The following is a 115343-nucleotide window of genomic DNA, read 5'->3' as shown; positions in this document are numbered from 1 at the left end:
TATCGCACCATGCCCAAGGGCGAAAAGGAAAGAGTCTGGGTTATCAATCCCGGCCATCCCATCACCTATGGCATCAACGAATGCATCGAAATTCCTGCAGATGAAATGTACGGCGAACCGCAGCTGATTCCCGAACCGGATCAGACCGTCTTTATATCCTGGTGGGAGGGCGGCGATGTCTGCCGCAGCGGCAACCTTTATTACCGCGGAAGGGGAAAACTGTTCCAGTTCACCCCAGGACATGAAACGTTTCCGATCCTGTATCAGAAGGAAATCCACCAGGTACTGCGCAATGCCGCAAAATGGATGGCACCGAGTCCCGATATGATGATTCCGACAACAGGCGAGGGACACCTCTGCGGTGACGCACGCGAAAATCTGGATCACAGGCTATAAAAACAAACGAAAACCAAAGACATGGACAAGCCCGCCTGAGTTGATTTCAATCCACTCAAGCGGGCTTTTTGAGGATGACCCTTATCTATCAATGGATCCTAGCGCTTGCAATTTTCGGATGAACACGACCGCCGCTTGCGCACGCGTCGTTTCACCCTTCGGACCAAAAGTATTCGAGCCGGTGCCTGTCATGATTTGAAGCTTGACCATCATGCGAATATCCTCCAGATAGGCCGGGCTCGCGCTTCCGATATCTTTGTAGCCGTCCAAGCTTGCAAATTCCTTGGCGACCGGCAGCTCTTGGGCGGCAATCGCCGCCGCCAACATACTCGCCATTTCCTCGCGGGTCAGCGGCTGATCGGGCTTGAAGCTATTCCCTTTTACAAAGCTCAAGAGTCCAAGCTCCTTCGCTTTCACTACCACATCGAAGTACCATGCGCCTTGCTTTACATCGTCATAAGGTGCTGCACTGCTGTCGGAAGATGCGCCTCGTCCGAGTGCCTGAACTAACATAGTGGTAAATTCCGCTCTCGTTACGGATCTGCCAGGCTCATACAAGCCGCCGCCAACCCCGGAAACAAGCCCTTTCGCCGCGGCAAGCTCGACAAACGGTTTGCCCCAATGCGCTTGCACATCGGCAAAGCTCGCTTCATTTTGCGCCACTACGTATGCGTTGTTGGAAGAAGAGCTGATCATCACATACCATACGCCGTCCATTTTCACTTTTGTAGCTGGAACAAACTCGAACTTCTTGGCTGCTGCGTTATAGCTGAACGCGCCCCATTGCGAAGGCATCGCGGTTATGTTCTTCGGCATGGGAATCGCTCTGGTCAGCGCCTTGCTGAACTTGTCGGCCGTTCCGATGATTTGCCCTGATCTAGTGTTGATAATATCGATGTGAAAATCCACAATCGCACCCATCACTTTGCCATTTGGCAAGCCGTTTGCAAACGCCGCCTGTATGTCCTTGTTATCGGACTTGTCGGTCAAGGTCATCTTGAAGCTGATATCCTCGGTGTTGAGGTTGCTGGCAGCAAGCAAATCCTTCAGCCCCGGAATGAGCGACGCCAGATGAACCGGCACTAGATAGGTGCCGTAAGGCGCCTTGATTTCAATAAAGAAGGTGGCGTTCTCGCCCTCAAAACGGGTCAAAATACTTGCAGGAATGCTGACATAGGCTATGCCATCTTTGTTTGGCGTCACTTCAAGCGTAACGGACGGCTTCTTGGCGTCGATGTTAGCCGGATCAACCAGGATGCCGTTCTGAACGATAACCGGCCCGATGGCGGTAGTTGCTGAATCCCCTCCATGGCTCGCGGCAGGCGCACCGCTCACTGTAACCATCGCGGATTTACCCGCAACCTCCACGCCGTTTAGGTAAACCGTCATGGTGTAAGTTTTTATGCGAGTACCGGCGTTTGCAGGAATAGCGATGGTTGCTGCCGCGCTTGTGGCACTACTTACGGTGGCTGTAGCGGCTTCTGTACCGTCAAGATATACGTTTATCGTCTGTCCGGTGAGATTTGCGCCTGTTAGAGCAATTGTTGTGCTGCCCCCGGCGCTTTTAAAACTTGTTGGATTAGCGGTAATATCGCTTACCACAGGTACAGCTACCGTAAAGCTTGCGCTTGCAGCGACTAGCGCGTTATTCATTTCGTTTTTAACCACGTTTCCGGCAACTTTTACCTTGTAAGTGCCATCGCCAAGCGTGCCATCAAACGTCAAGCTGTACGTTCGAGAAGTCTCATCGTAGTTAGGCGTGTAAGAAGTAAATGCCGCACCGTCCTTTTCCATGCTGAGGAGCGAAAGCGCAGTCGCATTCGAGGAGGTTACCAGAGTTCCGTCTGTCACGCTGTACACTGCTTCACTTACTGAAACGGTGACAGAGGCTGGCGGAATCGTGAATATCTGATTGTCTGTGAAGCCGCCGAATAATACCGTAGGCTTGGTGATGTCGTACATGTAACGAACTGTGTTGGACACTGTATTGCCGTTTCCGGCAGCGTCGGTAGCCGCGCCCGCCGCGACATATACCGTTACCTCTTGCCCGCTCGTGTCCGGGGTGATCGTGGCGGTGTAAGTCGGCGCATGGGTAGCGTCAAAGCTTGAAACCTTACCGTTCCCAACCACGATGTCGTCCGCATCAAAGCCGTTTACAGCTTTGCTGAAGATGATGTTAATCTGAAAAGCAGCATTGACCGTACCGCTTGCACTGCTTGATAGGGCAACGGTAGGCGCAGTGTTATCTATGGCAATATCTAAAGCTGCTGAAATGTTCCCTGCTGCATCTACCGCATACAATTTGTATGCGCCTTCCGCAAGACCGGTTGTCGGAACGGTTACAGAAGTATCCGCTGCAGGAACAGCTGCTTTTTGGCCTGACACTCCTATCGTATTTTCAAAACTAGCAACGCTTTGAACAGCAGCCGCAGGTACAAGGTAAATATGCCCTGGTTCATTGCTGCTTGCTGAAATACCCGTTGTATTATTCGTTATTGGAGGTGCCGCCGTAACAACAGGAGCGATGTTGTCAGTGCGATCAAGTTTCACCTTGAAATATAGCGGCTGTGACGCTTCGTTGGAGTTGGTCGCATGATTCTTTTGCAACCAGACATAGGCGGTCAAGATTTCGTTAGCGGCAAAGCTCGAACCGTCTTTTTTTGCGCTTGGAAGGGTGATCGTCAGGTCTCTGCCTGGTACAGAGGCGTCTTGGTTAGCAATGCCGTAGGCTGCAATTTTATGATTTGAATCTACAAGCTTGTAGTTAATCGTGTAGCTGTTATCCAAACTGCCGTTTGCAACAGAACTTATGCCGGACAATACAAACGCACCACGGGCTTTTGCTGAAATAACTGTGTTATTTGATAAAGGATCATTGGTAACATCGTTTTTGAGATTGGCTAATGTATATGGATTCGTGCCGTTTCCCTCGTCCCCCAGCACAGTCAATTTGTAATGATTCGACCCTGCCGCGGCGGCTTTATAGTTCGTGTCCTCTGTAACTGTTCCCATGCCGTCTCCAGTACCGGAAACGATTTCCAAAGCAAAGACGACAGAAGAAGGATTTAATTTAAAAGCGGGACGGATTCCAATAGAATTACCATTTCCGCCATCGACGTAGTGTGCATATCTATGAGTACTTCCGTCAATGTATACACCTAACGTTGCATTTGGGTTCCAAGATGGAGAACGAAGAAAATAAGGAATTGGCTCACCGCCGATTAATGTTCCAATGTTATCGGCGGGTGAAGCGCCAAGCCAATTTTCCGTTGTGTAATTGGACGACCATGTTACCTTATCTCCCCTAAAATCGTCGGTTGTCAATAGATACAAATAGTCGTCTGTATATGTCGCATTATCCAAATTATGGTCTTTCGTCTGTAAATTAATAGTCCTCGTAATCGCTGATTGTTCTCCGCCTAAAAATGCTCCCTGAATAAAAGGTCCATTAAGCGAAGGTCCATTTAACCACTTGCGTATATAGGATGTAGCCCATATATTGCTCCACTGGGGATGAGGATCGAAAAAATTGGTATTTATCACATACTCTGAATAAAGCACAAGCTGGTCGGGGTTGTCGGCTGCTTCGGCTACACCGGTACTATCGTATTTTGCTTTCTCATTCCCCATGACACGCCATAAAATTGGCCTTTCTTCTGTATCCCTCGTTGGGGTAGTCCTTACGAGAAAGTTGGTATAGCCATAATAAATTCGGCTATGTGGCGCAAGCAGACCTGTTGCTGTAAAATCTACGCCGTCGTTGGCAGCCCCAACGCTGGAGGGATCTATTGCCGCTTGCGCTCTCATGGGCGCAATACCGGGGAATAGCCCCAATAAGAGGATGATAACAAACTGCATTGCCGATAGCTTCTTGACAGGTTTTTTGTGTATAAACCGCATCATAAATCCTCCACTTCAGTAGACTTCTCAGTAACGATACAGCATCGCTCTGACAATATTCTGACGAAATAAAAAAGCGGCTTACGCCGTCTAAATATCGTCGGCGCTGCCGCTGCATAAACGCTGGTACAATTGAACCGTAGATTCCTTCGGTTCCATGCCCCATTCTTCTTTCAACAAATGCTTAAATCGCTCGTAATGGCGAATCATCGACTGCCTATCGCCCATAAGCGCATACAAGTTCAGGATCGATTCGTTGGCATCGTCATGAAGCGGATTTTTGTTCAGGACACCGAGCAGACAATCGACTGCCGCTTGGTGCTTACCCGCAGAACGATAATATGCCGCCATTCGCTTCATGATCGCGATATACATGTTTTTGAGCGATTCCCGCTTCTCATAAGCCCAAATATAACCTTCTTCCTCCAAATAGTCTCCCCGATACAATCGAATGACGTTCTCAAATTCTCCGATGTTGCCGGCATGCAGCTTGATGTCGCCCCCGGCGATTCGTTCCAACCCATCCGTATCGCACCATAAATCCCGCAGCTCCAGCCGATAACCGTTGTTCCGGTAAGCTAACAATTCCTTGCAGCCGAGACTGCTCATCTTTTTGCGAATGTTATAAACGCACGTATGCAAAATTACGCTGGCTTGCTCTAAGGGAGTGTCCGGCCACAGGTGTTCTACGATTTGCTCTTTTCGCACAAACCGATTTCGGTGATGTACCAAATACGCCATCAATTCGCGCTCTTTCGATCTTCCCCATTTTACCGTCTCGGCCGTACGTGAACCTTCATCTGTAACCCAATCGAAGCGACCGAAGCTGTAAAAACCCGATTTTATCTCCACTGCCGCTTCGTTCGATTGCTCCATCCCCACACTCTCGCCGATACTTCCCGACTTCCGCCTCCGCAGCAATCTCTCTATCGTCTTATTCAACCGATCCGGAGCAGGCGGCTTTAACACATAATCCATGGCGCTTACTTCAAAAGCGTCGATGGCATACTCGCTATAGGCGGTCACGAATACGATATCGATTTCGGGAGCCGCCTCCATGAAATACGCAGCCGCTTCAATGCCGTTCATCTCCGGCATCTGAATATCGAGAAAAACGACATCGACAGGCTCCTTTCGAACCTGTTCAATCGCATCTTCCGATCGGATAAACTTTCCGACGATCTCGACATGGCCATTGCTGCCGAGCAGCCTTTCCATCAAATCCAGCACCGGTTCTTCATCATCAACCAGTAGAACGCGCAGCATGTATGCCTCACCCCCTAGGTATTCGTATTGTCACGATTGTACCTCTTCCTTGCTCGCTCTTGAACGCCAGGCCGCTACCGTAAAGGGTGCGCAAACGGCGTTCAATGTTAGCCAGACCGACTCCGCTTGAGCCGCCGAGCCCACCTTTCAGCGCAGCAATCGTTTCCTTCGGTATCCCCGGACCATCATCCGCTACCGTGATCGCAACGGCGTCTTCTTCCGTTTGCACAGAAATTTGCACCGTTCCTCCTTGAGATTGCGCCATCGCTCCGTGCCTCACCGCATTTTCAACAATCGGTTGAATGATAAGGGGGGGTATTAGGCAACTGATGCTGTCGTCCTCGTCGTAAATGGTTTGCAGCCGCCCGCCAAACCGCGCTTTCTCGATGCTCAGGTAAGACGATACAAGCTCCAGTTCTCTGCGAATCGGTATGAGCTTCTCCCGGTTTTGAAAATCAAAGCTGCCTCGTAAATATTGGCCCAGCTCTGCAAGCAAAGCTTGCGCTTTCCCGATATCCGTATAGCTGACCGACATGATCGTCGTAAGCGCGTTGAACAAAAAATGCGGCTTGATCTGTGCTTGCAGGAACGCCATTTCGGCGCTCGCCAGCGCGCTGGCCGACGTTTTCATTTTAAGCAGCGTCCTTACGCGCGCTTTCAATTCGCCCGATTCGACCGGCTTGCCTACAAAATCGTTCACGCCTGCTTCGAACGCAGCCTGAATGTCTTCCGGCCGATTTCTCGCCGTCAACAGCAGCACCGGGAACTCGGACAACGAGTATCTGTCTCGGATATTTCGGCACACCTCGTATCCGGACATGCCGGGCATCATCAGATCGAGTACCGCCATATCGATGCTCCGATTGCGTTCGATTTCGCGCATCGCCTCCAAGCCGTTCGAAACGGCGATGACGGAGCAGTTGTCCGCTCGCAAAAGGCTGATGAGCACTTGCCGATTCACCGGGTCATCATCCGCAACGAGGATCGTAAAATCCCCGCCGGGATCGGATGAAGCCGCTTCGGGCAAAGGCGTCGCCGCACTTGCGGCAAGCTCGGCCAACCCGCGCGCAAGCTCGGCATCCGCGGTCTGATTCGCCGTACGGCTAATTACGCCGTTTGCCAGCGGCATCGTGAAAGTAAATACCGAACCTCGACCAACCGCCGACTCCACGCGAATCGTCCCGCCATGAAGTTCGACAAGCCGTTTGGTGATGCTAAGCCCAAGCCCGGTCCCGCCATACGTGATGGCAATCGCTTCATCCGCCTGACCGAACGCCTCGAAAATTTGCGTCTGTTTGTCCTGCGGAATGCCGATTCCCGTGTCGTGTACGGCTACTTCCATCCACCCGTTCCTTGCCTGAGCCGTCACGCGAATTTCGCCCCGCTCAGTAAACTTGAGCGCGTTGCCGACCAGATTGTACAAAATTTGCGCCAGCCTGTCTTCGTCGGCATCCACATGGGGCAGATCGTCCGGCAGCCCATCGACAAACGCAACTTGTTTGCCTCCGGCCATATGCCGAAACATCTCGAATACGACATTGACGAGCGGTCGCAACGCAACGCCTTTCCGCCGCAACGCAATTTCTCCGTTTTGCAACTGAGATAAGTCGAGAATGTCGTTAATCAGATTGGCTAACCTGCGCGCAACGGACACAACCGTCCCCAGGTTTTCCTTTTCCTTATCGTTCAATCGGCTGCCCGAACCTTCGAGCACCGACTGCGACAAATTCATGATGCCATGAATCGGCGTCTTGAGTTCATGAGACGTATGGGCCAGAAATTCGTCTTTCAGCCTGTCCAGGGACAGAAGCTTGTCCGACATCGTTTCAACGGTTCGGAATGCGTTCGAGAATCGTCTCGCCAGCTCCGCAGCCTGAATACATAAGTAGATAAACATACCGAACGGAAAAATCGATTGATGAATCCAATGATCGCTATTGGGGCTTTGCAAGATCAGGATGTCATGAACAGCTGTAAAGCCTATCGCGACTGCTCCGATAATCTGCAGCCATGCGCCGCCCCGTTTTCTCCGCAACGCCAGCACAAAGACGTACATATGGTAAGCCAAACAGAAGAAAGCATAGATATGAAAGAGATCGACCCCTCGCGTGTAAATTTCAGCGGGAAAGACGATAACGCTCAACATAAATGCGCCGCCAATCCCTGCGATCGGCCAGACCATTTTCTTTGGATACTCATGAGGGTATAGCTCGCGGACAAACAGCGTAATGAGCGTTATTCCTCCGTAATACGTGAGGTATTCAAGGAAAATGAGCACGCGGATATTGGCGTCAGGGAACAGGCTCATCAGATAAACATTTTTAATCGACAACAGCCGTAGGGCGACAAGCAAACAAAAAAGCCCGAAATAGAGCGGAGAGCGATTCGTCGGACGCAACACAAAAATACCGATATGATAGACGCCGATCATAAGCGCACTGCCTAAAATGATCATATCGCCCGCAAATTCCGCTTTGCTTGCAGCGGCAATTCGATTCTCGGTTCCGAGTTCCATCGCATACCACATGCCGCCGCGATCGTATATGTAGTTGGAAATTTGCACGATCATGTCAAACTCTTTCGCAGCAGGGTGGAACACGACCGTTTGCGGCGAATATCTAGCTTCCGACAATTCCTTGGATTCCGCTACCTTCCCGCTTAGAGCGACTACCTTTCCGTCAATCATCACTTGATTCGCAGTGGTCATAATGGGTATTTTTAACGCTAATAATTCGGGTGCCTCGTCCAACTTCACTTGAAGACGGTAAGTCGCGTACCCGAATCCAGGCAATCGCTCCCCATTCATTCGCAATTGATCCCACGTGCTCGGCATATCTGCAAATCCGCTCGGTTGCGGGGGACTCGGCTTTACGAAGTCATCCATCGTCAAGAACCTCTGCCAATAAAATTCCCATTCGCCGACAAGCTTCACCGTGCCGTCTCGCCCAAAATCCCATCCCGCTAAATTTATTTGACCGTGTGCCGCCGTTGGCGGCGAGTGATGCTGTGCAGGCTTAGGTATAATGAAGTAAGCTGCTCCTGACAACATGAATATTATTATTGTTGAAAACATGATTATTTTGGTGCAGCGGGCCCGAAAATGTTTCATGCAAACCTTCTTTTCAACGAATATGATTTATGACTGAATTATATCAAAAAAGAAACCCCAGAAACTTCTGGAGTTTGATTGCAGGCATGCGACCTTCAGTCTCTCAGAGCACACGCGCAAAAGCCAGCGGAGTGTCCGCTGGCTTCTGCGCCGTCGTATGAGCCGATGTATGAACAACGGCGAATAGGGTATGATAATCATGTCGAACAATAGTGATTGTTCGACATTTTCTGTTTAATTATCCCTGCTTTGTTACTCATTATAAACGACCTAACCCTTCATAACAATACATGTTTCAGCACATTATGCACGCTCTCGGCCACAAAATCCGGCGCGGTCTTCTTCATCAACTCGACCGTATGCAAGTAGCGCTGGGTCGTATTGATTTGTACGTGACCAAGCGTCTGCTGCACCTGTTGAAGCGATGCCCCATTCAGAAGCGCCAGGGTGGCATTCGTATGACGCAGCCAATGGGGCGTCACCGGTTTGGCAATTCCGCATTCTTTGCTCGTCCGGCTGACAATGCGCTCTACTTGGCGAATCGTAATCGGAAAAATACGGCTATGCGGATGGATATGCGCCACATCCCCTTGCAGCCATTGCCGGGTGGAAGGGTCGTTATGGAGTCTCCATAGCGCCTCCGGTATTTTCACCTGCCTCGTCCTCCCTCCTTTACCGTTTGCGACGGTTAACCACGCACCGCTTTCCAATGGATCCGTAACAAAATCGCTCCATTTCATCTGCACAAGCTCCGACACCCTTAGTCCCAGTATGACCATATAAAGAACCATCATCCACTCCCGGATGTTCTTGGAGCTCAAGTGGGTCAACAATTTGGCAAGCTCGCGTTGCGTCAGAAAATGATGTCCGCTCGTCACCTGAACCTTGGGCAAGCGGATGGACGAGGCGGGATTATGCGCGAACAAGGCGATATTGGCGTCACTCCCCCATCTGTAAAACGAGCGCAGCGGAGCGATCAAGCTGGCGATCGTCGAAGCGGTGAGCGGTCTTCTTGAAGAAGTTCCCCGCAATAAGGATGTTTTGTACCGCTCCAGATCGTGCCAGGTCGCATCGCTCAGCGGGGTTGTCCCAATGAACGATCGAAAAAGGCGAAGCGCCCGTTCGTAATTGCGAATCGTATTCGGGCGATGATATCCGGCCAGAAAGCTCTGGATCATCTGCTCCTCGTCCATGCCGACCGCATTGCGTTCCGCATTCATGAATGGTTGGCTCCTTTCTACTTCCTAACTTCGCACAATCACTATTGTTCGACCTCGCTTGTCAGAGCGGCTCTGCCACGATGTATAGAAGGAAAGGGGGGCTTTGCAGATGCCGAGCTTGATTCGTTCGGAACTGAAAGCTCTGGGACTGCGGAAGGATCCTGCCACTTTCTCGCATAGCGTGCGGGTAGGCATGTTTGCGCAAGCAGCGGCTCGAAAACTTGGAATGTCCGAAGACGAGAAACGAAGGTTTACCGCTGCCTGCGGCTTTCACGATATCGGAAAACTGCTCGTTCCTCATGACCTGCTCGTCAAACGGCTTCCGCTCGACGAGGCGGAACGGGCGCGGATTCGGGAGCATCCGCTTCTCGGCGAGCGATTGATTCGCCAACTTGGCTGGCGGGATCCGAGAATGATTGCAACCGTGCGATCTCATCACGAGCGTTGGGATGGAAAGGGGTATCCGGACGGACTGCGAGGCGAGCGAATTCCGCCATGGGCGCGCATGTGCGCCGTCTTCGACGCCTTCGACGCCATGGTTCAGATCCGCTCCTACAACCGGGTCAAGACGGTGGCAGAGGCGGCGGACGAGCTTAGAGGGCAAAGCGGAATTCAATTTGACAAAACCTGCGTAGAGCTGTTCCTCTCTATTCCCGAAATTACGATTCAAAAAATTCAGCGTTATCGTTCATAACGCGGGACTAAAGGCAGGATGAGATCCATGAAACCAACAGCCACCTACACGCTCCGTCCGGGACAAACGCTGGCCCAGCCGGTGCTGAACAAAAACGGGATGGTCATGCTGGGCGCCGGAACGCAGCTAACCGACAAGTATATTGAACGATTGCGGACGCTTGGCATTACGGACATCTTTGTCGAGGAAGACACCCCGCGCCGGTCTCAAGGAACCGAATTCCCGGCCGTCCCGGCCGCGCAGGAGAGACCGGTCCGGAAAAGAAGTGCTACCGCCTCCAAGAAAGCGGTCGACGAGGCGTTCGACGAGCTGATCAACAATCCGTTTATCGGTCAGCAGCTATCCGTCCCGATGCTCGGAGATCGATTCTTGCGCATTTACCAGAGCCTGCTGGGAGAATTGTCCGATCATCGGTTCATGAAGGACAGACTGACCTTGCTTCATCTCAAGGACCCCTTGCTGTTCGAGCATACGCTGAATGTCGCCACCTTATCGGCCATGATCGGTTTCGCCAAGCAATATGCCATCGAACCTCTCCACGATCTGATCATCTCGGCTCTGCTGTTCGACGTCGGCATGATCCATCTCCCGGATGAGTTGCTGACCAAGAAGGGCAGATTGACGGAGTATGACCGCGGGCTCATCGAACGTCATACGAACGAAGGCTACCAGATGCTCGCACATCGGACCGACATCCCAGGCGCGGCCGCGTTATGCGCCCTGCAACATCACGAGAGGTATGACGGCTCCGGCTACCCGTCGGGAATCGGAAACTCCCGAATACATGAGTTCGCCCAGATCATTGCGCTTGCCGATACTTACGACGCTCTCGTCTCCCGACGGCATCATCGCAGCTCCTACACGCGAAGGGACGCGATCGAGTTTCTGCTCGGCTCAGGGGACCGCATGTTCGATCTGTCGCTCGTCAAACTGTTTATCAGCCATATCTCCATCTACCCGATTGGAAGCCGCGTCATCCTCAATAGCGGACAAACCGCAGTCATTGCCTCTGTCGACTCCTCCCTGGTTCAACGTCCCGTTGTCAAGATTATCCTTGAAAAAGACGGAAGCCCTGTCGTCATCCCGTACGAGATCGATCTGAGAGTACAGTACGATCTGGTCATCGTAGATACGGCCTTGTAACAAAAAAAGACCGTTCCGAAATGAGGAACGGTCTTAATCGTGTTGTTCATAGGCAAGCTGCGGAAGATCCGGTCATTTTCGGCGGCTCAGCTACCCTGGGATTGATCCTGTAGGCCTGAAGCTTTGCGTCCCCGTCTTTCGAGCGGGTTTGCCCTTATCGATATGGTACACGGTCAAACACACGATCATTATACCTATAAAGCACTTCCTGTTCAATACTTTGGTAGGAAGACTTTGGTTGGATAATCGTGAATCTTGATTCAGTATTTGATTCAAAGTTCTTGACTATGACGTTAGGTCATAGTGCATAATTCTCACTATAAATAACTAGGAGTGAGAGATATGAATATCAAATCACTGCGCTCAGATCATATTTATCAAAAAGTTGCCCAAGCTTCGCCCGAGGAAAAGCTTGAATTATTCAGAAACGAGTTGTGTCAATTTATCCGGGTTTGCAACAAAGTAGAGATTAGTGAAGTGTCCATCCCGAACCTTGAATGAAATAACAGCCCACGTTTTTTCGTCCATATATACAACGATCCCAGGCAGGCCATTAACCATGGCGATACGGCAAGTAAAACTCCCATGCCATTTTTCCAGAAAACTCGATATACTGTGGGAAATTCGAATGTAGCCATAAAGGGGTTGCGTAAGTGCCTTTACTTTCCCACCCCCGTCTGTGAGTAGTACCGCATCGGTCGATAGGTGTTTCATGATTTGGGCCGCGTCACCCGAAGTCAGCGCAGACATGAATTGTTCCACCAAGCTGGTTGTTTTCTCCGTATCCAAGCGGCCCAAATGATCCGGAACATCATTTACGCTAAGACTCCGTTTAGCTCTATGAAATATTTGCCGGCAGTTCGCACTGCTCTTGCCAACGATGTGGGCAATCTCTTCATAATCGTACTGCATCGCCTCGCGCAGCAAGAAAACGGCTCGCTCCACATAAGATAATTGCTGGAACAACAGCAAGTAAGCGGTCGATACCGATTCCTTCTGCAAGTAGGATTGCATCGGATCCGTTTCATCACTCGCTGTTGTGATGAGCGGTTCAGGCAGCCAGGTCCCCATATAAACTTCCCGCTGTTTGCTCGTAGAACGAAGCCGTTCGAGACAGCGGTTCGTTACGATTTTGCACAGGTACGCTTTCAAATTTTGAATGTGGTCGGAACCAGATTTATATAAGGTTAAAAAGGCTTCCTGGACAATATCTTCCGCATCCATGACACTACCCAGCATACGGTAAGCCAGGGAGAACAATAGCGGTTTGTATACGGAATATATGTGCTCCGTCTTCATATTTTCCAAGATGACAGTCCCCTCTTTCTTCCTGTCACTCACACTAATATGGTTTCCCGCCCAATCGAACATCCCTTCCTTCGCTATTTATTCATTCATAAACTTACGCGCGACACACTGAACCATCGCTTAATTAGAAGGGATCGACGAGATTCGTGCCCGACGATCCCTTCGATTATGCATTCAAGACTATATCACCACGGAAGTAGGCCGTCTTCGTTGGAGAACGTGCCTGTCGGACCGTTCTCGTCGAGGAGCGCGAGGCGCACGGGCTCACGTGCGGCCTGTTGAACGGTGCGCGTGCCCGCGAAGCCATTGATGTCCGTCGCAGTGAAGCCCGGGCACGCAGCGTTGACCTTGATGCCTGTCGACTCAAGATCCAAGGCGAAGGCGAGCGTGATTGCGTTTAGGGCAGTCTTCGACGGGCAGTAAACGGCGTCGATCATCCCGCGCAACGGATTGGTCGGGTTCGAGTTGATCGTCAGCGAGGCACCGGCGCTCGATATGTTGACGATGCGTGCTGCCGGCGCTTCACGAAGGAGTGGTAGCATCGCTTGAGTGACGGCAATGACGCCGAACACGTTCGTCTCGAACACCGCGCGCACCTCGTCGAGAGATGCGACGCTCGCTCGGCCCGACATCGCAATTTCCTGGAGCGGCCTGTCCGCCTTTCCCGCATGCGCGATGCCCGCGTTATTCACGAGCACGTCGAGACGACCGAACTCGTTCCGAATGCGCTCTGCCGCTGCGGCGATGGAGTCCTGATCCGTGACGTCGAGTTGGAGGGCTCGGGCATCCGCTCCAACGCTCTTCGCGGCGCTCTCCCCATACTCAAGGTTACGCGACCCGACGAGCACGGTGAAGCCGTGCGCGACGAGATCCTTCGCAATTTGAAGACCAATTCCTTTGTTGGCCCCGGTGACCAGGGCGACTGGTGTTTCCTGCCTTGTAATCTGTTTCATCGGCCATACCTTCCTTCACTGTTTAGTCTTTCATAAACTAAGATGGGGAACGCAGGGGATCTGTGACATGATTCGTTAATTTTATTCGTTCATTTTTTTGGTTCTTAGGAGGATTCGTAGGCCCTTCTATCCCGAACCGGTCCGATGGTAAGATGATAGGGAGCGGACTAGAGCTAAGCTCCATAGCGGGAGCTTGCCGTCCGCCAATTCCGGGAACGAAGGTGATGCCGTTGAACCGCCGAATCTTGTATATCGAGGACGACCTGGAGATCGGAAGCTGGGTGTCGGAGGACCTCCAACAGCGCGGCTACGAAGTAAGCTGGCTTCGAAGCGGCGAAGGAGCGGACAAGGAGCTCTCCCGCTGCGACCTCGTCATCCTCGACGTCATGCTGCCCGGCTTGGACGGCTTCACGATCGGACAAAGGCTGAAGCGTGCGGCGCCGCACATCCCCATCTTGATGCTGTCCGCCCGAACGGACGTAGACGACAAGCTGACCGGGCTGAAGTTCGCGGACGACTACGTCACCAAGCCGTTTCATGCCGACGAATTGGCTGCGCGGGTGGAAGTGCTGCTCCGAAGAGGACGGAAAAACGGCCATTCGGTTGAGCTTGGCCATATCGTCGTCAACTTTTCCGACAATACCGTCGTCGATGGGCGAACCGGCGAGGAAGTGCCGCTCACCGGCAAACAGCATACGATCCTCATGTATTTCCTGCGCCATCCCAATCAGATATTGATGAAAGAGCAGATCTACGAGGCGGTCTGGGGAGAACCCTGCCTCGAAGGCGACAAAACGCTCATGGTCCACATCCGCCGGCTGAGGGAGAAGATCGAGAAGGATCCGGCAGCCCCGGAAATCATCGAGACCGTTCGCGGCCTCGGCTACAGGGTTAAACAATGAAGACGAGAAAATCGATATTGAACCAGTACTTGCTCCTTCATTTCCTGGCCGCTACGCTTCTCCCCGTATGTTTCTTGCTCACGACCATCGGCGTTTTCCCGTCCAGCGCTCCGTCCGATTCCTCCGGTTCCCAACAGAATGCGCTGAGCATGATCGTCTTCGTGCTCGTCATCTTTGTAGCGATGTCCTGGATTTTTTTCGGCAACGTCCGCAAACGGCTGAGGCGCCTGCAGGAATCGATGGCCAGCCCGTCCGACGATGGCCTTCCTCTTCCGATCCGGACCGGAAGACGGGACGAGATCGGACAGCTGGAAGAATCGTTCAACCGAATGGTCCGAGAGCTGGCGGAGAGCCGGCAGCGGGAACGGGAAGAAGAACGGCTGCGCAGGCAGCTGATCGCAAGCCTTTCTCACGATTTGCGAACGCCGCTGACCGCCATTCGAGGCCATGCGAGCCGTATGAACAAGGAGCCGCTCACCCCTGCGGCGCGGGATTCGGCCGCTTCGATCGATCATAAGATCAGCTTCCTCAGTCAGCTTGTCGATAACCTCCTCTCCTATTCGCTGCTGACGTCGGGAAAATATCCTTATCGTCCGGAACGGACGGACATCGCTCGCCTGGTCCGGCGTTCGTTCGTCGACTGGTATCCGGTGTTCGAAAGCATGGGGTTCCAGATCGAGCTGGATTTGCCGGAAACGCCGCTGCATTGGGAAGTCGATCCGGCTTGGCTCGAACGGATGCTGGACAACTGCTATCAGAACGTGAACCGCCACGCTCAATCAGGCAAGTATATCGCAGTCGCCGTGAAGCCGGACCGGATCGAGATCCGCGACCGCGGACCCGGGCTCGCCGGCGACTCGGACGGGAAAGGGGCCGGGATCGGACTGGAGATCGCCGCGTATATGGCTCGGGAAATGAAGCTTCGGTGGGAAGTCGTTTCCGGAGAGGATGGAACGCGGGTCGCGATTCAAAAGTAAACGAAATTTAAACGAAGCGCTAACGAATTGTTACCCCCGGCCAGCTATGATGGTTGTCGGGGGTGATTCGCGTGGACAAAATGGACGAGCCGGAGTTCGTCCTGCGAACGAAAGGATTGACCAAGCGGTATAAGGAGCAGACCGCGCTGCGGGATGTCGACCTGTCGATCCGTAGAGGCAGCATCTATGGGTTCATCGGACAGAACGGGGCGGGAAAATCCACGCTTATGAAGATCGTTGCCGGCTTGGCCTCGCCGACGTCCGGCACGGTCGAGCTGTTCGGGAAGAGCGGCGAAGAGGACGTCGTTCGAGCGAGAGCCCGCATCGGCATGACGATCGAGAGCCCGGCTTTGTTCCCGTATATGACCGCTTACGAGAACATGGAAGTGCGGCGTCGGCAGAAAGGGATCCGCGACCGGACGGCGATCGATCGGACGCTGGCGATCGTCGGCCTGCAAGACGCCGGCCGGAAGCTTGCGAGAGAATTTTCTCTCGGCATGAAGCAGCGCCTGGATCTGGCGATCGCCCTGCTCGGAGAGCCGGAGCTTCTCATTCTCGACGAGCCGACGAACGGGCTCGATCCGATGAGCGTGGTCGAGATGAGAGATCTGCTCCGACGGTTGAACGGAGAATCGGGGATGACCGTTCTCATCTCGAGCCACATTCTGAGCGAGCTTCACTTGCTCGCCACTCATTACGGCATCATTCACCGGGGCAGGCTGTTGGAGCAGCTGACGGCGCAAGAGCTCGGCGACAAATGCCGGCAGCATCTGCACATCAAAGTGGACGACCCGGTGCGGGCGGCGGAAGTGATCGCGCGGGAGCTGGGGACAACCGACTTTGAAGCGCCCGAGGACGGCTCCATCCGGCTGTTCCGTTATGCGGAGGAGCCGATCCGGGTTTCGTCCGTGCTTGCCGCCGCGGGACTCGGCATCGAGCGGTTCAATCCGACGGGGGAGTCGCTGGAAAGCTATTTCGTTCGGCGGATCGGAGGTGCTGCCGCCGATGAATAATCTGCTGAGCGCCGAATGGTACAAGCTGCGGAAGAACGGAGCCTATAGCCTCATCTGCAGCTGCATTGCGGTCATGTCCGTCCTCTTTCTGACCGTATCTTACTTAAGCACTCCGAAGATCGAAGGATACCGGATCGGCCATACGGCCGTCGAACTGTACGTCAACTCGCTGACCCTGAATTCGTTCCTGATGAAGCTCTATCTCGGCATTCTCGCCGGTTTCTTCATCTCCGCGGAATACGCGGCCGGCGTGCTGAAGCGGACCGTATCCGTCGGACAGGGCCGAAGACAGATCTACCTGTCCAAGCTTGGCATGTTCTCGTTCGGGATCGTGCTGGCCTCCCTCATCGCCCCGCTGATCACGGCGGCTGCCGGGGGCGTCATGTCCGCGTCCGGCCTGCTGACCGGGCTTGGCCATCCCGGGAACGTGCCGGCCGCCGCTTATCTGCTGCGGACGCTCGGCTTCACCGTCCTGTTCGCGGCCGCGCTCGCTTCCGTCGCCGCCTTTATCGCCGTAGCGCTGGCCGACAGCGGCAAAACGATCGGGGTCGCACTTCTCTTCTTCCTGTTCATCGACCAGGTGCTGATGGCGCTCGCGCAGCGATACGCGATTTTCGAGAAGGTGTACGACCTTTCGCCATTCAAGCTGCTCGCGCAAACCGCCGAATTCCATCTGAATGGCGGCGACTGGCTGACGTGCCTTTTCGCGCCGATGGCGGCAATTGTCGTGTTCACGCTGCTGGGCATTTCCGTATTCCAGGCGAAAGAAATTCAATAACGGCGGCAGATGCTGCAGAAAAGAGGCGGAAGATGAAAAGACGGATCTGGATCGCCATCGGCGTCGTCGTGGTTGCGGCCGCGATACTCTTGGTTCTCATGCCGAATCCGTTCTGATAATCGGGGAGACCCCCTGATAAGAACCGGTTAAGGAAGAATGCCCGTCTGCGCAGCCGGCAGCGGGCATTCCTCACGAGACGCCTGCCGAGCAAATTCGATAACATTACTTTCATTAATAAGAATGGCAATCGCAATATTCGTATCCAATAGATACCCTTTACTCTTTATCCCAGACCTCACGTGATTTGTTTATTTCTTCAAGAAGTTCTTTGCCACGTTCAGGTGTCAAGGTGCCGGCTGCCTCCAAAAGATCATCAATCGAGTAATCTTCCTCTCGAGCCTCCACTGTCTGCTTCTCGAGGTCAATCAATACACGAGAATGATTGATGTTGAGTTTTCGAAGGATGGATTTTATTGCACTCGCAGCTTGTTGATCCATTTTTTTAGGGATCATTTTTATCCCTCCAAGGTACGGTATAATTGGTTATATAAACTTGAACGGAAATTTCTAAAGGATGTGATTACAATGCAATGGCAAGAAGTTCGCACAATTTATCCAGATCAATACGTTTTGCTTGAAATTCTCAACTCCCATACCGAAGATAACATGCAATACGTTGATGAAGTTGCTCTAGTACGGGCCATTCAAGACCCTTCCGAGGCAACCAAAGAGCTTTTAAGATGTAAGGACAATAATATCGTCTACCACACAGGTCAAGAATCAATCGCTATTGAACTGAGAAAGCACCCCAGGGCAATCTTTGACGATAGATCATTTAGTGATTGATACTGGCGCGGCGCATTCTCTAATCTCTTCCGACATCGTGGCGCAAATCGGGGTTCACTTTGAGAATGGCGACAAGCTAGTACGCAGCTTTGGAATCGGTGGGGGGCCTCATCGGTCTGTATATCCTTAAAAGTGGTAATATGGTCATCGACCTTCGGATGGAAATGTATCCTATAACCCCGAATTGCGATTAAAATAGGGAGAGCCGACCCTCTGGCATATGAATGCCCGGAGGGTCGGCTCCTTTACTTGATGCGAACCTTTTATTTCACGAAAAATGTGGCGTCTTGCTGATCCGTAGCGTTGTTGATGGAAGTGATGTACAACAGTCCGTTCATGTGTCTCATGTATTGTCCCGGAAATTAGGACTCGAACGATCTTGACACTGAGATGCCGATAAAATGAAAAACCCGCAACGCAATTTAGGTGGGCCTTAATCGGTACATGCTCTTGTCATACGGCATCGACCGAGTTCTCTCTATGGCTCGAGTCGCATTTTACGCGGTGAGATATTCTTCACGCGTATTTATGCTGCGCGTTCCATTCCTTTCGGGCTAGCAGCCGGAATTCTGCCGTATTGGCCTGGGGGCAGTTGCTTTTGTATTCCTGGTGCAACTGAAGCAGATCGGCAGTCGGCTCAAACAACTATGAATCAAGCAATCACCAATCTTCTTGGAAGTAGCATTGCGGATTCGGTATCCAAAAAAAACGTCACATCAGGATGAATCTGCAAAAACGATGCTGGTAGTTTGGTCGTGATTGGACCCATTATGGTTTGTTGTACTATATGGGCTTTTTCTCTCCCCATTGCGATCACAATAATTTTCTTGGCTTTTAAAATGCTAGCCATGCCTACTGTCATGGCATGAGTAGGCACTTCCTCTCGGGAGTTGAAGTGTTTTGCATTAGCAGACCTGGTTTCTTCCTTCAGGCGAACCATATGTGTTACAGCTATGAGACTATCCCCTGGTTCATTAAATCCGATATGTCCATTCAGTCCAATGCCAAGCAATTGCCAATCAATGCCGCCAGCTTTGCGAATAAGTTCTTCATATCGCTCGCACTCCTCGTCCGGATTCTCCGCCTCCCCGTTCGGAATGTGAGTGTTACTAATCTCGATATTAATTCTATTAAAGAAATGCTTTTCCATAAACTTGCGGTAACTTTGTTCATGATCACCAGACAGTCCTACATATTCGTCCAGGTTGAATGAAGTAATCCGCTTGAAATTTACATTACCTTCTAAATATTCCTTCACTATTTCATTATAAAGCATGATTGGCGAAGTCCCTGTCGCTAAGCCGAGCACCGAATCAGGTTTCTTGTCTATTTGCGCAATCAGACTATGCGACGCAGCTTTAGCAATTCCTTCAGCGTTAGATACATATATTCTCAATCTCTCCCTCCTCCAGCACTTGTTATAGGAAAAACTTAGGCTGTTTCATTGCTTGACGTCGCCTTCAAGAACTGCTCAACTTCCCTTTCCCCTGGCAATCCAGGAGAACTTTTATCGATAGATAACCCAGCAAAAGTGCAAGCAAACTGCAGACACTTCAGTACCGGATAGCCTTTGTTCCATAGTGCATGAAGAAATGCGGCATTAAAGAGATCGCCTGCTCCTACTGTACTTTCCGTTTCAACAGGGAGTGCAGTGACGCTCTGCAAGTCTTCATTCGAAAAGGCAACTGCTCCTCTCTTCCCTTGTTTTATTATGATCAAAGGGTCGGATTGGCCTTTGCCTTCAGATACCATGAATTTTTTAAGCAAATTAACGCCTTCGACGACATTTCCCTCACCAGTGATCGCCAATAATTCGTCTTCATTCATGAAAATGGCGTTGCAGCATCTTATTACTTCGATCACGTCGTTTTTTAACCGCCAACTTTCATCAGACCATATCAGATCAACGGCGACCCAGCGCCCTTCGTGTTGCCACGATTTAATCTTTTCGATTATGATTGATTTTCGGACCCGTGGCGGCAGGCACCAACCTGATAAAAATACAATTTTCCCCGGAGGCAATGGATAATTCATTATCAATACTTCCATTAGTTCCAGCACTCCCGGGTAAGTCAGAAACAAGCGCTCCCCGTCTTTTCGGATGCAGGCATATGTTTGGCTTGTCCCTCCCCCGTCCTCTTTCTGAATGATTAATCCGTCCGAAAGCAGATTATTTTTCACAATCTGCTTTCGGATAAACCGGCCTTCTTCATCCTCGCCAATCATGCAATGAAAGATAAATTTCCCTTTTAGAGCGGCGATACCGATTGCCATATTTCCGATATTTCCGCCAAGTTTTCTCCAGGGCTCGGAAATAATCGTCTCCTGTCCCCACTCGGGAAAACGATCTACTTGGGGGAGCATGATATCCACGGTAAGATCGCCAACTCCAACTATTGTTTCAGGCAAGCCGATCATTCCTTTCAGATCAATTTGTCTACATGCGTTGTCGTATTTGCGGCGATCCTCTTACCACCTTTCGATTTAGCCGAATGAGTAGAATAGCTGAACTAAGCTCGGCGGCCACACCAAGTGATTGCGCTATTGCTCCGATCATCCCGTTCCAATGTGGCACGATCCCGATGCAAACGATCAAAGTTGCAACTGTCATCACAACGTTTGCAGTTTGCGAAACAACCATGTATCGGGTGTTATTGTTCAGAAGTAGCAGCCCGTTGCAAAAGTCGAGCCAGGGAAAAACGAGTGCCAAAATCAAGTAGACTCGTAGTACCTTAATGCTTTCATTCAGTAGCTGATCCTGGATTCCCATCAGCGAAGTCATGACCCAGGTTCCCATGTCTGTAAAAGAAAGAACGGCAATCAACAGACAGGGCATCGGTGTCAGCAAAGCAACGAACCGAAACACCTTACGCCTGTTCAGTCGGTAAAATTGCAAGACAATCTGATGAATGTACGAGAAAAAGCTGTTTACAAGCATGATGAGGCTATAGGCGACGGCGAACGAGGCAATTGAGAGCTCCAAGTTTGTCGTTTTCCCCAGAATTAGATTAATCGACGGCAGAATGACGACGGCGATGAAAGAGGAAAACATGAGTGGCCGATAAAACCGGAACACCTGACGCCTGTTTTCCACCGGATGCTCTTCACGTTTCCGAGGTAGTCGGCGGACGATTCGTATCCCCTCCGTCAGGGCGACGACACTCTCCACCGCCATGCCCGTCAGGAAGATGATAGCCCCGGCAACCGCCGTCACCTGTCCCGTTCGGATGAAATATAACGACAGTCCGTACATCGCGGCCAGGCGGATGATCATGCCGAAAGTGAGCCACTTCGTTCGCAGGTTCGTAATGATCACGCCATGGTAAAGACAGCGCACTCCCGAGAAAAAGGCGACTAATATGAGCAGCCTAAACACAGAAACAACCGGCTTCAGCAGATGCTCCTCGATTCCGAATCCGTAAATGAATATCCACGTGCCCAGCTGAGTAAAGCCGATTAGCGTACCGGCGATCAAGGTTGCAGCCAGCACGTATACCGCGATTTGCGACATTGCCTTGAATGATAAGCGGTCACGTACGAGCGCAGAGCACGTTTGCCTAAACAACAGCACCGGCCCTTCGATGATATCGAGCAGGCTCATCGCAATCGCATAGCTTGCGATGGCTGCCGCTGGCGCGATCGAACGGGACAGTGTGCTGTTGATGATGACGTGCGACAGCGTCATCATGCTGGCGGACAGAGCAAGCGGAATGTAGAACAGGAATAACTTTCGCAACCGAAGCGGCTGCGTCCCTTCAGGCATAAATCTCGTGGCCGACGTATCGGCCGTGTTTCAGGAACGCCCCTACCTGAGGGATGATTCCCTTCACCCGGTCGATCCCCCAGCTCATCACTTGCTCGTTTTCGGAACTCAGAATGAAATTGACAATGACCATATCCCTCATGACGAGGAAAACGCCGAGCGATTCGTCCCAGTCCGGCGGTAATGCACGTACCGACGTGTAACCCTTCAAATAAGCTTCCTTGAGTGTTGAATATTTGGGCAGATCGTTTTGCAGCATACGGTAAAGGGACGACAGCATCGTGGCCACGTCGAGTAAATAGTAGCTCCACCCGCAATCATCGAAATCGATCACCCGCACACTACCCTCATGCACAAGCACATTTCCCCGGTGAAGATCGGAGTGAATAAGCCCGTACCGAGACCGATCTTTTCCCTGATTCTTAAGGGCATCTCGAATGCGATCGCCGGCTTGCGCGAAAATGTCCGTTTCGTCGGAAGTCAGATGCCGTCCCGCCTTGTCGCTAGCGAACACGGAATCGGCCCCGAACAAACGCTCCCAGCCCCAGTCAGGTCGAACAAATTTGCCAGCAGGCGCAAAGCTCTCCGCATGATTATGAAGCTTCGCGGTCACCTGCCCCATCTGCTCTACAAGTGTCGGCGTTAACTTTTTGTTTGGCAACGAGCCCGGAATCCATCGGAACAAAACGCACACGCGTGGCTTAACCCCCCACCGGCTATCGGAAACGATGACAAGCGGTTGACCGTCGCTCGTTGCAACAGGCTGCGGAACAATAACATCGGTTTCCCGATTTAATGCGTTCAGCCACGTGATCTCTGACATCTGCTCGACTTCCGAATAACCGTCGGGAGCGCTGATTCGTAAAATGTATGATTCTCCACCGGTTTCGGTCAATTTAAACACAGCATTATCCTCATACTGCAACAAAGATATCGATTCTGGTTCCACGGGATAGCGCTTTGCTACCTCCTGTGCCAGCTTCCGTAATTTGTTGATTTGCACCCTATGTGACAACTGCTCAAATGATTTCAAATCGTAACCTCCTCTTCATTGTTCCCAAGCCACAGATCGATCGGTTTATTTACTTTCGGCGCGAACGGCAGCATCACTTTCCGGCCGGTCCGGGCGGATTCGTAGGCTGCATAAATGACTTCCAATACGGCGCGGCCGTCTTCACCTGTAACTTTAGGCTGTCCACCATTGCGTACGCAGTCGATGAAATGCTTCAACTCATGAGGATAACCTTGGTTGAATACTTCCTCGTGAATTGTAAATGTCCAGCCCTGGGTCGTGTCCGCCTTTTCCATCGCATAACCGTAACCGTTTTTGCTGTAGGTCAGCGCTGAATTGCCCATAAACAAATCAGCATAACAAACTCCTTCTTTGCCGTACACTTCGATTTTATCCTCCATACCACCATGCTTGGCCCAACTGTCGTCCGATATGCATGTCACGCCTTCGCCGAATTCGATGATGACGATCGAGTTGTCTTCCGCCCGGGTTTTGTCCCCATGCAGCACGGTGGACATGGTCGCATAGACGCTTCTGATGTCCGGATTGCCACCAAGCATCCAGCGAAACCAGGCGATCGCGTGGCAGCCCAAATCCATCAGCACCCCACCACCGGCTAGGTCAATGTCCCAAAACCAGCCGCTGTGTGGACCCGAATGTTTCTCGCATTTTCGCATCATATAGATATCGCCAATTGCGCCCTCCTGAACTAGGGAACGCACCCTCTCAAATTTCGGAGCGAAGGCCAGCTCTTCGGCGTACATCAGCAGTCGGCCATTCCGCCTGCTGGCCGCGATCATTTCGTCAGCTTCTTCTAAGGTGACAGCCAGCGGCTTTTCTACGATAACGTGCTTGCCGGCATTCGCCGCTTTAATCGCCGCTTCGGCGTGCAGAAAATTGGGCAAGCATATGTCCACAACTTCACAATCAGTTTCTTCGAGCAATTTGTTTAGATCCGTGTACCAAGCAGGGATGCCATGCTTCATGGCGAATGCCTCTGCATTGGCCATATTCCGGGAAAAAACTGCGACAATTTCGGCTTCGGGAACGAAACGATCGTAAGATTCCATATGGATGTCCGCAATAAATCCGGTACCAAGTAACGCCACTTTCGTTTTCATTTCGTACCGCTCCTTTTTTGTTTTTCTATCAATCGAACCGCCAAAAACGAGGCTGCGGCGGCGAAAGCGAGGACAGCACCAGACCCGTACATAGCTTGGCCGCCGCCCATCTCGTAAATCCGCCCTCCCGCCGCACCACCCACAAGCCCTGCAATTCCGAGGAAAGCGGCAGACAGTAAGGATTGACCAAGCGTCCCGAATTCAGCAGGCACAACTCGTGTTGCATATTGAACAGCCAACAGCCAGAAAGCTGCAAAAGTAATGGCATGAGTCCATTGCAGACTGATTATGGTTGAAACGTGAGGAAAAATTGCATACAGTCCCCATCTTACTCCATACAGAATGGCTACAAAGCCCATCAGAGTCAGCTCGTTCCGATTGCGCAAATATCGGGCCAAAAAGCCAAACGTAATCATTTCCGAACAACTGGCTGCCGCCGCCGCCCATCCGATCGTGCGGCCACCAGCTCCTAGATCGTGCAAATAAATGCCGAGCATCGCATCGTTCATGCGGTGCGGAATCGCCAGCAGCACGACCATGAACAGAAACAGCGCGAATTGCTTCCCAACAGCTAGCCGAATCCCAATCCCGGTAGAAGGACGTAGGGGCGAGACTACACGGATTTCCTTCAAAAAAGCGAGGAACAGTAGCGGCGGCAGCCAGGAAATCCAAAACAAGCGCGGAAATTGCCCGATGCCGCCCGCCCATGCCAGCACCGCGCCGGTCAGCAAAGAAAAACAGACGACGCCGGCCGATCCCCACATTCGTATAGGACCGTACGCTTCTCCCCACTGTTTCGCGTAATGTATCGCCATGCTGTCCAGCAGGGGAGTCGCGGGAATCATGAAAAAATGAAGCATCAGGGTGAACAGGAAGCCGTATCCGTAACCTTCGGTCGTAAACAAAAAGTAGCTGGAAGTTGCCGTCAGCAACCATAACAGCAAAATAAGCGTTCGAATTCGGCCAAACTTATCGCTCATATACCCCCAAACCGGCTGAGCTAGCACTGCCGCGAACGGCCCCGCCATCATCATCAGTCCGATTTGCGCCGCTCCGTAACCCCGGTGGGCGAAATACAGCGGCAAATACGTTAGAGTGATTCCCTGTATGCCGTAAAACCCCCAGAAAACGCCTTTCAACAAAAACCGCTGAACGTTCATTTGCGATTTATTGGCCGCTTATCGTTTCCCGGTTCAACCATCTTCGCAGCCCTTCGACAGGATTGTCCAAGGGCCTATATTCCAGTCCGAACCAACCTTCATAACCGGCTTTCATGATAGCATCGAATATATAGCCATAGTCGATCTCGCTCTTATCCAGTTCATGATGGCCGGGTACTCCCGCGGCGTGAATATGGCCAATTTTGTCTAGGTTGGGCAGCATCGCTGCTAGCAGATTGCCCTCCGTAATCTGCTGATGATAAATATCGTATAATACTTTGACATATGGACTTCCAACTTCCTCGACGATCCGGAATGCTTCCTCCGCACTGTAAAGGTAATAATTCGGGAACGTCACCTTCCGGTTAATCGGCTCGATCCATATGGAAATCCCCGCCTGTTCCAGATAAGGCAGACACGCCTTCAAGCCGTCGACCAAACTCTTATGCTGCGCCTCTCTCGGAACTCCCGGAATCTCGTCTCCGACCTGCGTAATCAAGCTTTGACAATCCAGCCTCCGGGCTACTTCAATCGTTTCCCGTAATCCTTCTACATACTGCTCTCTCTTGGTAGCGTCTACCAGACTAATAAAGCGGGTACAAAACGCCAAGATGCGGATTCCGAACTTGTTCTTGAGCGCGATAATCTCGTTCCAGTCTTTGTTCCACCATGCCCAAAATTCAATCGTGTCGAGCCCGGCTTCTTTCACCTGCTGCATGCTTTCCTCTATGGACCGTTTAGCGAAAACATCATCGATGCAAACGGAATACTTCATGAAAACACCTGTCCTTTTCCAAATAAATAATGTTCAATAAGTCAACGCGATTTGAATGACCGTTTCCGGACGTTGATCGATCGTCTCGTATGCCAGCGCGATATCATCGAAACGTATTTTATGAGTAATTAGGTTTTCCAAACGAAGCTTTTCGAGCAATTCCAAGCCTTGATCTCGTTTCCGCTCGCTGTTCCACATATGGTTGATAGACGGACTCGTGCGCGCGGTGTGCGAGGAACGGATCCGGATCCGGTTATGGTGGAACTCCTCGGACAATTCTAGCGCAGTACCGGGTCCCTGGTACCAGCCAAGCGCTGTCACCGTCGTATCAGGTGCAGCGATTCGAATAGCCTCGTTCAGCGCTCTATGATTGCCGGTTACCTCTATGACTACGTCAGCACCCTTGTTGCGTGTCCGCTGTCTAATCTCATAGGCGGTATCCTGCCGGTGTGTAGCGTTGAACACGGCATCAATGCCGTTTTCCAAGGCAGCGTTAAGCCGGCTATCGTGCAGATCGATGCCGATGACCTGTCCGGCACCAGACAACTTCGCCAGTTGAGCCACAAGCTGTCCGAGCACACCCAAGCCGGAGACTACGACTGTGTCTCCCAATTTGATTTCTGAATCCAGAATGCCGTTATAAGCCGTCATGAGCAGGTTAAAGAAAATGCCGGATTCTGGTTTTACCGAATTCGGCAACCGCACAACGTCTTCGCCCCGTCGGATGACTTGCGACTGATGCGGGGAATGGGAGTACACGATATCCCCCGGTTGCAAATTTTTGACCTGTCGTCCGATTTCGGTAATTTTACCTACGTTTGCGTACCCCATATACCATACGCCCGGATCAGAACTTTTGACGGGATACGTCCACACTTCCGTCTGTCCCGCCGGAACGAACAGCCTCGTAGCGGGATCGAATTTCCGGTTAAAAAATGGAGCCACCCCACGATAAATGTTCATTTCCGTGCCATGGCTGATACCGGAAATGATCGTTTCAATCCGCACATCCTGTTCGCCGATTTCCCCGATGTCTTGGATCTCTTTCACGATCAACGTCTTCGGAGCCGTATATTCAAAAATCTTCATGATTGCCCTCCATCCGGGCTGCTTGTTCACCGGAGCCTGACGCTTGAGTGGCTGCCGGCGAACAGGCACCCTTTTGTTTATTTATTGCTGGCAAGTATCGTCTGCACGCTTTTGAAGGCTGTTTGGACTTCGTCCTTTACGGACCGTCCGGCCATTATATTGGTCGTCATACGCCCGATCGGGCCGCTCGGAAATGCGCTGATTTGGCTCCAGCTCGGGATCGGCTGATCCAGCAGCGTCGTGCGCTTGCTCTGCTCCACGAACGCGCTAAGCCAAGGGTCATCGGTAAAGTAGGGATCCGCCATCACTTCAAGGTTGGAATTCAGCATCGCCAGCTTCTTCGAAACTTCGAGCTGAGCCTCCTTGGACGTAAAAAACTTAATCCATTTTTTGGCCGCTTCAATGTTTTTGGATGACTTCATGACCGATACCATCTGCGCCGAGTGGATACTTGAAGGGCCTTGCCCGGATTTGCTCGGCAAGACAGATGCTTGATACTTGCCCTCCATCTGCGGTGCCAGTTCCTTCTGCATTGACTTCAGTACGGAAGTCGCCCCGAGCATGATGGAAGCTTTGCCCGACAGGAAGTCGTTGTACGAATCGTAGCTCGGATCAATCACGTTTTTGGTCGTCACTTTGTATTTGTAAACGGAGTCCTGCATGAATTGCAGCGATTCCATGCCTTCGGGAGAGTCGAAGGTTGCTTTCGAATATGCATCATCGAACATTTTCCCGCCAGCCTGGGCAAGTACAGTTGCCCACGTCTGGTCGAACCGGCCGCTGTCGACGCCCCAAATCATGCCCGAGCGGGTGATGTTGCCGGCAGCGTCCGTCTTCGTCAGCCTTTTCGCATCCGCAAGCAGTTCATCCCATGTCGTCGGCGGCTCTTTGATCCCTGCCTCCGCAAAGTGATCTGTATTGTACACCATGACTCGAGTATCGAAGCCCCACGGAATGGCGTAAAAGTCGTCGCCGACCTTGACGTCCGATAACGAAGCCGGAATGAACTTATCTACGCCGATATCCTTTGCCACGTCATTGATTTGCAACGGACCAAACTTTTCTCCGCCTATCTTCACGAAAGATTGGAGGAAAAAAAGATCGGCTACGTCGGGGGCATCTCCGCCCGTACTCGCCAGTGTGTACTTGGTCAGTGCCTGTCCCCAGTCGACCAGTTCGTACTTGGCCGTGATGCCGGTTTCGGCTTTGAATTTCTTCGTCAAATCGTCCATCAGTTCGGTCATGATGCCCGGGTCTTCGCTGTATTTCTGAATCCATACTGTAATTTCCCCGCCGCCTCCGGAGCCACTGCTATTCGGGCTACCGCTGATGTCCGCATTTTCCTTCGAAGACGAACCGCAGCCGAACAGAACGAGCGAAAGGATGAGGACAATTGCCAAACAAAGCGCTGCTTTACCGTTTTTCCGCATTTTCTCTAACCTCCCAAAAGGTATATTCTCCACATCGACGAAGTTTATCGACCGCCGTCCGTTGCCGATTTCGTCACCTCCCTTCCCTCGGCGATTTTAGATGTGGTGTCGTTTTCATACTTAACAAAAAAGAATTTATCCTTTCACGGCGCCAGCCGTCAAACCGTTCACCAAATGCTTTTGCGCAATACCGAAAACGATAAGGGAAGGAATAGTTGCGATAACAGCAGTTGCCATGTACAAAGAAATGGCGGGCGTGACCCCTGTTTTGCCGATATAATCGTACATCCCAACGGATAGCGGCTTGTAACCGGACTTTGTCAAAATAATCGAAGCCCACATGAACTCGTTCCACGCAAGGATGAACGAAAAGATAGCGGTCGCCACAATGCCTGGCAGTGAAATTGGCAGTGCGATTCGAAAAAAAATGCCCAGTTTATTGCAGCCGTCGATCGTTGCGCTCTCCTCTAGCGACACAGGAATGGCCGATGCCAGGTACCCCCGTAACATAAGTGTGCAGAACGGAACAGCCCAAATGCTGTAGGCGAGCACGATGCCAATCACGGTGTTATTTAGCCCCATGTTGTACATCATGAAGTAAAATGGGATAATCGTTAGCGTGCCTGGAACGAGCTGTGAAGTCAAGAAAGCCATTATGCTGAGTTTTCGCAACTTAAACCTGAACCGGCTGAGACTGTATGCGGCAAAGCCGGAAAGTACGACGCATAGCGCTGTCGACAGAGCTGCGTACAGAAGTGAATTTTTCAAATAGATAAATAAAGGGATCGTTGTCCAGATTTTTACGTAGTTCACGACCTCCATCGCAGTCGGCCACCAGTTAGGAGGCGTACGCAAAATATCTTCCGGAGGTTTGACCGAAGTGACGAACATCCAATAAAACGGAAACAGAACGATGACGCTTACTGCAGTCAGGATGGCGTAATGCTTCACAAGCTGCCATTTTGTTGATGGAAAGCCGTGACTGACTCTCATGGTGCTCCCCCCCGTTGCTATTGTCATTTGATTAATCGAATTGCTCCTTGCCGGTTGTTTTGATGTACGCGATCGACGGGATTAGCACAATCAGGAACATGATGACGCTAATCGTCGCCGCAGAGCTGTATTTAAAATTTAGGAAGCCTTCGCTATACACCTTTACCGCGAGCAGGTTGGTCATATCGAGTGGACCGCCCCTTGTAAGCAGAAATCCAGTGTTGAAGTCGTTGAATTGCCAAATGCTTTGCAAAAGCAATGTGATGCCCATGACCGGCATAATGAGGGGGATTGTAATCGCGAAAAATTTGCGCTTGTTTCCTGCTCCATCGACGGTCGCCGCTTCGTAGATGTCGGAAGAAATGTTTTGCATGGCAGCCAGAAACATGACCATCATAAACGGAAATATGCTCCATACGTTTACGAGAATCATAAATAACATCGGTAGATTGACTGGTCCAAATCCCCATTCGATATTGCCTAAAAATGAAATCGGTTTCTTAATTAGGTGCAGCTGTAGCAGTAATCCGTTAATGGGACTGAAGTTCTCACTTAAAATAAATTTCCACACCGAAGCCGCCACGACAGGCGGGGTCACCCAAGGGATTAAAAACAAGGTTCGAAAAAAACCGCGTCCCCAATATGGTTTGTTTAGTAAATGCGAAATGTAGAGCGAGAACGGGCATGCGACAGCAATGGACACGATGGAAAAGAACAATGTATTTCCGATTAATTTGATCAGAGAACCGTTTTGGAAAAAATCGGTGTAATTGCGAAATCCAATGAATTGCCCAGCGTTGTTAAGAAGCTCGATGTTAAAAAACGACATCCATACCGAGCGCACACTGGGGTAAACAATGAACACTAGGATACACAGCAGGGCCGGTAGAAGGAACCAATAGGCGGCGTATCGGTCCCATAAAGACGCTTTGAACGCTTTCATGCTTCTTCCCCTTTCTTAGATACCAATTCGTTTCACCGTGCCTCTGTCGACAAAGGTAGCGTTCATCGTTAATGTCTTAAACGCAGCATCAACATTTTTACACCGGTCGATAATGATCTGCACACTCGCCCGACCCATTTCTTCGATCGGAATCGATACGGTTGACAATGGTGGTGATAGCTTATCTGCATAAGTATTGTCGAATCCGACGATCGAGATGTCGTCGGGCACGCGAAGTTTCCGCTCATACAGCAACTGAAGCGCTCCGACCGCGAACATATCGCTGGCGATAAATACTGCAGTCGGCATGTGTTCTCCGTCAAGCAACTCCCTCATCAAATGGTATCCGGACATCGGATCGTAATCTTTTGCGAACTTGATCCACTGGTCCTTCGGTTCGATTCCAGCATCCTTCATCGCCTGCAAATAACCTTCATGCCGCTGACTTTCCACATAGCTTGCGGATGTTTGCTTGCCAATATATCCGATGTCTTTATGGCCGGCATCGAGAATTTTGCGAGTCGCGTTATAAGAAGCCGGTACGTAATCGATCAGGATACGGTCAACATCTTGCAGATTCATCGACCGCTCCACCATCACAACCGGGATGCCCAAGCCGATGGCCTTCTTCACATTCTCTCGGGACACCGGGCTGGTGAAAATAATGCCATCGACCATACGGCTTTTCAGCTCCTGAATAAACTCCCACTCTCGCTTCTCGTCGGAGTAGCTGTACAGTGTAAGGATCTGAGTGCCGCGGGAGTATGCTTCCTCGTCCACTCCGCGTGAAATCCGCGCCATGTATGGATTCGGATACGGGCTGGGTAAAATATGGCCGATCATACCGGTAGATTGGTTTTTTAGCCCCCGTGCGATTTTATTGGGCACGTAATTCAACTCGTCCAACACCTTTTGAACTAGCTCCCTCTTTTCCTTTGACACGTAGCCACTATTGTGCAGCACCCGGGAAACCGTGGCCGGCGATACGTTGGCCTGTTTGGCGATATCCTTGATTTGCAAACTCATCATCCACCTTGTATGAATTCGTTTTCACATATCGATAACATAATTTAATGGCATTTATGTGATTACGTTTTCATATTATCGAAATGCCAAGGTCGTGTCAATAAGAAACAAAAACACATAAGAAACAAAAACACAGCTCTCAAAAATGTTCATTTTCGTTTTCTGCTATGCTTTCGAATCTCCTTCAAGTTCCGTGAATGCGCCTTGGAGAGCTGCCATTTATCGAACAAATAGCCTGATTTGCTTTCAGAGAAGGCCGCTTCCTTTTGGAACTGCAAATACTTTTTAAACCTATCGTTGGACAACTCACCGCTCCGAATGGCTGCCTGCACAGCACATCCTGGTTCTTGGCGATGTTGACAGTCTTTATATTTGCACCTGATAAGCAACTGCTCTACATCATCGAATCGATGCGCCACCGATTCTGCGGCATCCACAAGCCCTATCTCACGGATGCCGGGAGTGTCCATATATAAGCCTCCGCTCGGCAGTATGATGATCTCGCGATGCACGGTCGTATGGCGGCCTTTATCGTCGTCCGCGCGAATTTCACTGGTTTCCATTCTTTGATCCCCGAATAGTGCATTCACCAGACTTGATTTTCCAACTCCAGACGAACCAAGAGCCACCACTGTTTTTCCTTTTTCGAAATATGGCAGCAGCCATTCAAGTCCTTTTCTTTGCGCCGAGCTAACCGCGTAGACGGGGATATCAGCGGCGATTGCTCGGCAAATGGCTACCCGGCCTTCTACATCGTCGCACAAGTCGGCCTTTGTCAACACAATAGCCCGTTCAGCCCGGCTTTCTTCTGCCATAATCAGAAAGCGCTCGAGCCGGGAAAGGTTGAAATCTTTGTTTAACGACATACAAATGAACACGGTATCAAAATTGCTGGCCAAAATTTGCAAGCCGCTACTATTCCAATTATCTTTGCGGTAAAACATCGTTTTGCGTGGCAGAAGCCCGTGGATCATCGCCCGATCGTTGGACTCTGGTATTTGTACTTTCACAAAATCGCCTACCGCCGGATAACCGCCTTGTTCCCCGAGTTCATATTGATATTTCCCGGTCACTTGGGCGATATATTCGCCAAACTCGGTTACGATACGGTAACCGCCCTTATGCTGTGCGATAACCCTTCCCGGCACGAATTCCTCCATGTCGATAGTGGGCAACTCCGCCGCAAAACGTTCATAACCATAGTCGCCGAGAGTCGATTTGCTCATCGAATAGCTGACTCCTTTCGATATTGGGTGGGAGGAACGCCATACCACTTTTTAAATTGCTTAGAAAAATAAAACGGATCGGAAATTCCGACCGAAGCAGCGATTTGCTCAACAGTTAGCCGCTGCTGCTTGAGCAATATTTTCGCTCGTTCCAAACGAATTTTCGTTAAAAATCGTGTCGGAGGCATCCCGGTGCGTTGTTTAAACATTTTAGACAAGTACGTTCGATCGTAGCCGAGGGAATGCGAAATTTGTTCCATCGAGATCGGCTGAGAATAATGCACGGTCAGCCACCTAATCGTACTAGCGACCTGCTGCTCGATCAAGCTTGTTCTGCCCATTTCTTCTTTCGCTGGATTCACGTCGTCCATGGCAAAATGGGCAAGCAACATCCGCATCAGCCCACCGATATGGAGGTCCATTCCGGGCTCAGCCACCGATAAAGACCTTTCGATCTTGCGCAGCAGCACCGCAGCTCGCTTGGAACTATTGGGTCGGGCGATTGGTTGCTGCGGCGACAAACGGAGCGTTGCCAATATCCTTTCTGCGCCGTCACCGTAAAAACCGATCCAGCGGTAGTGCCAGGGATCCTTTTCGTCCGCCATATAGCGGATCAGCTCTCCAGGAAATATGAAGAAGCTTTCCCCTTCCCTAAGCTCGTATTTTTGCCCCATGCATAGGAATTGTCCCTTGCCGGACAACACAAGATGCATCAAATAATAATCGCGAACTTGCGGCCCGACATTATGTCTTGGAAGAGTTTTTTCGCTCCCACAGAACAGCACGACAAGCTCCCCTTTTCCCGGACAAGGGTGAAAAGATATCGAATAAGGCCGATTCATATTGGGTTTAAGACCTCCTTAAATGGCGCCTTGCACCATCTCGCATTCTTCCAGCCAAATCACGCATTTCACCATGCAGTTTTGAAATGCGTCCAATTATACTGACATTGCAATATCATTGAGGAGGGTTTACGATGCCAAAAATTGCTTTTATCGGAGCCGGAAGCACCGTTTTTGCAAAAAACGTGCTGGGTGACTGCATGCTGACGGATGCGCTTCAGGACTTCGAGCTCGCTCTGCACGACATCGATCCGGTAAGGCTAAGGGATTCAGAAAGCATGTTAAACAATTTGAAGTCAACCACAAGCAGCGGCTGCCGAATCACATCTTATGCCGACCGAAAAGAGGCGCTGCGCGGAGCCAAGTACGTCATTAATGCCATCAATGTAGGAGGCTACGATCCTTGCACGATCACGGATTTCGAGGTTCCCAAGAGGTTCGGACTGCGCCAGACGATCGCCGACACGGTCGGGATCGGCGGCATTTTCCGCAGTCTGCGCACCATCCCCGTTCTGATGGACATCGCACGGGACATTCGGGAAGTTTGTCCAGAAGCTTGGTTTTTCAACTACAGCAATCCGATGGCCGTGTTGACCAACGTCATGAACGTCGATGGCGGCGTCCGAACGGTCGGTTTGTGCCACAGCGTACAAGTATGCATCCGCGATTTGTTCCGGACGCTGGGCATAGCTGCCGAAGGTGTGCAGAGCAAAATCGCTGGCATTAACCATATGGCGTGGTTGCTCGAAGTGACGAAGGACGGCGTCGACTTATACCCCGAAATTAAACGACTGGCTGCCCAAAAACAACTGGAAGAACACGACGATAAAGTCAGATTCGAGCTGATGCTGCGGTTCGGCTATTACGTGACGGAATCGTCCGAGCATAACGCCGAATATCATCCCTACTTCATCAAGAGGAGCTATCCGGAGTTGATCGAACGATACCGCATTCCGCTGGACGAGTACCCCCGACGGTGTCTCAGGCAAATTGATCGCTGGAAGACGATGCGGACGGAGCTCGTCGAAAATCGCAACATTCAGCACACCCGTTCGTACGAATATGCCTCTTTCATCATGGAAGCAATGGAAACGGGCCGTCCGTTTCAAATCGGCGGCAACGTCATGAATACTGGACTTATTACGAATCTGCCGAAAGAAGCATGCGTCGAGGTTCCTTGTCTGGTCGACCAAAACGGCGTTTCCCCGACTTACGTAGGTGATCTGCCACCGCAGCTTGCTGCGCTGAACCGAACGAACATCAACACCCAGCTGTTGACGATCGAAGCGGCTCGCACGGGCAAGAAAGAGCATATTTACCATGCTGCGCTGTTGGACCCGCACACTTCGGCCGAGTTGTCAATCGACGATACTGTCGCGCTATGCGATGCGTTGATCGAAGCGCACGGAGATTGGTTGCCCCCGTTTCATTGATCTGCCCGGAAACGGTGGCGCCGTGTAAGGACGCCGCCGCTTCCCCACTAGTCTCCATTCACTCCTACAATATTGAGCAGTTCCCGCATATTATGAATGACATGTATCGCCCCGAAACGTTTCATCTGTTCTTCGCCTTTGAGAGACCAGGAGACGCCTATCGGTACTACGCCCGCCTCTCGCGCCGAGACGATATCAGCCTCGCTATCGCCCACCATTATGGCGGACTCTGGCATCACCCCTAATTGTTTAAGCGCCATCCGGATTGGCTCCGGGTGCGGCTTCGGATTCTGCACATCATCCAACGTCACGATCGCCGACATCAGATCCATTATGCCCAAATAGGTAAGGCTGCGTGTGGTCGACGATTTCCACTTCGTTGTCACGACCCCAAGTTGAACTCCGCTTCGATTTAAAGCGTCCAACACCTCCTTTACAAAAGGAAAAAGACGAATCAACCGGTTATGATGCTGCGAATTAAAATCAAAATAAGCAGTGATTAAATCCTCCACGTTTTGCCTTCCGGTGAAAAGCCTCAGTTGTTTCTCCAGCGGTAGTCCCATGCTCGGAATTATCATTTCGCGGCCGAATCCGGGCGGAACCGCCCCCGCAAGTGCGCTCAAAAACGACTGTATGATAAGCTCATTCGTATCGAGAATAGTCCCATCCAGATCAAACAATACGGCATGAATTTTGGTCTGCATTCCCAACCCTCCTCATTATGGTGACGTTTTCACATAACACAATAAAATAATTGTGGTGTCGTTTTCATATCTTAACTTAGGTAACAAGCCTATGTCAATTCGACTTTTTCTAAGAAACTTTATGAGTTTGAACTCTCTTCTTATCCACAAATAGCCTACCGCAATACTCATGATAGGCATGGAGAACGATACCTTCAACCACGGCAACAATACAAGTGCATCCAAATCTATGTTCATCAAAAAGCATAATCCTCCAAGCAGGAAGCTCCTATCATACAAACACTTCCCTGACAGCATACCTGTCAGGGAAGTGATGGCGCGAACACCGTTTATTTCACGAAAAACGTGGCGTCTTGTTGATCCGTAGCGTTGTTGATGGAAGTGATGTACAACAGCCCGTTCATGTGTCTCATGTATTGACCAGGGAAATTGTAGGACTCGAACGATGCCGCGAAGCCGTTCGCGAATCCCGTGCGAAGCTTCCAGGTCGCGTCGTTCTTGAACAACGTTGTCCCGTCGTTCGCCTCCATCCATATTTCCCCGTTCTTGTGCCGCAAGTATTGTCCCGGAAAATTGACCGATTCGATGGATATCGCCGATGCGTTGGCGAGGCCCGGAACGATCTTCCATTGCGCGTCCGCGATGTACTGGCTTCCGTTCGTCTTCCCTCTACCGTCTTGATGGCGAATGAAGCTCCCCGGGAAGTTATACGTTTCGAATTGGTTGACTGGCGTCTCGACGTCGATACGCACGGCTCTCCAGCGCTGCGTATCCAAACCGTTCGCCGTATATTGGATCAGCTGCGTTCCCGGCGGCGAACCGCCTCCCGCGTTGTCGACCAACAGTCCGCTGTGCTCGTTCGCGATCGTGTAGTAGCCGCCGCCTGCGTAAGCGAATTTCCAGCGCTGCGTGTCGAGGTAATTGTCGGTCCATTGGTTGATCTTCGTGCCGGGCGTCTTCACGCCATCCGGATCGTCCCACACGAGATTATTGTTCAAGTTCATGACCCGGAAAAAGCCGTTGCTCCGGTAATCCGTCAGAAACCATTGCGTGTTCAGCCCGAGATCGTTGTATTCGATCAGTCTCGTTCCCGCAGGAGAACCCCCGCCCGCATTATCGATCACGAGCCCGTTGTTCTGGTTGACGAACTTGTACGTCGCTCCCGATACGAGCGCCGCGTCTCCGTTCATTTGGGCGACGTTGGCGCGAATTTCGTTGCGGCTGCCTACTTTGACGGTATTGACTTCAAGCAATAAGGAATTGTCCAGCGGGACAAGTGTGCCGCTCCAAGCGGCGGGCGTATTTTGATTGCTTCCCGCAACCGTCAGCGGAGCATCGACCAGTGTCCAGGTCGCGCCGTTGTCCGCGCTCGTGAACATTTTGTTGTGATCCGGCACGACGTCCGTCATGCCCCGAACGTAAAATCTTCCGTTCGCGCTGCCGTCGTCGACATATGCGACTTCCGGCGCTTGGGACGCGCGGTAAATGCCTGTACCTACGACGGTGCCGAGCGAGGACGGCGTTCCCCAGTTCAAGCCGTCGGACGACGTCTTGAACCGGACGGCGAAGTCTGGCTTCGCCCCTAAATGCTCGTAGAACATATAATACGTACCGTTCTTATGACGCACGACCCTGGGCATGCCCGGACGCGCGCTCCCATTCGTATTGTCGCCGATGATGATGCTGTAATTGCCCCAAGTTAAGCCGCCGTCGCTCGAGATTTCGCGCGCGATCGCCTGGTTATAGCCGGCTTGCCTTTCATCCGAATAATAGCAGACCAGCCTTCCGTCGCTTGAAACCGCGAATTCGGGCTCCCACGTATGGTGCGTTCCCGAACCGCCCTGCGCAGCCAGATTGCTGTGCAGCTGCCAATGGGCTCCGTTGTCCGTGCTCCGCCAAATATGGATCGTATACGTCGCGCCCGGATCCCAATCCGTCGAAGCGAACAGCAGGGTGCCGGCCGGATACCCGCCTACTTGCTGCGGCAATACATAAAGCGTCGTCATCGCTTGTTTGTCGCGGGTTAAACCGAAATTGTTCGGGTCGATCTGCGAGAGGTAGGTCCAGGTTCGGCCGTTATCGGAGCTTCGATAGAAGTCGAATGGCTGCATGCCGGCCCAGCCGGTATTCACCGGAAACTTTCTTGTGAAAGTCGCCAACACGTCCCCGTTGCCCAGCTTGACCGCTCGGGCATAGTAGGGCTCCGGCTCCGAAGCGTTGCTGTAGACGACCGAGCCCGTCGTAGCGGCATGAACGGGTCCGACAACGAACATTTGCATCAGCAAGAACAGCGCAAGCGAGAATGCCAATAATCGATTCTTCTTCATCACGATTATTCCTCCTCAGTCGGCATCTTCCTAAATCCCACCAGCGATCACTACTTCCTCGTGATCGGACCATCCTCTTGCAGAGTAGAACTCGGCCCGCTGCCGTCGTGAACGACCGGCCATCCGTCTTTCCAGCTAATGCGATCGAGCATCAGCACACGACCGGAGGTCGATACGTCTTGCAAATCGTAAGCGTGATACAGCATCCAATCGAGGCCGGCATCGTCCCGGATGACGGCGTTATGGCCCGGAGCCAGAAATGCCTCGTTCTTTTCCAGGATGGGATTGTCGGGAAACGCTTCGAACGGACCGGTCGGGGATTCGGAACGCGCCGCCATCACCGCGTAATGGGCGGTATTGCCGCTATTGTCCAGGCAGCAATAATCTCCGGAGTAGAACATGTAGTAGTACCCGTTCCGCTTCACGACCCAAGGGCCTTCTACTAGAGCGTCATAGGCCTCGCGGCTTTGCACGCCCGGATAGATGACGGCTTGTTCCTCCCCGACCACGCCGAATCCGTCATCGGCAAGCTGCTGGACATAGATAGGCTGCTTGTCGGAGCCCCAATACAAATATCGCTTGCCGTCATCATCGTCCAACACGAACGGATCGATCTTCTCGAATCCGGTTCCCCAGACGACAGGTCCGCCGTGATCCCGGTAAGGTCCCAGAGGATGATCCGCGACGGCGACACCGATCCCCATCCCCTTTAGCGGATCGCCGTCGTTCACTTTGGTCGAATAATACACGTAGTACTTTCCTTTGTAATACGTCAGATGAGGCGCCCACATATAATCGGCCGTCGCCCAAGACGGAACCTGCTCGACCGTGAATACGGCCCCCTTCCTCTCCCAATGGACCAAGTCCTTGGAACGCAAGATGGGCAAGGGGACGAAGGTTCCGTCGTAGTTGGTCTGCGTGGTGATCGCGTAATAATAACCGTCATCTGCCTTTAGCACGGTCGGATCCGCCGCATCGTGGGCAAAGACCGGGTTGGAATAAGCGACGGGTACGCCAACCTGCTCATGATGCCAAATACGCCAAGCCGCATAGGAGCCGGCCAAGAGTACCAGAACGATTCCCAAAGCAATGATCCCGCGCTTCATACCAATTCCCGCCATTATTCCTCTCCGGAAGGAACGGGGCAAGCCGTGCCGGATGCCACCGGTTTTCCGAAATCAGGGAACCCATCCGGCGTCCATCCAAATTTTTGCATGCGGGGCTGCCTCTTCTCCGCTCCTCCCTCCGATTCGGGAATGGCGTGATAGACGATCCAATCCTCGCTACCGTCCGGCGATACGGTGAAGCTATTGTGCCCTGGCGCATACACCTCATTTTCCGGGCACTTCGCAAATACCGGGCGCTCGGATTTCTTCCAGGATTCCGGGTTCAGCAGATCGCTCCCTTCCTCCGCCGTGAGCATGCCTAATGCATAGTCGTCCGACCAAGTCGTGCTGGCCGAATAGATCATGAACACTCGACCATAGCGGACCAGGAAACAAGGCCCTTCATTGATCGCCATCCCGCCTTGTTTTTCCCATTCGTAATCCGGCTTCGTCAGCAGCGTTTCGGGACCCTTCAGCGTCCATGGATTTTCCATCAAAGCCACGTATATCGCAGAACCATATTCGGGGAAATGCCCATAACCCGCATACATGAAATAAAGCTTGCCGCCGTGCGCCAGAATCGTGCCGTCCAGACCCGGCAAAGCCGTGTTGACCGCGCCTTTTTCCGTCCAAACGCCTGTCGTCGGATCGGTATTTTCATTTTCCAAGACGTAAATTTGGCGCGAGGCATCCCCGCTCCCGTCGCTAGCCGTGTAATAGATGTACCATTTGCCGCCGACAAAGTGAATTTCCGGCGCCCACAATTCCCGGCTTCCCGGTCCTTCTGCGGGCGGCAGCCAAATCGTCGTCTTGGGCGCTGCGGCCACCTCGCTCATCGAAGGGGATCGATGCAACTCCAGACGATCGCCGCGTGTGACCATGAAGTAATAACAACCGTCGCTATGCCGATACATCCAGGGGTCTGCCCCGCTTGCCATAATCGGGTTGGTAAATGTCTTGTTCGTTTGCGTACTCATTTCGTACTCCTCCTGACTATCCTTTCATTCCCGTCAAAGTGATGCCTTCGACGAAGTAACGCTGCGCGAAAAAGAACAGCAGCACCGTCGGGATCAACGCCAGTACCGACCCCGCCATGATGTAAGTCCATTGCGCATTATAGAAACCCTGAAACGATGCCAACACGAGCTGAAGGGTGAATTTCTCGGGACTGTTGATATAAATGAGCGGGCCGAGAAAATCGTTGTAGCCCCCCAGAAAACCGAAAATGCCTTGCGCAACCAATGCGGGCTTCGACAGCGGCAGCACGATTCGGATGAAGATCCAGAACGGATTCAGTCCGTCCATCATCGCGGCGTCTTCCAGCTCGGAGGGGATCGTCATGAAAAATTGCCTCATGAAGAATACCGCGGCGGCGGCCCCGAACATCCCCGGGACCATTAACGGCAGCCAGCTGTCCACCCAACCGATCGATTTGTACACGATGAAGGCGGGAATCATCGTCACGACACCCGGAATCATCATCGTGGCGAGCAGCATGACGAACAGCACGTTACGCGCGGGAAAAACCATGCGAGCGAAAGCATACGCCGCCAATGCGCTGGTGAACAAACCGATCACAGTCGTCGGAATGACGATGATCATCGTATTCATGAAGCCGTGCAGCAGGTTGGCCTCTCCTAATACGAACGAGTAGTTGCTCCACTCCCAATGCTCGGGAATCCACTTCGGCGGCATATCGAAAACGGCGCCTTGTTCTTTCAAGGAGGTGGAGAGCATCCATAAAAAAGGCACGGCCATCACCAAAGATCCGCAGATCAGGAATACATAAGCCGCCGCTTTTCGTATCCGCTCGTTCGCCCGTCTTCCTGTTTGTCTCACTCCGATCGAGGCACCGGACATTCCATTTCCCCCTATTCGTAATGCACCCAACGACGGGATAACCAGAAATTGAGCAGCGTAATCGCCATGAGCAGAATGCCAAGTACCCATGCCATCGCCGATGCGTACCCCATGTCCATATAGCGGAAGGCATTCTGGAACAGGTAATAGACGATCGTGGTCGTCGAATAATTGGGTCCGCCCTCGGTCATGATTTGGAACCGCGGAAAGTCCTGCATCGCGCCGATAATCGACGTGACCAGAATGTACAAGGTGGTGGGCGAGATGCACGGAATCGTAATTTTCACGAATCGCTGCCAGCCGCCGGCCCCGTCGATCTCCGCAGCTTCGTACAGACTGCCCGGCACCCCTTGAAGCGCAGCCAGATACAGCACCATGTTGAACCCTAAGCCGCCCCATACGCCCTGTAGGATCATGGCCGGCATCGCCCAAGTCTCGCTGCTCAGCCATGCGGGACCCGTAATGCCGACTAGACCAAGCAAATAATTCAGCAATCCGTAATCTCCGTTGAATATCCATTTCCACAGCAAGGTCATGGCTACGACAGAGCTGATGGTCGGCAGGAAGAAAGCGGTACGAAAGAATCGGATGCCGACGATTTTTTGATTCAAGGCAACGGCTATCGCCAGCGCCAACGCCATTCCGATCGGAATGGAGAGTACGGAGTAGATCGTGTTGGTGAGCGTTTTCCAGAACAACGGGTCATGGCTGAGGAGTCTGACATAATTGTCCGTCCCCGTAAAGACAGGCTTCTGATAGCCGCTGTACTGGGTCGTGCTGACGTACACGGAAAAACAGATCGGAATCAGAGCAAACAGCAGAAAACCCAGAATCGGAGCAGAGATGAACGCATACGCCCACAAATACATCTTCCGTTTGTTGCCCAAGATTACCCTCCTCCAGATGCCGAGGAAGAAAGGAGGGCGACGCTCCTAACGCGCTCCTCCTTTTTCCCCCAACGTATGGACTATTTAAATATGGCCGGATTGCCTTCCTTGATCGCTTGGTCGATCTTGGGCTTCAGTTCGTTCAGCAGATCGGCTGCCGGACGTTTCCCTTCCCACATCGGCCCCAAATTTTGGCCCAGCATATCCCACCATTTGGCGTTCGGCAAGTTGGTCCACGGTCCCGGAATTTCGCTTTCCGCCGCTTTAATGAATACTTGCGCATGCTCCGGCTTTTGGCCCGGCTGCAGGAATACGTCCGTGTTCGCCATCGACTTGAAGCTCGGAATGGCGAAGCCCATGAGGGACTGCTCCTTCTGGCCTTCCGGTCCGCTCAGATATTCCAACAGCTTGAAGGCCGCATCCGCGTGCTTCGACTTGCTGGAGATGCCGAGTCCGACAGAGCCGCTCCATCCGGACCAGTTTCCATTCGCCGGCAGCGGAGCGACATCCCAATCGAACTTCAACTTCCGGTAGGTTGGGACCATCCAACGGCCTTGGATGATCATCGCGAGTTTGCCAGTCTCGAACATTTGCCCGTCGTTCATCGCTTGCAGCGCTCTGCTGTCCGGAATGACCTTGTATTTGTGAGCCAGGTCGACCGCGAATTGCAGCGCGTCCGTCGCTTCCTTGCCGTTCAGCAAAAATTCCTTCCGATCGTCGCTTAAGAACTTGCCGCCGTTCCCCAATACGAAGCCTTCCCACCAAATCGGGCCCATGCCGTACTGCTCGACTTTGTCGCCGTTTCTTACCGTCAGCTTCTGAGCCGTATCCAGCAGCTGGTCGAACGTCATCGGATTATCCGCGCTTGGGAAAGGAACGTTCATCTTTTGGAAAATATCCTTGTTGTAGTAGAGCACCGTCGGACCGATATCCTTCGGCAATGCGTACAGCGGGCCTTTGCCCGTGATGGATCCATCGTAACGGTAACGAACCAGGGAGGAATCCCACATGTCCCCCGTATCGATCTGGCTTGATTCCATGTATTTGTCAATCGACTGCAGCAAGCCTTGGCTGACCCAACGTCCGAAGTCGCCGTCCGGCACGTAGAACACGTCGGGAGCGTCGCCGCCGGCCAGGATCGTGTTCATCTTGCCCACGTAATCGGCAGGGATGTGCAAATAGTTGACCTTGATGTTCGGATACTTCTCTTCGAAGTTCTTGATCAGCTTCGTGAACACTTCCTTCTCCGACGGATCGCCCCAGCCGGCGAATTTAATGGTCGCCTTCTCTTCGGGAGGTGCTTCGCTTGGGCTGGCCGAGCCGGTCTGGCTTGCCGTGCCTGTGGGGCTTGCCGCTGAGGAGGAGGCACCGTCTTTGTTTCCGTTTCCGCATCCGACTACGCCGCCGGCCAATAGAATGAGTGCAGCCATAGCAAGTGAGCTCTTTTTCCATGGTTTCATGGCTTCTGACCCCTTTCCGGTAATTAATAATAAAATTGTTGTTATAAAGCTGAGATAATCCCGATATTCCTTGAGATTATAGCGCCGGACCGCCCCTTTTCTTGAAAGAAATAAAATTCCTGTACACCAAAACCTCAATTACGCCTATTCAATACATATTTGTTGGTACAAAACCGATTATAATTGGATAAACCTTCAAATGTCAACGGTTACAAACAATAATTTTGTTTTATATAAACGAAAAAAATGGCGCTGTTGCGCCATTAGTAACAGACTTTTTGTTGTTTATCCTTCAATCCTTCTCGTTCGGCTCGTAATGAAGCTTCATGATAATGTCCTGATCGTAATCTCCGAATCCGCGGCCGAATAGATTCACGCCGCCTTTGTTAACGGCATCCGGCTTGACGCCGATCTTAAAGCGGATATAGGGGAACGAATGAAGCTGCAGATCTTGCAAGGTAACGTCGGAAATTTTGTGGTTGTCCACCGTGCTGCGATGAGTGTCTACCCTAAATGTCTTCAATAGGCCGTACTGCGTGCTGGTGTCATGCCACCATTCCGGGTTGTTCTTGCCTCTATGATCGCCGAAGTCGCCCGGCGACGTCCAGGTACCGATCTCGACGTTATTGATCCATACCGTAATGTCCGACGGCCAATCGTTGTTAAAGTTGGGCGCTTCCGAACACAATTCCAGGGAGAATTCGATCGATTTGATGTGAATGTTATGCGGAATCGACCGAGGGAACCGATATTCCATCCAGCCTTGTCGGAACCATATCATCTCAGCCGTTCTGCACTCGGGAAAAAAGAAATTCGAAGGGTCGTCTTCGGGAATGATCATGGCTTGGGTATTGGCGATTCCGCATGTCGATTGGACGTCGACGTCCACAAAATGGCCGATCGGCATTTCGATTTCGTAGATTTGGTCCGTATTTTTGTATCCTTTAATCGGGTTCAAAATCACTCTCACGTCGTCGAAGTTCCTTCTGCACACCTTCATGGCGCCGCGGCTTGCAGGCAGGACCTCCGTCAAGATAAGCCCCGCTTCTTCCAGGACCTTCACGTTTACGCCTGCGGTAGATACCGGTATTTTGAGCTTTTCGCCGATTTCATTGACATTGATATTATTATGATTCAGCAGCAGCTTGATAATTTTCAGCCTGGTATGGGAGGCTAGGGCATGAGCTACCTTCACCAGTTCATTCGGATCGTTGATAGATAGTTCCAGCAAATCAAGCCCTCCTTTTTTTAAAATTTATAACATAATATTTAGATTAATTGAAATGGGTTTATTTGTACATAGTGGTTAGTTAGCGCCTGCCCAACTTTTCCCATTGTAACACAAGCAAGCCCCCGATCTCGATTGAGATTGGGGGCTTGTTTGTGATGGAAATCATTATTTATTTTCTGGAAACGAATCAGCCAGGAGCGCCATGACCAGCTGCACGCCGTCTCTCATGCCTTGCAGGTACATGCGTTCATGCTCCAGCGCTCGCTTCAGATGATGCTTGTCCTGGCATCCAGCCGCTGCTGAATCGCACTCTGGAACCACGACGGAAAGTCCATCTACCTCTCCCTTTCCTGGTGTCCATTCTTTTTAGCGTAGCTGCTGCTCACGTCCGACCTTCTTCTGATGGAATTGGACAATCAGCTCGTCTACCTTCCGGCTCTGAGCTTGAACTGCCTCATTCTTGAACAAAGGGATCCCCTGCTCCAGAGATTTACTCCCCAGCTCGTTTAGCTTTCGCTTTTCCTCCTCATACTTATGAAGTAGATGGTGCATGGTTGGCCTCCCTTTGCTTCATTGTTTGATTGCTAACTGCTTCAAGTAGCTCCCTTACAAACCTCATTATACGAATTATAATTCGCCAATTATAGTTTGTCACCAAAATTTCTCGAATTGTCTACGATGATAGAAATGCAGTAAGGAGTGTTTCGCTAACTATGAAGCTGATTGAAGCAAGAAACAAAAAAGGCTTCACTCAAGAGCAAGTGAGCCGTGCGATCAATGTTTCGCTGAAGCATTATCAAAATATTGAACATGGTATAAGTGCGCCGACGGTCAACATCGCTCTACATATTTGCGAAATTCTAGACGTTGACCCTCGTGAAATTGAAGAGTGGAGAGATAGAAGAAAAGTAGATGAGTTGTGATCGGATTTAGGTGCCAATCACTTGCCTAAGCTGACTGACTGCTGTTATCATTTGCCCATACTCCTTCCGATTGGCGAAGGCGAATTGCTATTCATTCGCATTGCCTCCTCCACCGGGACCGGTAGAGGTCACCTACAGTTCTGGCCATGAGCAGCTATACGGGGCTTTGTAGCGGCAGCACCACGGCTCGTCCATCCGCAGATCGGTTGGACGACGACGGGTGCCGCCCATCATGCGCCTACACCTCGTCGCCCGCCAGGTTGTCGGCGACGTACTACCGATTCCAACGCAGTTGCGCCCCATGGTCCCAATACTGCAGCTTGCAGCCCTCACATGCGTCGATGATCGGGCACGGAGGCCCGCGCTGGCCCGGCTCCGGCTCGAACAGCACCGTCAATCCGCACGCGGCCGAACGACTTGCCGACGCTGGTCACGTCGGCGCATCCCTTGTCGCCGGGCTGCGTCGGCGTAGTAAAACGGGTACAGCTGTCTACCCGGCCAACTCTCTACGTCTTTTTTACACCAATTAATCCTTTTCTTTATAACTAGTTTTTATATCGCTAACCTTATAGCTCAGATAAAACCGCCATGTTTCACTAGGCATATAAATCCATGTCTTCATTCTGCCATCTTCTTCGTGGCTACAATCCAAAAATTTGATATCTTTGATGGAATTAAATGTAATGGGCCACTTTTCTCCATTTCTCTCCAATTTTAGAGTGAGATATTTGTATTGCATGGAGATGTCGTAATCCAATAAACGATAAACATCCTGACTTGTTTCTTTCCCAACGCGCCCATTGGTTATACCAATTTCAATACTTCCTTTTTTAGTTACTTCTAAAAGTCGCTCTAAAAAATTATAGTAGTCCTCCAGTGCTTCTTCTTGTTCCAATTGTCGCAATTTTTTTTGGTGATCTTTTTCGATTTGCTGATAGTGGTTAGATATCAAACGATTTAATATAAAATTAACTCTATTCGGATCATGGCCTGCTTCCTCCAGAAGCTTCTCATACCAAGGTAATTTAATCCTTACTGTTCGATCCCGTTCATTCCATGCCTTTTTAACTTCTCTAATAACACCCGCTAACGGACCTGTGTTAACGTCGCCATCTCTTTCCAAATCATATTCAGAATCTCTTCCATACAAGTAGTCTAGAGATACCCGATAAAAGGTTGCTAACTTGCTGAGCATTTCTGCCGACGGTTCTCGATTTCCAGCCTCCCAATTAGAATAAGTGCTATAGTTAACATCAAGCTTCTCCGCCGCCTCGGCTTTCTCAATTTTTTTCTTTTCCCTAATTTCCTTTAGCCGCATTCCAATAATCGTTTTTTGATCCACGAACATCACCTCTTTTATTCAATTCGATAAATAAAAGACAAATTTTTTATTTTTTATTCATATTGAATATTATGATATTCATATAGAAAAGTCAATCTCTACTCAAACCAAAACAAGTCAAAAAAAATAGACCAGAGCAGCCTTACCCCTGATCCCTTGACGATATCGACTCTCCATAATTTAGTACAATGATTCCACAATTTTTAGCGAACTCCATAAAACGTTTCTAGCCTTCTCTTAAATCCATATTGTCAATCAGATTGATAAATGTTCTGAATTTACTATCGTTTATCTTGTTTGTAGAAGTATATTCCGTACGTTCAAAAGTATAATTATTCAATATCACTAGTATTATCCACTAACTCACTATAGTTATATGACAAAATAAAAACATCAATACAAGTACGCAATAAGGAAATTATATAAAAAACGGTAAACACAAATAAATAAGAGGTAATGAAGAAGTAAATTAAAAAAAGTGATGTGTAAAATTCACTCTCTACGTACAGTAATATATAAGCAATCACAAAACCTATTATTTGAAAACCTATAACAGTTCCAATATATTTAAAACTATAAAGAACGGCAAGTAAAGACTCTAAATTACCCACTGTAATAATATTTTTTGTAATTTTCTTTCCTACTGAAGATGCAATGATAGCTAGACCGCTAATTAAAAAACCAAGCACTCCTAGCAAACCAAACGTTGCATATAGTACTAGATCCCGTATGCCTCCAATAAACAACTGGAGATTTCCGTTATACCGTAAAATACATGCTACCACTATCAACAAGAATAACGATACCGTACAGGCTACTTTGACTTCATATGTACTAATATCAAGTAATGGAGTCCTTTTTTCAAATGATATTTTATACAGTTCTTTATCGGAATATTCCTTAATCATATCCTAAGTGGTCCTCTTCTTTTATTACTAATGAAGATTTCTTGTCTGTATCGCTTTCAAATTTTTTCATTGTGATTTTAGCAAGGAAAACGGAGACTCCCTTTTTACTGAGTTCTATAAACTTAAAAAGGCTTCGTTTGTCATGATCCATAATATGTGTTTTATACGTTGAATCTTTTTCAGAATCGTATTTAAAAGGGGTTCCATCCGAGTTTTCCCCATCTATTTCCAACCTCCCATATCCTGGGGCATATTTATCAAATGCATCATTAAGACTAACTATTCTAGCTACCTCGATTGAGTTCTTATTTATTCCTTCATTACTTTTTTCATTAACTTCAATTTCTAGTGTTTTTTTAGCAATATTCCCTTCTTTCATTCTTTTTAGATCAAGATCGTAAAGCCTTTTTAAGTGTCTTTCGTTAACATTAGGCGGAATAGTAACTGATTTAATCCTATTTATCTTGTATGCTGACTCGAGTCTCTCTTGTATACTGAATGGATCTTTCAAGAAATACACTTCATACCCTATAGTATTATCCATTTTATTAATCAACATCTTAAAAGCCTCTAGAAATTGATTATAGCCTAGTTTTTGCCGTTCAATAAAAGTTACAATTTCATTTTCTAAATCAAAATAAAACAAGGTACTTACAGAATTATTCTCATACACAACTTCCTTTACAGTCCTAGTGGCATGATCAAATTCTTCACTTTTCACAGGCATTCTTCTAACTAGTTTTCCAGTTATCCTTTTAGCATGACCATCTATATTCTTATCAATTTCTGCAAAATTGTATATCTCAACCTGATTGATAGTGCGTTGCTCCCCATCAATCTCTACCGTCTTAGTAATAACTTTTTCGTAATCAAATGTATCACTAACTTTAGCGTATAAAGAGCTTAGAATATCTTCAAGACTTATCTTCTTTTCATAAACATCATAGATGTGTGAATTGACATTAAGTTTTGCGTAATGGATGATCGGCAATTGTATCTCCTCGCTATTCTGTAAGTATATCTGATTGCATTTAAACAAAAACTAATAGTTCAATTCTCTCAACATAGAGTAATAACCGAACGATGTCGCTATAGCCGCTGCCAAATGGTTTTTCCCGTTCCAATGGCACAAACCAATAATACTCGATTTTGTCCTTTTGCTATTGCATCCACTGTTCGATTAATCGATAACGCTGATAATATCTAGGGGTCTTGTAATTAGGCACATAGTAATAAGGCTCAAGTAGTACCTTTTCTTCCGTATCGGTTACATTCTTATCGTATAAATATTTTCTATTATAACTCCTCTGGCAATGGGAACTCCTCAGTATTGTCTAATATGCCTGAATACCGAATTTCAGCAACTTCTTTGGAAGCAGGTCATCCAGATTTTCGATATCACGATTATCTAGCTCGATCAAGTTAAATCCATACTTCGCATAGATGCTTAGCTTCTCTTTCTTGCGTTCTGTATAGCGTTCGTTGTTCTCTAGGCCCCAGAACTCTATGTACACTTTTCCTACAGGCAGGTAAAAATCACAGTAAGCCTCTTCTTCCACCGGTAGTCTCCGCTCATAAGCATGTGCTATTTCCGACATATAAAGCCAGTTGTCGATCAACATCTCTGCACGAGAGCGAACATAATGGCCATCCGCCGCGCGATGCTTCGCCTCAAACCTCTCTCGAAATCCGCTCAGCTCCGACTGTTGAGACTCCATAGGTTTCTCTACTACATCTTCGTCCAGAACCGCTATACCTTTTACAGCACTGATTGTTTCCAATAGCCTTTGATTAGTGAGGATTCGTTCATCCCAACCGACATATGGGATTCCTGTTTGCTCATACTCAAACTGCTTCCCGCCGAGACTCTCGCCAAGCTTTGTTACGGTCCAACCCTTAAGATTTTTTTGAACCAAACCTAGCTCCGATAAGATCGGATTGATTCTGAATTTTGATATGCTGAAGTGCTTACTGAGTGTTACAGCGGTCACCACTTTCTCTAAGCTGCTTTTGTTCGATAGAAAGTCCCTGATCGACTCATTCCAAGCAATATATGAGCCATGTTGGGGATGGTTTTTCCTCGTTCCGCCCAGTTCTATACCTTTATCCGTCAGTTCCCAAGCTTCGCCTGCACGACAAATGCATCCTTCATCCATCAACCTCTGGAAAAGGATCTTCGCAGGAATGCCCATTTCCTTCGCTAAAGCAGATGTAGATATCATCTTATCGCTCATGTAGTCCTCCAGCGGAATCTAAAGTTACAGTGGTTGAAATTAATGCAAAAAGCAATGTCGAAACAGGCGTGTGGTTGTAGCTAGCGCCAACCCAATCATTCTGCCGTAGTTAGTCTCGCTAGTCTTTCTTTAAAATACTCCTCCAAGCCTTTATCCGTACAATAGATGAAGCAACCCTTCTGGCCACGAGTCATAAGGGTACGGTAGGTGTTTCGAATGATTTCGTCTGCCAATCTCTCACCTTTCAGCTTGTCTTCCTTTATTAGCTTGGAAATTCCTTTAAGTGATTGATCTGTTTTTGCTCTCTGTTTGAAATCCGTGATGAGTTGCCCATCATTATACCTAAGATCGTTGCCTATAATTACTCCTACATAATCGAACTCGAGACCTTGGCATGTATGGATACAACCCGCTTCATGGACGGAGTTGCCATCGATAGCCCAGGTCGCCGTGTTATTGAGATTCCAGCTCATTCCAAACCCGTATTCTTTTATATATATATCATGATAAGAGGCATCATCTCGATAAGCGCTAGACCAATCCCAACAATATCCGGCCACGATTCTTGATTTATTTTTCCCGGTATTCAACTCCTCAATCTTAGCCTTCATCTCATGAGGATCAGAATACACACGAAAATCATAGTCTATCCCCATGTCATTGGAGTTAGCCGTATCTCGAATACCCAGCACATCTTCCAGCCAACTAATATATCCATCCGAACCATCACAACGGAATTGTGAAGTAAGCTCAGTTCTCGTAACCGATGCTCCAAGCTCCACTGCGAATTTCTCAATCAGACCGATACTTCCAATATCCTTTAATGTAACGCGTTGTCTCTCATCAATAAAGAATACTGCAAACTTGGATGCTTGAATGACTTCCTTTATTTGATTCTCTCCCAAGTTCTGAAACATACCGGACTTTTCATTTAATCGATGAGCCTCGTCCACTAGAAGAGCGTCAAACTCATTTGCTGGAGATTCATAGTAGCTGCCTGATCCTTTAAAGAGGTTATCGATTCGTGTTTTGCGGAAATCTCCAGACAACTTTGCCGCATAGATGTTCCTAGGGGCGGAATTGCGAGTCACATACTGTGCTACTAGCCCCTTTTGCGTTAATTGAACCAACAGATTAACAGCAAGAACTGATTTTCCCGTGCCCGGTCCTCCTTCTACAATGAGCACTTGTTTCAGTCCCGTGCGTTGAGCCTTGTTGGCGAGTACCAATGCTTCTTCATATACTACTTTTTGTTCGTCAATCATTCTGAACTCGCGATTACCTTTTAACATGCTGCTCAATGAATCCTGCAACGATTTGGAGGGACGAATTCTTCCCCTTTCAATACGATAGAGATTTTCCTTATCGTCACCATATTTAATATGCGACTTGATAAAGTCTCTTAGTTTTTCCGCATCACCTTTTGCAAAGATGGGGGCCTGATCTATGTAATAGCTATAAATAGGATCTAGTATGGGGTCATCATTTTGTGAAATAGGATAGTTATGAAGATAGGCACAGGGATGAAGCTCTATTTTCTCGCTCTGAACAATTTCGTTGTAATCTTCAATTAGAGTTGAGTAGGACCACACTTGATACGATGGGTGCGGTGTTTCCCTTATTCCTTTATTTAAGAAAGTTTTGACGATAGCTTCCTTCCCGTCCACCTTCTCTATAGAATCCCACTGTTTAAGTTCAATTACCATGACCGAATTTGAGCTATCGCTTTTGCCTGAGATGAGAAAATCGATTCGCTTCGACGTATATGGAACTTTAAATTCAATAGCCACTCCCGCATTCTCCGGAATTTCCGGATCGACAAGTACCCGATACATGTACTGTAACGAGTTGTCCCAAGCCCGCACTTCTCCTTCATTTACCTTGCCAATTTTCTCTTTGAAGTTTGTACTAATATGCTCAACCACATTATCCATAAATACAGCCGTAATAAATTCAAGCTTTGTTGCTTCATATACGATCATTACGGTGCCCCACCTTGTTAGTGTCATTCAAAATTTCCGCTAACCCTGAACATCTTTAACCAAAGTAAGATAGTCGACAAATTAAGTGTTTTAGTGTCTCCCACATGAAGAGAGAATAGAACACATCACATTCTTCAATGTAAGTTTCCAATCCTTAGCGGATAGGATCTTTTTTCCATAATATACGATAGCTGAATAATTTTAAAGTTATGTGTTGCTTTTGATGTGGTTCACCATGCTCTCAGTAAGGAATATTATTGGATCTTGGCGAAATAAAAAAAGGCCAGAGGCCTTCCAGAGCATTGACATTATGGAAACTCTTTACTTACGACTAGTGAGTAGCACTTCAAATGTGCCCCAATGTTGGGGACTGCGGGTCTGTTAATAATTTTGTGTAAGCTCTTTTATGGGATTCTCCCCGGAGGAAGATTGGTCATGTCAAGGGAAATGCTCGCTGATCCGGTCTAGGAGACGGAGAGCTGGAGGAGCAACTGAACGCGATTTACGGATCACATCCAACGTTACCAGGTAGAGCATCTTCAAAAGGGCATCGTCGCTTGCAATGATACTCTTTCCTTTTGTATGTGATGTGGATGTCTTGTACGCTATGCTTCTTGAGGTCATCTGACAAAGATTACATATCTGCTATGAGCAATCGCTAGGAGTATATTGACCACCCTCAAGGCAAAATTTTCATTCCAGGTCGTCAATAACGTCAACTCCGTGTCAGACGTCCTGTCCAACGGTATCATCACTTTCATCCTCGAGATCATGAATCTTGCTCTTCATCTGCGCCTTCATGTTCGGCATCAATGCAAAGTAGCGCATGTCATTCTCGGAGGGCTGCCGACCTTCATCGTCATCATGCTGTTGATCAAGACGAAGCGGCGCCGGGCGTGGAAGGCGGTATCCAACAAGAATCCCAACTTGAACACTTACCTGCAGGAGAGCATCAGCGACAATCGCTTCTTTCACCTACCTGTCCGTCAACTACCGCAAAGCGTGTTTCCCAGTTGATAATCTGACAACGATCATCCTATTCAGAGTTGATTATTTGATCAACTAGATTTATACATCTGCCCTGTGAATTTAGCTTCAATTCACATTCCCAGACTACAATCACATTCCAGCCCATTTGTCGGAGCTTTTGCTGGTGAAGTTGATCGCGAGAAATATTGTTCCCGATTTTTTTGGACCAGTAATCGGTATTCGATTTGGGAGCACGATAGTATTTGCAGCCCTCATGCGCATGCCAGAAACACCCATGCACAAATATTGCTGTTTTATATTTCGGCAAAATAAGATCAGGTTTCCCTGGTAGTTTTTTATCATGTAGTCTGTACCTAAAGCCTCGGCTATGCAGATACCTCCTGACGGTCATCTCTGGCACTGTGTTCTTTGATCGGATTTTGGACATCATTTGGCGTCGCTGTTCCGTTGTCAACGTATCCACTATGTCCAATACCTCCTTGCTCGTCAGCTAGCGTATTGCATGTATCCAGTAGCTGAGCAAGTTTTGAGGCGATAGCTCTCGCCATTATCGGGGGAACAGCATTTCCAACCTGCTGATATTGCGAATCTTTCGTACCTACAAATTCAAAGCTGTCGGGGAAAGATTGTAACCTAGCTGCTTCGCGAATACTTATCGCCCTATTTATAACTGGATGTATCCACATTGATTTGCGTACATTAGTAACAGTTCCACAAGGCTTGCCGTACTCTAGGCGCAGGTATATAGAATTCTGCGTTCTCTCAGGTCTTGTATACGTATCTTCGATTAAATTGCGATCAAGATCATGAAAGTTCTGCCCAGGTTGCAAGGCTTCAAATCGTTTCTTAGCTTTTTCCCGAGTTTCTGTTGTTACATGGTTGGTCAAAACATTAGAATCACGAAGTTGTCCTGTTAGCGCAGTTGTGTGATATTCATCATCTAGAAAGGTAGGTTCATCATCTATGTTAAAACTTGGGACGACGGATTCAAGATCTTTTATTGCATCAAAGACGGTGCGATATTCTGTCGACTTAAAGTCCGCTACGGGCAACTCTGGCTGAACACCGAGATCATTTCTTAATCCCACTGCTATATATCTTTCCCGCAACTGAGGGGCTCCAAACCAAGCAGCATTAAGAATACCATCGCTTATATTATATAATTCGCCGAGCCTCTTCCCAATATAGTCGATTACTGAATATGATCTTACATTTACGTACACTCCTCTCTGCTCTACCCTTAAAGAATCGATGATAATACCGTTGTCCAATAATTCTCTTACATGCAGCATCATTCGCTGGACATGAATATATGCAGTCATCAATGGCTCTGCTTCATCGAATGTTATTTCTCCTCCTGCAAACTGTATAAAGACATTCAAAGCGGCGCGCTCAAAGGCAACATAATCCCCAGGTACTTGGGAGCTCTTTGCTGATAATAACGCGATAATCTTGATGCATTTCCTTCCGTTTTCCATTAATGTCTTTTCACGTGCTTGTTCATTACTGGAGTTCTTTAACAGCATTCTCAAAATATAAAAAGCCTTATCTGACAAAATAATTTCATCAATTATTTGAGGGTTTAATAAATAGTCACCAATATCCGCTATTGGGCATTCAGAATTAAGAAGGCAAATGGTTTCATTACGAATAGTTATGCCCAATCGCTCGAATTCAAATCCGTCGGTATGAGTGCAGTAAAAACGGTGAATGTCAGACTTAAGCATTCGAACGTTCTCCATGACGAACGCTTTTGGTCTGAGGTTCAATATGACTTCGACATACTTTTTAACAAGACTATTATTTTGGCTAACTACATGATTCTTTTGACGGTTGGCGTTTGAAAAACCCTGACATGGCGGGCCTCCTACGACAACGTCAAACTCCCCATGCTCACGTTGAAACAAACCATAGTCTGTAATGTCGAGAATATCATTCAACATAGTAGTTTGCTCATGATTCCGTATATATGTTGCTTGCGCGTTCTCATTCTTCTCCACTGCTACAGCAATTTCAAATCTCCCTGTTTGCAAGAAACCTAGGCTCATCCCACCCGCACCCGCAAACAAATCCAATACTTTATGCAATGTTGTACACCTCTTTCAATCCTCTTTCCAACCTTCCGATACAGCCTTTTCTAGCAAAGAAAGCAGCTTCTGGCTATGTATCGAGTTTGGCAGCTTCGCAGGCATTTGGCAAGCTATTTTTAATGATTCGGCTTCCGTATGATAGGGTATCTTCTTTTCAGCAATAAACAATTGAACTCTTTTCCAATATTCCGCTCCATAATTAACCACTTTTGTTTGTGCTTCAATGCCTGTTACCATCTTTTGATCTTTGCGCGCCCTTCGGGCTTCTGATTTAGCATTGTCTACATCAATAAGTACAGTTTCAATACTCGCATCCAGTGAAATATCCAGTTCTTTGATTCGGTTCCAACATGCTTCTCGCTTGCACCATTGAGTTACATTGGCGATTCCCCTAGATGGATCTGTAATAGAATCCAATACTGCTTTGGCCAGCTTGCTTAGTTGGTTGGAAATTACCTCCGGAACCTCTTGTCTATTCCAAATAATTTGCAGATCCAGAGTGTTTTGCGGGTATTGATTCTTGATTAGGTGCGCCAATAGCGCTATTGAGTAAGTAACGATGTTGGCGCGGTAGCCTTGCTCATACCAAGTCTGGTGTGTAACCAGCTTTTCAACATGCTTGAACAGAATATAAAGAGCCAGTGACTCCTGAAAATATCTTTCATTAAACGATTCATCAGATACCGACCATTCATCATCAACCCATTGCGCAAATTCGCTAAAGTTCGATTGCGCACCTTTGCTAACAGTATGCGGCAAACCACGCCACGAATTTCTCGCTTTCGCAAGATCGGTCTTCGTAATCAGCTGATGCTTAGGATTTTGGGTTAAAAATCGATTGCGGTCAGCTTTAGTCATACGCATTTGAGCTTGCAAATACTGCCCTCTTGCACGTTCATAGAACCAATGAGTATCATGCTGTGCACCGCCTGTAGCTGGAGCAAAGAGTCTTCTTGATATCTGCTCCATACGAATATGAAAGGGGTGAGTAGAAAAAAAATCGGCATCACTAACCTTGTTTTGACTGTTTGATGATCGCGAAATTTTCTGCATAAGGTTGTGAGTCTCGTCTAAGTCTGCATTAATTACCGTTAGTTTCATTTGCAAACTGATCACACTAAGGTCGGCCTTATCCTTATAACGAGCATTCGACAGTGAAGCCGTTGTCTGCCCGCCATTGATTATTTGAAAGTCCTTTACGGAAGTAATAAACTTTCCTTCGGGTGTGTCTTCGATTGTTACATCTACAGCTGTCGCAGATACACCATTATTAAACGCAAAAAACATGCGGGGCGAGCTAAGTATCGTTTCCCTTATTTTCTTATTTACAGCTACTTTTGTGCTTAAAAAAGATCGTACATTTCCTTCTAATAACTGTGCGCCATAGCGATCATATACATCAGCCAGCACTGTACCTGGAATTACACCCAAGAAACAGCGGTAAGGATTTTCGCCGTAATTGCTTGTGTCCAGGCAGGGTATCCCTTGTGCTGAGTACTGCGTAAAGTCTATTTCAATATTCTCACGTCCAGAATCCGCGAGGAACATTTTATAAAGCCGCTCAACATCCCATATTTGAAACTCAACAGCTATCCCTTCTAAATCTCTGATAGGGAAGCTTTCAATTCGATCACTCATAAATCCATCTGTATAAAGCAAAACACGATATTTGCGAATTCGTCCTCTATTGGTTCTAAGAATATCGATAAGGTCTGCTGCTGAACTGCTAATCTCTACTTTCTTATGAAGACTATTGTTGTATACCTCGTCCAAGAATCGAATAGGCCATTCAAATATCTGCTCTGCTTCTGACTTTGTTAGTGTTCTTTCTTTATTGTCACCAACATAATCAGCAACAATTAGACTCATTGTATAATCAAATTCGTCTAACGCATACCCGTCAACCCGCAACTTACGATTGCGAAAGCCATTGCCAATATAAAATGCTGGTTCAAAATCGGGCAAAACATCAGCATTCACTAAATAATTGGCAACAATGCCAACATAGGCAGCGCTTGAACCTTCTCCGTAAGCTACCGCAGTAGATCGAACATCTTCCAAAAGTTCCTTTCGGAATTCTTGCAATTCCATAATATCCTCCGCTATTAATCAATTTTCCAATCCTCAATGGCCTGAATGCTTAACTGGTAACTAACAGCGGCTATTTGAGATCGAATATTGCTTTTAATAAGCCGCGGAAATTGTTCATCTACCCTATATCGAAAGGTTCCTCCCAATCGATACCACTGCTTCTCATAATCAGGCATATCCATGTACCCGTATTGCAACAATTTTTGATTAACTAAATTAAGAGCTTGAGTGTTGCTTTGAACCATTTCTCGCAATTCAGTGACTTTGCTGCTTAAAGTAAATGCACTTGCTGCATTTGGTGCAGTCTTGTCTATTAAAAACATGACAAGCTCTCCAGGCAACACCGCATCCAATTGCTCAAGTGAGGAAATTGAAACGGTCTTCGAGCCAATACCCGTAGCTTTTATTTCATGCCAGCCTGTTTCATCAACAAAATCTTGATCAGCACCTTCAGGCCCGATCCAACTATTTACAGCACTAAGCGGAGAGTTGCCTTTTAAAATTAATTGCTGTAAAAAGAATATTTCACCTAGCAACCCTCTTCTTTCCGACTCGCTGAGCAACCCGCTTCTTTGAAGTTCCAACAGCTTAAACCAATGAGCATAACGGTTCAGAACATACTCAACACCCTGTTGTGTATCGATTTGGCCCCGCGAGGATTCAATTAAATCGTAGCAAAGTCTAATATATACTTCTTCATGTTCTTCACGAATAAGCTTGAAGATAAGCGCCCATTTGCCGTCCACTCTTTTAGCAAAAGAAACTAGAATAGACTTTGATGATTCCACGGCTGTTGGCTCATTGGCTGTCACTAGCAATAAAGTTCGTTGATTAATCTCCTCATAGCCGATGTGCCACTCCAGTGGATGATCTGCATCAATTCTGACATAGCCTTTTGAGTGTTTGATCAGTTGGTTCCACTTATTAATCAAACCTTCATCAGACAACATCGTCATCATCTTCCTCATCATCGAAGTTTACCCAGTTACGCAATTCAACCATATTCACGACATAATTAGCAGTTCGCAGAACACCGTCTCCGGGCAATCCTATCCCAATAGCGAAAAGTGTATCTGGAATTTTACTATTGGGTTTCTCATCATCTTTTTGCTTGCTTTTAATTACATGCAGCATTAAAAGAGGTTTTCTATCAATCGCCAGATAAGCACTATCCGGAATGCTTTTCTTGTCGATATTCTTTCCTTGTCTAAAAGCATTTTGTGCATCCAGTATCTCTTTCTCTGTAAGGCCTGCTCTTGTACTGCCGCCAGACCCTACCCGCACTTTCGTTCCGGAGATCTTTATCATTCCATCCGCTTCTTTTATCAATCGTTCTTCTCTCTTGATCTTTATGACTCCATTAGCGCCATCGAGCTCAAATTCATCATCAACAGATCCAAACGGCAAAAAGACATCCCAATCATTTAATCCAGGACTATTATCAATAAACTCCGCCAATGCTTTTCCTTGGAAGGACAAGTGCCACGGGTGAGTGTCAAAACTCCGCAGCAAATCTGAAACCACATCTTTGCTGATTCCCGACCACATTTTACCACGCCGCGCAACATCCTTCACTTCATATCCTAAGCTGTCCAAATTCGCTACAAAAAGCCTGAATACTCTCTCATTTGTCGCCAACACTTCTGGATTTGATTTGAGGCGCGGCGTCTCAAGCAGTCTGCCTGTTACGGTTATCGGCCTACTAACAGGCGTCCCTGACCGCATTTTGTTGCGCGCCGTAACAATAAGGGAGTTTGGATCTTGACGAACTTTCAGCCCAAATTCACTTGGGGTTTGATGCATTCTATTCATCCTACTGATTTCGATTTTAAGTTCATTAGCTGCTTCTGTTATGAACCCATACCAGTCAATAGCATCATCGGCCATCCAAACTTTGAAGACATCATCGTAACCTGGACGATAACCGAACCATCTTCCCATTTGAAGAAGAGTATCATACATCTGAGAATTGCGATAAAAATAACTAACACATAGACCTTCCAAAGTAAGTCCCCTTGAGAGACTATTGCCTCCTACCGCTACTACTCGAAACCCGTGTTCTTTATGGTTATAGTAATCTAGGCTTGCTGCTCCAGTTCTCTGGTTGACCGCACGAACTTCAATTGGGGCTGCTGCCTTGTATAGATAATTCTGCTGCAACTCAATCCAATCAATCCCTGCTTTTTCCTTTAAGCCATGTTTGTTCCAAACCTTTTTCAAAAAGTACAAGGATCGAATACGCAATGCTTCGTCTTCATTCAATGATGCATAGTTTCGTAAATCAGACTGCATTTGATTCAGCCATGTGTTGATATGGTCTTTCGTATGAACTTGAACATCAGTAAAACGGCTCACATTAACGAGCATGGAGCGGTGCTCGCTTGTATCCCCTCGCAAATCTCTTATCGCATTTGCCAGTACGAAAAAGCCTATCGCTTCGAGCATGCTTGGAGGCAGGGCATCAACAGGATGATCTTTCTTATGGGAGAAAGGAAAGAAATGATCAATCTCCTCTGAATCTATTTTAATCAGACAATGGTCATAGTTTGAGCTTGTGCCAAATATCGCATCAGCACCAATATAATTGGTAGGAGGAGACAGCACATATATAAAATCTCTGGGGAACAAGTCATCCCCCACCATTTCATCATTTGTTTCAGGGTTTATAAATATGTTTGCAAAAGGGGTTGCTGTTATGCCGAGATAGGAAGATTTATAAAACCGTTTTAAAATTGATCGAATAGCGGCATTAATTGCTGTCGGATCCTCATCATCCTTTTTTGTATTTACCGACGCATTATCTGCTTCATCATCAATCAATAGAAGCGGCAGATCAATTTTCCCATTATTGTCTGCATTGTTTGAGGTTAGCCAGCTTTCAAGATTTTTAAGTACTGATTTGTTCTTTTTGACTACGAAAAGCGCAGGCTCACTAATATTTTTTAAAGTCAGATCATTGCTGTTTAGGATAGTTGAATTAAAGTCGTACTTAACGGTAGTAAATGCAGATATTCTTTTGCTGGAATCAATTTTCCCAACACCGTCGAATACATTCTTGATCGCATGCTTTTTAATTCCCAGCAGATCCTTGCTCAGTCTCCCAGCAAACTCTTTATCCAACCGCTCTTGAGTCTGTTTTCGGAGACTTTCTAATGTCCCTGTCAGTACAATAATCACTTTATATCCTGTATCTGCCGCTTTATTGCAAATTGCTGTATAGTTCGCAGTTTTGCCTGATTGAACGTCCCCCAATACAAGTCCTCTGCGTTCCCACGGGGTGTTGCTCTTAGGGTCACCCAGCAAATCTACTATTTCAGTTGATACAATATCCAAATTAGCAGTTACACGGACATTCCAGCCTTTGTTGTCCTCCAAATAACGTCTATAGCGGTTCCAATAGAAGAAATCAAGATCAGCACGTCGTGCAGGCAGCCATGATTGATGGTCTCCGCTCTGCTCAGCAATATAAACGCCAACGTCCATGGTAATTGGCAAAGTGGCTTTAAGATTCCTAATAATTTTTTCAAATTCTTTATCGGATACTGGCATATTGGCTCGCAGTGCTTTAGCCTCATCCATGAACTGTTCTTCTGTAGGTGGTTCAGCTTGGAACTTAGTATTAATTGCAATAGATATGAACCGCTCTAGCATCTGGCTGTTTTGGCTTAGCATTGTACGTTGCCTCCTAAAGGAATTCAGATAGCCACTCTGGATACTGGTCAAATGGTTCTGTAACTAACAATCTTTTTACCATCTCTTTTCGTTCTTGATTATTTCTACATCCAGCAAACAATTGGTTTAAAAGCGGCAATAAATCGGCTTGGGAAGCCTCTGTCTCATTTATTACTCTTTCATCGCTTGTTAGATCTACATACAACTGGTTTAGCGGCAAGCCACGTTCGATCTGAGTTAGCAACTGCTCTATCACATTTTTTTCTTTTCCGCTAGCTTCACACAAAGCTTCGACTAATGGGTACTCCCTATTAATCTCATATACAATGCTGCCCTCTCGGGTTTTGATACGATCCCATATATGTATTTTGGATTCTTCCGTCTCTTTCTTTCCACGATAAGTCCATGTACGTTTACTTGTTCCCGCAAGCTTCTCAATTATTGGAGCTAAATTCTTCCGAACAACCTCTGGCGGGACTGCCACGGACTTCTTAATATCCAAAGTCCATAGATAATCCAACGAATTCGGGATATCCACTCGTATACGGGCTAATTTTGAAAGTTCCCCTTGCCGCATGAGCCTAAACCAAGTCCCCCACACGAGCAATCGTTTGTTGCGATAAACATAAAAACCTTGTTGCTTGCGAAGTCCTTCTTCTCCCCCGAGCATACTAATCTCTGCTTGTGAAAGCATTGATACATGCGGCAATGTATACGGACGCACAAAAATTTTTTGCCCGTCAATAACAATACTCTCCTCATCCATAACTTGCGTGCTCTTTCCAGTTAAGAAGGGGTCTGCTGATGCCAAAGGTACTTTATTAATAGAGATTTGAGTCTTCTTTAATCCTGCTTCCCCCGATAGATAACGGTGAAATACGAGAGACAAGTGCTCTCGCACGCGATCCATATATTTTCCCATATTGTCATCAAAACTTAATTCCCCGACCTTAAGCCGATCAAGTCCTTGCCACAGCACCATAGTGCCAGAACTATTTGAATACAGTTCGTTAATATGCGGGCAAGCTTGGATCTCTATATCGTCCAGCAACTTCAGGGACCAATCATTCGTAGTTGCAATAAAATCTAAATCCCACTGTGCGCCTGTCACTATTCCATTCTTCACACTTATAACTGTTAGCTTCCTGCATTGTGACATTGATGCAGTTTTCAGACCAAGTCCAAATCTTCCTAAGTCAGCAGCTGTTCTAGTATCCAAAGGATTTTTGCTGCCATAGCGCATCGCATTTATCAGTTCTTCCTTGTCCATTCCAATCCCGTTGTCCAGCACTGCTACATACGGGCTCCCTATTGGGAAGAAGTTTATATCAATTTTTGTTGCATTTGCTGTAATGCTATTGTCAATAATATCGGCCAATGCTGTTTCCAGGGAATACCCTATAGCTCGAGTAGCTTCCATAAGAACTGGAGCATTAGGGGGTAAAGAGAATATCTCCAATATTAATCACCTTCCAAAAATATTAGCTTAGGGTATTAGTCATAGTATAACATTCAATTTATGGTTCTTTATTCCTGCCCATTTTTAATCATCTATAAATTTTTGTGAAAAGATGGCGAATTAGAGATACTTAAAAGACTTCTTTAAACAGCTCAATATATTAGCTGTAAATGAAGTTTTAATGCTAATACGCCTTATGTAATTAATAAATCTGCGGAATATTTTCTATGTATACTCCAGCAATTCCAGACTTGATTGTTGCTCCAAAATAAAATCCCCTCCCGAGGCAAAAGTTCGTATAGCTCGTCGTGCCCGATATAAACGCCGGGCTCAAGCTGCCGCTAGACAGCGTCAACCGCTTTAGTCGGCAACGTCAAGGCAAAGTTTTTGCAATTGTCGCTGACCTAAAGTAGAAGCTTGGCCGCAACATTGCTTAGCGAGGTGTTAGCAGTCTCTACTAAATGGGCAGCATGCGTAATCTTCGCTATGAGAAAGGAGTTTTTGAACTCTATCGGATACGAGAGCCAGCCCGCTGAAGAGCGCGTAAGAAAGTGCAAGATAAATCGACACAACAAGATGCTTGGTCTCGATGGAGCTGAAAATAGGAGGGCGATATTCAAAATGGCTAAACTGATCTACCCTATTAACGTATCTTTGGACGGTTACATGGAGGACGAGCGCGGCAATATCGAGTGATCTCCGATGACGAGGTGTTTGCGTTCTGGACTGACTTCCAGCGGCCGATTGGCACCTACCTATACGGGCGTCGAATGTACGAGTCGATGGTGTACTGGGAGACGGCGAGCGCCAAAAAAGGCGATCAACCGGAGGTATTGCGGGAATTCGCGCAGATCTGGCGAGCGGCCGAGAAGATCGTGTATTCCCGGACGCTGCAGGTGGCTTCAAGCGCCAGGACGAGGATCGAGCGCAAATTCGATCCTGATGCGATTCGGAGGCTGAAGGAGTCCTCAGAAGCCGACATTACGATTGGCGGCCCCGAGCTTGCCGGGCAGGCGATGAGCGCGGGACTGATCGACGAGCGTCATCTGCTTGTTAATCCGATCGTCTTGGGCGGAGGGAAGCGAGCATTGCCGGACAACCTCCGCATGCGGCTCGAGCTGCTCGGCGAGCGCCGTTTCCGAAGCGGCGTTGTTCATCTTCACTACCGCGTGCATAATAACTTCAGGAATCAAACGTTGCGTTCGCGATGAACGAGCCCCCACTGAGCCATCGACTGCATGACAGGGATGAACGTCCTGCCGTAGTCGCTCAATGAATATTCGACCTTCGGCGGAACTTGTTGATAGACGGTTCGAATGATTAAGTTGTCTCTTTCCAGCTCTCGAAGCTGTTCGGTTAACATCTTGCGGGTGATGTGCGAAATCGAACGTTGGAGCTCGTTAAACCGCTTGGTGCCGCTAACCAATCGCCAAAGGATAATCGCCTTCCACTTTCCCCCAACCACCGACAGTGTTGCCTCTACAGGACAACCGCTCACGTCCTCATCTATTCCGCTCAAACACGTCTCGTCCGGCCCGCTCATGTCGATCACATCCAATCCTTCGATTCAGTTCCCAAATGGGTACTATGTCACGAAAAAGTGCGTACTTACGCATTCGTTACTTCGTAAGTATACTACATTTCAACGCACGATAAATCAAAGAAAGATGGAGGATCATCCCATGTCCGAGTCTACCATGCAGGCGATTCTTGTTCATGAATACGGCGGTCCGGAAGTAATGAAACTCGAAGGAGTCGATCGCCCCAGCCCATCGGCAGATGAAGTACTTGTCAAAATCCGCTATGCAACCGTCATTCCGCTGGACTGGAAAATTCGCAACGGATGGATGCAGAACGTATTTCCCCAGACGCTTCCCTACATGCCAGGGTTCTATGCATCCGGAGTGATCGAAGCGATAGGCCCGGAAGTGACTGAATTCACTGTCGGCGATCGCGTCTTCGGCATGATTGTTGGCGCTTATGCGGAGTATGGCATTGCAAAGGTGAATAAACTGGCGAACATGTCGAACGCGGAGTTTGCCGTTGCTCCGATGGATAAACTGGTGAAGTTACCGGACGGTCTCTCTGACGAGGATGCAGCGACGATCAGGGCCGGTGCGGATACGGCGTGGAAAGCTTTGTTTACCGAAGGAGAGCTGGAAGCCGGTCAAACGGTCCTCATTCATGCCGCTGCCGGCGGTGTGGGACAATTCGCCGTTCAGTTGGCCAAATGGAAGGGAGCCAAGGTGATCGGCACCGCTTCAACCGCGAACTTGGACTTCGTTAAGTCTCTGGGTGCGGACCAAGTCATCGATTATACGACGACGGCTTTCGAAGAGGTTGTCCATGATGTGGATCTGGTCGTCGATGCCGTTGGAGGAGATACCGAGACCAGGTCCATGGCCGTTCTGAAGCAGGGAGGAATTCTCGTCGCCTTGACGCAGCCTCCCTCTCAAGAGAACGCTCAGAAGCATGGCATTACAGCTAAATTCAACACCAAGTTTCCGACCTACGCGGACTTGCAGACCATCGCGCAATTGATGGCCGACGGTACGATCCAAGCAGAGATCGATTCCATATTCCCGCTAAGTCAAACGAACAAGGCGCTGGAGAAAAGCGAATCCAAACATGGCCGCGGTAGAATTCTGCTGCGCATCGGCTCCTAATTGCCATGCAAATTCAAAGACCCCTTGATCGAGGGGTCTTTCCTTCCCTATCGGTACTCCCTATCCATCGTGCCGAACGGTTAACACCACGTTGCCTTTTTTATGGCCCTGCTCCACATAACGGTGAGCCTCCGCAACCTGCTCCAGCGGATAACGGCGGTCGATGACCGCACGCAGCGCACCGGCCTCGATCAGTTCCTTCAAATAGGTCAAGTCTTCCGCGTTTTCGCTCATGGTTCCGCCGATCACCTTCTTGCCGCTCGTAAGGTTGATCCATTTCCCGCGAATAATCGGTAAAGGGCTCACATGGAACGCTCGCAGATAGAAGCCGTCAGGTGTCAGGCGCTTGACGCAAACCTGGAACGGACTCTTCCCGACGGTATCGAAAATGATATCGTAGGCCGGACCGTCATCCGGCAACTGTTCTTTCGTATAATCGATGACGCGGTCGGCTCCGAGCGATCTCGCTAACGCCACATTCGACGTGCTGCATACTCCGGTCACTTCCGCGCCGAAATGCTTGGCCAGCTGCACCGCGTATGTCCCGACGCTGCCGGAAGCGCCATAGACGAGCACGCGGCTGCCGCGCCGGATGTGGCCCTTCCGGAGAAATTGCAAGGCCGTATAGGCGCCGACCGGAACCGCGGCCGCCTCCTCGAACGTCATGTTCGCCGGCTTAAGCGCGACGCTGCCGGTCTCGGGCAGGCATTTGTATTCGGCATAAGCGCCGAAGCCCATTCCGCAGGCGGCATAGACGGCATCCCCCGGCTTGAATAGCGTAACGCTGCCGCCCGTCGATTCGACGACGCCTGCTAATTCGAATCCCAGAATCCGGACTCGTTTCGGCCTCCACAAACCGTTGAACAGCCGCGCCAGGAAAGGGTCCGCTTTGCGCATGCGCCAATCCCCCACTGCGGCAGTTGCAGCATAGACCTTAATCAAGATCTCGTCGTCCTTCGGAACCGGCTTGGCGACCTCCTGCAGCTGCAGCACATTCGGCGGTCCGTACCGCTCGTATACGATCGCTTTCATGCTTTCCTCCTCCATTCTCCCTTGCGGATGGCCCATTCGGCCACCGCGAGATTCATCACCCAGCCCGCGCCCATCAGCAGCGCATGGCTAAGCTCGCTCGGCGGACCGGCGATCAACTCCCCAGCCGACAAGGTCAGCACCTGTGTTCCTGCGCCAAGTCCGATCGCGTAGCCGCGCATCATCCATGCGCGGTGCCGGATCGCGTCACCCTGCCGGATCTTGGCAAAGCCAAGGAGGATGGACGCGACCATGGCTGACCCAAATAGAAGCCGCAATGCATACAGCAGCCCGCCGGTGCCATCCGGACGGGGATAGAACAGGGTCATCCACAGCCCTGATAGCCCGACCAGCAGGCCGCTTAGAACCAGTAGCCTACCCGCGATGCGGTGCCATCCCGGCCTGCGACGACGGAATCCGGGTGCGAACTGGAACGGGCCCAATACGGCATATGCGCTGGCGCTCAGGATATGCGCCACCACCGGCAAGGGAGACGCAAAGAACCGTGCGTTAGCCGGCGTGATTTCCGCGCCGCCGGCCAGCGAGGTTAGGCGCGCGACACCGGCGACGAGCGGAATGACGCTCAGCAAGAGCAGCGCGGCGACAAGCCGTGTTGTCGAACCTTCCATTGCCGACGCTTTGATTTTCCGAGATGCAAGTTTCCCTGGCTCTGTGTGCTGCTTCATTAAGCTTTCTCTCGCCGCTCGGACCAGAGCGAATATCCGAGCCAAGCCAGACTTAATCCTACCGGCACAGCTAATATCCGATCGTACGGGTGCGAGACCAGCGAAGATAGAAGAAGAGGCAGAATGGTGCCGAAGGCCAGCAAACCGGACGCCCAGCGCGACAGGATGCCGGCACGGAACGTAGCGATGCCAAATAGCAGACCGCCAAGCAAATACAGTACGCCTGTAGCCGAATAGACCGTTTCGAGGGCTCCGATATCGATCTCGCCGACCGTTCCGCCGGCGATCCCCAGAATGCCCTCCGCGAACTTCGGCCCTTCAATCACAAGCGGCGGCAACACAAAGGCTTCAACGAATTGATAAGCCATTGTGAGCGCATAGAAGAGGCTAAACGGGAGATAGCCGGCCAGACCCAGCCAACCGGTCTCTTCCACTTGCCTGGCGTAGATCCCCGTAACGCCGAGCAGGCCCAGCAAGCACATGGCGACGCCCAAGTAGTGGACGATTGCCCATCGAGCGGTGGATACCGAAGATAGAACATCCGTTGGATGGATCGTCTGGATGACGATGAACAGGATCCCTGCCGCCATGGCTGCCAAACCTGCGCATCGGATGAGCTTTGAGGCTGTTATCGCGGAACGCCGCTTGGCATGTGGATGCTCGCTGCCTATAACGACTGCGGTTTGTCGATTCGCGTTCATGTGTTTGTCTCCTTCTCCGGCTTCGAATGATCGTGATCCGTATTCTCGTTGACCTCCGGACGATCCGCCTGCTTGGGATCCACCTGCATGACCGAGACCAAGGGCAGGCCGAGATCACGCAATTTCCTTAACAAGCCATGCAAGGCGGGCTGATCGGCCACCGGGCCGGAGAGAATGGTTGTTCCGTCGCTTTCGTGGGTGAAGCTCATCCCCTCGAACCCGTAAGCCCACCGGGCTTCAAGGTGTCCCTTGAGGCGAATCTCGTATAGTCCAGGCGCGTGATCGTCCTCCGTTGATCCGTGTGTTTCACTCATTCTGTGCCTCCTTCCTGTTCTTCCTGCGGATGCATCTCCGCTTCGTTTCATGCGTTCCGTTCTTCTTCCCAAGATACACGTTCAAATGGTGAGAAGGCATCACCACATGTGGTGATGAAGGTGGTGATTTTTCAATGGGGAGGTCTGGCGGGAAATACGAAAGCCCCGGCAAAGCTGCCGGGGCGGGGGTGGTGGTTGCATGCAATTTTAGAACAAATCGAGTTTCTCAGCCCGGCGGACTGCCGCCCGACGGCTGTTCACTTGAAGCTTATCGTAAATGTTCTTGGTGTGGGTCCGCAGGGTATTCAGGGACACCTTAAGCTCGCGGGCAATGTCCGGGCCGCTCAAGTCGGTTCCGAGCAGCCGAAGCACGTCGCGTTCACGTTCACTTAACGGTTCGCTCAGCGGCTCGCTCGCATCCTGCTTCGCAGGCGTTCTTCCCTCGGAATGACCGAATGCCCCCAGAAGGCGACGAGAATAATGCGGGGTAATCCGACGTTTCACGGCCTCTTCCAGCAGGACCGCCATGGGTCGGCCTTCATCCGCGAAGATCCGGACATAACCCTCCGGCTCGGCCAGGGTCAAGGCTCGTTCCAGCGGCACAAGCGCAGCAGGGATGTCTCCTTGCATCCAGCGAGCAAGCGCCTGAACGACCAGGATTTCAATCGCGCTTCCCGTTCTCCCGCCTTCTTCCGCCGCTTGGAGGAGACGCTCCAGAAGCTCTGCAGCCTCTAGCAAGAAGCGGTTCGAGCGCTCGCTCTTATGCAGGGTCAAGAGCACCCTGGCCAAGGTGATGTGCTCGAATTCGCGCAGGTAGCTAAGATCGTCCTTGGCGGACAGCCCCTGCCCCCGAGCCCAGTCAACGGCTTCGCCCAACCTTCCCTGCGCGACCCATATCCGTGTCTTCAACGCGGCAACAGGACGTACATTTAGGAAAAAGTCGCTCGCATACAGGTGTTCGGCCTCGTGGAGAAAGTCGAGCGCGCCGTTCAAATCTCCTTGGGCCTCCCGTATTCGAGCCATCGCGACGCACCAGCGATACCGGTATGACGGGAACCCGGTATGCTCGCCCTGCTCCTTGCTTCTCAGCAGATGCTGCGTGGCGGCATGCAGATCGTCATGCTCGCGGCAAAGCTCGCTCATTCCTACGTAAATATCCGCCGTTCCCCGCAGTGCAGGCTCGCCATGCTCCGCCGCAAGCTGCAATCCTCGCTCATAGGTACGCATGGCCTCGCGGAGTCGCCCTTGCGCAATCCGTATTTCAGCCAGAGCGATAGAGCCGTTGATCGCGTCGGAGATGGCCCCGGACAACTGCACGCTAGCGATGCCATCGGCAAACATCCGGTGCGCTCCCTCGAGATCCCCGCTCCTCCAGGATGCGAGTCCCAAGAGCGCTGTTGCCGCGCCGCGCGGGAGATGGTCGTCCTCAGGCACGAGGTCGAGTGCCCGTCGGGCGTAGGTCATGACGGCGGACACATCACCCATAACCAGGGCTAGTCCCGCACGGTACACGGCGATCAATCCCGGGAGACGGCGAAATTCCTCTTCGTCCACAACGACCATCTCGGTCGGCTGGGCTTGCGGTCGCTCACGCATGCCTGCCGTTGTCTCCAGCCACTGTTCGGCGTTGCGCAGTCGATCCTCAACGGCCTCTAGCTTGCCGCCGGCCAGCAGCGCCCCGGCATACCAAACGCTGAGCACGGGCCTGCAGCGGACCAGCTCGTCGGGGAGCGACTTCAGCCACCCCAACATGGCAGCCTCCTGTCTGCTCCTGCGCAAGGCCGGTATGGCCAGCTCGACCAGATCCGCCGCACGCGCGAAATCCTCGGCGGCCAGCGCATGGCGGATCGCGTCGTCCGCCGAGCCGTGCTGCTCGTACCATAGGCTCGCGCGCCGATGAAGCGCAGCTACCTGATCGGGCTGATCCGACCTTAAATACGCAGACAGAACCTCGGCAAAAAGATGGTGATAACGATACCATTGGCGCCTGTCATCCAGCGGAACGACGAAGAAGCTGCCTCGCTCCAGGGACTGGAGCCGCGCGGCGCCTTCTTCCTGGCCGGTGACGGCATCGCATAACGGGCCGTGCAGCCGGTCGAGAATAGAGGTCTGAAGCAAGAAGCTCCGAATCGGGTCGGGCTGGCGCTGCAGAACCTCTTCGACCAGATAGTCCATAATGTACCGATGGTCTCCGGCGAATTCCCGAATGAACGCAGGAATGTTCTTGCGCCCCTGCATCGAGAGCGCCGCCAGCTGAAGCCCCGCAATCCAGCCTTCGGTTCGCGTCTCCAGAGCAGTCATTTCGTCTGCCGAGAGATCCAATCCCATCACCTGATTGAGGAACGCGGCCGCTTCGCCGGGCGTAAAGCGCAGGTCGCTGTCCCGCAACTCGGTCAAGTGGCCCCGGGCCCGTAATCGACCCAAGGGAAGCTGCGGATTCTCGCGGGTGGCGATGACCAGGTGCATCTGCGGGGGGAGATGTTCGAGCAGGAAGTTGAAGGAATCGTCGATCCACTTGGCATCAACAACATGGAAGTCGTCCAGAACGAGGACGAATTTGTACGGGAGAGCGGAGATTTCATTGAGTAAGATCGATAGAATCGATTCGGTTGACGGCGGCTGCGGGGATTGGAGCGCGCGAACCGTGCTTCCTCCAAAGCGGTCCTCCATCGTCTGCAGAGCAGCGACAAGGTGAGACAGGAACCGCGTGGAGTCGTTATCCCCTTCGTCCAGCGACAGCCATGCGACCCGTCGATCGCAACCGGCGACCCATTCGCTAGCCAGCGTAGTCTTGCCAAAGCCGGCGGAGGCGGAGATGAGGGTCAGCTTGCGGTCCAGTCCCTCGTTCAGCCGCTCGATCAGGCGCGGTCGGAGAACAACCTTCGTACGCGGCTGGGGTACGTACAATTTGGTAAATAAAATGGGCATATTCATGGATTTATACTCGCATGCAAATGACTTCCGCCCGCAGATTTCAACATAATGGATTGCCCCATCCAATGAGATTATATCCATTATCATATCTTCATTTATATCTTTTCACCACTGCAAGAACAACGTCGAACAAGAAAAATAGGCTGGTCACCCATGCACCAAAGCCGCCCGCAATGTCGTAATACCGTGTTCCAGGTAGCCTTTGAGACAGGTCAGCATATACACCCAGCCTTCTTTATTGTCTACAAGCACCGGGATCAAATTCTCGTTTTCCACAAAGCCATCCTCGTTCACTTCCACAACGGTGCTCCTCTCGTCCGTTTGCGTGAATGTTATGGTCACGTTGTGGATATTGCCATAATCCCATTCGAAGGCGATTTTTTTGTCTTTCACGATGTCTGTAACCGTGATTTCGCCTTCCGCGTCGTATTCTTCATAACGCAACTTGATCGTCTTGCCCGTTTCCCATCGTTCGGAACTGGAAGAGAACCAAAAGTTTCCGATTTTTGCGGGGTCGACGATGGCCTCAAACACCTCTTGAGCCGGCTTCGCAATCATGAGCTTCGTTCTGTTGTTCATCATAATCCCTCTTTCATTCGGTTTATTAGCCTAATCGGCGAGAGTGTTGCCAGCTTCGAAAAGCTTCGCAAACTGGTCGTGCAGTTCTTTCCAACCGTAGCGGAATGCGTTGCTACCCGTCATCGAAGGCATCTGCTTGCCCGCGAGTATACCTGTCAAGCCTATCAGGCAAAGATGCCACCCCGCCGCGTAAGAAGGGGCCATCCGATCATCCGTGAAGCTATGGCGCAAGATCAGGATGGTTTGGCTCCCGATCGAACTTAGTTCCCAGCGGAGAATGTCTCTGCCCCATCTGAAAACGAGAAGGCGAGGCGCTTCCACAGTCAGTACTTCGCCTTTCCTCCTCTCATCCTCTTCGGGATTGTTCATATGCGCCAACTGTACCGGTCCGGGCTCAGTGAGATCCCGATCCGCGGCAAAGGGGCCCCAAGAGGGCAATTGCCCCGATTCGGTCAAGGCGGCCCACACCTCCTCGATCGGATGTTCAAGGGTTCGTTCAAGCACTAGCTCCCATTTCCCGTCAACACGTGCAAGGCTGGGCTGATTCGTATCAGTCGGATTCATTTTCATTTTCCTCCCGTAACCGTTTTTGCCGGTCGAGATGCGCCTCCAGCGCATCGACATGCCGGTTCCATCGCTCGCGATAGGCGCTCAACCAATCGTCCACCCCAGCCAGGGGATCGGCATCCAGTGAATAGATACGACGTTGGGCCACTGCCTTGACACGGACGAGTCCGCTCTCACGCAACAATCGCAGATGGCTGGAGATCAGCGGCTGCGACAGGCCCAGCTCTTCGGTCAATTCTTTGACGGTGGAATCGGAACGCAGCAACCGATCTAGAATTCGCCGGCGGGAAGGCTCTGCAATTACAGCATAAATGTCGTGCAGGGCAATCACCTCACAATCACCTTTGATTATAAATGTTCATTTATATAAATGCAATTTTATATTAAAAGATCCGAGGCATGAAAACGGGATTTATCGCTGCACCGTCATTTAATATAGCCAAAAGCAAAGCGGCCTCCGCATGGGAGACCGCAAAGCTTTATTGCCCCTTTACCCGTTTTTGATAAGAGTCGTTCAGCTCTTGGATCATTTTTTGGAACTTGGGGTCTTTTCGCAATTCGTCCGTAAATGTATCCCACGCTTCGATCGGCGCTTTCCCCATAATAATTTTCGTGCGGAGATCATCGATCTTCTTGTCGTATTCGGGGCCGACGGTTACCTTCGTCTCCGAATACAAGCCGGAAGCCGGGTCGGGGACGCTGATTTCCGCGCGCGCGTCGATGATTTGCTTGTTCCGCTCCAAAATTTCCGGCGGCATGCCCGCAAAATAAGCGCGCATGTATTTGTCGTAATTGATGAACAGCTGGCCGAACGCCTGCTGTGAAACGTTGTCTTTCATCGCCTGTTCCGTCGTGAGCTTCATGCCGTTCTCTTCCGTGAAATGAATGCCCTTAAACCCGTAACTGCCCAGCTCCGCCCCTTCGTCCGAAGCGCCATAATCCATAAATTGCAGGATGGCTCTGACCTTCTTTTCCGGCACGGACTTCGGAATCATGTGCATGCCGTAGTGCCCCGTATCTCGGAAGTTATACGGTCCGAACGGTCCGGTTAAGGAGACGAGCGGGAGGAAGTCCGCTTTCGGGTTCACCTTCAATTGCTCTTGATGCGTCCTCCAAGCTTCGGCAACCGTGTCGCTGAAAATGCCGACTTTGCCGGCGGCCATCATATCCCGGGCCGTAATAAATTTAAGCGCCGGAAAATCCTGCGGAATCAATTTTTCTTTATACGCTTTGTTCAGCCATACGAGGGCATCCCTCGTTCCCGGCTCCAGCATGGCGTGAACGAGCTGACCGTCTTTCACCATAAACCAGCCGCTCGTTCCGTTCATTACGTTGTACACAAAATCGAGAGGACCGGCCAGCGCGATCGTGTTCCCGTTGCCGCCCATATCGTTGTTTGCAAAGGCTTTCATAACCTGATACAGATCGTCAAGCGTTTCGGGAACGGGAAGACCCAGCTTGTCGAGCCAGTCTTTGCGGATATACGGGAACTGCCCCCCGCCTTCCGTTGGCCGGACGCGAGGAATCCCGTAGTTTTTCCCATCCTGCATTTTCGTATTGGTGTAAGTTTCTTCAGGGAACTTCATTAAATTCGGGTAGTCCTTGAAGAAAGGAGTCAGATCCCAGAACGCGCCTTGCTGCACCAATTTCCTGACCTGGGGGGTGAACGGATTCAAGACGGTGATCAGATCCGGCAAGTCGCCGCCAGCCAGGGTGACGTTTACTTTCTCTTCGTAGGTGGCAACCGGGGACCATGTAATTTTCAGATCCGTGTTGGTACGCTTTTCCGCTTCCACGACCACGACGTTATCGTCCGTAGGCGGCTCAGTAGAAAAGTAGGGCACCAGCATCGTAATTTTCGTCGGTGCGGCTGCCTTCCCCTCGCCTGTACCCGTCTTTGACCCTCCTTCGCTCGTCCCCGAACAAGCGGAAAGAATGACGGTTAACAGGAGTATCGCCGCCAAGGCGAAAACGAAAAACTTCCGATTTTTCATTTTCTAAACCTCCTTTATTTTCGTTACTCTTTCACGGAACCGACCATGGCTCCTTTGGCGAAATGCTTTTGAAGAAACGGGTACACAAGAAGGATCGGGATGGTCGTCATGACGATCGCCGCCATCTTTAAGCCTTCCGGCGGCAAATTCAGCTGCTCGGAGCCTACGTATGCTCCTTCCGAGCCGCCCGCCATATAGGGATCGACGAGCAAGTTCTGCAGCAAGATTTGCAACGGCCATTTCGCGGGATTGTTTATGTAAAGCACGGCCGAGAAATAGGTGTTCCAGTATCCGACGGCGAAAAACAGCCCGAATGCGGCCATGGCCGGCAATGATAAGGGCAGAATGATGCGCAGCCATATCCCGACATCGTTGCAGCCGTCGATGGTCGCGGCTTCCTCCAGACTTTCAGGGATGCTGTCGAAGAAGCCTTTCATGAGCAGCACATACCAACCGCTGGATAAAGCCGGAATGATCAGCGCCCAGATTTGATTAATAAGGCCGAGCTCGCGAACGACCAAGTAGTTCGGGATCATGCCGGGGCTGAACAAAATCGTAAGAAGAATTAGCAGCGTGATGACTCTTCGCCCGACGAGCCTCTTCCTCGAAAGCATGTAAGCGAGCCCGGACGTAACGATCAAGCTCGAGAGCGTGCCGACAGTCGCGAGAAAGCCGCTGTTCAAGATCGACCGGATGAACGTCCTCGTGGACAACAAATATTCGTAGCTGATCGTCGTCCACGTCCTCGGAAACAGAATGACGCCGCCGCGGATGAATTCGGACGGTTCCGTGAACGAAACGACGAACACATAATAAAGCGGGAACAACGTAATCAAGCTGATCAAGGACAGCAAGCACGTATTGGCGGCATAATAGATTTTCTCTGAGGCTCTCCTTTTCATTGCGCGTCCTCCGGGCATTTTCTAATAAACGCCTTCTTCCCCTAACCGCTTCGCCGATTTATTCGCAAGGATGACGAGGATTAAGCCCACGACAGATTTGAACAATCCGATCGCCGTGCTGTAGCTGAATTGGCCTTGGCTGATCCCGACCCTGAAAACATAGGTGTCGAACACTTCCGCAACGCTCGAGACGGCGCCGTTCATCATGAGATACACTTGCTCGAAGCCGACGTCCATAATGTCTCCAAGTCGCAGAATCAGCAAGATGGTAATGACGTTGCGGATGCCGGGGAGCGTAACGTGCCAGGCTAGGCGAAAGGGTCCCGCTCCGTCGATCTTGGAAGCCTCGTACAATTGCGGATCAACGCTGGCCATGGCCGCAAGAAAGATAATCGTACCCCATCCGGCTTCCTTCCACATCGACTGCAGGGTGAGCAGCACCCAGAACGTGTTCTCGTTCGTGAGAAACTCAACCGACGGATAACCCAGGCTGACGATCAGTTTGTTGACGACGCCCTCCGTTTGGGAAAGCATCTGAAACGAAATCCCTGCGATAATGACCCATGAGAGGAAGTGCGGCAAGTAAATGATCGACTGCACGCTTTTCTTGAACAAGCCGGTTCGAAGTTCGTTAAGCAGGAGGGCCAGCAAGATCGGAGCCGGGAAGAAAAATAGTAGATTGAGAAGATTGATCGCCATCGTATTGCGAAAGAGCATGAAGAAGTCCGGATTCGAGAAAAAGCGGACGAAATGCTCGAAGCCGACCCACTCGCTTTTCCACAATCCCGTGTATGGCGAATAATCTTGAAACGAAATGACGATGCCCCACATCGGCGCGTATTTGAATACGACGAAATACAGCATTCCCGGCAAACCTAAGAGATACAAGTACCGGTCCTGAAGGATTCTGGTCCAGGTATTTCGGGACACCTTGGTCATCCTGATTCCTCCCGAAATCTCGTTATGGCTGTTTCGTTAAAGCTTTGAATCGTCTCGCTTGTTCCGTTATCGCAATCTCGGTAGGCAGCCGCTCGATGCTGGACGCGCCGAAAAATCCGACGACCCCGTTCGTTCTCTCCAATACATACTTCGCGTCTTCCGGCTCTGAAATCGGACCGCCGTGACAGATGACTAGAATATCCGGATTAACGGCTTTGCCGGCATCGTGAATACGCTGTACGACTTTGGCCGCCTCATCCAACGATAATGCCGTCGAAGCGCCGATCGAACCCTTCGTCGTTAAACCGACATGCGCCACAAGAACGTCCGCCCCCGCCGCCGCCATGCTCTCGGCATCCCGCTCGTTGAAGACGTAAGGGGTCGTCAATAAATCGAGCTCATGCGCCTTGCGGATCATATCGACCTCAAGGTCGTACCCCATGCCCGTCTCCTCCAGATGTTGCCGAAAGACCCCGTCGCAAAGACCGACGGTCGGAAAATTCTGGACGCCGGAAAAACCCATGGCCTTCAATTGGTTCAAAAATACGTTCATGACCCGAAAAGGATCGGTGCCGCACACACCGGCAAGAACGGGAGTATTCTTCACGATCGGAAGCACTTCCGAGGCCATATCGACCACGATTTGGTTGGCGTCTCCGTAAGGCAACAAGCCGGCCAATGAACCGCGTCCGGCCATCCGGTACCTGCCGGAATTGTAGATGATAATCAGGTCGACTTCGCCCGCTTCGGCGCATTTGGCCGACAAGCCGGTTCCCGCTCCGGCTCCTACGATGAACTTGCCGCGATCCAGCTGCGAACGCAATCTTGTTAAGGCTTCTTCTCTCGACATCGTCATCGGCTTCTACCTCGTTTCGGTTCCTTCGAGCTTGGCGAGGAGCCGGTTCGCGATCGCTTCCGCCACGGCAGGATGATTGATATCCTCGTCCATCTCGATTAGCGCATTATGGTTTCGTAAGTTTCGGCGGAGCTCCTCCAGCAGCGCCTTCCGCTCTTCCATGCCCTCGAACGCTGAGCAAGGAGACGCCGCCCTTCGGAAACACAACGACGGCATTCGAGGCGGTTCGATTCAGCTTATCCGCAACCAGACGGCCCAGCTCGATGTTTTCCTCCACGGTTGTTCTCATCAGCGTCGTTGTCGGATTATGGCGGTAAAAGCTTCGTCCCCGAAACTTGTCGGGAACGGTGTCCGGCGGGCCGAAGTTGACCATATCGAGCGCGCCGACCGATATCACCTGAGGGATGCCCGCCTTCCCGGCCGCTTCCAACCGCTCGGGTCCGGCGCTGAATATTCCGCCCACCAGTTCGTCCGCCAGCTCCGTCGTCGTGATGTCGGCTACGCCTTGGATGTATCCGGAGCGGATTAATTCCTCCATCGCTAAACCGCCCGCACCGGTCGCATGAAAGACGAGCGAGTCGTATCCCCTTCGCTCCAATATTTCGCGAACAAGCGTGGCGCATGGCGTCGTGACTCCGAACATCGTGATGCCGAGCGTAGCCTTCTCGCCTTCTGCTTCGGAAACCGCCCCACGATGCAAAATCATTCCCGCCAAGGCATGCGCCGCATTGCTCAAAATGCTGCGGGAAAGCTTGTTGATGCCGGCGATATCGACGACCGAATACATCATCGTAATGTCCTTAATGCCGACATACGGTCTTGTGTTGCCGGATGCTACGGTGGAAACGAGCAGCTTGGGGACGCCTATCGACAGCGCTTGCATCGATGCGGCAGCTACCGTCGTTCCCGCCGTTCCGCCCATCCCGAAGACGCCGGCGACTTCCCCCTGACGTTCAAGCTCCGAGACGATCGCGGCGGCTCCTCGTGCCATGGCGGCTACGGCGGTCCCCCTGTCGTTCTCGATCCGTAACCGATCGAGATCCGCCTCCCCCGCTTTTGCGACGGACGCCGCCGGAATGTCCGCCTCGAAGCGCGGCTGGCCGAGCACCCCCGTGTCGATGACGAACGATTCCAGCCCGCAAGCCTGCAGCCTCTCTTTTACAAGGAGAAATTCCTCCCCCTTCGTATCCAACGCCCCGATCAAGACCGCTTTTTTCGCCATTCGAATCATCCTTCCGGCTTATTCGCCTACAGTCTGACGGTCCGGAGCGGAGTAAGCGATCATCATCCGGCAAGGCTCCCAACCTACCGTCGTCGCGTTATGAACCACATTCCTCGGAATGCGCAGCATCATGCCGGGCTCCAGACGAAACACCTCGTCGCCCAGCGTATGGTCGCATCGGCCGGATAGAATGAAAATGATTTCTTCGCAATTCGGATGTACGTGTCTCGGATTGGATTCTCCGGCGAGAATGTATACCATGCCGAACGTCATTTCGCAGTCCGGGTCGATCTCTTGGCCGCAAAGCCAATGAATTTTTCCCCAATCCTGCTCGACCAATCGCCCGCTGTCTTCATTCCGCAAGTCCGAAATCGTGGCCATGACATCATTCTCCCTTTTCATTGATGACGGCTGCCGCGCCTTCGGGCGTATTTCGATAGGCTTCGAACAGCTTCATGATTTCCAAAGAATCTTCCAGCGTCCCTTTTTGCGGAGGCGATCCGGCGAGGACGCTTTCGCAAAAATGAAGCACCTCCGGGACGTAGCCTAAGTAGAAAATGTTTTTGTTATAGAGTTGACCGAGCGAATATTCCGGTTCCCAATGCAGCGGCGCCGTCTGGTCGTCGACGATGTAAGATGCGGCTCTGCCGTATGGAGGAAGCGCGGATTTCCGGTAGTAGGTCACCTTCACGCCGTTATCGACGACGACGTTGCAGCCGCTCCCGATCACCTCCAGCCGTTCGAGCGGACTGGCCACAGAGCTTCCGGCCGTCATGTGCAGCGTACCGACAGCGCCGGACAGAAACTGGATATTCGTTACGGTGCCGCCGTTGAACGGTTCTCTCAGATAAGACATTCGGCCGATCTTGCCCATCAAAAAATGAATGATGGAGGCGGGGTGATAAATATGGTCGAGAAACCCGGTCATTCTCGTTAAATCGCTTCGGTGCGGGAACTCCGGAATGTTCTGCGGGTAACGGACGTAAATCGAAGACGGCGTCCCGAATTCCGGGGAGCTCATGATTTCCTTCGCTTTGGCGACTGCCGGGAAAAACACCTTCTTCAAGCCGGTCATCACGAACCGGTTCCGTTCCTTGCTTGTTCGCATCAGCTGTTTGACTTCTTCTGCGCTTGCAGCCGTCGGCTTCTCCATCCACACGTGGGCACCCGCATGGAGCGCATCCAACGCGATGTCCATGGCCTGCACGCGGCCGTCGGGATGGTAGGCGGTTACGATAAATACGGCGTCCGGTTTTTCCTTCTCCAGCATTTCCTTATGATCCGTGTAAGCGGATTTGGCGCCGAACTGCCGGGCATAGGTTTCTGCCCGCTCGCCATTGACGTCACAGATCGCCACCAATTCAACCGGAGCATATTGAAACGTCGGGTAGATGTTCCGGTACGAATGTCCTCCCGCACCGATAAAGCAAACCTTAAGCTTCTCATCGTATTCGAAGTTGTACTTCACTGGCATGTTTTGCAATTCGGATTTCCCCTCCTTGACGATTTGGTCTGTTGACGAACGCTTCATTAACTTAGTTGAACAATGATAAAATCTATTTCATTTAATTCAACCAAGTTGAATCAAATTCATTATATAGGTGCGGTTCGCCATTTGCAATCGCTTTCTTTTTATTTTTTTGGGATAAAAAAAGAAACGCCTGACAGCGTCTCATTTCGTTCGGATTTTGCTATTGCTTCGACTGCGAAAATACAGCCAAATACTTTACTTCCGTAGTGATGGGGACTAAGCTGTGCTTATCCAGCGAATCGAAATAAAGACTGTCTCCGGGTCTTAGCGTGAATTCGGCGTTCCCTACCTTATACCGCATTTCGCCTTCCAGGATGAAAATAAATTCTTCCCCTTTATGGCTGAACATCTTGCGCTTGTCATCCTCGCCTTTTCGGCAAACGAACAGAAATGGCTGCATCATCTTTTCACCGCGTTCGACGGCGAAGGTGTGAAAGGAATAGCCTTTATCCGTTTTGACAAGACGGGATTGGCTCGTTTCCTTCGGCGTATAGATCGTTCCCGAAACCTGCTGGTCATCGAGCAGCACAGATACCCTAGTGCCAAGGGCTTCGGCTATTTTGATCAGCGTCGATATGGGGGGAATGGTTTTGCCGTTCTCGATCTTGGACAGAAGACTTTTGGAGAAGCCGCATATTTCGGCGATTTCCGTCATATTCCGGTTTTGTTCCAGTCGCATTTTTTTAATTCGATGACCCAGGTCCATGTATGCTCTTCTCCTACGTCTTCTCATTCAACATTGTTAACTATGATTATACTTCTTTCGCACAGATTGCGCTACGTTGCAGGTGAGCCTTTGTTTGCAGGAGGGCGTAACCCTTTTTTGACTCATAGCATAACCTAACTTGGACTTATCCGTTGCACATGGATTCGTATTGGTTTGCATTATCAATTTTATCTTGACAAAACCAAAAACAAGGAATACGATGGCCTAGGATTCATAACGACCTCGTTAGGTGAGGCTCCTATACGAACATAGGCCACTGCCCGGAAATATCGAAAGATGCCAACGGGTAGAACAGGAATTGCCGGCGTAAGGCTCTTCTTAAGGTGGCTAAGAGCGATCGCTCTTTACGTTGTATAGTGCCAAAGCTCGACTAGGGGGAGCGAAAGTGCTTTTTGTGCGCTTTTTTAACCCTCTAGGTCATCTAGAGGGTTTTTTCATTTTACCAAGATAAGGGGGGAACATGTCAATGGACAGTGGACCGAGTTGCCGATTGCCCAACTGGAATCGACATCCTGTACAGAGAGCATGCCGAAAGTCTGGCGCTCCTGCATGTTCCCCATACTTTATTTTCCATTCCCCGATCGTTGGGCGAATGTATTTAAGTATGCGTATTTGACATGCAAGCGTGAAGACTGCCGTATCGGCTCCTCCGGCTCTCTCTGATACAGGGAGAGCTTTTTTGTGTCCACATTTGGAAGAAAATGCAAAGACGGCTTTCGAGCGAAAGTTGTCGGACGAGGAGGAAGCGAACATGAGCAAAAGAATCAAAGAAAACGAACAACTGAACAAAGAAATCGCAGAACGTTTAATCCAGTCTTCCATGGTGATGGAAGACGATTTGATGGAAGAGTTAGATACGCGTCCCGAGGGGCTTACGGAGAACGAGGCAAGAAAACGATTGGATCAATACGGAAGAAATCGGATTGCGCATGAGAAAACGCCCGCTTGGTATTTGCAACTGCTGTCCTGCTTCAAAAATCCGTTTATCCTGATCCTGTTGTCCCTCGGTTTGTTCGCGTACTTTACCGATGATATCAAAGCGCTGATCACCATTTCCACCATGGTTGCCGTCAGTGTGATCATTACCTTCTCGCAGGAATTCCGCTCGGCGAGAACTGCGGAAAAACTGAAAGCCATGGTCAAAACGACGGCAACGGTCAGCCGGCAATTGGAGAGAAAGGAAATCGATCTGGAGTTGCTCGTTCCCGGAGATATCGTTCATCTCTCTGCAGGCGATATGGTGCCTGCCGATATCAGGCTGATTTCCTCCAAAGATCTCCATGTCGGTGAATCCGCGCTAACAGGTGAAGCCATGCCGGTAGAGAAAATGGATACGCTGCCGCGCGGCGTTCATAAAGTGACGCGCAAACAGCAGCAGAAGCCGGTGAACGCACTCGAACTGAACAATGTTTGCTACATGGGAACGAATGTGATTAGCGGCTCGGCTACGGGGGTCGTTGTCGCCACCGGCACCCGTACCTATTTTGGATCGATGGCGAGCACCCTGATCGGCAAACCGCCATTGACCAGCTTCGACAAAGGGGTCAGAAGCATCACCTTTGTGCTGATCCGTTTCATGTTCATCATGGTCCCGATTATTCTTTTGGTTAACGGATTTACCAAAGGCGACTGGGGGGAAGCCTTGTTGTTCGGCGTATCCGTAGCCGTCGGATTAACGCCGGAGATGCTGCCGGTCATCGTCTCCGCCAACTTGGCCAAAGGCGCCGCCATCATGGCCCGCAACAAAGTTGTCGTCAAGAGGCTCAATTCCATTCAAAATTTGGGCGCGATGAACATCTTGTGTACAGACAAAACCGGCACCTTGACACAGGATAAAATCATCATGGAACGACACCTCGATATAAACGGCCATGAGGATCGAAAAGTTCTGGAATATGCGTATTTGAACAGCTATCATCAGACCGGATTGAAAAACTTGCTGGATGTAGCCGTGCTGGAGCATGCTGAGTTGACCGAAGTGCTCGGCGCAGAAAGAAATTACACCAAGATCGATGAAATCCCCTTCGATTTCAATCGTCGTCGGATGTCCGTAGTACTAGAGACAATGGATAACGAGCATCTCCTGATCTGTAAAGGAGCGATGGAAGAAGTGCTCGGCATTTGCTCGCACGTCTCCGACAACGGGCGGATCGTACCCGTTATGAAGGAAACCGTCGAGAAAGCAATGGCTTTCGTTAACGGCTTGAATGCTGAGGGTCTGCGGGTCCTGGCTGTCGCGATCAAACAGACCCCGCCCCGGAACGAAGCATACGGATTGAAGGATGAGAAGGATCTTATTTTGGTCGGGTATCTTGCTTTTTTAGATCCACCCAAGGAAAGTGCCGTAGAAGCGATTCGAGCATTGAAGGAAAACAGCATCGATATCAAAGTGATTACCGGCGATAACATGGCGGTGACTCGCAAGGTGTGCAACGAAGTCGGGCTTGAGATCGCGGACGCTGTGCTGGGCAACGAGATCGAGCAAATGAACGACGAACGATTGGCCATCGTCGCCGAAAGAGCAAATGTATTTGCCAAAGTAAACCCCTTGCAAAAAGCGAGAATCGTTCGCGTGCTGAAAAGCAAAGGGCATACGGTCGGATTCATGGGGGACGGCATCAATGACGCCATTTCCCTGAAAGAAGCGGATGTCGGGATTTCAGTAGACACGGCCGTCGATATTTCCAAGGAATCCGCCGATATCATTTTGCTGGAGAAAAGCTTGATGGTTTTGGAGCGAGGCGTGATCGAAGGCCGCAAAACGTTTGGCAACATGATCAAGTATATTAAAATGACAGCCAGTTCGAATTTCGGCAATATGTTCAGCGTGTTGGTGGCGAGCGCCTTCATCCCCTTCCTGCCCATGCTGCCCATCCACTTGCTCATCCAAAACTTGATGTACGATATTTCGCAACTTTCGATTCCCTGGGATCGCATGGACAAAGCGTATTTGCAGACCCCGAAAAAATGGAATTCGAAATCGGTCAGCCGGTTTATGATGTTCATCGGACCGATCAGTTCGATCTTTGACATTACGACCTATGGCTTGATGTGGTTCGTGTTCTCGGCCAACGGGGTCGAGCATCAATCGTTGTTCCAGTCCGGTTGGTTTATCGAAGGTTTGCTCTCCCAGACGCTTATCGTGCATATGATTCGTACGCAAAAAATTCCGTTTATCCAAAGCACGGCAAGCCTTCCGGTGATGCTCCTGACGGGAGCCATCATGGCATTCGGAATCACGTTCCCGTTCACCAGCTTCGGCGAGAGCGTCGGATTGCAGCCGCTGCCGCTCAGCTACTTCCCGTGGTTGATCGCAACGCTTCTCAGCTATTGCGTGTTGACGCAGACAATCAAAACCTGGTATATTCGCAAATTCAAAGAATGGCTGTAATCTGCTGAACAGGCAGGCCTTTGTGACACGATCAAAAATAACGGGGACACAGACAGCCGGTGCGCCATTCGAACATTCTGATAACTTACAGCAAAAGCTGCTGTGTCTCCACCCATTCTCATTGACAAGAATCGTAGAAAGGAGACCGCATCATGACCAGACTCGTCGAAACCAATCGTAGGCTGCTTTTCCCGATATCTCATGATCGCCCTCAAAAAGATCGAATTCCAGCTTTTCTTCTTTATCCAACAGCCGGTAAACGTCCCGAATGTTCTCGAAGGCTTTCAAGGTGGCGTGTACGGGGAAAATCGGGTCTCTTGTCCCGGCTTCGACCAGAAGAGGCTTTGGAGCAATCAATCCGAGGATATCCGGCATTTCCGCAACTAGCGAAAGACCCGGAACATAATTGTCGATACAGTGGCGAATGGATAATATGCTATCTTGAAAGGTGTTGGCAAATCCGCTGACGACAGCTGCGGAAATTCGATCGTCTATCGCCGCGGCAAACGAGCAGACAAGCCCTCCGCCCGAAATCCCCATACATCCGATTCGATCCGCATCCACGTCATGGCGCGCAAGTAAATAATCGACGCAGCGCAGCGTTTCAAATACGCGGTATCCTGCCATCGTTTGACCCATGGCCAGTAGAAAAGTAGATAGACGATGACAGGAATTGTGTTCCCGCGCTTCCTCGTCCTCGACCAGCATCCGATCGCCAAAACCCAGTAATTCCGGCGCGACCGTGATATATCCTCTTTGAACCAGTTCTACGGCAAAGTTTTTTTGGTAGCCGATGTCCCCGGTCTTCTTCTCTCCGCTCGCGGTTAATCCGACGATATCCTTGCTTCCATATCCGTGGCCGTGACAGGCGATTACGGCTCCCGATCGCCCTTTGCTTTCTTTTGGAACGAGGACATAGACCGGCATATGGAGCCCGGGATACGTTTCGATTTGAATCCTTTGGCGGATATAATCACCGCAATCTTCGGATTCAAGAAGAACCGGAGCAAGTTCGGAACTCTCCGGTGCAGGTCCGCCTAACAATTCCACAAACCGTTGCCGCAGACGCTCTCTCCACTCGCTCCATTCTTGTTGTGATGATGCCTGAAATTTCTCGGAGGGATTCACGCTTCCGTATAACCACTTCACATAATGATCCGGATGCCACATCCAGGGCTCCTCCTCCATATGAATCACTTTCTTTTCAACACGACCAGGTTGCCCTTCATTCCTTCTTCGCTATAGCCTTTGCCGACCGTCATCTGGATCGGCAGCACCGGGCCATGTTTAAAATACCGGCTGAAGTGCCGGGCCACTGATTGTTCGGTCACGGAGACAAAATGTCCTGCTTCTGCCTGGTCGCGACAGCCTCTGAGCAGCATCACCCCGCCCGGTTTGAGCACCCGCGCGACTTCCTCCGCAAAACGCCCCCGATTTTCTTCGGCGATAATGTGAAAACATCCGCGATCATTGACCATATCCACGCACCGGTTTTCCAACGGCAATTCCAAGGCATCGCCCTGACGCCAATCCACCTGAACCTCCGCCTTGTTTGCCCGTTCCCTTGCGATGTTCAAGGCAGCGGCACTCAGATCGACGCCGATTACGCGATATCCCCGCTGGGCAAGGAAAATGGCTTCGCTGCCTGCGCCGCAGCCTACATCCAAAACGGCAATGCTAGAGGGAAGGTCCATGGAAGCCACGAACGCGACCAATTCTTGAGACGGGTACGGGAGATCCCAGAAGTCTCGAAAGTTTCCGCTGGTATACGCATCATCCCAATCTCTCATCCTGTCAACCTCCATTCTTATATATTGTAATTATCGCTTGTTCCATTGGTTAGGTTACTCACACTCTTACGATATCGATTCGACGATGATGGGGAAAATCCTTTTGCGATCCGTCAACGCGTTTCGTCGTCCCGTCGGCGAAACGATTTTTGCCGAAAGGCTGGCCTTTCGCGGCTTGCGTTCACTATAATAAAAGCGATTTCGTTTCCTTCCCGGAGGGATTGACGCATGGTCGATCAATTTCAAATACGCAGCTTCATCGGCATGAGAAGCGACGACTGGGCGGATGTCGGCTTTCACCATCATGCGACGCTGGAAATCAGCCTGCTGATGGAAGGGCGCGGCGTCTTCGAATGGCGCGAACGGAAAATCGCCCTCCAGGCGGGCCATGTCGTCATCGTTCCGGCCCGGATGGACCACCGGTTCGAAGGAGCGGGCCACAACCGCTACGGAGTGCTGCATCTGGCGCATATTCCGCCGGCGATCGGGAAGCTGCTGCAACGGCTTGCGAAGGCGGATCGTCCGGCCGTCTTCGCGCTCTCCCGCCTCGACAAGGACCGTTTCGAGCGGCTGTTCCGCGAATGGCTGCGCATCCAGGCTTCGCCGCTCAAGGAGAAGCTGCGGGCGCATCTGTCGTGGGCGGAGGTGCTCATCCTCTTTTTGCTTGAGCATATGCAGACCGATCAACAGGCGTTGACGATTACGAAGGCGGCCGACTATATCCGCGAAAATTTGCAGCACGGCGTTCAAATGTCGGATCTTGCCGTCTTGACCGGCTTCAGCGAAGCCGGCTTCCGCCGTCTGTTCGAGCATATGTACCATATGAGCCCGAAACGGTACCAGCAGCAATGCCGCATGTCGGAGGCGAAATGGCTGCTCAGCTCCTCGGAGAAGGAAATCGCCGAAATTGCCGGACAGCTCGGCTTCTCCCGGCTGCATTCGTTCTCCCAATGGTTCAAGCGGGCCGAAGGCGTATCCCCGACTGAATGGCGCAAGCTGCAGCAGGTCCATTTCGGCTGATGCTCGTCCCCTATGGCCGCCGACCGGGCGGTTTTGTGTAAATTGCTGCGCTGTTTCGGTAACGACTTTCCTGTCCGAATGCATTACCTTGGAATTATCCGAGCAGCGGCGCTGCCCTGCAATATACGGATGTACCGGGAGGAAGTCGAACATGACGGTCAATATCGGCTTTATCGGAGTCGGCGGAATGGCGGAGGCCCATATCGGGAAGCTGCTGCAAATGGAGCATGCCCACATCGCCGCCGTACATGACATCAATCGGGAAAGATGCGCCGAAATGGCGGACAAGTACGGCGCGGCGGCTTACGACAGCGCGGAAAGGCTGATCGCGTCGGGGACCATAGACGCCCTGTTCGTCTGCACGCCTCCGTTCGCCCGCGGCGATATCGAGGAGCAGGCGGCGCGCAAAGGCGTCCACTTGCTGGTCGAGAAGCCGGTCGGCCTCGACATGAACGAAGTGCGGCGCAAGGAACGGGCCATCCGCGACGGCGGCATTATTAATACTTCCGGTTACTGTCTCCGCTACATGGACATCGTGTCCAAAGCCAAGTCGTACCTGGCCGACAAGCAGATCGATCTGGTCATGTCGTACCGCTTCGGCGGCATGCCGGACATTCGGTGGTGGCGCATGATGGAATTGTCGGGCGGGCAGCTGGTCGAGCAATCGACGCATCAGCTTGATCTGATCCGCTATTTGGCCGGCGAATTCAAGGACGTTCAAGCCATTCACGAGCAGCGTTCGCTGCGCAAGATCGACCCGGAGGCGACGGCCTACGACGTCGGCACCGTCTCGTTCACGCTCCGCTCGGGCGCGATCGGCAATATTACGAGCACTTGCCTTGCCAACTACGTCGGCCGCGGCGGAATCGAGTTTTTCGGCAGCGACTTCTACTTGTCGATCGATGGGCCGGTTCTGCGCATCGTCGACGACGGCCAAGATAGGACGATCAAGTCGACCACCGACTTTTACCTGGAGCAGGACAAGGCGTTCGTGGAAGCCGTGCGGACCGGCCGGCAGGAGCTGCTGCTGGGCGATTACGCCGAAGCGGCCAGGACGCTGGCCGTTACGCTGGCCGCGAACGAATCGGCGGCTTCGCGGCTGCCGGTCGCTCTGCCCGATGATGAGAAGGAGGGCGCGGCATGCTGAAGTCGATCAACCAGTGGTGCTTCCCCGCCGACACCTCGCTTGAGCGGGTAGTCTCCGCATCCGCCGACGCCGGCTTCGAGGCGATCGAGCTGAATCTGTACGAGCCCGGCGGCATCGGGCTGACGATGGATATGTCGGCGGCCGAAGCCGAAGCGGTCGGCCGGCTCGTCAGCGGCGGCGGACTGCGGCTGCGCAGCCTGTCGACCGGACTGCTCTGGCAGCATTCGCTGTCGTCGCCGAATCCGGAAGTGCGCGAGCAAGGCCGCCGCGTCGTCGTCCGCCAGCTGGAGCTGGCCGAGCTGCTCGGGGCGGATACGGTGCTTGTCGTGCCCGGGACGGTCAATGCGGAGACATCGTACGATCAATGCTACGAACGGAGCCAGGCGGAGCTGCGGCTGCTCGTGGCCGAAGCCGAGAAGCGGAAGGTGCGCATCGGCGTCGAGAACGTTTGGAACAAATTTCTGCTGTCGCCGCTCGAGGCGGCCCGCTACGTCGACGAGCTCGATTCCGCATACGCGGGCTTTTATTTCGACGTCGGCAACGTCCTGCTGTACGGGTACCCCGAGCAATGGATCCGGATTCTCGGCCGGCGCATCGCCAAAATTCACGTGAAAGATTTCAAAACCGCCGTCGGCAACGGCGGCGGCTTCGTCCCGCTGCTCGCCGGCGACGTCAACTGGGCAGCCGTCCGGCAGGCGCTGCGGGAAATCGGCTACGACGATACGCTGACCGCGGAAATAAGCCCGTACGCGGCCGATCCGCTGCAGGCGGCTTACGATACGGCGCATCAGCTCGGCATCATGATCGGCGGGACGAACGGATAGCCGCCGTCCTTGCCGAAGTTGCGGCCGGCGACGCGCGCGGCGGAGCTTAGGGGCCGGCAACAAATGGAAGCTATTGATGTCGGCGGTACAGATGATGAAAATTTCATGACAGGGCTTAGACTAATTATTGCAGGTGGAACTGAAGCGATGGCATCAAACAAATGATTTTGAAATACCGTTATAGATCTTTAACTCCCAACAGAGCGTTTCCGACCCGGAATGACTATCCGTTGGACAAAAAGACACGACCTCTCAAAGGCCATGCCAGCTTGTCATCTCGGATGTTGTTTGAGAGGGTAACCCGGCGATCATTGCACTAGTGCAGAAGACCCGTGGCTTTGCGTTTAATTCACAATAATTTTCATGTTCATAAACGGATGCGGTTGGCAGTATACTTCATATTCGCCGGCTTTGTCTACCGTAACGGTGTACGATTCGTCCTGCTTCAAGAAGCCGGTGTCGAATTTGCCGTCAACCGTAGCCGTATGTTCTGCCGCATCTTTATTGACGAAAGTGATTTTTGAACCGGTAGGGACAGTCAGTTCACTCGTGGAGTAATCGTAATTTTTAATTTCGACGGTATAGCTTTTCGGTTGCGGAGTTTCCTTGGGCGTTTCCTTGGGCGTTTCCTTGGGCGTTTCCTTCGGCGTCTCTATTGGAGTTTCCTTGGGCGTTTCCTTGGGCGTTTCCTTCGGCGTTTCCTTGGGCGTTTCCTTCGGCGTTTCCTTCGGCGTCTCTATTGGAGTTTCCTTGGGCGTTTCCTTAGGTGACTCTATTGGCGAATTCGCAGCGCTTGCCGATGGGGACGGGCTCGCCGATGCCTCTTGTCCTTCCGTCTTAGACGGCGAAGCCGACGGGGAAACTGACGGCGACATTGCCGGCTGGTTCGAAGCCGGAGGACTTTCGGAGCCCATTGTCGCATGCTCCATCGTGCTTTCTTCGGACGCGCCGACGCTCGGGGCTGCGGTTTCCTTGGAACTACATGCCGTCATAACGAAAGTCAATCCGATTGCCAATACGAGTAGCAAAGCCATTTTATTCATAGAATTCTCCTGTCCTTTCTGCTCGTTATTTACATCAGGTTCCGACGACCTTGCTCCCCCGGGGAGCCGTCCCGGCGTCATCCGGCTCGAGAGTCACGCCAATGGCATCGAACTGTTCTTGCGGGCGCATATCCAGCGACAGCACGCCGAAACCGTCAACCTTGACCCTGAACGTTCCGGCATTGCTGCGCTGTCCGTCCTTTATCATCCATACTTGGTACGCTTCGTTGCCCTTGTTGGCGGGAAGGCCGTACAAATACACCACAAGCTTTCGCCGATCCCCTTGTTGGAGAATGCAAGCCATTCCTTTGGTCGATTCGAATTCCACTGCCGCCGGTTTCAATGGCATTAACGAAACGACTTGAGACGATGAGACGGACGGCGCAGCCCCTTTCTCTTTGAGCAGGACGATATTCCAGACGACGCTAATGAATAGAAGCGGCACAAGCGCCGCGACGACGCCGTAGTTCCAGAACCATCGTTTCTTGCTTTTCTCTAGTCTAGGGCTCTTTTGGAAAATGGCGTTCATCACTTCATCCTTTAAATCCGCCGGAACTTCGACCTGTTCCATCTCCATCGGCAACACCTCCCATGTCCATTGCAACTCTTGCAGTTCCTGCTGACAAGACCGGCAAGAGGCCAAATGGCGTTCAAACTCCTTGCGTTGTCGTGGCGAACATTCGCCCAGCATATAGGAAACGCACAGCCCACAGGATGCGTCTTGTTTATTCGGCATGCTCATCTTCCCCCCATTCCTGCAGATGCTTGCGCAATATTTTCAAAGACTTGTGAAGCCGGCTTTTGATGGTGCCCAGCGGCTCATGATTGACTTCGGAAATTTCGCTAAGCGTATAGCCCTGCCAATACATTTGCTCGATCAGTTCCGCCTGGCTTTCGGACAGAAAACGGTAAGCGCCGCGAATGCGCTCTCTCAGCAATTCCATTGTTACGATTCTGCCTGGATCATTAATGGAAGTGTCGGCAATTTGTTCCCACTGCTCTGGGTCCATGCTTACTGACTTGCCATGCCTGCGCTCTTTGCGCATGTAATCGATCGTAATGTTGCGAGTAAGCGTAAGCATCCAGTTGACAAACCGCCCCTTGTTCGGATCGTATTTCTCCGTCGTCCATAATCGGGTAAACACCAGTTGAACGACTTCTCTTGCGGCGTGCTCTTTGCGGGTCGATCTTAAGGCAAAAGAATACACCAGCTTTACATAGCGTTCGTACAACTGTTCCAAAGCGGAGCGGTTTTTTTGCATAACTCTCCGCATCAATTCCATATCCGAAATATTCTCCATTTCATATGAGCTCACCTCAGCACCCCGCTTCCCATATTCTAAATAACGCAAACATTCGCCAATCGGTTTTTCATAAGCAAAGAAAGATCCGAATCAAAGGGAGCTTTCCCCGATTCGGACCTTTATCCGCAACCGCACGAAAATCGCGCAATCCGTAGTACTTAGTACCCGTAATCGTACCCGTCGTCGCCGGATTCGCTTGCGGGGTCTTGCGACGGTGACGAGCCTCCGGTCGTCGCGAAATGAACCACTTGCTTCACTTCCGGTTGTGCCGGAGATACTCCATCCGAAGCGCTCGCGGCCACCGAAGCCGCAGGTTCGGCCGAACCAGCCGAATTGCCATAAGATGCTCCGGACCCGGACGAACCGCATGCCGCCAGAACCAGGATCAACCCCATCAACATGGCGATCACAAACGGTTTTTTCATGCTGAATCCCTCTGCTTAACCTTTATTTTGTGTCCTTTAGTACGGGTACGGATATCCGTAGTCATTCGAAGGCGGAGCCGGAGTTGGAGCCGGAGTTGGAGCCGGAGTTGGAGCCGACGGGGACATCGTAGTGAAATGAACGACTCGCTTCACTTCCGGCTGAACCGGCATATGATCGTTGCCAACCAACTGCATCGTCAACGTATGCTCCCCTGGGGGTACGTTCTTATACGTATACGAGTTTTCAAACACTTTCGCGGCAACCGACACATCCGATACATCTTGGTCTAGCCACAAGTGGATGTGGCCTTCGCCCGCCACCAGCGTCATATGGGTGCGGAAATCCACCAGTTTGAAGTTCTGCACGTCCATGTTGACCGTAACGTCACTGCCCGTCAAAACGGTACCCTCCTTCGGGCCGGTAACAGACAAGTTCGGCTGTTGCGTGCTTTCTCTTCCGGCGGTCGTCGTGAAATGAATGACCTGCTTCACTTCCGGCTGAATCGTGGCGTGATCGTTACCGACCAGTTGCACCGTCAGTGTATGATCACCCGCTGGCAAATTGCTGAACGTAACCGGTTCCGCCAGAAATTGCTTGGTCGAGGCAAGCGGATCGTTCGCATCGGCATCCAGCCACAAATGAATATGTCCTTGACCGGGTACAGGCTGCGTATTCGTACGGAAATCTTTCAGTGCGTGGTTGAACGCTTCAACAGCAACCGTCACCTTATCGCCTTGCAGCACGTCGCCCTCTTGCACGCCGAGGACGTTAAGGGTTGGGGCACCGCTCGTTTGTAGGTTCATCATAGTCATGTCCTGATCTTCTTCAAAGGAAAGATTGAGCAGGCCAGCCAAAGAGTCAAGCGGCCCGTAAGTACGGTTCCCGATCAGTCGGATCGGTGTGCTAAACTTCATTTCCATCCCGTTGACGATCACTTTGTCGGAGTCGATCGTCATTACGATGACGTTACTGTCTTTTTTCACCGTCACTTTTTTCTTTTGCCCGTCCCAACTGATTTTATCTCCGATTCTGTCAATCACTCTGTGATACGGCACGATAAAACGGCCGTTTTCGACAAATGTCGGCTCCGCAATCGAGAGCGTTTTGCCATCCACCATCACCATCCCATTCGATTTGACCGGCTCGGCTGAAGCCGTCGCCGGTATCAACGACAGAAACAGCGCTGATATAAGCATTGACGCAAACCACATTTTGCTCATTGCCTCTTCTCCTCCGCTATATAAAATTTGGGTATACACCCACACAAGTAAACGAAGGATTCAAGAAACCTGTTTGTGCAGATTTTCAAATATACATATTTGCCTGATCCCGGTATGCCACATAAGGGGTGCCGTCAAACACGTATAAAGAATAGAGGGTACCGGATTCTTCGTCCAAGTTCGATGCTTCGCCTGATGTAAATCCGGGACTGCTTAACGCCTCCCAACGCTCATTAAAGGCAGATGTATGACCTCCACCCGGTACAAGCAGTCCGATCATACCGCCAATCATCATCACCGACGCCAGTAAGATCGCCTTTGTTTTTTGTTTTATATATAAAAAGAGGACCGCCTCAAGAAAGACGTCCCCTTGAACATGCATGCTTAAAACCGCCCGATATCCTCAGCCCGCCGACGTTACATACGCCAATTGCCGCCACGAAACAGCGGAACGATATTTCCGGCAGCAGTAACGCCATTTATATCCAACTTATCAGACCCGATCATAAAGTCTACGTGCGTATTGCTTGTATTGATTCCGCGACTAAGAAGCTGTTCCTTCGTCATTCTAGTTCCATTCTCAAGAACGATAGGAAAGCCGTTTCCGAAAGCCAAGTGACAGGATGCATTCTCATCGAAAAGTGTATTGTAAAACAGCGTGTTCATTCGTGCGATCGGCGATTCCTGAGGTACAAGAGCAACCTCGCCCAAATAATGCGCCCCCTCGTCCTCATGGAGTCCAAGTACGGCGGCAAGCTTCGGCGTATGAAGTCCTGTGATTTGAGCGGAGTTCGAAACATTTCCGGACCAGCACCGATCACAAGCGGCTGCCCCTGCTGCAAATTTAGCCCGATCTTCAAAATAACGTCGCAATACTTGTCCAACCAAATCTCCGGTAGGGTCATAGACACACGTCCAATCCTTCAGATAATAAAGCAAATTTGTACGGCTACAGGATAACATGGCGCCCTCCCAAAATGATCACAAAAACGACTCAAGTCACCCATGCCGGGCGTACAAGCAAGAAATGGCGATGCAGGGATCACCCCTGGCACCGCCATTTCATTATTTTTTATGGATCACCGGTTTAACAAATTATAGACGACTTGAGCCGCTTCCGCGCGGGTCGTGATGCCTTGCGGATCGAAGCTGCCCGCCTTCCGTCCTTGAATCAGCTGCAGCGATGCCGCCAGGTTGACGTATTCTTTCGCCCATGGGGAAACCTGCGCCTCGTCTTTGAACGATACGGCTGTTCCTGTCGCTTGCTTGCCGTGCACCGCTTCATAGGCGCGCATCAGCATGACGACCATTTCCTGGCGCGTAATGCGCGCGTTCGGATCGAAGCTGGATGCCGTCTTCCCCTTTGCAATGCCCGCATTCACGGCGATGGACACCGCGTCCGCATACCAGTCGGTCGCCTTCACATCCTCAAACGCGATTCTTCCCTTCTCCGACAGCTCGAGCGCTCTCACCAGCAGCGATGCGAATTCGGCGCGCGTGACGCTGCGCTCCGGCGCATATTTCGTCGCGCTTATGCCGGTTACAATTTGCTTCGCCGCCAGCTCTTTGATGATTTTCGCGGCCCAATGGGTTGCCGGAACGTCTTCGAACATTTTGGAAAGCTCAAGCACGGCATATTTGCTGAAACGATAAATTTCCGCGATCATTTCGCCGTTCGCATTTGGTCCGCCGATATATTCCAGCTCGCCATTGTCCGAAATATAGTAGATGCTCGTAAGCTTCGGATTCATCGCCGGATCGACTTTCAGCCGAATGACGATTGGCTTGTTGAAGCTCGTCAGCTTGACGGAAGTGCCGTCCGCAAACGTCATGAACAGTTGGAATTCATAGACGCCGCCCGCCTGCTTCAGCTCCGCTAGCGAATACTTCGAATTGCGGGCAAGGAGCGCATCCGCTTCGGAGGAAGCAAGCTTCTCCATATTCAGCGTAATTTTGCCGCCCTTCAGCTGCTCTTCCGTCATTGCTTCCGTCAGCTGCTTGAGCACTTCAGACGGTATCGTCAGCGATACGTCCTTCGCGACGACTTCCAGGCTGCCGCCTGCGAGCAGCTCAGCCGCATTCGCCGGCAGCTCGACCTTCTTTGTATCTTCAGGCACTGTCACAACCGCGATGCCGTTCGTCATCTTCAGCTCGCCCGGCTTCACCGCGACCGTTCCCGGTGCATTTTCTGTCGGCGTTGTTCCCGGCGTTACGGATGAACCGCCTCCACTAGGATCGCTTCCGCCATTATGATTTCCGCTATTTCTGACGATTACAGAACATGTTGCTGTCTTACCGCCATCTTCAGTTGTTACGGTTATGATCGCTGTTCCTTCTGCCACAGCGGTTACCATACCGTTACTGTCGACAGTTGCAACATTGGGATTGCTGCTTGACCATGTTACATTCATGTTTACTGCACTGGATGGAGTTATGGTAGCTGTCAGTTGTCCGCTTGTTCCTACAGTCAAATTCATTGTGCCCTTGTCAATGGTAACTCCATTTACTTTCTTCGCTGCTTCCACCAGGTCTTCATACTGTCTTTCTGCAGCTGCCAGTTCTTCATAGTTATCCACTAATGCTTTCTGGTCATCAGACAGTTCATTATAAGCTTCCCGTGCGGCATCGATATCTCCCTTGCTTTTCAAGGAAACCATGCCGATTGCATTTATCAATGCCTTTACGGTTTCCACATCTGCATCAACAACTCTTATTTCCTGTTCATACACAAGCTCTGGATTAGCAACACTGATCGCTCTTACAACTGCGGTTCCTACACTAATTGCTTTTATTAAGCCTTCGTTCGTTACGAGGAGAACATGTTCATCACTGGAAGTCCAGCGAATGTTCTTGATTGATGCATTATCGGGAGTAACTGAAGCATCAAACTGGGCAGTTGTCCCTTTCTCGATGATGGCTACGCCACCTTGCACCTCAAGACTGGATACCGGTATGGGAGCGCCGTTATACTCTGTTACCGTTACATCACAACTAGCATAAACAGCATCTGAAACCGAAGAATAAGCCTTAATTACTGTTGTTCCTGTTGATAAACCAGTTACAATTCCTTTTGCCGATACTGTTGCTATTTCAGGGTTTAGGCTGACAAATGCAACACTTCCCTCATTGATATAAGGTGGATCTGTAATAATAGCAGCTGTTTTCTTATGGTTCCGTAAAACAGTAAGTTTTTCGGAAGCAAACTGAATGGAATTCACAGTTGTTTCTGCCAAACTTCCAATTACCTCAAATTCATACAAAGAATATCCATACGTGGTACCGCGCTTAATCCCTTGCATACGAACGTATCTTCCCTGTACCGGCTCATCAAGTACATACTTCTTCCATCCGGAAGAACCGTTTCTTTCATTTACTACAGTAGTAACCGTGCCACTGTCGTCAAACACCTGAATGTCGTACTCTTTACCGTAAGCTGTTTCCCAAAGCAAATTAATCTGATAAATATGGCTTGGAGCGCCTAAGTCAATGGTATACCACTGATCATCTGTTCTCGCAGACGCCCACCGCGTTGAGGTATCTCCATCTATAGCAGCTTTAGGATCACTATTCGTGGTGTCATTGCCGCTTGTTGTTGCTGTTTTTCCAAGTGCAAGATTTTGAAGATTAACTCCATCTTGCCCGCTTTGCGCTTTAAACGAGAGAACACGGAACTGATAAAGAGAATAGGCAGCAGGCGCTTCTGTACCGCTTAATCTAACATATCGGTATTTTTGTACTTCATCAAATTCAATCCAGACATTACCGCCTTTACCGTTCGTCTCCGTAAAGAGGGTTACCCAGTCATTTCCATTCAGAGAGCCCTGAACCACATACTTGGTGGCATATTGCTGCCAGTTAAGCTCAATTGCTCCAAACCCTTTAGGTGATCCTAAATCGATCTGCAGCCATTGAACATTGCCTACACTGGATTCCCAACGGGAAAGATAATCGCCATCTGTTGCTTTATTAGCAGAGTAAGCACCATTGGCGGAACTTGCAGAAGTATTTGCGTGAAGCGCAAGGTCTTGCGAAGTACGGACATTAATATTTGCACTTACACCTGCATCCGTTCCAAGAACCGTAGCAGTAAGAACCGCCGTTCCGAGTGCTTCAGCCTGCAATGCTCCTGTTGAAGAATTCACTGTAGCCATATCCATATCTGAAATCGTATAGTTTATATCACCGGTCGCATTCATCGGTGCTAATTTGACGGCCGGGACTAAATTATACTTCATGACCGCCTCAAGCTGTTTATCCTTAAAGCGGATCTTTTGTATGGGTGCAATTTCATGGACATAGGATAAATAAAGGTCGGCAATCGCTATTGAATCGGCCTCACCGCTTATTGTAAGCAATAGGTAGTTCGTACCATCCTCTAATTCAGGAATGCTGTATACCACTTTATTGTAGTTCCCATAATCACCGGCAATCTTTGGACTGGAAGCGACAGGCGTAAAGCTTTTCCCGTCTTTGGAAGACATAATCGAGACGGCACCGCCATTTTCTTTGGCAATAAAAGCAGTCAACTTGGCATTTCGTATATTGGTATAACTATAAAGCATTGTTGCGTTTTCGGAACCCTTTTTGATCAGAATATCTTTATCGCCGCCGAATTTAGCACCATCTCCGGTTATATAGGCGGCACCGCCTTCTACCTCATACGCTCTGGAATCATCCAGCATCGTATCCATTACAACACGGTCAGAAGTCCAGGCATAATTGATTACCAGTTTTGACAACTGCGGCGCCCAAATCTTGGTATTGTTGGAGACCGCAATCTTGATAAACTTGATGGAACTATCCAATTCCGCTGAATTGGTATATACCACTTTACTCCACTTATCTTTAACTACGGTTCCGTTTTTTGCTGCAGGAATGGGAATCCAGTTCTCATTATCTGTTGAACCATAGAATTGAAGTATGGTACTATCGCCTGCATTAGCTAAGCCATAATCATAGGTCGTCAATTCAAAGTCTTTTGGTGTTGGCGTATAGTAGGTTACATATTCCTCTCGTCTTGGATTCGTTTTATCGGCATCATTTCTCTTAAAACGAGTGGTATCTCCATCATAATAAGTATTCGCATTGGAAGCATCGAATGCCCATCCTCCGGAATAACTGACCGTCTTGGAGAAATCTTCGAATTCTTCGATCAAAGTACGTGTATTGCCAATGCTATAGGATCTTTCTGGCGATAGGCTGCCTTCGCCTGAATCATTAATAGCTTTAACTGCAAAATAATAAGTCGCATTTGCATTTAATCCTTTGATTTCCGCTGTTGTTCTGGAAGTAACAAGCGATTCCGAATAATTTCCGCTTTCCGTACCGTAAACCAGCTTATAACCTGTTGCTCGCAAAGCTTTTGCAAATTCAAGACTCAACGTGTTATCGTTTAAAGTCATACTTGTAATTGATGTTTCTCCTGGCGCCTCAAGTTTTTTAAAAGAAAACGCAGCCTCGATCGGATTCCCGACAGAATTAGTGACATCTATCTGAAGCCGAATTGACGGAGAAGTTTGAATCACTTTAATCCGGCTGTCGTTAGAAATAACCCCAGTAGCTGCCCGATTAATATCCACGGTAATGGTGCCCGAATTTTTCTTTGTCGTATCCGAAAGAGCAATGCTAAGTTTATGATCATCTTCTTTTATCATTATAGAAGAAGCTGTATCAACAGATAGATAATCTTTCACACCCATTGCATCAATGGACTGATCCCCATCTTTCCAGAAATTCACACCAAGAATATTGCGTGTTTTCTCATATACAGCGTGTACATCATTATCCTGGCGGATGATTTCAATACCGCTGGAGTCTGCATAGTTTTCAACCTGCGCTGCGGTCATTCCCGGCAATAGAACGTATGCATAGCTGTCATTCACCGGCTTTGAGCCATGATCAATCCACATCGTAATGTAATTGGCTGATTGAACACTGTCATCTACATTATAAGAGCCCAAATTCGTCCATTTTCCTGTTCGGGTTTCACGGACTGCGCCGATCTTAGTTTCTTTTGGAAAATAAACGCCGATATTGGAGCCCTTAACATTTCCTTCAATTAATGCCCACCTGGCATTATCGATTGTCCCCTTCCAACCAAGCTCGTTCGATTGTTTCACTCCATTGATAATGAGAGCATTATCGCCTGTAATATAATGGTTATCGATGGTTGTTTCCACATTATTATTGTGTGTAGAAGTAATACCTGTTCCTACCGCTACAACCTCGTTATCAAACATAAACCACGATTTTTTTGCGCTCACTTTTGTGCTTCCGGATGAAATCTCCAGGCCGGCAGTGCTGTAAGAACCATCAAGAGTGGTGCTTCCTGCAAAGGAGTTTATATTTGTATGGCTGCCAACAGTGATGCCGTTAACGGCAGTTACACCAGCAAGCCGATACCAATCAAGCGTTGGTTTTTGATAGGTATACTGTCCAATATCAGGGGTATAAACATAAGTCTGTCCAAGACCTGTATACCAGCCTTTTGTATTACTGTCGCCTTGCTCAAAGGTGGTGATATCTTTGCTATACATGGAAAGACCAAAAGAGAACTTGTTTGTAGTATGAACAGTTCTTGCACCTTTGCCAAAGGTATAGCTTTTTCCCGCATTTGAAACCGGCTTAATTGAATCATCCTTAAGGATTTCCAATGTTTTGGAGAGATTATATACGGGGAACATATACCATGCAACACCGGCACCCTCATTTAAAGTACGTATTGCATTTTCATTATTCATCCATTCCTTAATCATTCCTTTAAGTCTCTTACCCGACTCCTCGGATACCGTTTCTGAGAACAGTAGGACGTCAAGGCTGATGGTAATGCCAGCATAGGCATCGGTAGTATCTGTACGGGTGATTTCACGTCCCCTTACCATATCCATGAAGACGCCTTTATACATAAAAGGCAAATAGCTTTTTTCCACAATGGTACTCATATTATCTCTTTCAGGGCCGGTAATATTCCATGGAGAGTGATCAAGCATGTAAATAAAGTGACTAATATCAGAAAATGCTTCTTTACCATAGCCACCATTGTAAACAACATTTCCGTGCTGCATAAAAGTACCGTCTTCATAATAGCCATCGCCACTTTTAACATATCCCATATAGGAAGGAACATCTTTTTGAACATAGGCTAGGATTTCGCTTTTTTTAAGAAGAATACCTGAATACATGCGGACACGATCTCTCCACAAAGCATTTGCGCCAACATACATATAAGCGTCTCCACCGGTTTTGGTTGCACCCTGAAGAGCAGTTGATACATAAGCTTGAACCTGTTCTGCTGTCAGATAGTCATACATAAGCAGAATTGTCTCGCTAAGATAAATCGGCCCCCCGATTTCCCAAGTAAACCAATTCCCATAGGAATTCGTTTCTACTCCTTTCTTAAAATGATTTTTATAAATATAATCCATTCCACGGAGTATCTCACTTTTCAACTTTTCATTCTGATAAAGTTCACAGCCTTTGGTCTGAAAGGCTAAAGCCATAAACTTAAGGCTTCGGATCGTAAACTGGGTATTATTCGAATCGCTATATGCCGAACCGCGATTACCAAGCATATATTCCTTCCAAAGGTAATCATTGTTTCCCCAATCCGGTGTAGGACTAGGGTTGATCCTCTCAAGAAGATCCTGCGCCACATGATTTATAGCATGAAGCAACCCCTGCATATTCGGGTCCTTAGGATCATAATCGCCACCCATAGCCATGTACTGCCATTTTTCTCGTAGCTTATCAAATTCATCGACTGTTTTCCCTTCTTTTTTCCCTTCTGCGAAAACAGTCATATTGTCCAAAGCCATGGTCAGCATCATTACAAGAGCTAAAAGAATACTCAATATACGTTTTTGTTTCATGACTACTCTCCCCCGATAAAATTTGATTTTCCTGTGTAACCGCTTTCCGGTCCATTTTATCTAATCGAAGGGGCGCGCGATAATGGGGTGAATCTATCTTTTATACCGATTTTTCGCCCAATCTGCTCTCCGATGCCGGATCTCTGATGAAGCGTTTATTCATCCGATCCACAACGAGATTCGCTTCTCTTTATATCATGTGTTCGTTTTCAAAAGTCTGGACATTTTCGTATCCGATGGATTATTTTTAGATTATTCTCTATTTAGCCAATTTCGTGTAATTGTTTTGGACATGAATCATTTCTTATTTTGACAGCGCTTTCAGTAAGTTGACCGATTGGGGAGGCACAGAAAGGCCATGTCGCGAACCGTTTCGATCCGCACCATTTTGTTAACGGCCATCTTGTTTCTCATGATATTTCCGCTTGTCGTCATCACACTGATCACCTACCAGAAGCAGAACGATCTCTTTCAGAATCAAGCCAGCCAATTTGTACAGCAATCTGTCGCGCAAACCAAAAGCACGCTGGATACGAACCTGAACGAAATCGATCGGCTAACCTGGTCGCTGCTTTATCAACAATCGTTGGAATTTATCGACACTCCGTTGAATACGACCTATCAGCTCAACGAAGCAAACCGGAAATTCAAAGAGAAGGTGTATTCCGATTTGTTCAGCGGAAAGCTGGACCATATTCGTACGATCTCGTTTGTGACTCCCGACAACTTTGTACTGTCTACAGACAGCTCCCTGTCACATTACAATCAGCTGAATCAGAAAAATTACAGCTATATCATCGAACAGTTCAAAGCGGAGCCATTAAAGATGCATTGGCTCAGCAACGAGCAAGCAATCTATCAATCCAAAGCAGGCTTCAATACTCCCGTTCATGCTTCCGTGACGGCAGTGCGAAGAATCGTCGACAGCAATACAGCCGAGCTGAGAGGCTATCTATTCATCCAGCTTAACGACCTCTTTCTGGATGAGTATCTTCGCAATGTTCGGATCGGTTCGACAGGATCTCTCCAAATTACGGATCGCTTCGGCGAAGTCATATACAGTCAGCAATCCGAATTGTTTAACAACCCCAAAATTACGTCGGCTATTCAAGAGCTTCCCTCTTTCGGCAGCGGGACGATCACTGTAGACGGCAAATGGCTTCTATCCTACGACACTTCAGCGGTTAGCAATTGGAAATTGACTGCCGTCGTTCCTTTGAATGAAGTGCTCGGACCTAACCAGCAAATCCTCAAAGTCCTGTTGATCATGGCTGGACTTGGAGCGATCGTCTCTTTCGTTATCGCGCTCCTGTTCACGGCGGTTCTTTCGAAACCGGTAATCGGTTTGGCTAAAGTCATGACGGTCGCTTCCATCGACAATTTGAAATTAATAAAGCAAATGAGCTCGATTCGAGAAATCAGCATTTTACAGCGCAATTTCAAACGGCTGATGGACCGGACGCAACAGCTGCTTATCGAGAATGAAAACGCGCAGAAGCAAAAAGGCGATGCCCAGTTGAAAACGCTGCAAATGCAAATCCAGCCCCATTTTTTGTACAACACGCTAGATACGATCTACTGGATGTCGAAAAAGCATGGCGCCGAGCCGATCAGCAAGCTGGTCACCGCACTCGGGAAATTTTTCAGATTTACGTTGAATTCGAGTTTAGAGCGCGTGACCCTGGAGCGGGAAGTGGAGCATGTCGAAAACTATTTGCGAATTCTTGCTTTCCGATACAGAGATAAACTGGACTATCGAATTACGATGGAGCCGGAGCTGAATGACGTCTGGACGATGCCGCTCGTATTGCAGCCGATCGTCGAGAACGCGATTGAACACGGCATTGCCAAGTTAAAGACTGGCGGTCATATTAGCTTGGATATTTATCAATCCGATCATGAGGTGCTGATTGATATCGCAAACGACGGACACGATATCGACCTGAGCCACATGAAGCAATTGCTTAAGGATGAAAAGCAAGGCGATCATGTCGGGCTTCGGAACGTTCAGCAAAGAATTCAACTCTCGTTCGGCGAAGCGTTCGGCATACGAATAATCGATCGCGTCAACGGCAGAACCTTAGTCAGGCTATGTATTCCTCTCAGCAGAGAATCGGATTGAGGTCACGGAACAGGAGGCTGTAAACGTACATGAATCGTCTTGGATTTAGAGGCTTGCTGCTCATCTCGGTATCCCTTCTTGTTCTCTGGACGCTGAGCGGAATCGCCATGCTGGACAAAATCAAACTGAGCGAGCCGGTGGACAACGAGAAAGAGCATATCATTCGCGTATTAATCCGCACCGGAACCGAGTCGTCCGCGCTTCGCAAAATAGCGGAACCCTTTACGAAATCCAGCGGCATCAAGGTTGAATTCGTCGAGCTAGGGCGCGACAATTTCTTTACCGCTTTAGGCACCCAGCTATTTGCGGGTTCGGAAGCTTTCGACGTCATGTTCATGCCGAATACCTCAATCGCCCAATTCGCATCTGCGAATGCGATATTGCCGCTCGATCCCTTTATCGAAAATCCGGAATTAACGGACCTGAAATCGTTCAACCTGGACGATTTCCTGGCGATCTACCGGTATCAGAACGCCATCTATGCATTGCCGACCGATATTAGCACGCACTTTTTATATTACCGAAGCGATCTCATTCCCCGTCCGCCCGATACATGGGACGAGTTCTACGCGGTTGCTGAGCTTTTTACGCGATCCATAACGACCGGTTCTCCGACAAAGTGGGGGGCTACGATGCCAGCGGTTGTTCCGGAGGAACGTTCAAAAATCTTCGCTTCCTTGCTGTGGTCCTTTGGGGGAGATGTCATGCGGGAAGATACCGGCCAAGTGATGCTCGATCTCGAACCTTCGATACGCGCCGGCGAATTTCTGGTGAAGATGATTCAAAACAAAGTCATTCCCGACGATCTTCTGTCCTGGGATTTCGCCAGAACGCGCGACGCTTTGCTTAGCGGCGAGGTTGCCATGGCTGCGCCGTACTGGAACGCTTCTTACAAAGATATCATGCAATCAACCAGCCGCTACAAAGATTCGATCAAGATCGCTCTTATTCCGGGCACAAAAGAAGCGGATGGCACGATTCGTCGGGCGACCTTCGAGCATAGCTGGACGCTTGCCATCAATGCCAATTCGGCGAATCCGGTCGATGCGTGGAAGTTTCTCGAATTTGCGACTGGGGAAGTCGGCGGCAAGATCTATGTAGAAGCCGGCGGCATCCCTGCAAGGCGCTCCATTCTCGGGGATGAACGCTATCGGGAAAGCCGGCCCGACTTCGGCTTGCTGCTCGAAAGTCTTCAGACGGCGCGCAATGAGCCCTATGTCCCTTACTATAACGCCCTGATTGAAATCGAAGAACGCGCGCTTGCCAAAATCATAACGCTTTATTCCGAGCCGGAATCGGCTTTCCGAGCAGCCGCCGATGAATTGCGGCATCTATACCAGTCGATTCAGATCAACATCGCTAATCAATCCAAATACAACCTGAGAAACAAAGAGTGAATCGATAATCCAATATAAACATGTAAGGGGATATCCTATGAAAACATCTTGCCGTGCAGCAATCATTGACGATGAATCATGGATTCGAGAAGGTTTAAGCGAGCATATCAATTGGGAACGGATTGGCATCGAGCTTGTAGGCAGCTTCGAGGACGGGCGCGAAGCGCTGCAGATCATTAAAAACAACCCGATCGACATCATCATGACGGATATTCGAATGCCGAATATGACGGGTCTGGAGTTTTTGGCCGAGCTCAGGAAAATCGAAAAGCATAATCCGGACGCTCCCACCAGCAAAGTAGTCATCATGAGCGGATTTGACGATTTCAAATACGCGCAAGAAGCCATCCGTCTGGGGGCATCCGATTATTTATTAAAGCCAACAGCTGTTGAGGACACCGAAAAAGTTCTGCTCAAGCTTAAAGCCCGCTGCCAGGATGAGCGGAACGCCCGCTTAAGGATTCCGAATTTGCCGGCGCCTGCGGAAGGGATCGATGAAAACGCCTCTTTTCTGATCAAGAAAGCGATAAAGCTCATGAATGAGAGATTTACGGAAGACTTACACCTGGTGCAAATTGCCGAAGAGTTGTACATTACGCCGAATTATTTAAGCAGAATTTTCAAGCAGGAAACGGGCAAGTCCTTCAGCGACTATCTATCTTCAAAGCGCATAGAGAAATCATGCGAGCTGCTGACCAAAAGCACTTTGAAGATCTATCAAATCGGAGAAGCCATCGGCTATCCGAATCCTCGTTACTTCAGCGAATGGTTTCAAAAACAGACCGGAATGTCGCCCGGCGATTACCGCAAATATCATAGCTAACCTTCAACCAGCCTTGCGAGGAGCGCTCTTCGCAAGGCTGGATTTCTGTGTAGAATAACGGAACAAAAGATAGGATCGCCACATATGAAACCGATTTTTAAGCGTTTATCATAAAAATGTAAAGCGATTACAAAACATTGTTCTGGAAGGGGTAGTCAGGTGAAACGGAAATTAGGCATGATACTTTCCACAGTGGCGGTTACCGGCATGGTGCTAACGGGATGTGGAAGCAACAACAACGGATCTACCGCATCAAACAGCAGCGAAGGAAGCACTCCTCCTTCTTCTTCTCCTTCTGCAAAAACAACGCAATCCGTTGACAAAAAGGTTGAAATCTTCAGCTGGTGGACGGGAGCAGGCGAGGAAGCGGGCTTGCTTGGCTTGATCAAGCTCTTCTCGGATAAACATCCGGAAATTGAAGTGATTAACGCCGCAGTTGCGGGCGGCGCGGGAACCAACGCCAAGGCCGTGCTCGCGAGCCGCATGCAGGGCGGAGATCCGCCGGATGCATTCCAAGTGCACGGCGGCGCCGAGCTGAACACCGGATGGGTGGCGGCGGACAAAGTTATCGACCTGAACGACTTGTTCACGGAAGAAGGCTGGAACGAGAAGTTCCCTAAGGAATTGATCGACCTGGTCAGCAAAGACGGCAAAGCATACTCCGTTCCGGTCAATATCCACCGCGGAAATGTGATCTTCTACAACAAAAAAATATTCGATGACAACGGCCTTCAAGCGCCTAAGACATTCGACGAGTTCTTCGCTGTCGCCGACGCTTTGAAAGCAAAAGGCATTACACCGCTTGCGCTGGGCGACAAGGAGCCTTGGACGGCTACGATGCTGCTCGAAAATATTATGATGGGCGAGTTGGGAGCAGACGACTACAAAAAACTGTGGACCGGCGAAGTGAAGTTCGATGATGCGCGCGTTACGTCTTCTCTTGAGAAATTCAAAAAGATGCTGACTTACGTGAACGACGATCATGCGGCACGCAACTGGCAAGACGCTTCCCAACTCGTCGCTGAGGGCAAAGCGGCAATGACGAACATGGGCGACTGGGCGAAAGGCTACTTCACGACGGATTTGAAACTCGTTGCGAACGAAGATTTCGGCTGGATCGAAACGCCAAACACTGGCGACAGCTTCATGGTTATTACAGACACGTTCGCTATTCCTAAGGGCGCTAAAGACGAGCAAGCCGCTCGTGAATTTTTGAAGGTGCTTGGCTCTGTTGAAGGTCAAGATGTGTTCAATCCGCTAAAAGGATCGATTCCAGCACGGATCGACGCGGACAAATCCAAATACGATTCTTACGGACAAGAAACGATCGACGACTTCAAAGTAAGCAAGCTCGCTCCAAGCTTGGCTCATGGATCTGCTGCGCCGGAAGGCTTTGCAACGCAAGCGAATCAAGTCGTAAATATCTTCGTAACGAACGGCGATGTGAATCAAGCTCAGAAAGCACTCGTATCCGCCGCGCAATCAAGCGGAATCGGCAACTAATCGGACAGGATTGGCTACACAGAACATCAAACAGGGCCAGATGCGGTCTGCCGTCTGGCCCTGTTTTTTCAGGAGTGAGCGCTTATGACTTCTTCGGTCAGAGAGATCGGTTCAAGCAAAGCAAAGAAAAACCGGGAGCTGTTGCTTCCCATACTGATGCTGTTGCCCTCCGTTGCGGCGATCGCCATATTCATCTACGGATTTATTGCCAAGACCGGCTATACTTCTTTTACGAACTGGAACACCCTTGTCCAAACCAATAAATTGATCGGCTTCGAAAATTATCGATTTCTGTTTTCGGATTTTCGGTTTCAGTCGGATTTAAGAAATACAATGGTGTTTACGATTCTCTTCATTGCCGTAACGATAATTATCGGTATATTTCTGGCCCTCATGATTGACCATAAAGTTCGCGGGGAATCGTTCTTTCGCAACGTGTTTATATTTCCGATGGCGGTATCCTTTATCGTCACAGGCGTCATCTGGCAGTGGCTGCTTAATCCAACAACCGGATTCAATCTGATCCTGAAAAAAATCGGCTTTGACTCAGTGCCTAAGTGGTATACAAGCACGGAAATCTATCTCGGATTGCCAATCGGACAGATCAAATTCGGTATTCCGATTGCAATAATCGCAGTCGCGATCGCGACCGTATGGCAAATGTCCGGCTTTGCAATGGCGATGTATTTGGCGGGCTTGCGCGCAGTTCCCGACGATTTGCGCGAAGCGGCCAGAGTCGACGGCGCCAAGGAAGGCCAAATTTTCTTCAAGGTCATCCTGCCTCAGCTAAAACCGATAACGATGAGCTTGATCATTATTCTCGCCCATATTTCCTTGAAAATATTTGATCTGGTATATGCGATGACAGGGCCTGGAGCGATGTTTGTTACCGACGTGCCCGGAGTATATATGTTCGAAACGACATTCCGCGGCAACCATTATGCTCAAGGCGCCGGGATCGCAATGGTCATGCTTGCGATCATATCTCTCCTCATTATCCCGTATCTGGTTTCCAGTCTTAGAAAGGGGGATAAGTAAATGAGAGGTGAACGCGTAAAACGTACGCTGCTCTATCTGCTGCTTTGCGTATTAGCCGTCTTGTTTCTAATCCCGATCTATGTCGTCATATTGACTAGTGTAAAGGGTCTGGATTCTATTACCCTGGAGAAAATGTGGGATTGGCCCGCGAAATTCGATTTCTCGGGGTACAATGTCGCTTTTAAGAAGTTGGCGCCGAACTTGACCAATAGCTTCTTGCTCGTTATTCCCGCTACTTTGCTGTCGGCATTTTTCGGATCGATGAACGGCTACATTTTATCCAAGTGGCCATTCAAAGGCTCCAATACGCTCTTTGCTCTCATACTGTTCGGCATGTTCATCCCCTATCAGAGCATTTTGATTCCACTCATTCAGTTCATGCAGAGCATCAACCTCTATAACTCGCTTGCAGGACTCATTCTTGTGCATGTTGTTTACGGCTTGCCGATCTGCACGCTCATGTTCCGGAATTTCTATGTCGGTATACCAACCGAGGTGCTCGAAGCAGCTAAAATGGACGGGAACGGATTTTTCGGCATCTATCGTCATGTCATCGTCCCGTTGTCCATTACCGGCTTTGTCGTCGTCGGCATTTGGCAATTTACGAATATTTGGAACGAGTTTCTGTTCGCGGTTACCCTCACGACGCAGAAGCAGCAGCCGATCATGGTTGCGCTGCAAAATTTGTCCGGCAGCCAAATCGTTCAGTGGAACGTTCAAATGGCGGGCGCCCTTCTCGCTGCGCTCCCGACGCTGCTAGTCTACATCTTCCTGAGCCGATACTTCATTCGCGGCTTGCTTGCAGGATCGATTAAGGGTTAAGGCGATCGAACAAGGGATGATAAAATGAAGAAATGGCGGTTCAAGGGGTTATCCCTTGCATCGCCATTTCTAGCTTCTGTCCAGACAACATAGAAATTGATACTGTCAAAGTAGTTTCTCGTAATCGCGTTTACTATAAAGAACGCGTCGAACTTCTACAATGTTGTCCATTACGATATAGAATACAAGGTAATTCTCAACCACAAGTATTCGGTAGTCATCCTTAAGCTTCCCTATACTTCTATAATGATGTCCTGAGAAAGGAAACTGTTGCAGATTAGAAATTGCCTTGTCGAGCTTATCAATAAGATGATTTGCAGCCTCTGGCGCAAAGAGTTGTTCGCTAATATACTGAACAATATCTATCAAATCTGATTGTGCTACGGCAAGATAACGCAATCTATACTTTTTCTCCATAGTGCAGCCCCTTTAAACGATATTGTTAATTCCCAATTGTTCAAGCAATTTTTTCTTTTCCGTTGCAAACTTTTGTTCCGTTTCCTTTATGATCCCTTCGTATTCTTGCTTATTTTGTTTAAGCTTCTCACCTACTTCTTTCATGAATTCAAGCGGAAATGACGGGATTTCAAGTTGCTCTAATTTGGAAGGGTTGATCAGTTTAATCGTTGTGCCCGTTTGCAAGGCATCTATCATCCTGCGTCCCCTATCGCTCTGTAAGAATTCATACAAAATATATGCATTATATCGTGTAGGATCTACTCGAATAATTGATAAGTTGCCGCTAATAAATGACTCATGAAATGGAATTTCTGCTATGGCAAACTTAATCATTGAACCTTTGGAAGTGATGAGGATATCCATGGGTCGAATTGCAAACTTCTCAAGCCAGTCTCGTTTTTTATAGGTAATTCTTGCCCTCTCATCATAATAGATTCTCCCATTCTCTATATCTTTGATATTTAGAAAGTAATGTGTTGGAGCTACCGTGAGATCTTCATATTCTTCTTTCGACAACTGAACCCCGCGTCTGATTTCCGCAATTTCTCCAAGCTTTATAGTGTGCTGAAACGATTTCTTCAAAATATCAAAATCCAAATATTCTTTCGAATTAAGACTGAAGTTATAGGATTTTATTTTTTCAACGTCAATTAATCTGCAGAACCGCTCCTCTTCAACACCGTTCCAATAAGAATCAACGATTTTCGATAGACCTTCTTCAGTAATCGCATGTTGATTTCGGTTTATTCTGCATGAATATTCCCCGGCATCTATAAATAATATTTTGCCCAGTCTATTTTCAGGTTTCCTTTTATTAAAAAGGATTAGTTCTGTGCTGATGCTGGTTTTAGAGTAAAGATTCTCTGGCAATGTGATGACGGCTTCAATCACATCATTTTCAATGATTGATTTTCTAATGTTAGTTTCAGTGCTTCTAACTAACGTTCCCTTCGTACCGACAACAATGGCTTTTCCACTTTTATCTAAATGATACAAAACATTCTGATAAAATGCCCAATCGGCCGAGGATTTCGGAGGAATGCCATATTCGTATCTGGGATCGTTCCATGCATTCTCTGGATTCCAGACAGCACCAAAAGGAGCATCTGAAAAAATCAAATCAAATGTGCGGCGCGGGCTCTCTCTACTCACAAGGTCTAATACGTCCTTATTAACGATTTCAAAATTGGGGACGCGATTTACAACCATTAGTAATTTGGAAATTAAATAGGACGATACATTTATCTCTTCCCCATAGTAGGACGTGATGTTATCTTTTCCCGAAGCTTTCAAATGGTGAAACATCTCAAGATAAACACTCGAAATCCCAGAACAGTAGTCGGCAAATGAGCGAATGCGTTCAAGGCGAACCAAACCAAGGAACAGCTTGGTAATCGATGCCGGTGTTTCATGAGTCGCTTCATCACCACCAAATTTAAAAGCCAGCAAGTTAATAAGTTGCACCATTTCCTCCTGATTGTTGAATTGATAATGGTGCAAATGTTTCAATACAGTTTCCAATGCTCGTATAGTAGAATGATTTGAAAAGTGAAGAAACGAGGAGATAAGACCCGTGAATATGCCCTGAAGCTTTTCATTCTCATTCTCCAGCTGTTTCATTTTGTTATCTAACCATTGCACACTTGAGTTCTCTTGAAAAATCCGCCCCCATTGCATATTCTGCCCGTTGCTTTGTTCAAGATTATTCAAATAGTAAATGGATGCTAGAACCAATATAATACGAATAGATTGTTCGTTGGTGTAAATCCCCCTTAACTCATCGAGGCAGATCCAAATCAATCTATTCAACTCATCATTCTTGTCGATCACTATACCGCCACCTTTTAGGTATTGCCATACCTAATAAATTTGGTTAAAAAAATATGTATGTGCATACCTGAAACATATCATGGTATAAATTGGTTGTCAATGAGAACTATCAAACTGGAGGCCATCAGCCCCCAGTTTGATGTAATAATTATATTTCATCTCCCTTACGAATCCGCTGTCTTAATTGATTAAATACCTCGTCATGGCTATAACGGACGTCAGAGTTATTTGCTTCGCTTTCAGCCTCTTGCAGCTTTGCAAAAATTTCAGTGTTGTGCTGCATATGCTCATACTGCTCAATACTCATTACAACCATATCACCATGTCCATTTTTCGTAAGAAATACCGGTTCACGAGTCTCATGTACAATCTTTGATATTTCGGCGAAATTATTTCGCAGATCGGATACAGGTCTAATTTGCGGCAAAGCACTCCCTCCTCCTACATCATTTTATCATTATTATGATAACCAATCAACTTCATCTTTATGCAACGAAAGTGGACTCCTTCGGAGGTCATGCAGAGATACTCGAATTTACCTAAAGCTGTATGTTGAGTACCGTCAAGGACTTAGGCATTCCCTTTATTTATCGATTCGATGTAATGATACTACCGCTTCCACAAGCATCGTATGCGGAAACATATTGGCACGGGATTTGATCTGCTGCAATCCACAGAAACCCTGATTTGACAGTCTTTTTGCGGATGGACTTCTGTTCTTGATAGCTTCATTCCGATGGTTTCTGTTAATGTTTTACATCAATTTCACATCAACATCAATCCATTGGACCATTAAGTGTTCATACCATGATATCCCATCACTTGATAGCCTTTAACCCTTTTCTTATACATGCTCATCAACATCGGAACTTGAAAATCAATATAATCATAAATCTGAACATCTTGTTTACTTTGGTGTACGCGATGAAGCCGGCCTGCATATTGTTGGAGCGTCCCTTTCCAAGAGATGGGGTGCACCAAAAACAATGTATCTAGCCGCGCATCGTCAAAACCCTCACCAATTAATTTGCCCGTTGCTATAAATACTCGTTCCTCAGAATCAGGTATATTTGCGATCTGCTCACGTAATGCTTCGCGCTGTTTTTTTCCCATTCCCCCGCGCATTACGAACACATTCTTAGCAAAGCCCGTTAACCTATTCTCAAAATAATCCAGATGTGCAGTACGTTCGGTTAATAAGATTGGCGACCTACCTTGTTCTAATACTTTGAGTAAATCATCAAAAATTAAGTTGTTACGTTCTTCATCTTGCATCAGTAGTTGATAGACCTCTTGAATGCCATGCGAGCTTACACTTGCCGGCAGCCGGAAATTGGTGTAGCGCGGAACTACTTTATGTTCAATTCCACGAGCATGCGCTTGTGACTTTGCGTCTATTTTTATCCGAATCGGACCGCATTGCATTACGACAATCGGCTGATGTCCGTCTTGCCTCGTGGGAGTTGCGGTTAAACCTACAACATACTTGGCCTTCGCCTTTTTTAGCACTTGTTCGAAGCTAAATGCCGAAACGTGATGGCATTCATCCACAATAATTTGTCCGTACTCTTCCACGTATTCCTGTACATTTCCCTTTTGATTCAAACTTTGAATAATCGCAATATCCACGATTCCGGTTCGTTTATTCTTGCCGCCACCAACGATGCCAATATCCTTTTTATCGAGATTCAAAAAAGTGCTAAGCCGCTCCCTCCATTGGTCCATTAGTTCCCTTCTATGAACGAGAACCAATGTATTTACTTTTCTGGAGGCAATGATTGAGGCAGCTACTACTGTTTTCCCAAAGGCAGTTGTTGCCGACAGAATTCCTGTATTATGCGCCAACATGGACCTGGCTGCACCGTCTTGTAACATAGACAGCGTTCCGATGAAGTCAACATCAATTGCATTTCCGGAATTACGTTCTTCTGAAATGATTGTCTCGATTTGATGGACATTCATCAATTCCAACATCATCTCAAAGCAGCCTCTAGGTAAGGCGATATATTTTGAAAAATCCTCGTAACACCCGATAACCCTGGGCTTTCCGTACGTGGGAAGCCTCATAGCTTGTGTCTTATAAAAATCCGGGTTCTGAAATGTAGCCAAATTTTGAAGCTGCTTGATGAACGTCGACGGCAAACCTTTTTTTTCGATATAAATCATATTAGAATATACGACGTTAACTTGTGACAGTAGTGGATCCGGCTTTACCGTTGAACGCCCTTGAGCCTTTGTTTTTATCCAAGGCTGCTCGTCCTCGTCAGTATCGTTCCAAGTGCCAATACTAAGTAAAGAACCTTCTTTTGTCAGTTCATAAATTAAATTCTGAACTCGGTCTATTGAAAGCTTTTCTAATCCTGAAAGATATCTCCACTGATCCTCATAGGGTCGAAAAGTCTCGTCTACAAATACACTATTTCCATCTCGACGCGGAACTCCCTGCAGAGGAAGTGCAATTAAATTCCCAAAACCACCTTTCGGGAGAGTATCTTGATTTGGAAACAATCTATCATACGAATCTAATGAAATCTGATACCGACGCTCCATTGTCTTCGTTAATATGGCACAACCCAATTTTCTTGCGATGACAGCCTCTAGAGGTTGATTAAAAAAGAACCAGATATGTCCTCCATTCCCCGAACGTGATCGCTCAAGCGCGGCGGGAATGTGCCATTCCTTACAGGTTGCCAACACCGCGGCGGCATCTTGCTGCCAATTTTGCTTATCGAAATCCATGGCAATAAACCAGCAGGTCTCATCTTGTAGCATAGGGTAGACACCAATTGTACGATTCGATTTAGCATCAAGATGCCGAGCAATAATTTCATCCGACAAAGGATCAAATGCTTGATGTGTACATTCTGAGCATTTGACTTGTGGCTTTTTGCAAACAACCGTCCACTCATTCTGGCATGCGGGAGAATATCCTGATTTGCCGGCTTTATTTACCCATTTGACTGGATAGACATCCTCTCTCCCACGAAAAAGGGAACGAAATAATGCTATTTTTTCTTTAGCGCTAGACTTTAAATGCACATGGCCTATAGACGCTTGTTCCTGCTCGTTAGCAATTTGAGGTAGTGAGGGTACCCGAGATGTCGAGTCCTCAAGATCCATATAATTTGATAATTGGAGCCTCAGGGAACGATTCTCCTGTTTAAGATCCTCTATTTCATTCAAAGCCCGAACAAGTTGCTGCTCCAGGTCATTACTCATAACTTCTCCAGAAAATAATAGGATTTGGTCGTATCACTATTCTATCATAGGGTCTTAGGTATATATAAAAAACCGGCTCTCCAAATAGTAGAAGAGACGGTTTCGTTAATATTGACTCAATATTTAAAAGTGGAATTCCCAATTCTGGACGAATTTCATGTCTGAATCTCTAGATACTAGTGTAAACTCATGAACCATCGCTGTCGCTATAATAAGGGCGTCCCAGGGTTTTCAGCTTTCGTCCCTTATGCTCCTTGCGAATAGTTCCGGCCAACCCAGTCCTCACGCGATCTGTTTACTTCTTCAAGAAGTTCTTTGCCTCGTTCAGGTGTCAAGGTACCGGCTGCCTCCAAAAGATCATCAATCGAGTAATCATCCTCTTGAGCTTCCACTGTCTGCTTCTCGAGGTCAATCAATACACGAGTATTATTTATGTTGAGTTTTGGAAGGATGGATTTTATTGCACTCGCAGCTTGTTGATCCATTTTTTTGGGGATCATTTGTATCCCTCCATTGCCACACATCACATGATTACATTCATTGTAACATGCGTGATGGCATTTCAATAACTTCCATTCTCTCAAGGTGTGGGGAACCCAATTTCTTGGGATGCCTGTTTCAATTTCACATTTGCGGCCGAGTGTTCAGAAGGAAACGTTACCCGCGAAGATTAAGCCTCGGCATAGGCCGACTGGAAATATTCCTCCCGCAAAGGGATCGTTACGGTCCTCGTTCCCAGAATCGCTTGAAGCGCGTTCAACGCAGGCGCTTCCGGCTTGAACATCGCAGCCCTCGACTTCATGGCGCCCAAGAGACTCGGATTCTCCAAAATGCGTACCATCCGTTCCATCAGCTCCGCTTCGTTTCCGGCTTCTATCGCCGCGCCCGTCCCGACAAGGTAATCCGAGTTGTCCTTCTCTTGGCCGGGAAGCGGTTTATACAGCAGCATCGGCAATTCGAGCGCCAACGCTTCCGAAGTCGATAACCCGCCCGGTTTCGTCACGATTAGGTCGGACAAGGCCATTAGTTCATGAACGTAATCGATATATCCGGTGACGAGCACCCGGTTTCCGGCACGGTCGGACATCTCCGCCAGCTCCTGCTCCAGCTTGCGATTGCGTCCGCATACCACGATGAACTGAACGCCCGCGGGAAACTGTAGCGACTTCAAGTCTTCGACGAATGCCTTATCGATCATGCCGAGTCCTCCGCCCATCACGAGCACGGTCGGCAACGAACGGTCCAGTCCGTGACGCTCCCTTAGCCGTTCGCGATCGAGGCTTTCGCCGTAACGCAAACCGATCGGGATCCCGGTCACTTCGATTTTCGTGTGCGGGATCCGTTTGCGCAGAAGCGCTTTGCGCACGGGCTCGGAAGCGACGATATACCGGTCCGTATGCGGATGGATCCAGAAATTATGATCGGTATGGTCGGTGATTACCGTGACGGTGGGAAGCTCTGTAAGCCCTTGAGTCTTCAGCATGGACATGGCGGCTGCTGCCGGAGGAAAAGTGCTCGCTACGACGGTAGGCTGCACGTCCCGGAGCAACTCGACCATTCTCTTCAAGCTGTAAGACCTCAAGCCCTTGATGAGATCGGAAAACGAATTGTCCCCTCGCGTCTTCCGGAACAGATAGCCGTATAACGACGGAAACTTCTTCATCCACTGCTCATACAAGAATTTACCGACCGAATGGAGATGCGGATGCGTCCATTCCATATAATCGACCACTTCCACCTGAACGTCCGGACCGCCGGCCAGGGCCGCCTCCGCCAGGGCGCTGGCCGCTTGCTTGTGCCCGTCCCCGAGCGATCCTGATAATATCAGAATTTTCTGATTTCCAACGTTCTTCAACGGTCATCACC

95 protein-coding genes, 4 pseudogenes and 3 riboswitches (2 of these 102 cut by a window edge) are annotated in these 115343 nt (G+C 49.6%); of the genes and pseudogenes, 22 read left to right on the top strand and 77 right to left on the bottom strand.

Annotated elements, in window-relative coordinates:
• A protein-coding gene (locus tag LKX83_RS04615) for a ThuA domain-containing protein (protein WP_227880985.1) crosses the window boundary here: on the top strand, positions 1 to 396 show its 3' portion. 375 nt of this gene lie to the left of the window's left edge; the window shows 396 of its 771 coding nt (coding positions 376-771); its start codon lies beyond the left edge, outside the window; its stop codon occupies positions 394 to 396.
• An 81-nt stretch (positions 397 to 477) separates the two neighbouring features.
• Here LKX83_RS04615 and LKX83_RS04610 read toward each other — a convergent pair whose 3' ends face one another.
• The 4 genes from LKX83_RS04610 to LKX83_RS04595 all read right to left on the bottom strand — a co-directional run bounded on the left by LKX83_RS04610 (position 478) and on the right by LKX83_RS04595 (position 9891).
• Positions 478 to 4296, bottom strand: coding sequence for an S-layer homology domain-containing protein (locus LKX83_RS04610; RefSeq protein WP_227880984.1), 3819 nt, complete (start codon positions 4294 to 4296; stop codon positions 478 to 480).
• A 90-nt stretch (positions 4297 to 4386) separates the two neighbouring features.
• Positions 4387 to 5562 carry a response regulator gene (locus tag LKX83_RS04605; RefSeq protein WP_227880983.1) on the bottom strand — a complete coding sequence of 392 codons (1176 nt, stop codon included), beginning with the start codon at positions 5560 to 5562 and terminating at the stop codon, positions 4387 to 4389.
• A 7-nt stretch (positions 5563 to 5569) separates the two neighbouring features.
• Positions 5570 to 8671, bottom strand: coding sequence for an ATP-binding protein (locus LKX83_RS04600; protein WP_227880982.1), 3102 nt, complete (start codon positions 8669 to 8671; stop codon positions 5570 to 5572).
• Between the two features lie 278 nt (positions 8672 to 8949).
• Complete coding sequence (locus LKX83_RS04595) at positions 8950 to 9891, bottom strand: tyrosine-type recombinase/integrase (RefSeq protein WP_227880981.1); 942 nt, start codon at positions 9889 to 9891, stop codon at positions 8950 to 8952.
• 109 nt (positions 9892 to 10000) lie between these two features.
• Here LKX83_RS04595 and LKX83_RS04590 point away from each other — a divergent pair, with 109 nt between their 5' ends.
• Together LKX83_RS04590 and LKX83_RS04585 are read left to right on the top strand one after the other, a co-directional pair.
• A complete protein-coding gene (locus tag LKX83_RS04590) occupies positions 10001 to 10585 on the top strand; it encodes an HD-GYP domain-containing protein (RefSeq protein ID WP_227880980.1) in 585 nt (194 codons plus the stop codon).
• Positions 10586 to 10612: 27 nt separating this feature from the next.
• Positions 10613 to 11728: an HD-GYP domain-containing protein gene (locus tag LKX83_RS04585; protein WP_227880979.1), complete on the top strand. Its 1116-nt coding sequence runs from the start codon at positions 10613 to 10615 to the stop codon at positions 11726 to 11728.
• 77 nt (positions 11729 to 11805) lie between these two features.
• Positions 11806 to 11891: riboswitch (cyclic di-GMP riboswitch) on the bottom strand.
• A 254-nt stretch (positions 11892 to 12145) separates the two neighbouring features.
• Here LKX83_RS04585 and LKX83_RS04580 read toward each other — a convergent pair.
• Both LKX83_RS04580 and LKX83_RS04575 read right to left on the bottom strand, forming a co-directional pair.
• Positions 12146 to 13027, bottom strand: a complete 882-nt coding sequence (locus tag LKX83_RS04580) for an RNA polymerase sigma-70 factor (RefSeq protein ID WP_227881124.1) — start codon at positions 13025 to 13027, stop codon at positions 12146 to 12148.
• 194 nt (positions 13028 to 13221) lie between these two features.
• Positions 13222 to 13989, bottom strand: coding sequence for an SDR family oxidoreductase (locus LKX83_RS04575; protein WP_227880978.1), 768 nt, complete (start codon positions 13987 to 13989; stop codon positions 13222 to 13224).
• A gap of 230 nt (positions 13990 to 14219) precedes the next feature.
• Here LKX83_RS04575 and LKX83_RS04570 point away from each other — a divergent pair, with 230 nt between their 5' ends.
• The 4 genes from LKX83_RS04570 (at position 14220) to LKX83_RS04555 (ending at position 17659) form a co-directional block, all read left to right on the top strand.
• Positions 14220 to 14891, top strand: coding sequence for a response regulator transcription factor (locus tag LKX83_RS04570; RefSeq protein ID WP_370639022.1), 672 nt, complete (start codon positions 14220 to 14222; stop codon positions 14889 to 14891).
• On the top strand, positions 14888 to 15868 hold the full coding sequence (locus LKX83_RS04565; RefSeq protein WP_227880976.1) for a sensor histidine kinase: 981 nt from the start codon (positions 14888 to 14890) through the stop codon (positions 15866 to 15868). The genes LKX83_RS04570 and LKX83_RS04565 overlap by 4 nt, the downstream gene beginning before the upstream one ends.
• 80 nt (positions 15869 to 15948) lie before the next feature.
• Positions 15949 to 16881 carry an ABC transporter ATP-binding protein gene (locus LKX83_RS04560; RefSeq protein ID WP_227881123.1) on the top strand — a complete coding sequence of 311 codons (933 nt, stop codon included), beginning with the start codon at positions 15949 to 15951 and terminating at the stop codon, positions 16879 to 16881.
• Positions 16874 to 17659, top strand: coding sequence for an ABC transporter permease (locus LKX83_RS04555; RefSeq protein ID WP_227880975.1), 786 nt, complete (start codon positions 16874 to 16876; stop codon positions 17657 to 17659). Before LKX83_RS04560 ends, LKX83_RS04555 begins: the two co-directional genes overlap by 8 nt.
• 276 nt (positions 17660 to 17935) lie before the next feature.
• On the opposite strand, the gene LKX83_RS04550 is transcribed toward LKX83_RS04555, so the two are convergent.
• Positions 17936 to 18172, bottom strand: coding sequence for a hypothetical protein (locus tag LKX83_RS04550; protein ID WP_227880974.1), 237 nt, complete (start codon positions 18170 to 18172; stop codon positions 17936 to 17938).
• A gap of 72 nt (positions 18173 to 18244) precedes the next feature.
• Here LKX83_RS04550 and LKX83_RS04545 point away from each other — a divergent pair, with 72 nt between their 5' ends.
• The gene (locus LKX83_RS04545; RefSeq protein WP_227880973.1) at positions 18245 to 18505 is read left to right on the top strand and encodes a hypothetical protein; all 261 of its coding nucleotides are present in this window, start codon (positions 18245 to 18247) and stop codon (positions 18503 to 18505) included.
• A 263-nt stretch (positions 18506 to 18768) separates the two neighbouring features.
• Here LKX83_RS04545 and LKX83_RS34235 read toward each other — a convergent pair.
• The 15 genes and pseudogenes from LKX83_RS34235 to LKX83_RS04470 all read right to left on the bottom strand — a co-directional run.
• A pseudogene (locus LKX83_RS34235) lies at positions 18769 to 18855 on the bottom strand (hypothetical protein); the annotation flags it as partial.
• Positions 18856 to 19157: 302 nt separating this feature from the next.
• On the bottom strand, positions 19158 to 19901 hold the full coding sequence (gene nagB, locus LKX83_RS04535; RefSeq protein ID WP_227880972.1) for a glucosamine-6-phosphate deaminase: 744 nt from the start codon (positions 19899 to 19901) through the stop codon (positions 19158 to 19160).
• A gap of 35 nt (positions 19902 to 19936) precedes the next feature.
• Positions 19937 to 20914 carry a carbohydrate kinase family protein gene (locus LKX83_RS04530; protein WP_227880971.1) on the bottom strand — a complete coding sequence of 326 codons (978 nt, stop codon included), beginning with the start codon at positions 20912 to 20914 and terminating at the stop codon, positions 19937 to 19939.
• Between the two features lie 28 nt (positions 20915 to 20942).
• Positions 20943 to 22241, bottom strand: a complete 1299-nt coding sequence (locus tag LKX83_RS04525) for a multi antimicrobial extrusion protein MatE (protein WP_227880970.1) — start codon at positions 22239 to 22241, stop codon at positions 20943 to 20945.
• A gap of 19 nt (positions 22242 to 22260) precedes the next feature.
• A complete protein-coding gene (locus LKX83_RS04520) occupies positions 22261 to 23301 on the bottom strand; it encodes a phosphotransferase enzyme family protein (protein ID WP_227880969.1) in 1041 nt (346 codons plus the stop codon).
• On the bottom strand, positions 23298 to 24401 hold the full coding sequence (locus LKX83_RS04515; protein ID WP_227880968.1) for a Gfo/Idh/MocA family protein: 1104 nt from the start codon (positions 24399 to 24401) through the stop codon (positions 23298 to 23300). The genes LKX83_RS04520 and LKX83_RS04515 overlap by 4 nt, the downstream gene beginning before the upstream one ends.
• Entirely contained in the window at positions 24398 to 25561 is a 1164-nt protein-coding gene (locus LKX83_RS04510; protein WP_227880967.1) for an MFS transporter, read from the bottom strand. Before LKX83_RS04510 ends, LKX83_RS04515 begins: the two co-directional genes overlap by 4 nt.
• A gap of 7 nt (positions 25562 to 25568) precedes the next feature.
• A complete protein-coding gene (locus tag LKX83_RS04505) occupies positions 25569 to 26336 on the bottom strand; it encodes a TIM barrel protein (protein WP_227880966.1) in 768 nt (255 codons plus the stop codon).
• A gap of 33 nt (positions 26337 to 26369) precedes the next feature.
• Positions 26370 to 27425 carry a zinc-dependent alcohol dehydrogenase gene (locus tag LKX83_RS04500; protein ID WP_227880965.1) on the bottom strand — a complete coding sequence of 352 codons (1056 nt, stop codon included), beginning with the start codon at positions 27423 to 27425 and terminating at the stop codon, positions 26370 to 26372.
• Between the two features lie 77 nt (positions 27426 to 27502).
• A complete protein-coding gene (locus tag LKX83_RS04495; RefSeq protein ID WP_227880964.1) occupies positions 27503 to 28855 on the bottom strand; it encodes an extracellular solute-binding protein in 1353 nt (450 codons plus the stop codon).
• A gap of 135 nt (positions 28856 to 28990) precedes the next feature.
• Entirely contained in the window at positions 28991 to 29848 is an 858-nt protein-coding gene (locus tag LKX83_RS04490; RefSeq protein WP_227880963.1) for a carbohydrate ABC transporter permease, read from the bottom strand.
• Positions 29849 to 29879: 31 nt separating this feature from the next.
• Entirely contained in the window at positions 29880 to 30791 is a 912-nt protein-coding gene (locus LKX83_RS04485; RefSeq protein ID WP_227880962.1) for a carbohydrate ABC transporter permease, read from the bottom strand.
• A 15-nt stretch (positions 30792 to 30806) separates the two neighbouring features.
• Complete coding sequence (locus tag LKX83_RS04480) at positions 30807 to 31811, bottom strand: LacI family DNA-binding transcriptional regulator (RefSeq protein ID WP_227880961.1); 1005 nt, start codon at positions 31809 to 31811, stop codon at positions 30807 to 30809.
• Positions 31812 to 31966: 155 nt separating this feature from the next.
• Positions 31967 to 33043 carry a ribosome small subunit-dependent GTPase A gene (gene rsgA, locus LKX83_RS04475; protein ID WP_227880960.1) on the bottom strand — a complete coding sequence of 359 codons (1077 nt, stop codon included), beginning with the start codon at positions 33041 to 33043 and terminating at the stop codon, positions 31967 to 31969.
• Positions 33040 to 33885: an AraC family transcriptional regulator gene (locus LKX83_RS04470; RefSeq protein ID WP_227880959.1), complete on the bottom strand. Its 846-nt coding sequence runs from the start codon at positions 33883 to 33885 to the stop codon at positions 33040 to 33042. Before LKX83_RS04470 ends, rsgA begins: the two co-directional genes overlap by 4 nt.
• A 134-nt stretch (positions 33886 to 34019) precedes the next feature.
• On the opposite strand from LKX83_RS04470, the gene melA reads away from it, so the two are divergent.
• Positions 34020 to 35318, top strand: coding sequence for an alpha-glucosidase/alpha-galactosidase (gene melA / locus LKX83_RS04465; RefSeq protein WP_227880958.1), 1299 nt, complete (start codon positions 34020 to 34022; stop codon positions 35316 to 35318).
• A gap of 47 nt (positions 35319 to 35365) precedes the next feature.
• Here the strand turns inward: melA and LKX83_RS04460 are convergent, their stop codons facing one another.
• From LKX83_RS04460 to LKX83_RS04425, 8 genes are all read right to left on the bottom strand, one after another.
• Positions 35366 to 36022, bottom strand: coding sequence for an HAD-IA family hydrolase (locus LKX83_RS04460; RefSeq protein WP_227880957.1), 657 nt, complete (start codon positions 36020 to 36022; stop codon positions 35366 to 35368).
• Between the two features lie 329 nt (positions 36023 to 36351).
• Positions 36352 to 38349 carry an AbfB domain-containing protein gene (locus tag LKX83_RS04455; RefSeq protein ID WP_227880956.1) on the bottom strand — a complete coding sequence of 666 codons (1998 nt, stop codon included), beginning with the start codon at positions 38347 to 38349 and terminating at the stop codon, positions 36352 to 36354.
• Positions 38350 to 38399: 50 nt separating this feature from the next.
• Entirely contained in the window at positions 38400 to 39455 is a 1056-nt protein-coding gene (locus tag LKX83_RS04450) for a glycoside hydrolase family 43 protein (protein ID WP_227880955.1), read from the bottom strand.
• Between the two features lie 14 nt (positions 39456 to 39469).
• Positions 39470 to 40432 carry a glycoside hydrolase family 43 protein gene (locus tag LKX83_RS04445; protein ID WP_227880954.1) on the bottom strand — a complete coding sequence of 321 codons (963 nt, stop codon included), beginning with the start codon at positions 40430 to 40432 and terminating at the stop codon, positions 39470 to 39472.
• A 16-nt stretch (positions 40433 to 40448) separates the two neighbouring features.
• Complete coding sequence (locus LKX83_RS04440) at positions 40449 to 41315, bottom strand: carbohydrate ABC transporter permease (protein WP_227880953.1); 867 nt, start codon at positions 41313 to 41315, stop codon at positions 40449 to 40451.
• An 11-nt stretch (positions 41316 to 41326) separates the two neighbouring features.
• On the bottom strand, positions 41327 to 42202 hold the full coding sequence (locus LKX83_RS04435; RefSeq protein ID WP_227880952.1) for a carbohydrate ABC transporter permease: 876 nt from the start codon (positions 42200 to 42202) through the stop codon (positions 41327 to 41329).
• Positions 42203 to 42282: 80 nt separating this feature from the next.
• Positions 42283 to 43662 (bottom strand): ABC transporter substrate-binding protein, encoded by a 1380-nt coding sequence (locus tag LKX83_RS04430; RefSeq protein WP_227880951.1) that lies wholly within the window; start codon positions 43660 to 43662, stop codon positions 42283 to 42285.
• A 292-nt stretch (positions 43663 to 43954) separates the two neighbouring features.
• Positions 43955 to 44893: an ArsR/SmtB family transcription factor gene (locus tag LKX83_RS04425; RefSeq protein ID WP_227880950.1), complete on the bottom strand. Its 939-nt coding sequence runs from the start codon at positions 44891 to 44893 to the stop codon at positions 43955 to 43957.
• Between the two features lie 713 nt (positions 44894 to 45606).
• On the opposite strand from LKX83_RS04425, the gene LKX83_RS04420 reads away from it, so the two are divergent.
• On the top strand, positions 45607 to 45816 hold the full coding sequence (locus tag LKX83_RS04420; RefSeq protein ID WP_227880949.1) for a helix-turn-helix transcriptional regulator: 210 nt from the start codon (positions 45607 to 45609) through the stop codon (positions 45814 to 45816).
• Positions 45817 to 46342: 526 nt separating this feature from the next.
• Here the strand turns inward: LKX83_RS04420 and LKX83_RS04415 are convergent.
• The 13 genes and pseudogenes from LKX83_RS04415 to LKX83_RS04360 form a co-directional block, all read right to left on the bottom strand.
• Positions 46343 to 47158: a helix-turn-helix domain-containing protein gene (locus LKX83_RS04415; protein ID WP_227880948.1), complete on the bottom strand. Its 816-nt coding sequence runs from the start codon at positions 47156 to 47158 to the stop codon at positions 46343 to 46345.
• A gap of 332 nt (positions 47159 to 47490) precedes the next feature.
• Positions 47491 to 48066 carry a hypothetical protein gene (locus tag LKX83_RS04410; protein ID WP_227880947.1) on the bottom strand — a complete coding sequence of 192 codons (576 nt, stop codon included), beginning with the start codon at positions 48064 to 48066 and terminating at the stop codon, positions 47491 to 47493.
• Positions 48059 to 49057: a DUF4747 family protein gene (locus LKX83_RS04405; RefSeq protein WP_227880946.1), complete on the bottom strand. Its 999-nt coding sequence runs from the start codon at positions 49055 to 49057 to the stop codon at positions 48059 to 48061. The genes LKX83_RS04410 and LKX83_RS04405 overlap by 8 nt, the downstream gene beginning before the upstream one ends.
• A 116-nt stretch (positions 49058 to 49173) precedes the next feature.
• A pseudogene (locus LKX83_RS34230) lies at positions 49174 to 49392 on the bottom strand (DEAD/DEAH box helicase family protein); the annotation flags it as partial.
• 8 nt (positions 49393 to 49400) lie between these two features.
• Entirely contained in the window at positions 49401 to 50300 is a 900-nt protein-coding gene (locus LKX83_RS04400) for a glycerol kinase (protein WP_227880945.1), read from the bottom strand.
• A 95-nt stretch (positions 50301 to 50395) separates the two neighbouring features.
• Positions 50396 to 52282, bottom strand: coding sequence for a DUF2075 domain-containing protein (locus LKX83_RS04395; protein WP_227880944.1), 1887 nt, complete (start codon positions 52280 to 52282; stop codon positions 50396 to 50398).
• A gap of 726 nt (positions 52283 to 53008) precedes the next feature.
• Positions 53009 to 53257, bottom strand: coding sequence for a hypothetical protein (locus LKX83_RS04390; protein ID WP_227880943.1), 249 nt, complete (start codon positions 53255 to 53257; stop codon positions 53009 to 53011).
• Positions 53258 to 53318: 61 nt separating this feature from the next.
• Positions 53319 to 53699 (bottom strand): very short patch repair endonuclease, encoded by a 381-nt coding sequence (locus LKX83_RS04385; protein WP_255654307.1) that lies wholly within the window; start codon positions 53697 to 53699, stop codon positions 53319 to 53321.
• On the bottom strand, positions 53638 to 55359 hold the full coding sequence (locus LKX83_RS04380; protein WP_227880941.1) for a DNA cytosine methyltransferase: 1722 nt from the start codon (positions 55357 to 55359) through the stop codon (positions 53638 to 53640). The genes LKX83_RS04385 and LKX83_RS04380 overlap by 62 nt, the downstream gene beginning before the upstream one ends.
• Positions 55360 to 55374: 15 nt before the next feature.
• Positions 55375 to 57453 carry an AIPR family protein gene (locus tag LKX83_RS04375; protein ID WP_227880940.1) on the bottom strand — a complete coding sequence of 693 codons (2079 nt, stop codon included), beginning with the start codon at positions 57451 to 57453 and terminating at the stop codon, positions 55375 to 55377.
• Between the two features lie 14 nt (positions 57454 to 57467).
• Positions 57468 to 58403, bottom strand: a complete 936-nt coding sequence (locus LKX83_RS04370; RefSeq protein ID WP_227880939.1) for a PD-(D/E)XK motif protein — start codon at positions 58401 to 58403, stop codon at positions 57468 to 57470.
• On the bottom strand, positions 58393 to 61125 hold the full coding sequence (locus tag LKX83_RS04365) for a Z1 domain-containing protein (protein WP_227880938.1): 2733 nt from the start codon (positions 61123 to 61125) through the stop codon (positions 58393 to 58395). Before LKX83_RS04365 ends, LKX83_RS04370 begins: the two co-directional genes overlap by 11 nt.
• A gap of 13 nt (positions 61126 to 61138) precedes the next feature.
• The gene (locus LKX83_RS04360) at positions 61139 to 62584 is read right to left on the bottom strand and encodes an ATP-binding protein (protein ID WP_227880937.1); all 1446 of its coding nucleotides are present in this window, start codon (positions 62582 to 62584) and stop codon (positions 61139 to 61141) included.
• A gap of 692 nt (positions 62585 to 63276) precedes the next feature.
• Here LKX83_RS04360 and LKX83_RS04355 point away from each other — a divergent pair.
• A complete protein-coding gene (locus tag LKX83_RS04355) occupies positions 63277 to 63795 on the top strand; it encodes a dihydrofolate reductase family protein (RefSeq protein ID WP_227880936.1) in 519 nt (172 codons plus the stop codon).
• Here LKX83_RS04355 and LKX83_RS04350 read toward each other — a convergent pair.
• Positions 63774 to 64127 (bottom strand): winged helix-turn-helix transcriptional regulator, encoded by a 354-nt coding sequence (locus LKX83_RS04350; protein ID WP_227880935.1) that lies wholly within the window; start codon positions 64125 to 64127, stop codon positions 63774 to 63776. The genes LKX83_RS04355 and LKX83_RS04350 overlap by 22 nt on opposite strands.
• Before the next feature lie 139 nt (positions 64128 to 64266).
• Between LKX83_RS04350 and LKX83_RS04345 the strand changes: the two genes are divergently transcribed.
• Positions 64267 to 65250 (top strand): NADP-dependent oxidoreductase, encoded by a 984-nt coding sequence (locus tag LKX83_RS04345; RefSeq protein ID WP_227880934.1) that lies wholly within the window; start codon positions 64267 to 64269, stop codon positions 65248 to 65250.
• Positions 65251 to 65310: 60 nt separating this feature from the next.
• On the opposite strand, the gene LKX83_RS04340 is transcribed toward LKX83_RS04345, so the two are convergent.
• The 16 genes and pseudogenes from LKX83_RS04340 to LKX83_RS04265 all read right to left on the bottom strand — a co-directional run bounded on the left by LKX83_RS04340 (position 65311) and on the right by LKX83_RS04265 (position 80210).
• Positions 65311 to 66282 (bottom strand): NAD(P)-dependent alcohol dehydrogenase, encoded by a 972-nt coding sequence (locus LKX83_RS04340; RefSeq protein WP_227880933.1) that lies wholly within the window; start codon positions 66280 to 66282, stop codon positions 65311 to 65313.
• Entirely contained in the window at positions 66279 to 66965 is a 687-nt protein-coding gene (locus tag LKX83_RS04335; RefSeq protein ID WP_227880932.1) for a DUF2306 domain-containing protein, read from the bottom strand. The genes LKX83_RS04340 and LKX83_RS04335 overlap by 4 nt, the downstream gene beginning before the upstream one ends.
• Positions 66965 to 67666: a hypothetical protein gene (locus LKX83_RS04330; RefSeq protein ID WP_227880931.1), complete on the bottom strand. Its 702-nt coding sequence runs from the start codon at positions 67664 to 67666 to the stop codon at positions 66965 to 66967. Before LKX83_RS04330 ends, LKX83_RS04335 begins: the two co-directional genes overlap by 1 nt.
• Entirely contained in the window at positions 67663 to 67980 is a 318-nt protein-coding gene (locus tag LKX83_RS04325) for a hypothetical protein (RefSeq protein ID WP_227880930.1), read from the bottom strand. The genes LKX83_RS04330 and LKX83_RS04325 overlap by 4 nt, the downstream gene beginning before the upstream one ends.
• A gap of 207 nt (positions 67981 to 68187) precedes the next feature.
• Entirely contained in the window at positions 68188 to 70914 is a 2727-nt protein-coding gene (locus LKX83_RS04320; RefSeq protein WP_227880929.1) for a winged helix-turn-helix domain-containing protein, read from the bottom strand.
• Between the two features lie 147 nt (positions 70915 to 71061).
• Complete coding sequence (locus LKX83_RS04315; RefSeq protein WP_227880928.1) at positions 71062 to 71493, bottom strand: SRPBCC family protein; 432 nt, start codon at positions 71491 to 71493, stop codon at positions 71062 to 71064.
• A 30-nt stretch (positions 71494 to 71523) separates the two neighbouring features.
• Positions 71524 to 72057 carry an SRPBCC family protein gene (locus LKX83_RS04310; RefSeq protein WP_227880927.1) on the bottom strand — a complete coding sequence of 178 codons (534 nt, stop codon included), beginning with the start codon at positions 72055 to 72057 and terminating at the stop codon, positions 71524 to 71526.
• Complete coding sequence (locus LKX83_RS04305; RefSeq protein ID WP_227880926.1) at positions 72044 to 72391, bottom strand: ArsR/SmtB family transcription factor; 348 nt, start codon at positions 72389 to 72391, stop codon at positions 72044 to 72046. Before LKX83_RS04305 ends, LKX83_RS04310 begins: the two co-directional genes overlap by 14 nt.
• A gap of 148 nt (positions 72392 to 72539) precedes the next feature.
• Complete coding sequence (locus LKX83_RS04300) at positions 72540 to 74054, bottom strand: extracellular solute-binding protein (RefSeq protein WP_227880925.1); 1515 nt, start codon at positions 74052 to 74054, stop codon at positions 72540 to 72542.
• Positions 74055 to 74077: 23 nt separating this feature from the next.
• Complete coding sequence (locus tag LKX83_RS04295) at positions 74078 to 74956, bottom strand: carbohydrate ABC transporter permease (protein ID WP_227880924.1); 879 nt, start codon at positions 74954 to 74956, stop codon at positions 74078 to 74080.
• 21 nt (positions 74957 to 74977) lie between these two features.
• On the bottom strand, positions 74978 to 75895 hold the full coding sequence (locus tag LKX83_RS04290) for an ABC transporter permease (RefSeq protein WP_227880923.1): 918 nt from the start codon (positions 75893 to 75895) through the stop codon (positions 74978 to 74980).
• Positions 75896 to 75917: 22 nt separating this feature from the next.
• A complete protein-coding gene (locus tag LKX83_RS04285) occupies positions 75918 to 76751 on the bottom strand; it encodes a phosphoenolpyruvate hydrolase family protein (protein ID WP_227880922.1) in 834 nt (277 codons plus the stop codon).
• Between the two features lie 6 nt (positions 76752 to 76757).
• Positions 76758 to 77973, bottom strand: a pseudogene (locus LKX83_RS04280) (Tm-1-like ATP-binding domain-containing protein).
• A gap of 18 nt (positions 77974 to 77991) precedes the next feature.
• A complete protein-coding gene (locus LKX83_RS04275) occupies positions 77992 to 78354 on the bottom strand; it encodes a cupin domain-containing protein (RefSeq protein WP_227880921.1) in 363 nt (120 codons plus the stop codon).
• Between the two features lie 4 nt (positions 78355 to 78358).
• The gene (locus LKX83_RS04270) at positions 78359 to 79447 is read right to left on the bottom strand and encodes a Gfo/Idh/MocA family oxidoreductase (RefSeq protein ID WP_227881121.1); all 1089 of its coding nucleotides are present in this window, start codon (positions 79445 to 79447) and stop codon (positions 78359 to 78361) included.
• 217 nt (positions 79448 to 79664) lie between these two features.
• On the bottom strand, positions 79665 to 80210 hold the full coding sequence (locus tag LKX83_RS04265) for a helix-turn-helix domain-containing protein (protein ID WP_227880920.1): 546 nt from the start codon (positions 80208 to 80210) through the stop codon (positions 79665 to 79667).
• A 235-nt stretch (positions 80211 to 80445) separates the two neighbouring features.
• Positions 80446 to 80616: riboswitch (M-box (ykoK) riboswitch) on the top strand.
• Between the two features lie 366 nt (positions 80617 to 80982).
• On the opposite strand from LKX83_RS04265, the gene mgtA reads away from it, so the two are divergent.
• Positions 80983 to 83622, top strand: coding sequence for a magnesium-translocating P-type ATPase (mgtA, locus tag LKX83_RS04260; protein WP_227880919.1), 2640 nt, complete (start codon positions 80983 to 80985; stop codon positions 83620 to 83622).
• Between the two features lie 150 nt (positions 83623 to 83772).
• Here the strand turns inward: mgtA and LKX83_RS04255 are convergent, their stop codons facing one another.
• Both LKX83_RS04255 and LKX83_RS04250 read right to left on the bottom strand, forming a co-directional pair.
• Positions 83773 to 84792 carry an alpha/beta hydrolase family protein gene (locus LKX83_RS04255; protein ID WP_227880918.1) on the bottom strand — a complete coding sequence of 340 codons (1020 nt, stop codon included), beginning with the start codon at positions 84790 to 84792 and terminating at the stop codon, positions 83773 to 83775.
• 23 nt (positions 84793 to 84815) lie between these two features.
• Positions 84816 to 85412 carry a class I SAM-dependent methyltransferase gene (locus LKX83_RS04250; protein WP_227880917.1) on the bottom strand — a complete coding sequence of 199 codons (597 nt, stop codon included), beginning with the start codon at positions 85410 to 85412 and terminating at the stop codon, positions 84816 to 84818.
• Positions 85413 to 85640: 228 nt separating this feature from the next.
• On the opposite strand from LKX83_RS04250, the gene LKX83_RS04245 reads away from it, so the two are divergent.
• The 3 genes from LKX83_RS04245 to LKX83_RS04235 all read left to right on the top strand — a co-directional run bounded on the left by LKX83_RS04245 (position 85641) and on the right by LKX83_RS04235 (position 88403).
• Positions 85641 to 86432: a helix-turn-helix domain-containing protein gene (locus LKX83_RS04245; RefSeq protein WP_227880916.1), complete on the top strand. Its 792-nt coding sequence runs from the start codon at positions 85641 to 85643 to the stop codon at positions 86430 to 86432.
• 151 nt (positions 86433 to 86583) lie between these two features.
• Positions 86584 to 87579 carry a Gfo/Idh/MocA family protein gene (locus LKX83_RS04240; RefSeq protein WP_227880915.1) on the top strand — a complete coding sequence of 332 codons (996 nt, stop codon included), beginning with the start codon at positions 86584 to 86586 and terminating at the stop codon, positions 87577 to 87579.
• Positions 87573 to 88403 carry a sugar phosphate isomerase/epimerase family protein gene (locus LKX83_RS04235; protein ID WP_227880914.1) on the top strand — a complete coding sequence of 277 codons (831 nt, stop codon included), beginning with the start codon at positions 87573 to 87575 and terminating at the stop codon, positions 88401 to 88403. Before LKX83_RS04240 ends, LKX83_RS04235 begins: the two co-directional genes overlap by 7 nt.
• Before the next feature lie 292 nt (positions 88404 to 88695).
• A riboswitch (cyclic di-GMP riboswitch) is annotated at positions 88696 to 88776 on the bottom strand.
• Here the strand turns inward: LKX83_RS04235 and LKX83_RS04230 are convergent.
• The 8 genes and pseudogenes from LKX83_RS04230 to LKX83_RS04195 form a co-directional block, all read right to left on the bottom strand.
• Positions 88748 to 89446: a cupredoxin domain-containing protein gene (locus tag LKX83_RS04230; RefSeq protein WP_227880913.1), complete on the bottom strand. Its 699-nt coding sequence runs from the start codon at positions 89444 to 89446 to the stop codon at positions 88748 to 88750. Its footprint overlaps the riboswitch before it by 29 nt.
• A gap of 34 nt (positions 89447 to 89480) precedes the next feature.
• Complete coding sequence (locus tag LKX83_RS04225; RefSeq protein WP_227880912.1) at positions 89481 to 90182, bottom strand: anti-sigma factor; 702 nt, start codon at positions 90180 to 90182, stop codon at positions 89481 to 89483.
• Positions 90172 to 90747: an RNA polymerase sigma factor gene (locus tag LKX83_RS04220; protein WP_227880911.1), complete on the bottom strand. Its 576-nt coding sequence runs from the start codon at positions 90745 to 90747 to the stop codon at positions 90172 to 90174. Before LKX83_RS04220 ends, LKX83_RS04225 begins: the two co-directional genes overlap by 11 nt.
• A gap of 161 nt (positions 90748 to 90908) precedes the next feature.
• Entirely contained in the window at positions 90909 to 91175 is a 267-nt protein-coding gene (locus LKX83_RS04215; protein ID WP_227880910.1) for a hypothetical protein, read from the bottom strand.
• Between the two features lie 36 nt (positions 91176 to 91211).
• Positions 91212 to 92396, bottom strand: coding sequence for a stalk domain-containing protein (locus tag LKX83_RS04210; RefSeq protein WP_227880909.1), 1185 nt, complete (start codon positions 92394 to 92396; stop codon positions 91212 to 91214).
• An 85-nt stretch (positions 92397 to 92481) separates the two neighbouring features.
• Entirely contained in the window at positions 92482 to 92778 is a 297-nt protein-coding gene (locus tag LKX83_RS04205) for a hypothetical protein (RefSeq protein WP_227880908.1), read from the bottom strand.
• A gap of 35 nt (positions 92779 to 92813) precedes the next feature.
• Positions 92814 to 93125, bottom strand: a pseudogene (locus tag LKX83_RS04200) (aminopeptidase); the annotation flags it as partial.
• A gap of 350 nt (positions 93126 to 93475) precedes the next feature.
• The gene (locus tag LKX83_RS04195; protein WP_227880907.1) at positions 93476 to 100264 is read right to left on the bottom strand and encodes a polysaccharide lyase family 8 super-sandwich domain-containing protein; all 6789 of its coding nucleotides are present in this window, start codon (positions 100262 to 100264) and stop codon (positions 93476 to 93478) included.
• A gap of 358 nt (positions 100265 to 100622) precedes the next feature.
• On the opposite strand from LKX83_RS04195, the gene LKX83_RS04190 reads away from it, so the two are divergent.
• The 6 genes from LKX83_RS04190 to LKX83_RS04165 all read left to right on the top strand — a co-directional run bounded on the left by LKX83_RS04190 (position 100623) and on the right by LKX83_RS04165 (position 107969).
• On the top strand, positions 100623 to 102386 hold the full coding sequence (locus tag LKX83_RS04190) for a sensor histidine kinase (RefSeq protein WP_227880906.1): 1764 nt from the start codon (positions 100623 to 100625) through the stop codon (positions 102384 to 102386).
• A 29-nt stretch (positions 102387 to 102415) separates the two neighbouring features.
• Positions 102416 to 103783 carry an ABC transporter substrate-binding protein gene (locus LKX83_RS04185; RefSeq protein WP_227880905.1) on the top strand — a complete coding sequence of 456 codons (1368 nt, stop codon included), beginning with the start codon at positions 102416 to 102418 and terminating at the stop codon, positions 103781 to 103783.
• Positions 103784 to 103820: 37 nt separating this feature from the next.
• A complete protein-coding gene (locus LKX83_RS04180; protein ID WP_227880904.1) occupies positions 103821 to 104606 on the top strand; it encodes a response regulator transcription factor in 786 nt (261 codons plus the stop codon).
• A 159-nt stretch (positions 104607 to 104765) separates the two neighbouring features.
• Positions 104766 to 106109: an ABC transporter substrate-binding protein gene (locus LKX83_RS04175; RefSeq protein ID WP_370639021.1), complete on the top strand. Its 1344-nt coding sequence runs from the start codon at positions 104766 to 104768 to the stop codon at positions 106107 to 106109.
• Positions 106110 to 106193: 84 nt separating this feature from the next.
• Positions 106194 to 107147 (top strand): carbohydrate ABC transporter permease, encoded by a 954-nt coding sequence (locus tag LKX83_RS04170; protein WP_227880903.1) that lies wholly within the window; start codon positions 106194 to 106196, stop codon positions 107145 to 107147.
• A complete protein-coding gene (locus LKX83_RS04165; RefSeq protein WP_227880902.1) occupies positions 107148 to 107969 on the top strand; it encodes a carbohydrate ABC transporter permease in 822 nt (273 codons plus the stop codon).
• 105 nt (positions 107970 to 108074) lie between these two features.
• Here LKX83_RS04165 and LKX83_RS04160 read toward each other — a convergent pair whose 3' ends face one another.
• From LKX83_RS04160 to LKX83_RS04130, 7 genes are all read right to left on the bottom strand, one after another.
• Positions 108075 to 108386, bottom strand: coding sequence for a type II toxin-antitoxin system RelE/ParE family toxin (locus LKX83_RS04160; protein WP_227880901.1), 312 nt, complete (start codon positions 108384 to 108386; stop codon positions 108075 to 108077).
• 12 nt (positions 108387 to 108398) lie between these two features.
• Entirely contained in the window at positions 108399 to 110258 is a 1860-nt protein-coding gene (locus LKX83_RS04155; RefSeq protein ID WP_227880900.1) for an N-6 DNA methylase, read from the bottom strand.
• Positions 110259 to 110406: 148 nt separating this feature from the next.
• The gene (locus LKX83_RS04150) at positions 110407 to 110685 is read right to left on the bottom strand and encodes a type II toxin-antitoxin system Phd/YefM family antitoxin (RefSeq protein ID WP_227880899.1); all 279 of its coding nucleotides are present in this window, start codon (positions 110683 to 110685) and stop codon (positions 110407 to 110409) included.
• Between the two features lie 365 nt (positions 110686 to 111050).
• Positions 111051 to 113477 (bottom strand): TOTE conflict system archaeo-eukaryotic primase domain-containing protein, encoded by a 2427-nt coding sequence (locus LKX83_RS04145; RefSeq protein WP_227880898.1) that lies wholly within the window; start codon positions 113475 to 113477, stop codon positions 111051 to 111053.
• Positions 113478 to 113722: 245 nt separating this feature from the next.
• Positions 113723 to 113977: a hypothetical protein gene (locus LKX83_RS04140; RefSeq protein WP_227880897.1), complete on the bottom strand. Its 255-nt coding sequence runs from the start codon at positions 113975 to 113977 to the stop codon at positions 113723 to 113725.
• A 170-nt stretch (positions 113978 to 114147) separates the two neighbouring features.
• On the bottom strand, positions 114148 to 115332 hold the full coding sequence (locus LKX83_RS04135; RefSeq protein WP_227880896.1) for an MGDG synthase family glycosyltransferase: 1185 nt from the start codon (positions 115330 to 115332) through the stop codon (positions 114148 to 114150).
• Between the two features lie 6 nt (positions 115333 to 115338).
• On the bottom strand, positions 115339 to 115343 hold the end of the coding sequence (locus LKX83_RS04130) for a DedA family protein (RefSeq protein WP_227880895.1). The gene runs 688 nt beyond the window's last position; the window shows 5 of its 693 coding nt (coding positions 689-693); the start codon falls outside the window, past its right edge; its stop codon occupies positions 115339 to 115341.

Origin of the sequence: Cohnella baijiui (assembly GCF_020731285.1) — a bacterium.
Lineage (GTDB): Bacteria > Bacillota > Bacilli > Paenibacillales > Paenibacillaceae > Cohnella.
Note: the sequence above shows the minus strand (reverse complement) of the source record. Positions and strands in the feature narration are given on the sequence as shown.

Excerpts from the sequence above, each read along its gene's own strand:
- LKX83_RS04610 (WP_227880984.1), bottom strand. The coding sequence starts at position 4,296 with ATGCGGTTTATACACAAAAAACCTGTCAAGAAGCTATCGGCAATGCAG.
- LKX83_RS04605 (WP_227880983.1), bottom strand. The coding sequence starts at position 5,562 with ATGCTGCGCGTTCTACTGGTTGATGATGAAGAACCGGTGCTGGATTTG.
- LKX83_RS04600 (WP_227880982.1), bottom strand. The coding sequence starts at position 8,671 with ATGAAACATTTTCGGGCCCGCTGCACCAAAATAATCATGTTTTCAACA.
- LKX83_RS04595 (WP_227880981.1), bottom strand. The coding sequence starts at position 9,891 with ATGAATGCGGAACGCAATGCGGTCGGCATGGACGAGGAGCAGATGATC.
- LKX83_RS04590 (WP_227880980.1), top strand. The coding sequence starts at position 10,001 with ATGCCGAGCTTGATTCGTTCGGAACTGAAAGCTCTGGGACTGCGGAAG.
- LKX83_RS04585 (WP_227880979.1), top strand. The coding sequence starts at position 10,613 with ATGAAACCAACAGCCACCTACACGCTCCGTCCGGGACAAACGCTGGCC.
- LKX83_RS04580 (WP_227881124.1), bottom strand. The coding sequence starts at position 13,027 with ATGAAGACGGAGCACATATATTCCGTATACAAACCGCTATTGTTCTCC.
- LKX83_RS04575 (WP_227880978.1), bottom strand. The coding sequence starts at position 13,989 with ATGAAACAGATTACAAGGCAGGAAACACCAGTCGCCCTGGTCACCGGG.
- LKX83_RS04565 (WP_227880976.1), top strand. The coding sequence starts at position 14,888 with ATGAAGACGAGAAAATCGATATTGAACCAGTACTTGCTCCTTCATTTC.
- LKX83_RS04560 (WP_227881123.1), top strand. The coding sequence starts at position 15,949 with ATGGACGAGCCGGAGTTCGTCCTGCGAACGAAAGGATTGACCAAGCGG.
- LKX83_RS04555 (WP_227880975.1), top strand. The coding sequence starts at position 16,874 with ATGAATAATCTGCTGAGCGCCGAATGGTACAAGCTGCGGAAGAACGGA.
- LKX83_RS04550 (WP_227880974.1), bottom strand. The coding sequence starts at position 18,172 with ATGATCCCTAAAAAAATGGATCAACAAGCTGCGAGTGCAATAAAATCC.
- LKX83_RS04545 (WP_227880973.1), top strand. The coding sequence starts at position 18,245 with ATGCAATGGCAAGAAGTTCGCACAATTTATCCAGATCAATACGTTTTG.
- LKX83_RS04515 (WP_227880968.1), bottom strand. The coding sequence starts at position 24,401 with ATGAAAACGAAAGTGGCGTTACTTGGTACCGGATTTATTGCGGACATC.
- LKX83_RS04510 (WP_227880967.1), bottom strand. The coding sequence starts at position 25,561 with ATGAACGTTCAGCGGTTTTTGTTGAAAGGCGTTTTCTGGGGGTTTTAC.
- LKX83_RS04505 (WP_227880966.1), bottom strand. The coding sequence starts at position 26,336 with ATGAAGTATTCCGTTTGCATCGATGATGTTTTCGCTAAACGGTCCATA.
- LKX83_RS04500 (WP_227880965.1), bottom strand. The coding sequence starts at position 27,425 with ATGAAGATTTTTGAATATACGGCTCCGAAGACGTTGATCGTGAAAGAG.
- LKX83_RS04495 (WP_227880964.1), bottom strand. The coding sequence starts at position 28,855 with ATGCGGAAAAACGGTAAAGCAGCGCTTTGTTTGGCAATTGTCCTCATC.
- LKX83_RS04490 (WP_227880963.1), bottom strand. The coding sequence starts at position 29,848 with ATGAGAGTCAGTCACGGCTTTCCATCAACAAAATGGCAGCTTGTGAAG.
- LKX83_RS04485 (WP_227880962.1), bottom strand. The coding sequence starts at position 30,791 with ATGAAAGCGTTCAAAGCGTCTTTATGGGACCGATACGCCGCCTATTGG.
- rsgA (WP_227880960.1), bottom strand. The coding sequence starts at position 33,043 with ATGAGCAAATCGACTCTCGGCGACTATGGTTATGAACGTTTTGCGGCG.
- LKX83_RS04470 (WP_227880959.1), bottom strand. The coding sequence starts at position 33,885 with ATGAATCGGCCTTATTCGATATCTTTTCACCCTTGTCCGGGAAAAGGG.
- melA (WP_227880958.1), top strand. The coding sequence starts at position 34,020 with ATGCCAAAAATTGCTTTTATCGGAGCCGGAAGCACCGTTTTTGCAAAA.
- LKX83_RS04460 (WP_227880957.1), bottom strand. The coding sequence starts at position 36,022 with ATGCAGACCAAAATTCATGCCGTATTGTTTGATCTGGATGGGACTATT.
- LKX83_RS04455 (WP_227880956.1), bottom strand. The coding sequence starts at position 38,349 with ATGAAGAAGAATCGATTATTGGCATTCTCGCTTGCGCTGTTCTTGCTG.
- LKX83_RS04450 (WP_227880955.1), bottom strand. The coding sequence starts at position 39,455 with ATGAAGCGCGGGATCATTGCTTTGGGAATCGTTCTGGTACTCTTGGCC.
- LKX83_RS04445 (WP_227880954.1), bottom strand. The coding sequence starts at position 40,432 with ATGAGTACGCAAACGAACAAGACATTTACCAACCCGATTATGGCAAGC.
- LKX83_RS04440 (WP_227880953.1), bottom strand. The coding sequence starts at position 41,315 with ATGTCCGGTGCCTCGATCGGAGTGAGACAAACAGGAAGACGGGCGAAC.
- LKX83_RS04430 (WP_227880951.1), bottom strand. The coding sequence starts at position 43,662 with ATGAAACCATGGAAAAAGAGCTCACTTGCTATGGCTGCACTCATTCTA.
- LKX83_RS04420 (WP_227880949.1), top strand. The coding sequence starts at position 45,607 with ATGAAGCTGATTGAAGCAAGAAACAAAAAAGGCTTCACTCAAGAGCAA.
- LKX83_RS04410 (WP_227880947.1), bottom strand. The coding sequence starts at position 48,066 with ATGATTAAGGAATATTCCGATAAAGAACTGTATAAAATATCATTTGAA.
- LKX83_RS04400 (WP_227880945.1), bottom strand. The coding sequence starts at position 50,300 with ATGAGCGATAAGATGATATCTACATCTGCTTTAGCGAAGGAAATGGGC.
- LKX83_RS04395 (WP_227880944.1), bottom strand. The coding sequence starts at position 52,282 with ATGATCGTATATGAAGCAACAAAGCTTGAATTTATTACGGCTGTATTT.
- LKX83_RS04385 (WP_255654307.1), bottom strand. The coding sequence starts at position 53,699 with ATGTCCAAAATCCGATCAAAGAACACAGTGCCAGAGATGACCGTCAGG.
- LKX83_RS04375 (WP_227880940.1), bottom strand. The coding sequence starts at position 57,453 with ATGGAATTGCAAGAATTCCGAAAGGAACTTTTGGAAGATGTTCGATCT.
- LKX83_RS04370 (WP_227880939.1), bottom strand. The coding sequence starts at position 58,403 with ATGTTGTCTGATGAAGGTTTGATTAATAAGTGGAACCAACTGATCAAA.
- LKX83_RS04365 (WP_227880938.1), bottom strand. The coding sequence starts at position 61,125 with ATGCTAAGCCAAAACAGCCAGATGCTAGAGCGGTTCATATCTATTGCA.
- LKX83_RS04350 (WP_227880935.1), bottom strand. The coding sequence starts at position 64,127 with ATGAGCGGGCCGGACGAGACGTGTTTGAGCGGAATAGATGAGGACGTG.
- LKX83_RS04345 (WP_227880934.1), top strand. The coding sequence starts at position 64,267 with ATGTCCGAGTCTACCATGCAGGCGATTCTTGTTCATGAATACGGCGGT.
- LKX83_RS04340 (WP_227880933.1), bottom strand. The coding sequence starts at position 66,282 with ATGAAAGCGATCGTATACGAGCGGTACGGACCGCCGAATGTGCTGCAG.
- LKX83_RS04335 (WP_227880932.1), bottom strand. The coding sequence starts at position 66,965 with ATGAAGCAGCACACAGAGCCAGGGAAACTTGCATCTCGGAAAATCAAA.
- LKX83_RS04330 (WP_227880931.1), bottom strand. The coding sequence starts at position 67,666 with ATGAACGCGAATCGACAAACCGCAGTCGTTATAGGCAGCGAGCATCCA.
- LKX83_RS04325 (WP_227880930.1), bottom strand. The coding sequence starts at position 67,980 with ATGAGTGAAACACACGGATCAACGGAGGACGATCACGCGCCTGGACTA.
- LKX83_RS04320 (WP_227880929.1), bottom strand. The coding sequence starts at position 70,914 with ATGAATATGCCCATTTTATTTACCAAATTGTACGTACCCCAGCCGCGT.
- LKX83_RS04315 (WP_227880928.1), bottom strand. The coding sequence starts at position 71,493 with ATGAACAACAGAACGAAGCTCATGATTGCGAAGCCGGCTCAAGAGGTG.
- LKX83_RS04310 (WP_227880927.1), bottom strand. The coding sequence starts at position 72,057 with ATGAATCCGACTGATACGAATCAGCCCAGCCTTGCACGTGTTGACGGG.
- LKX83_RS04300 (WP_227880925.1), bottom strand. The coding sequence starts at position 74,054 with ATGAAAAATCGGAAGTTTTTCGTTTTCGCCTTGGCGGCGATACTCCTG.
- LKX83_RS04295 (WP_227880924.1), bottom strand. The coding sequence starts at position 74,956 with ATGAAAAGGAGAGCCTCAGAGAAAATCTATTATGCCGCCAATACGTGC.
- LKX83_RS04290 (WP_227880923.1), bottom strand. The coding sequence starts at position 75,895 with ATGACCAAGGTGTCCCGAAATACCTGGACCAGAATCCTTCAGGACCGG.
- LKX83_RS04285 (WP_227880922.1), bottom strand. The coding sequence starts at position 76,751 with ATGACGATGTCGAGAGAAGAAGCCTTAACAAGATTGCGTTCGCAGCTG.
- LKX83_RS04275 (WP_227880921.1), bottom strand. The coding sequence starts at position 78,354 with ATGGCCACGATTTCGGACTTGCGGAATGAAGACAGCGGGCGATTGGTC.
- LKX83_RS04270 (WP_227881121.1), bottom strand. The coding sequence starts at position 79,447 with ATGCCAGTGAAGTACAACTTCGAATACGATGAGAAGCTTAAGGTTTGC.
- LKX83_RS04265 (WP_227880920.1), bottom strand. The coding sequence starts at position 80,210 with ATGGACCTGGGTCATCGAATTAAAAAAATGCGACTGGAACAAAACCGG.
- mgtA (WP_227880919.1), top strand. The coding sequence starts at position 80,983 with ATGAGCAAAAGAATCAAAGAAAACGAACAACTGAACAAAGAAATCGCA.
- LKX83_RS04255 (WP_227880918.1), bottom strand. The coding sequence starts at position 84,792 with ATGTGGCATCCGGATCATTATGTGAAGTGGTTATACGGAAGCGTGAAT.
- LKX83_RS04250 (WP_227880917.1), bottom strand. The coding sequence starts at position 85,412 with ATGAGAGATTGGGATGATGCGTATACCAGCGGAAACTTTCGAGACTTC.
- LKX83_RS04245 (WP_227880916.1), top strand. The coding sequence starts at position 85,641 with ATGGTCGATCAATTTCAAATACGCAGCTTCATCGGCATGAGAAGCGAC.
- LKX83_RS04240 (WP_227880915.1), top strand. The coding sequence starts at position 86,584 with ATGACGGTCAATATCGGCTTTATCGGAGTCGGCGGAATGGCGGAGGCC.
- LKX83_RS04235 (WP_227880914.1), top strand. The coding sequence starts at position 87,573 with ATGCTGAAGTCGATCAACCAGTGGTGCTTCCCCGCCGACACCTCGCTT.
- LKX83_RS04230 (WP_227880913.1), bottom strand. The coding sequence starts at position 89,446 with ATGAATAAAATGGCTTTGCTACTCGTATTGGCAATCGGATTGACTTTC.
- LKX83_RS04225 (WP_227880912.1), bottom strand. The coding sequence starts at position 90,182 with ATGCCGAATAAACAAGACGCATCCTGTGGGCTGTGCGTTTCCTATATG.
- LKX83_RS04220 (WP_227880911.1), bottom strand. The coding sequence starts at position 90,747 with ATGGAGAATATTTCGGATATGGAATTGATGCGGAGAGTTATGCAAAAA.
- LKX83_RS04215 (WP_227880910.1), bottom strand. The coding sequence starts at position 91,175 with ATGAAAAAACCGTTTGTGATCGCCATGTTGATGGGGTTGATCCTGGTT.
- LKX83_RS04210 (WP_227880909.1), bottom strand. The coding sequence starts at position 92,396 with ATGAGCAAAATGTGGTTTGCGTCAATGCTTATATCAGCGCTGTTTCTG.
- LKX83_RS04205 (WP_227880908.1), bottom strand. The coding sequence starts at position 92,778 with ATGCATGTTCAAGGGGACGTCTTTCTTGAGGCGGTCCTCTTTTTATAT.
- LKX83_RS04195 (WP_227880907.1), bottom strand. The coding sequence starts at position 100,264 with ATGAAACAAAAACGTATATTGAGTATTCTTTTAGCTCTTGTAATGATG.
- LKX83_RS04190 (WP_227880906.1), top strand. The coding sequence starts at position 100,623 with ATGTCGCGAACCGTTTCGATCCGCACCATTTTGTTAACGGCCATCTTG.
- LKX83_RS04185 (WP_227880905.1), top strand. The coding sequence starts at position 102,416 with ATGAATCGTCTTGGATTTAGAGGCTTGCTGCTCATCTCGGTATCCCTT.
- LKX83_RS04180 (WP_227880904.1), top strand. The coding sequence starts at position 103,821 with ATGAAAACATCTTGCCGTGCAGCAATCATTGACGATGAATCATGGATT.
- LKX83_RS04170 (WP_227880903.1), top strand. The coding sequence starts at position 106,194 with ATGACTTCTTCGGTCAGAGAGATCGGTTCAAGCAAAGCAAAGAAAAAC.
- LKX83_RS04165 (WP_227880902.1), top strand. The coding sequence starts at position 107,148 with ATGAGAGGTGAACGCGTAAAACGTACGCTGCTCTATCTGCTGCTTTGC.
- LKX83_RS04160 (WP_227880901.1), bottom strand. The coding sequence starts at position 108,386 with ATGGAGAAAAAGTATAGATTGCGTTATCTTGCCGTAGCACAATCAGAT.
- LKX83_RS04145 (WP_227880898.1), bottom strand. The coding sequence starts at position 113,477 with ATGAGTAATGACCTGGAGCAGCAACTTGTTCGGGCTTTGAATGAAATA.
- LKX83_RS04140 (WP_227880897.1), bottom strand. The coding sequence starts at position 113,977 with ATGATCCCCAAAAAAATGGATCAACAAGCTGCGAGTGCAATAAAATCC.